We start from the raw sequence: 104,414 nt of genomic DNA, 5'->3' as shown, positions 1-104,414 counted from the left end.
GCGCCAATCTCGAAGTCAACTGTTTATTTCAGCCGGTTGATTCAGTCATTCACCTCGGTGAGATCTTCAATCAACCGCTGCAAAACCTGATGCTGCTTGGGTTTTGCTGGACTTCTATTGCCGCCTTCAGCGACAACGTGGGGGCGTATTCTACAGACCTGAGCACTGTCGTCAACAACCTTTCGAAAATATTTTTCATCCACAAAAAAGGCGCCGATCAGCGCCTTTTCAAAAACAGCAAACATTCATTACAAAACAAATAGATGGTGTTTCTTTTTACCCAGTTTAACAAGAAAGAAACGCCCATACAGCGCTTTTGACGGCGAAAATACATCGCTAGCATTCATATTCTGATCCAGCCCTACAGGCTCTGCGTTCACAATGACAGCCTTATTCTTAAGAGCATCCTTAGCTTCACGACCTGCTTTAACGACACCGGCTTCAGTAAACAGGGTCGTCAATGGCTTTTCAGCAAGTTCAATAATATTGATCCGGCTTGATGGCAGACCATCTAAACACAGCTGCTGGTAGTCATCCTCACCCAACTCTGAAGAATCACCGCTAAACAATGCTTGAGTAATACGTTCCGCCGCCTGAAGACCCTCGTCCCCATGGACCAGCTTTGTTACTTCACGGGCCAACACAGCCTGCCCCTGGGGACGTCCCTGAGCGTCGGAGTCCTGACGTTCAATCGCTTCGATCTCGTCAATCGACAAGAAAGTGAAGTAGCGCAGGAATCGGTATACATCAGCATCAGCTGTATTCATCCAAAACTGATAGAAAGCATAAGGAGAGGTTTTCGTCGGATCCAACCAGATGGTGCCGGCTTCGGTTTTCCCAAATTTAGTGCCATCAGACTTGGTGATCAGCGGCAAAGTAAGACCAAATACCTGATTTCCATTCATCCGGCGAGTCAGTTCAGTTCCACCGGTAATATTTCCCCACTGGTCGCTACCACCAATCTGGAGCGAGCACTGATGGTTTTTATTCAGCATCTGAAAATCAAATGATTGAAGAATCATATAGGTGAACTCAGTGAATGAGATCCCCTCACCTTCTCTGTCAATACGCTGTTTAACCGACTCCTTGGCAATCATTTGATTGATCGAAAAGTGCTTGCCAACATCCCGTAAAAAGGACAGCACATCTATATCAGCAGTCCAATCCAGGTTATTGACCACTTCCGCCGAACTGGAACTACTATCAAAATCAATAAACTGGCTGACTTGATCTTTTATTTTGCTAACCCAACCATCGACTACATCAGGGGTGTTCAGCTTTCTTTCTTCTGCTTTAAAACTTGGATCTCCGATCAGACCGGTAGCACCACCGACCAATGCTAATGGCTTATGACCAGCCATCTGAAAACGCTTTAATGCTAACAAGGGGACCAAGCTGCCGATATGCAGACTGTCTGCTGTTGGATCAAAACCACAATAGAGCGTTCGCGGACCTTCTGACAAATGCTTATCCAGCTCACCATCACCGGTCATCTGTGCAATAAGACCACGGGCCTGAAGGTCTTTCAGAAGTGCGTTTTCGACTGTCATTTACTTGCTACCTATACTGTCTGCGGTTCTACCATGGAACCGTTGGCCCTAACACTGGTCACAGGCCTTCTAAGAACCGCGTATTCTAACCATTGACCCGAACATTCTCAAACAACCTGACATTATTTGGACACGGATCATTGGATGATCGCTAATGGATTTCCTATAATGGTCGAAAACAAAGATAGCAACGTCTAAAGGAAGGCCTTTTGAACCTACTCAACATCACCAAAAAATTCCCCAAGACGCATCTGGTAGCTGGCTCCCTCTGTCTTATCACTTTAGCTGCGATCCTGTCTTTTATTCCCAATGAAGAAGTAATCGCCGACAAAGAAAACACAGAAGCATCATCCAGTGAACAACAACCCGACACCCGTAAACAAATTGTACTGCGCACACCAACAGCTTCAGAGACAATAACGGAAGACACTCAATCATCGGTAGCACCCTCCACTCTGCACTCAGTTAAACCAGACTTAACCGAGTTAAAGACAATCAGCATAAGAGAAGACAGAACAAAGCAGGAAAATACAGAAACCTCTGCAATAGAAAAGCAAACAACCCCAGTGGAACAAATACCATCTCTTGATAACTCGACTGATGGCTCTGCACTTTCAGCCCTCGCTCCCAAGCCCGAAGAGAACTGGTTACGAATCAGGGTTCGATCCGGCGATAACCTCACCACGTTGTTTAAAAAAGCAGGCTTAGGTGCAAATCAGATGTATCCTCTTATTAACGGTATCAAGCCGGCTAAACCTTTCAATCGGCTGATGCCAGGACAACATCTCGAATTTCTAATGGAAGGAGGTGTGCTCAATAAAATCAAACATGAAGAATCTCCACTGTTAAGCACGTTAATTACCAAGACAGAAACAGGCTATAAGCTTGAAAAACTGGAGCGAACTCCGGAACAACGTCACGTATATAAGCAAGGAAATATCGAACAGTCCTTATTCCTGGCAGGACAGAAAGCAGGGTTAAGCCAAAAGAAAATCATGGAATTGGCCAGCATATTTGGCTGGGATGTCGACTTTGCCCTGGACATACGCAAGGGAGATAGCTTCAGTGTGATTTATGAAGAGCTAATCCTTGATGGTAAGGTTATTAAAGATGGAGCTATTGTAGCAGCCTCATTCACTAACCAAGGAAATTCATTCCAAGCTATCCGTTATACCGACAGCAAGGGAAATAGCAATTACTACACTCCCGATGGAAAGAGCATGCGTAAAGCGTTTTTGCGAACTCCTGTCGACTTTACTCGTATAAGCTCTCGCTTTAATCCCAACCGAAAACATCCTATTTTTAAAACCAGTCGCCCTCACCGTGGCGTTGACTACGCAGCCCCTCGTGGCACTCCAATCCGAAGCTCAGGTGATGGAAAGGTAGTCTTTGCAGGACGCAAAGGGGGCTACGGTAAAGCGGTTATTGTTCAGCATGGCCAAAAATACACCACTTTGTATGCTCATATGAATAAGATCAAACCGGGAATGAAAAGAGGCAAGCGGGTCAAACAGGGCCAAACTGTTGGCTACGTTGGCAGCACAGGTTATGCAACGGGTCCACACTTACATTATGAATTCCGTGTTAACGGTGTTCATAGAAATCCATTGACTGTACCTTTACCCCAGGCACGCCCGTTACCAAAGTCAGAGATGGAAAAATTCCGGCCACAGGCGAAAGAAATGCTGGTCCAGTTACAGACATTCGCACAAACACAACTGGCATCAAAGCAATAAAATAAGGTCGGGATTAGGGTAAATCATGGATTCAAATCTGTTCATCGGCTTAATGTCGGGCACCAGTCTGGACGGCATTGATGCGGTCGTGGTTGATCTGTCAAATAACTTTCCAAAGCTGGTATCTTCCCACCTGGAACCGTTTCCGACTCAGTTAAGATCAGAACTTACTGCCTTAACTCAACCGGGAAACAATGAAATAGACAGAATGGGCTGTACTGATATCCGTTTTGCAGAACTACAAGTACGAGCAATCCAGCAACTGCTGAAAAAAGCTCAGCTCGATCCTCAATCAATTAACGCTGTTGGCAGCCATGGACAGACTATACGCCATCGCCCTGAGGGGGATTACCCTTTCACACTGCAGATTGGCGACCCAAATACTATAGCGGAACAAACAGGTATACGTGTTGTAGCAGACTTTCGACGAAGGGACATGGCCGCCGGTGGCCAAGGAGCACCATTAGTACCGGCATTTCACGAATATTACCTGAAGAGCCAAGAGAGCAATCGTATCATTCTCAATATCGGTGGCATATCCAACGTAACCTTACTGGAAAAAGACATCAATAAAAGTACTTTAGGTTATGACACAGGTCCAGGAAATGTACTAATGGACGCTTGGATCGAACGCCATCAAAACCAAGGCTTTGATAAAAATGGAGAATGGGCATCCTGTGGCAATGTTGATCAACGCCTGCTGTCTTTAATGTTGAAAACCCAATATCTGAATTTGACACCACCCAAGAGCACCGGACGCGAGCTATTTCACATCGGCTGGCTTGACCATGTATTGCAATCACTAGCAACGCCTATCGCTGCTGCCGATGTTCAAGCAACCTTACTTGAATTCACTGCCACAACCATTGGCAACGCAATCCAAAGTCATCAACTGGAACCTCTGGAACTGTTTGTCTGCGGAGGTGGTGCTCGAAACCAAACTTTAATGAAACGTTTGACCCAGATACTAGACCCCACACCGGTTATTACAACAGATTCAGTAGGATTGCCCTGTGAATGGCTGGAAGCAATGGCTTTCGCCTGGCTTGCGAAAGCCTGTCTTGACGGCACCTGTAGCAATCTCCCTGCTGTTACAGGGGCTAACGGACATAGAGTTCTTGGCGGAATTTATCAAGCCTGACCAGTAGAGCCTGAGAGTGTTAAGAAAGCACTCCTTGCAAATATTCAATAAAACCATCCGCATTAATATGAAATTCATTGAAGACAACTTTTCCACTGGGATCAATGATAACAACCCAGGGAGTACCACCGGTTCGGTAATTTTTCATCGTCTGAGGAAAGTGATCTCCGTTTGGATCACCCGCATCATGCCCCATCAGAACAGGCAACTGATAGCGCAACTGCAGCTCTCTTAGACTGCTTTTCGAATTAATGGCAAAGCCTTCAAACACCGTTTGAACAGCCAGGATTGACACTCGGTCATCACTGCCAAAGGCTTGCTGAACCCGCTGTAAAGCCGGAAAACCATACTTGTGACATCCAGGACACCAGTTCTGGAAACATTTGAGGTATACCCATTTTCCTTCGGTGCTCTTTATATCAAACCGAGTCCGCTTGCCATCGCCATCGATCCAATAGTCCAGATTCAATGGAGGGGCCTGTTGCCCTTCAATTCCATGTCTTCCCGCAGCTGAAGCCTTGAGGGAGCCGGCCCAAAGAGCTCCGGCTATTGGTAACTGGGCAGCCAATAATTTGAGAAAGGCTCGACGATTCTGGGTTTGAAAAGGAGCGTAATTCACCTATTGATCCTCTCGAAGTTAATAACCAAGAGTACGAATAACAGGAAAACGTTACAGGTAAAGCAGAAAAAATATCGTGAGACTAAAAGCGGACAAACAGGTCGGCGAAAATAAAACCGGATACGATCCTAAAAACGGAATCGTATCCAGCAACTTAGTAGATTAAACTCAAAGCGAAAGCTAGCTTATATGGAGAAAGAGGATCCACAACCACAAGTCGTTGTAGCATTAGGGTTCTTGATCACAAACTGAGATCCCTGAAGGCCCTCTTTATAATCGACCTCAGCACCGGCCAGATACTGAAAACTCATAGGGTCAACTACCAGGGTAACACCGTCATTAACCACCTTGGTGTCGTCTTCGTTTTCATTTTCATCGAAAGAAAAACCATAGGAAAATCCAGAACATCCACCCCCGGTAACAAAAACCCGCAACCTCAGGTTGTCGTTCTCTTCTTCCTCGATAAGGTCTTTCACTTTTGCAGCCGCAGCATCGGTAAAAACCAATGCCTCCGCAACATATTCTTCAACCGCACTCATGAAACCTCCAACAGGTACCAGCAATTACTGAATACATTATGCCAGTACCCAAGCATTTTACTCAAGTATTTTACTTAAGAGCTACACCAAACTCGCTGCGACTAGTCTTCTTTACCAGATAATAACAACATCAGTTATGGACCAAACGGATATGGCTCTCAAGCAGATCCAACCTTTTAAGGCATCAGACCAACGATATTCAGCCCGGCTTTTTCATCCAGCCCAAACATGATGTTCATATTTTGAACAGCCTGGCCAGCAGCTCCTTTGACCAAATTATCGATCACCGAAAGTACCACGACAGTATCATCACCCTGTGGGCGATATACCGCAATTCTGCAGACGTTTCCGCCTTTCACTGAGCGGGTTTCCGGCAAACTTCCTTCTGGCATGACATCAACAAAAGGCTCATCCGCATAACGCTCTTCATAAATCTGCTGAAGATTATCCACTGGATCCTTAAGCACTCCATAAAGAGTTGCATGAATCCCTCTAATCATTGGGACCAGATGGGGAACAAACGTCAGCCCTACCGGGAATCCAACGGCTTCCGATAATCCCTGCTTTATTTCAGGCAGATGACGGTGACCGGAAACCCCATAAGCTTTAAAACTTTCACTGGCTTCACATAACAGCGAGCCCACATTGGCTCCTCTACCTGCACCACTCACCCCTGATTTACAGTCAGCAACCAATCTTCGCCTATTGATAAGCCCTTGCTCCAACAGAGGTAAAAAACCTAATTGAGCCGCAGTGGGGTAACATCCAGGATTCGCCACAAGCCGTGCATCACGGATCTGTTGTCGATAAACTTCCGGTAAGCCGTAAACAGCTTCTGCTGCGGCCTCTGACGCGGTGTGTTCCATATTGTAAAATTTGGACCAGGTCTGCAGGTCTTTAATTCGAAAGTCTGCCCCCAGGTCAATTACACGGACACCACGCTCCATCAGTTGAGGTGCCATATCCATCGCCACACCGTGAGGAGTCGCAAAGAAGACAAGGTCGCAGCTAGCCAGCTGCTCAAGATCTGGTACTGTGAATCGCAGATCTACATATCCTCGCAGATTAGGGTACATCTGAGCTACATGAACACCTTCTTCTGAACGTGAGGTTATAACTGCAACCTCTACGTCAGGATGCAGAGACAACAGTCTCAACAACTCCACACCGGTATACCCGGTACCACCAACAATACCTACCTTAATCACAATAACCTCTGACAATAAGCTGACTGTCGGAACGCGGTCCAAACAATCAATAAAAGCCCTTTAAGCTGTTACAACAATCTCAGACAACCTGAACCTTGCCAGTTTTAGAGATCATCGCCCAATAAAAAATCAGGGAACTTCCAAAAAAGTGCTTATAATAAGTCGCCGCAGGCAAAAGCGAAAGAAGGCTACGACGAATGGAACTCCTGATTGTACTCTTTCTTTAAAACATTAATGATAATTTCGTTGACTGAGCTTCTTTACTATGCGGATGGATTCACTCTCAATCACTCACTTCAGAAACAGACTGGCCCATGTGGAGGCAATGCCACAACTGGTTATACTTGGAATGCTCTGTGGCCTGTTTACCGGTTTGATAATCCTGGCATTTCGTTTTGTAATTAGCTGGCCACTGGAACAGCTGCTACCGGGTGGGGATGCTGAAAATTTCGAAGCTATATCCCAATTATGGAAGTTCTTTTTACCTATTGCCGGTAGCCTGATTATTGCAGTAATTTTAATCTCAGTATCCTATGAACACTCCCGAGTCGGTGTTCCCCATGTGCTCGAACGTTTAGGTTACCACCAAGGACAGTTACCGCTGCCTAACGTAATCGTTCAGTTTATCACTGGCGCACTTGCAATTCTCTTTGGTCATTCCGCAGGGCGGGAAGGACCCGCCGTCCACCTTGGAGCGGCCAGCGGCAGCCTATTGGGTCAATGGTTGAAGCTACCAAACAATAGTACTCGAATGTTAGTGGGATGCGGCACGGCAGCAGCAATATCTGCATCTTTCAATACGCCAATCGCCGGTGTGATTTTCGCCATGGAAGTTGTGATGATGGAGTATTCAGTGATTGGGTTTATCCCCGTCACCATAGCTTCAGCAACTTCAGCACTTATAATGCAATTAGTCCTGGGTAGTGAAACCGCCTTTGTAGTTCCAGCATTTCAGCTAGCATCACTGACTGAAATCCCTTTTGTAGTATTTTTAGGGTTTGTTATCGGCCTGCTCTCACTGCTGTTTAATCACACGGTCCTGCTGACAGTAAAGAACGTTCGCATTCCACTCTTTGTCAGACTTATTTTAGCCGGTCTGTTCACTGGCACAGCAGCGCTGTTCTACCCCCAGATCATGGGTCTTGGCTACGACTCCGTGACTCAAATACTTCACGGAGACCTGGGGCTGCAACTGCTACTGGGGCTCACTCTGGTAAAGCTGATGATAACAGCAGTATCTATTGGCCTCGGGGTTCCAATGGGATTAATCGGGCCTACATTCTTTATTGGTGCAGCAGCTGGTGCAACCCTTGGCTATCTAGGCGGTTATGCGGTCGATATCCCCGTATCTGAGATTGGTTTTTATGCCATGCTGGGAATGGGGGCGATGATGGGCGCAGTACTGCAAGCCCCGCTGGCAGCACTAATGGCTGTTATAGAGCTGACCCACAACTCCAATGTAATCTTCCCTGCAATGGCAGCAACGGTTACTGCCAGTCTTGTCTGTAGACAGTTCTTTCCGGCAGGCTCAGTGTTCCAGGCAATCCTTGTGGCCAGAGGCCTCGACTGGCGAAGAGCGCCCTTGGATTCAGTTCTTGAACGCGCCAGCGTCACCAGCCGAATGCGAAACAACTTTGTGCAACGGCCCAGAATGCTCTCTGTTAAAGATGCCCAAGCCGCATTAACTGCAGAAACTGAGTGGCTGTTAGTTTACGATGAAAGCAGCGATGAGAATGAACAGCCTTGCAAACTGCTATCAGCAGCAGATTTGCAGCTTTATCTGGATCAACCCCAGGAATCAGACACGGTTGACCTGCTGGAAATACCCGGCCTGCGAAAAGACCTCATTCCTATTCATTCAACAGCGACACTGAAAGAAGCGCTACGGGCGCTGGATCAACACAATGTAGATGTCCTGTATATTGTCAGCAATAGAAAAATCGCCGCTAATAGTAATCCATCTGTTAGTCTTATATCCGCAACTAATCGGACGACCCTCCGAGGCATCCTGTTAAGAGATGATATCATCCGATTTTTTACTGACCGACAAGAGCTGTAAGCTGACAATGACCACTACATGCAAATCCCCACTGGCAGGCCTCTACGGGATAACCGACGCACAGCTGATGCCAGAAGACGTTCTTTTCCACAAAGTGGAGCAGGCCCTGCAGGGAGGCGCCACCCTCATACAATATAGAGACAAAAGCAAGGATTCGATAAAACGGCTATCCCAAGCCAGGCGATTGGTCCAGATCTGTCGTCAATACAACAGGCCATTGCTGATAAATGATGACATAGACCTGGCCATTGAGGCTTCAGCATCCGGAGTCCATTTGGGCCAGCAGGACGGCAGTGTAGAAGAGGCCCGCCGCGAACTCGGAACAGACTCAATTATCGGCGTCACCTGTCACAATTCACTGGACTTATCACTACAGGCTCAAGATGAAGGTGCAAATTATGTGGCCTTCGGTGCGTTTTTCCCTTCCAGTACGAAGCCCAACGCTAAGCCAGCATCCATCGAGCTGTTACATGACGCCCGTCAACAGTTACAGATTCCTATAGTAGCTATAGGTGGAATTAGGGTAGATAATGCCGACCAACTGATTAAAGCGGGTGCCCACATGCTTGCTGTAGTTCACAGTCTATTCGCGGCAGACAACGTAAAAGCGCGAGCCCAACAATATACCCACATATTCAGCCAATAACGATAAAAGCTGAGCATAACTCATATAGAGACCAACAAAAGTAATAGTCAGAAGCCGTATTTACAAAAAATACGTGGATAAATACGGCTACTGGCTATTAAGTAGAAAACGAAGGACAGCTTAATGACCCAATCTGAAAAACTGTTTGACCAGGCCAAAACTGTTATTCCCGGCGGCGTAAATTCCCCTGTCAGAGCTTTTAAGGCGGTGGGTGGGACTCCGATATTTATCGAGCGGGCAGAAGGTCCTTATATCTTTGACGCCGATGACAAACGTTACGTTGACTACGTGCTGTCCTGGGGACCAATGCTTCTAGGCCATGCTCACCCAAGCATCACCGAAGCGGTGATGGAGAAAATGAAAAAGGGCCTGAGCTTTGGTGCTCCCACGGAAATAGAAACCCAGCTTGCAACCAAAATCTGTGATCTGCTTCCTCATATAGACATGATTCGAATGGTTAGCTCCGGAACAGAAGCAACCATGAGTGCAATCCGCCTGGCCAGAGGCTATACGCGACGAGATAAGATCGTTAAATTTGAAGGCTGTTATCATGGCCACTCCGACTCTCTACTGATCAAGGCAGGTTCCGGAGCATTAACTTTCGGTGTTCCCAGCTCGCCAGGTGTACCGGCTGGGCTGGCTGAGCACACGATAACCCTCACTTATAATGATATTGAAGGGGTTAAAAAGGCCTTTGCGGAAATCGGCGATACGGTCGCTTGTATCATTGTTGAACCGGTAGCTGGTAATATGAATTGCGTTCCACCGGTTCCAGGCTTTTTGGAAACACTGAGAGAGGTCTGTGATCAAAGTGGCAGTCTGTTGATCATTGATGAGGTAATGACGGGGTTTCGCTTGGGGTTGCAGGGTGCTCAGGGCCACTACGGTGTCAAGGCTGATCTGACTACTCTGGGTAAAGTCATTGGCGGAGGTATGCCAGTCGGCGCCTTCGGCGGTCGCAAAGAGATTATGGAACATATAGCCCCGCTGGGGCCGGTCTATCAGGCAGGAACCCTGTCTGGAAATCCAGTAGCGATGGCAGCCGGATTAGCGATGCTGGAACAAATCAGTCGACCGGGATTCTACCAGCCATTATTTTCCAAAACTGAGCAGCTTGTAACAGGCTTGCGAAAAATCGCAGAGAAAGCTGGTATTCCATTCACTACCAATCACGTGGGCACCATGTTTGGAGGTTTTTTCACGGAAGAGCCCAAGATTACCAACTATCAGCAAGTCATGGCCTGCGATAATGAACGCTTTAATCGCTTCTTTCATGGCATGCTGAATGCTGGTGTCTACCTGGCACCCGCCAGTTATGAAGCGGGTTTCCTGTCAGCAGCCCATACCGATGCAGATATCCAATACACATTGGATGCAGCCGAAAAGGTTTTCGCCACCCTTTAGTTGATAATATTTAGGTTGATATTCTTTAAGTTGATAGTTGTCAGATATTAAGTCGACTATTGCTACATGGAAATAGCTGCTTCAAATCCTTACTGGTCCTGAAGCAGCTTTCTTTCGGTACAAGCGCTAAGCTGAACCCGAATTACTGAATAGCTCAGCTGCACTCAGGTAGCGAGTTCTGTTTCAGCTAGTCTCTGCTTTATCCAGATAGCAACCGCTTTCAAGCCAACGGTTGCCGGTTAAACTATCGAAAAAATGTGTTCACCAGGGAGGAAAGAGCATCACCGACAATATCTTCCAAATCAGGTAAGCCGCTGCTCGATTCATACCTTGAGCCTGATCGCAACGATGAACCTGATGACAGTCTACTCATATCGGCAGTATTTGTTTTACGTTGCTCGGCTGCTAGCTTTTCTCGAGTCCGCTTATCATCAGCCATCTGTCCACCCGCTTTCTTCCATTCAAGCAAATGAATCAGCTCACCGCTATCAAGCCAGACCCCGTGATCCATACAGCGATCCACCACAACACCACTTCTGTATCCGAATGCCCGCCTTAGCATAAAGTTTTGGCACACCGGACACTTTCTGTATTTGATCTCCTTACCACTTTCATAGCGATCTTCTGAAACATTAGTAATCAGCTGATTATTGATATGATTATCATGAGAGACGCCGTGATCAAGCACATCCTCTATCTCACCGGAATCAAAAAATAGCCCATAGCAGGAGACACAACGCTCGATATAGAATTTACCGTCGATTTTTAAATCGATAGTCTGCATTGATTTTTCACAATTGGGACAGAGCCGGTCAGAATCAGGCTGAACCATATGAAAACTGAGACGCCCATGCAGATCTACATCATTTCGGACGCCACAATACTGACAATTTTGGTTATTGGCTCTCATCGGAGCGGAGCAATGTCGACACTTTGCCACTGACAACCTCTACAATTTCACAACTCTTCCAATAGTTGGCTCTTTTTAGCAGCATATTCTTCTTCGGTAATCAGTTGCTTTTCAAACAACGTCTTAAGTTTGGCCAACTTACCTAGAATATCATCTTCAGATGTATTCGACGGCGCCCTGTTCTCTGACACAGTTTCTGACATTGACTGAGCCATCTGCTGCCCCAAACCAATACCTGCACCGATACCCACCCCAGCACCTGCTGCACCACTCTCATTGGCTGCGGCTTCACGCAATGCCTCGAGTCGTTGAAGCTCAGCAAAATTCACTCCGGCTTTTTCAGCAGCAAAAGCCTCTGCGGTCACATCAGCGATTCGATTGACGCGCTTAAGAGTCTCATCATCAAAATCAGTGCCCTCTATACGAAAATCAGTAATGCGAAAACCAAGTTTATCAAAGTCGGCTTGTAGTACTTCCGCCATCCCCTGCGCCACTTCTTCACGATTGGCGTCAATCTCGACATAGCTGAACTTGCTCTCAGCCAAATAGTCACTCAAAGGATGAATTATTCGTTTTGACATCACTTCACGCAGATCCTGAACGCCAAAAGAATCACGACTTCCCATCACATTAACAAAAAAACTACGAGGGTTTGCCAGCTGATAACTATAATTTCCGTAGGCTTTAAGTCCCACCGGAAAATCATATTTTGGGTCCTGATATTTAATGACGGAACTGGTACCCCATTTTTGATCGAGAATCTTGGTTTTCTTGAAAAAGTAGATCCCCACTTTGTGCTCACTCTCGAAGAACTGCATGAATTTGCTCAACGTGGTGATAAAAGGAATGTTTGCTGTTTTTATAGGATAAATCCCTTCTTTATGCAGCATTCCCTTAACTTTACCGCGATATACGAAGATGCAGCCTTGCCCTGGGCCAACAACAACCTTGGAAGCATTTTTTATTTCATCGCCATTGTCGCTCCATTGATAGAACAACAATTCATTGTCATCAGTATCCCACTGAATAACCGACCGTAACTGCCGCTTTAGTCCATCAATTATGCCCATAGCCTTAACACCTCTTAAATGTTGGGAATCTGCACTCCAGGCATGAGCTTCTCATCACAAACCTAGACAGTGGACAACAATATGTTTAAACAACTTCTCTGTATTGATAACTGCCGGTATACCATAAATATCATGCTGCTTTATAGTCATTGCCGTTGATAACCATCAGAAATGACATATGAAGCTGATTCCAGTCATTTTATTCTCATAACGCCAGCTACCATTATAATCCAGCCAAGGCTTTCCAACATTCACTGGCCAATTCACTCAGAGGTTGATGGCGCAACCGTATTAAGTAAACAGGCTCTCGACTGTCACAATTAAAGTTCTCTATGCTTAGAGGGACCAGTTTTCCTGCCTTTAATTCTGACTCAATCATATGCTCAGGCATACGCGCCCACCCCATGCCTGCCAGCATCAAGGTTTTTTTCATTTGATAATCATTCACATACCAACGTCGTCCTCCAGGTATCACATTGACATGATCCAATGGCGACGAACCACTATCAGAAATCAGTATATGAGGATAAGAGCGGATGCTCTGTTGACTGATCTCTTTCCCGGAAGGTTGATCTAAATACCCAGGGGCAGCGACCGTAACCATCGAAACCTTGGCTATCTCAGTAAACTCATAGCGGCCATCCAAACCATGATGGGGTCCAATTGCCAGATCTGCATTCTCGATTCGCAATTGTTCTAAAACACCAGACAAATGCTCGGTCGTTATATTAAGCCTCATTTTCGGGTATTGATCACAGAAACGCTTTAAAGCCTTCAGTCCTGGAGGGATAGCACACATGGCGCTTAATGATATAGACAATGTAGGCGCAGCCCCTTGAGCCAGCTGATGTCCCAGCAATTCCAGTTGTTGAGCTTGTGCCAGCAGATGCTTTGCCTGCTGGTAGAAAGCCTTGCCTTCAGTGGTCAACGTCGGTCGATAACTCTCCCGACTCAGCAGCAAGAAATCAAACTGCTGCTCCAGGGTTCTTACTGCAGCACTTACTGTCGACTGGGTTTTAAACATATGCTCAGCGGCCGCCCTGAAGCTTCCATGCTCTACCACGGCAACAAAGGACCGCAATTGATCATTAGTCATGATAGTTTTTTCCGATCATTTTAAGCAAAAGATGTCGTTATCTTGAACTCATTTTTTTAACTATGCTAGCGCAGCCATTCAAAACACCCCAGGAGTTAAACTTTGGACATAACGCTATTAAGCCTTCTGACCGCTGGCCTCATAACTGGATTCTCCAAGTTTTCTGTTGGGGGAATGGGGTTATTGATACTGCCCGTCCTAATGATTGCATTCCCAGGTACACAAGCACTGGGGATACTTATCCCGATTTATATAATCACCGATTTAATGGCAATAGCCATGTACCGTAAAGATATCGCATGGCCGGTATTGGCTCGCCTTCTGCCAGTAGGCTTCGTGGGTGTTGCACTAGGAGGCTGGCTACTCTCTGAGATCAATACAGAGATGTTCACCATGATGCTGGGCATTACTATCGTTTTGATCGTTGTTCTTGGAGTATGGCTGGACCACAAACCGGCCAAATTTATGCGCCACCCCACTTCAGCCTATATAACCGGTTTATGCGCTGGCTTTGTCAGCCTTATTGCCAATGCAGCAGGTCCGTTATTCAGTCTTTTTATGATGGAACAACGGCTTTCCAAAGAAGCCTACGTGAGCACCCGAGCCTGGGGGTTTTTAATCATCAATCTTGCTAAAGTTCCAGTACTTTGGTTTCTCGGACTAGTAAACTGGCAGACGACCTTAGTGAGCTTGCAGTGTCTACCCGGACTCATCGTCGGAGCAGCCATCGGTTACCAACTTCTACGCCATCTTAAGCTAAACCAGTTTAAGTGGCTGATTCGATTGATGGCCACTATTGCTGCGATAAAGTTATTCGCTTTTAGCTAAGCAGCCCAACTGTGCAACCCTGATTCCCTGCCGTCTGTTTCTTAGCTATAGACAGATAGCTACTGATAAATATAAATCAGTCGCTGTAAATTGATTGAATCTGCTCGCGCTTGCAGACTCCAGAGTGCCAACGTGTCGGTACTGCCGCTGAAACCGCAAAAAGAATAGATAGATGCAGTGCGTTCTCTGAAACAACTGGATATGATGATCGTTTTTTTGGAAAAGATTTGATGTCGTTCCAACTTGTTAACTGGATTTTGCTGTTCTGTCTGATATTTCTTTGGGGAACTTCATTTCTTGTAATAGCCTTTGCGGTGGACAGTATAAGCCCTGTAGGCATCGTGGCTTTGCGTGTGCTACTCGGCGCAGCTGTGCTGGTAGCCGCATTATTTGTTAAAAAATTAACCTTACCCACCGACAAACGGGCCTGGTTTGCTTTTTTCCTGATGGGCTTGATTGGGAATCTACTTCCTTTCTTCCTGATTGCCTGGGGTCAAAAATCCATTACCTCAGGGATGGCAGGGGTCATTATGGCCATTATGCCTCTGGCAACAATGGTATTAGCTCACTACTTTGTTGCGGGAGAGAATTTAAATCGCTTTAAGATACTGGGATTTGCCGTCGGGATCAGCGGTATCGTATTGCTGTTAGGACCAGTACTGGGAGGCCAACGCCATGAGATACTGGGTGCACTATCGGTGCTAATAGCAGCCTGCTGCTATGCCCTGAATACTGTGTTGGCGAGGTTACTGCCAAGCTTTACCCCTTTGGTGGCAGGAGCAGGAGTCCTTATAGCAGGCTCTATTATGTCGCTACCTATCTGGGCTTTTCAAAGCGGTATCCTAACCTCAGTACTCAACTCAGAATCAACTGCGGCTTATTTTTCCTTATCAAACTTCAGCACCAGCTCGTTAATTGCGGTCATCTGGCTGGGTATTGGGCCAACAGGTATCGCCACCATTATTTATTTTCAGGTTATTCAACGGGCCGGACCAACCTTTCTATCGACCATCAACTATCTTATTCCGGCGGTGGCATTTTTCTCCGGAGCCCTTTTTCTGAATGAACCTGTGACAAGCCAGAGCCTGCTGGCACTGGGAATTGTTCTGGCCGGGATTGCGTTAACCCGCTATCGCCTCTGACTGCCGACGACTTAACTACCATCCAAATCTGCTACCGGAAACTGCTTGGCAAAAGCCTGTAGTTCGTCAGCTCCAGCATTACGGGATTTAAACATCAACATCCGCCCATCATTGAGTTTGACACTTAATTCACCTTTGGGGGTCATCACACCTCGATGTTTTCCCAGCCTTACCCGCTTGCCACCTTGCATCATCCCAATTTGCGCCATCGCTGCCGCCATGGCACCACTTCCTCCAGTCAGGGTCATGTCAATCTTCATATTATCGCGAGTGTAACTAGTCTCCGTGATAAACATACCCATACCTTTGTTCTGCCGAACTTCGCCACGCTTCCAATCCCCAATCGTTTTACTGAACAGCTCTTTCTCCAAGGCCTGCAGCTCCTGCTCCAGCCCTTCTACACACCACCGAGCCTCTTCAAGTGCCTCTTTATTCTGCCCCTGCTTGGCCAGCTCCGCAGCAGATTCACAATATTCCACGGTGTTATCATCAGCCTGAGCCTGGAGAGCAAAGCTAAAACCGACTGCAACCAATAAATACATCCAACTGTTATTCATCTGTGCACACTCCTGTTCCTGAAGGACTGCCAGAAGCGGTAGTCCTTATGGTTATTAGGCTAGCAGAGATTTAACAGTTGAGTTACCGCTTGATTTGCTTAAGCAGTGTATTAAAAGCACGCTGCATTTGTTTATTACCGGATGAAAGGCTCAGGCCCTTACGTGCCAACTGCTCTGCTCGCTGATAATCTTTCATATCCAGCCGTAACCGACTGAGTTGTAAATAGACAGCGGGGTCTCTGGGAGCAATCCGCTGAGCCCGCTCTAACGATGAAAGAGCACGTTGATTGTTACCGGCCTGTTGTTGAGATTCTGCCTGTTCAAGCAGGGCCAACAGCGCACCACTGGGTGGTTTCGATTGAACCGTCATCACCGGCGCTTCAATATTAATAGGTTGCGGGATTGCTTCGGATCCCTCTGAGGGTTGCCCGCTGATTGAAGAAGAATCAGCCGGATAGGACCGTGCTGTAGACTCGTTTCCAGTAGCATTTCCCGTCTCCAGAGTCCCTGTCTGAGAAGGAATAAGGACCTGAGATGACGACCGGCCAGGAGACTGCCCTGAACGGTCTTCAACCCCAACCAGATTCGGATCATGAGTAGCGCAACTGGCAAGGATCACAGGTAGGAAAATGGACAATACTGCTTTTTGGGCCCTAGTCATTAAATTTCTAATCTCTACTTACAAATAATTACTGATAAGCACTAACCATCAGCAGTTCCGGTTAACTACTGAAAGCAGCGACTAGTTAACGATTAAACGTTAACTACTAAATAAACGAGTGAACCAGTTAACAGCCTTTCTGACTTTAGACGATTCCGGACATCCACGCTTTTGTTCGGGTACAGAGCCATCGACAAACGGTATTAATCGGGCTCCCGGACAAACTTCATCCGTCAACCAACCGGTACGATCATCAACCCAATGATAACTCACCGCTTCCGGCATGACAGCCTGGTAGGACTGAGGGCGCAATCGAGTCATCAATTCTGACCAAACCTGGAGAGAACCACTGCTACCGGTCAGAGGTGTCGGTTTGTTGTCATCCCTGCCAAGCCAGCTGATGGCCAGGTAGTCTCCAGTAAACCCGGCAAACCAACTATCCCGTTGATCATTGGTGGTTCCGGTCTTTCCTGCCAGATTTAAAGATGCCGGAAAGCGCTTATAGACGGATTTAGCAGTGCCTTCTCGTACAGTTTCCTGAAGCGCATATTGCAGTAAATGCATAATGGCAGGATCAAATTTTTGTTCCAGTTCAAAAGGATAACTTGATAGAACCTTCCCGTCCGCTGTAAGCACAGATCGAATAGACCTTAAGGGTGTTTCAAAACCGTTGGAAGCTACCGTCTGGTAAAGTTGCATCACTTCCAAAGGACTCAGGCTCAAGGAGCCCAACAGAGTTGCAGGATAAGGGGAAATATCCCTTCGCACTCCCAATCGCTGCAAAGTATCAATCACTTTATCCATTCCCATGTCGATACCAAGGCGAGCGGTTGCGAGATTATAGGACCGGGCCAACGCCTGGTGAAGTGGGACAGTACCATGGCTTTTTTTGTCAAAGTTCCTCGGCTCCCACGTTGTTCCATTCGGGTTATCTATCCGCAGTGGTGTATCAGGGATTTGCGATACCAGGGTATATTGCCGACTCTGTTCTAATGCAGCCAGAAAGACCGCAGGCTTAACAAGCGAACCGATGGGCCTGATAGCATCCAAAGCCCGGTTAAACCCTTGAAAACGGGCATTACGCCCGCCAACTACAGCAACTACATCACCGGTCTGGCTATTTCCAACAACAACGGCTCCCTCAATATCTTTGAGCTTGTTGCCATGTCGTTTAGCCAATTGCCCTGTTACTTTGGCCAGACTGGCCTCTGCTTTCAGCTGTACGATAGGATCCAGATTAGTAAATACCTGCAACCCCTCAGAGGCCAGATCTTCCTGACGATAATCCCGACGAAGCTGTCGTTTGACCAGATCCAAATATGCGGGAAATGCCCCCTTAACCAGAGTCTTATTTGAGACTAATCCCAATGGACGCTTTTTGGCTTTATCAGCTAAATCATCACTGATGTATTGCTGTTGGCGAAGTAAATCAATAACCAGATTTCTGCGTTTTAATGCCCGCTCCGGGTGTCGCCTCGGATCATAATAAGAGGGCCCCTTCACCAAAGCAGCCAACAGGCTGTGCTGATCCAAAGACAGGCTATCCAAGGGTCGACCAAAATAATACTGGCTGGCTAACCCAAAACCGTGAACAGCACGAGCACCGGCCTGACCGAGATAAACCTCATTCAAGTATGCCTGTAAAATCTCATCCTTACTGTAATGAAGCTCCAACAACATCGCCATCGGAGCTTCAATCAGTTTGCGCCAGAGCGTACGTTCGCTGGTCAGAAAGAAGTTCTTCACCAGCTGCTGGGTCAGCGTACTCCCTCCCTGTACCATCCTGCCGGCAGCAATATTGCTCCACATTGCTCGGGCAATCCCTCTTAAGGAGATGCCATAGTGTTCGTAAAAACTTCGATCTTCGACACTGACCAGTGCTTGGATCAGTGCCTTTGGAACCTGCTCCAGTTTAACCAAATCCCGGTCTTCATTATCAGCAGGGTAGATCCCTCCTATCAGCACCGGTTCCAGTCGCGCAACAGGCAGAGCACGTCCTTGCTTATCAGCCAGTGAGTGAAGCCCGCCTGTATTGAAGCTAAGATTAATCGTGCGAGAAGGTTCCTGCCCATCGGCAAACCCAAATCCCCGTGTGCGAATCCGCATCCGATTACCATTAACTGACACCTGCCCTGGTCGAGAGACGTTTTTGACGGCCTGGTAGCCAAGACTTTTTAATTCCAGACGCAAGTCTTCCGCTTTTAGAGCTTGCCCTGCGTAGAGTTCCAAGGGACGGGCGTAAACTTTGGCGGGTAATGCCCAGCGCTTACCCTCAAACTTGGCTCGAATGGTTGCATCCAGGTAAATCAGCCCTATTCCACCGACTACAAAGCCTACAAGAGAGAGCTTAAACAAGAAGGTCAAAAACCGGGACGAGCGGGATCGAGCGGGTTTATTTTGCTTTTTTCTGCCACGGGCAGCGGGTGTCTTTTTAGCCATGGCGGCAGTATAACCCGGTAAAAACTACCGTCCAGTTTTCAACGACAATCTGTTATCAAAATCCATTATCTTTCCATTATTCGACCAAAGCCATGCTCTCAACAACTCAGGGATCTGTTGTTCAGATAAAAAAACACCTTTTTATCCTGATACAGCAGTTGATTGAACTCATCTGTAACACCCTAAAATATTGATTTTTTTTCCACTCACTGAATAATATTTCACAAAAACCACTGTTTTTGTGAATTCATTTCTATTGACCTTTACAGATCAGACTGGTAAAAATTGAAAAATAATTCACTGGGTGCGATTTTTTTCAATACTCTGTAACAAATCGAAACTCAGTGCTAACCAATAAAAATCCAACTAGAGACAGATGATCAACGCTATGGCGACTAAACCCCCCCTTAGCCAGGAACAACTTGATCTGGCCACCCGAGCAGCTTGGCTCTCTTATATAGGCGGCTACACTCAAGGAGAGGTGGCAAAGCGCTTACAGGTTTCTTCAGCCAAAGCCCACCGTTTGATTGCACTGGCTCAACAGCACAATCTGGTAAAGGTTTTCATAGAAGGAGAACCGGCCAAATGTGTTGCTTTAGAAGAGGCAATAATCCAACAGTTCGGGCTCAGCTCCTGTGTGGTGGCACCGGCTGTTTACAATGATTCTGACCGCTCCCCTCTGGCAAAGTTTTCTGCTGTTGGCGCCGCTGGAGCCCGCTTTCTTCATGCAACCCTGCAGAATAAAAAGCCTACTCTTATTGGGGTTGGTAAAGGCCGTTCACTGTCTGCAGTGGTGGAGAGAATGCCTACAATGTCGATGCCCGAGCTGAAATTTGTATCAGTATCCGGCAGCCTCACCCGCAAACTTTCAACGAACCCCTTTGATGTCATACACCGCCTTGTAGAACGGACAAGCGGTGAAGGTTTTCTGCTTCCCGTTCCCTACATCGCAACCAATGAGCAAGAGAAAGAAATGCTGATGTCTCAGCCAACAGTCAAAGAAATGCTGGATGTGGCCAGAAAATCCGAACTCTTTGTCATTGGTATTGGCAGCCTGGAAGCTGATGCCCACATATGCCGCGTACGTATGATCGATGATGATGAGTGGCATGCACTGAACCACAATGGCGCCGCCAGCGATGTTATGGGCCAGTTTATCGACATTGATGGCCAGCAGGTTGTCAGTGAAGTCAATCGTCGAGGTGTCGGCCTCGGAATCGAGGATATTCGAGGTCGTCAGGTTGTCGCCATCGCCGGTGGTGACGACAAAGGTAAAGCCACACTCGCAGCCTTACGTACCGGAGTTATTACAGACTTGGTGATGGGTGAGACTTCAGCAGAAGAGCTGGTCGCCCTGATGAATGCAGCAAATAAAACCAGGCATGAGCAATCACAGGTTTTGAGCACAAACAGCTGAGGATACTCACTATCGACCTGTCCTGTGTCAATGACCTGCTTAATGCCAACAACCTACTCACCGTCTTTGCTTGCGGTGACAAAAGGCTTTTTTATGAACACTACGAGTAACCTATCCACGCTGGATCTGCCGGAGGTGGCTAAAACAAACAGCGCTTCCACGCATCGTTCAGCCAGTCTTCCAAAAACAGGAGATAATGAAGAAGCACGTAACCCGGGTACCGACTTAAATCTAGATACTATAGAAGCCATTCGGGTTAATCGCAGTGCAGTAGAACGACGCTGTGCCTCATTGGGTGCACGCCGCAGTGTAAAAAAAGACTACCAGGTTGCCTGGTTATTAAAAGCCATCAGTTTCATCGATCTCACCACCCTGTCGGGCGACGATACTCCCAGCAGGGTTCGCCGACTGTGTCAGAAGGCTCGAAAGCCCATTCGCGACGATATAGTTGCAGCACTGGGAATCGAAGCATTAAAACTGACTACTGCAGCTGTCTGTGTTTATCACGAAATGTTAGCTCCCGCCAGTAAAGCCCTGGAGGGCAGCAACCTGGGATTGGCTGCGGTTTCTACGGGTTTTCCTGCAGGGCTGATTCCATTTGAGTTACGTATCAAGGAAATCGAAGCCTCAGTTGCCGCCGGAGCAACCGAAATAGATATCGTCATTTCCAGGCGCTATGTTCTTTCCGGGGACTGGCAGGCGCTGTACAACGAGGTAAAAGCCTATCGAGAAGCCTGCGGTCCTGCCCATATGAAAACCATATTGGCCACAGGAGAACTGGGAACACTGAGAAACATCGCCAAAGCGTCTCAGGTTTGCATGATGGCCGGTGCCGATTTTATTAAAACATCGACTGGTAAAGAACCCGTTAACGCCACGCTGCCAGTGAGTCTGGTTATGCTGCGAATGATCCGGGATTACCACCAGCTTACAGGGTACAAGGTTGGCTTCAAGCCTGCCGGTGGCATCAGTGTAGCTAAGGACGCACTGGTTTATCTATCGCTGATCAAAGAGGAACTGGGCAATGACTGGTTATGTCCAGAGTTATTTCGCTTTGGGGCTTCAAGCCTTCTAGGCGATATCGAACGCCAATTGGAACACGCCGTTAGCGGTCGCTACTCCGCCGGTTTCCGTCATCCTATCTGCTGAGCAAACAGAATGAACCTAATGACAATCTTTGAAAACATGGACTATGGAACGGCCCCGGAAACGAGTCAGGCAGCATTACAATGGCTTGACCAACATCAGCGTCGTTTCGGCCATTTTATAGACGGTAAATTCCATACTGACGAATCAGAGCAGCGGTTTGATAGCCGTAATCCGGCAGACGGTACTGTTCTGGCATCTTTATCCGCAGCCGGTACTGATACTGTTAATAAAGCGGTAAAAGCTGCAAAAAAAGCACAATCAGACTGGTCCGCCCTGAATGGACACCAACGGGCCCGCCACCTGTATGCCCTGGCACGCCTGATACAGAAGCACGCCCGCCTGTTTGCCGTGCTGGAAACGCTGGACAATGGAAAGCCCATCCGCGAGAGCCGCGACGCAGATATCCCGTTAGTGATTCGTCACTTTTATCATCACGCTGGATGGGCACAATTGCTGGACAGCGAAATGCCTGAACAGGAAGCCCTGGGAGTCGTTGGACAGATTATCCCATGGAACTTTCCGCTGCTGATGCTCGCCTGGAAGGTAGCCCCCGCTCTGGCCTGTGGTAATACCGTCGTACTGAAACCGGCAGAATACACAAGTCTCAGCGCATTGCTATTTGCCGAGATCTGCCAACAGGCAGGTTTACCAAAGGGGGTGGTCAATATCATCACTGGCGACGGCACTACCGGGAGTCTGATTTGTGAACATCCGGACATCAGTAAAATCGCTTTCACCGGATCAACTGAAGTCGGTCGACAGATTCGTGAAAAAACTGCGGGGAGCGGTAAGAAACTAACGTTGGAATTAGGTGGCAAATCGCCCTTTATTGTCTTTGATGACGCCGACCTGGATAGCGCCGTTGAAGGCATTGTCGATGCTATCTGGTTTAATCAGGGGCAGGTCTGCTGTGCAGGATCCCGACTGCTTGTACAGGAAAGCATCGCTGAGCTATTGCTGGCAAAAATCCGTGCTCGTATGGATACGTTGCGCATCGGCAACCCTCTGGATAAAACCGTTGATTTAGGTGCAATAGTAGACCCGATACAACTTCAACAGATCACATCCTTAGTCAAGAAAGGCGTTGAAGAAGGCGCTGAAATCTACCAGCCCCAGGTGGAAAAAGTAGATATCTGCGATAACGGCTGTTTTTATCCTCCAACACTACTCAGTGAAGTGGAAGGATCAGCTTATGTCGCCCAGGAAGAAATCTTTGGCCCTGTACTGGTTAGCATGACTTTCCGCACCCCCGCCGAAGCCGTGCAACTGGCCAATAATACCCGCTACGGTCTGGCGGCCAGCATCTGGAGTGAGAACATTAATCTGTGTATGGATATCGCACCGAAGATAAAAGCAGGGGTTGCCTGGATCAATTGTACCAATCAGTTTGATGCCGCAGCAGGGTTTGGTGGAACCCGGGAATCCGGCTTTGGACGTGAAGGTGGTCGGGAAGGCCTTTACGAATACCTGAAGCCCCGCCACCTTGCTACTGCAAAGCCCATCAAGGCAAAAACGAAACCGGGCGTATCCGCCGGAATCAGCACAACCAGTACTCAAAACAGGTTAGATCGCACTGCCAAGTTTTATATCGGAGGGAAACAGGTACGTCCGGACTCGGGTTACAGCCTGGACGTTCTGTCACCGAAAGGTGAGCTGTTAGGGCACTGTGGTGAAGGCAACCGAAAAGATATCCGCAACGCTGTAGAAGCCGCAGCCAAAGCCACCAGCTGGTCTCAGGCCAGTGGCCACAATCGTGCTCAGGTTCTGTATTACATTGCAGAAAACCTTAGCGCACGAGCTGAAGAATTTGCGGCTCGAATTAGCGAACAAACCGGCTGCAGCACCAAACAGGCAGCTGAAGAAGTGGAGGTTTCTATCCAGCGCCTGTTCAGCTATGGAGCCTGGGCAGACAAATATGACGGTGCTGTGCATTCGGTACCGATGCGAGGTGTGGCTTTGGCAATGCACGAGGCTAACGGAGTGATGGCAGTGGTTTGTTCTGATCAGGAACCACTACTGGGCTTTATCTCGTTAATTGCACCCGCTATTGCCATGGGAAATCGTGTTGTGGCTGTCCCCTCACAGACCCACCCTTTAAGTGCTCTGGATTTTTATCAAATACTGGAGACCTCCGATGTTCCAGCGGGGGTCATCAATATTATCACCGGTAACAGCAACGAACTGGCAAAAGTTTTGGCGGCTCACTACAACGTGGACGCTATCTGGTATTGGGGTGATGCCGAAGGCAGCACTCTGGTTGAAAATGAGTCTACAGCCAGTCTGAAACGCACTTGGGTCAACTATGGCCTGAGCCGAGACTGGCTGAGCCCGACTCAAGGGGAAGGTCGTGAATTTTTGCGACAAGCAACTGAAGTAAAAAATATCTGGGCGCCCTACGGCGAATAGTTAGCGATGGGTTCCAGTGAATGGAACTCAACCACATCCTTACGAGGAACATAATAATGAAGAGCTGCAAAACCCTTTTAGCCGCTGTATTTTCTAGCCGAACGGTCATATCAAGCCGTGCTGCCAAGAACCTGGCACCCGTTCTGGCAGTCGGTGCAGTGGCGCTGGCATCTGCCACCGCTCAGGCTGCCAACATAAAGCCTGCTGTAGTTTTTGATATGGGTGGAAAGTTTGACAAGTCCTTTAACGAAGCCGTTTATCATGGTGTCGAGCGGTTCTCTAAGGATACCGGGATCAAGTATCGTGACTTCGAAGTAAACAATGAGACTCAGTTCGAACAGGCCCATCGCAAATTTGCTCAGCGAGGCTCTAATCCAATCATCGGTGTTGGTTTCACCCAATCTTCAGCAGTACAGGAAGTTGCTGCTAAATTCCCAGAGACAAAGTTTGTCCTGATCGACTCGGTCGTTGATCTGCCTAACGTGCAATCACTGCTGTTCAAGGAACATGAAGGTTCATTCCTGGTGGGCATGCTGGCAGCCATGAAATCCAAGTCAGGCAAAGTTGGCTTTGTCGGAGGTATGGATATCCCCCTTATCCGCAAATTCCAGTGTGGCTATGAACAGGGAGCCAAATACGCGAACAAAGATATCGAAGTTATTGCCAACATGACCGGAAACACCCCTGCCGCATGGAACAATCCAGGGCGCGGATCTGAGTTGGCCAAAGGGCAATTTGATCGTGGTGTAGATGTTATCTTTGCTGCTGCGGGCGGCACTGGCTTTGGTGTCTATCAGGCCGCGAAGGACAATGGAAAATATGCCATTGGTGTCGATTCCAATCAGAATCATCTGCAACCTGGAACCATGCTGACCTCAATGGTTAAACGTGTCGGTGTTGCAGCCTACAAAGCGTTTTCTGATGCCAAAGACGGAACCTGGAAACCAGGTATCAGCTCATTAGGTTTAGCAGAAGGTGGCGTGGACTGGGCTCTTGATGAGCACAACGCAGCCCTGATCACCACCAAAATGGAAACAGCCATGGAGAAGACAAAGGCGGCCATTATTTCCGGAAAAATCAAAGTTCATGACTATATGAGCAATAACAGCTGCTCTTACTAATGACAGCAGTTTGAATTAACAACTCTGCTGTTTTACCGGAAGGTTCGACAGCAGAGTGGATCGTAGCAATAGCGCCAAAATAACGATAAGTACGGCTTAATGGCTAGTGAGACAACGATGACGGATATCGAATCCGCCGCTAACCGAACTACTGAGAAAAAGACTCTTCCGGTAGCGATCGAACTGCGCGGCATAAGCAAATCTTTTGGTTCGGTTCATGCCAACCAGGACATTGACCTCTGTGTTCACAAGAGTGCCATACACGGCATTATCGGTGAGAACGGAGCTGGAAAATCCACCTTGATGAGTATTATCTATGGCTTCTACGAAGCGGATCGTGGTGAAATTCTCGTCAATGGTCAATCAGTTCGTCTTCATAATTCTCAGGACGCTATCGCGGCAGGTATTGGCATGGTCCACCAGCATTTCATGCTGGTAGACACCTTTACCGTTCTGGAAAACGTCATTCTGGGAGCAGAATCCGGCGGATTGTTGAACCAGAGTCTAAACCATGCCCGCGAAGAGCTGACTCGCCTGGAGCGAGAATACAATCTGAAGGTGGATCTTGATGCACTGGTCAGCGACCTGCCGGTCGGAGAACAACAGCGTGTCGAAATCCTAAAAGCACTTTATCGTGGCGCCGAAATCCTGATTCTTGATGAGCCTACCGGTGTTTTGACTCCTCAGGAAACTGACCAGCTGTTTGAGATTCTCAAGACCCTGAAAACCCAGGGAGTAACAGTGCTGCTGATTACTCATAAGCTTCGGGAAATCATGGATATTACCGATGAGGTTTCGGTTATGCGCGGAGGGCGAATGGTAGCCCACCGGCTCACCCAGGAAACCGACAAGGAAACCTTAGCTGAGCTGATGGTCGGACGTAAGGTACGCCTGGAACTGAATCAAAAACCAGCCACCCCCGGCAACGTATTGCTGAAAGCAGAAAACCTGACCGTTGTTGACGACAAGGGAGTCACCCGGGTCAAAGGCTTTAATATGGAACTCAAAGCCGGAGAAATCATAGGGATCGCCGGTGTCTCAGGTAACGGTCAAAGTGAGCTGTTACAGGCTCTGGCTTGTATTCAACCATTAAGTCAGGGAAGTCTGCAGATTCACCAGCACTCAGTGACTCCAGAATCCCCCTGTAATCCCGCAAAAGCCAGAGAGCTGGGACTCGGTCACATTCCGGAAGACCGTCACCAGCTGGGTATGGTGACTCGATTCAGTGCTGCCGAATCATCTATTCTCGGATTCCATCGCAATGAATCAATTAATGGCAGCCTGTTGATGCACAACAGTAAAGTTGAGAAACACTGTGAGGCATTAATGGAACAGTTTGACGTTCGTCCACCACACCCGCAATTAAAATCTGCCAACTTTTCCGGTGGTAACCAACAAAAACTGATTATCGCCCGGGAGATGACTCAGAATCCCAGAATATTGCTTGTCGGCCAGCCAACCCGAGGCGTTGATATCGGAGCCATTGAGTTTATCCACAGGCAGCTGATTGAAATGCGTGATCAGGGTTGTGCGGTGCTGGTGGTATCGGTAGAGCTGGACGAAATCATGTCTCTGTCCGATCGAATTCTAGTGATGTGCGAAGGCAGCCTGGTAGGTGAAGTGGCCGGCAAAGATGCTGACGAGCGCACTCTGGGGCTGATGATGGCGGGAACACCACTCGATAAAGCCCGTTCAGGCTCTGGTCCAGGCTCTCCCCAACAAAAAACAATCAACGAGCGTCCAGCCCATCAGATATTAAGCCCGGAGACCAGCGGATGAGCACTACAAACAATACTTTACCCCGCTGGGCGGACGTTCTGTTAATACCGATTATCAATATCGCGCTGGCCCTGCTGGTTTCGGGCCTGATCATCATTGCGATCGGTGAAGACCCCATTGAAGCAGTCAAGATCCTGCTTGTCGGTGCCTTTGGCTACGACGAAGCAATGGGCTACACCCTTTACTATACAACCAACTTTATCTTTACCGGCCTCGCCGTTTCAGTGGCTTTTCATGCGGGATTATTCAACATAGGAGGCGAAGGCCAAGCCTATATCGGTGGTTTGGGCGTCGGCTTGGTGATGCTTGCGCTGGGTCCAATACTGCCATTTTATCTGCTGATGATCCTGGGCATCATCGCAGCTGCCGTATTTGGCGCAGCCTGGGCTTATGTACCGGCCTATTTACAGGTTTATCGGGGAAGTCATATAGTCATTACGACGATCATGTTTAACTTTATCGCTTCGGCACTGATGGTCTACCTGATGGTCAATGTGTTAATTGCGCCGGGCTCAATGGCGCCTCAAAGTGTGATGCTGGCCGACAGTTCCCACCTCCCCTTTATCCATGAAATCATGAACGCTCTCGGCTACGAAATGGTTCATACCCCTCTCAATATCTCTTTTTTCTGGGCTCTGATTTGCTGTCTGTTACTCTGGGTTTATCTCTGGCACAGCCGCTGGGGATATGAGCTTCGCACGGTTGGCTTTAACGAAAAAGCTGCTGGCTATGCCGGAATAAATACCAAAAAAGTCGTCATCATTACCATGTGTATCTCCGGAGCCCTGGCAGGCTTTGTAGGTATCAACGAGATTCAGGGGGTTCACCATAAGCTACTGCTGAATTTTACAGCGGGGTACGGTTTTACCGGCATTGCCGTTTCCTTAATGGGACGCAACCATCCGGTAGGCGTAGTACTGGCAAGTCTGTTGTTCGGTATTCTTTATCAGGGAGGGGCTGAATTAGCCTTCGAAGTTCCTAAGATCACCCGGGAAATGGTAGTCACTATCCAAGGGCTGGTGATTCTGTTCTCCGGCGCTCTGGCCTATATGACCCGTCCCTGGCTGGAAAAAATATTCAGTCTGTTTAGCCGTCCCGCCAGCGCAACAACACAGGAGGCCTGAGCATGGATGACATCTTCTCAGTTCTGGTTCTAACACTGGATGCAACCCTGCGTGTAGCAACGCCACTGATTCTGGCAGCCATGGCAGGACTCTTCTCGGAGCGATCCGGAATTATTGATATCAGCCTTGAAGGAAAAATGCTGGGGGCTGCATTTATCAGTGCCTGTACAGCAGCCGTGACAGGGTCAGCCTGGTTAGCCCTGATGGCGGGAATAGGCGTCTCCGTGGCACTGGCCCTCCTTCATGGCCTGGCTTGTATCACTTATCGTGGGAATCACGTGGTCAGTGCTGTCGCTATTAATATTCTGGTCGCTGGTCTGACCGTCGTATTAGGCATCGCCTGGTTTGAACGGGGAGGTACAACACCGGCACTGCCATCAGAGGCTCGCTTTATGCCGATTGAATGGCCTTTAGCAGAGATCATCGGCCAACTGCCTGTGCTCGGCACCCTCTATAAAGAGTTGCTTAGTGGTCACAACTTACTGGTTTATGTTGCATTACTACTGGTTCCTCTGAGTTGGTGGGTGATTTATCGCAGCCGATTTGGCCTGCGCCTGAGAGCCGTCGGTGAAAATCCACAGGCCGTTGATACAGCGGGGATTTCTGTAGCCTTTTTACGATATCGTGCAGTTATTATCTGCGGCGTCTTATGTGGAATAGCAGGTACTTATATTGCTATCGCGCAAAATGCTGGTTTTACCCGAGACATGACAGCAGGTCAGGGATATATAGCACTGGCAGCAATGATATTTGGTAAGTGGCGACCTGCTCCAGCCCTGCTGGCCTGCCTGATGTTCGGCTTACTGGATGCACTGGCCATTCGTATGCAAGGTGTTCCTGTACCGGTTATCGGTGAAGTACCTGTGCCACTGATTCAAGCCCTACCCTACATCCTCACAGTGATATTACTCGCAGGGTTTATCGGTAAAGCCGTTGCTCCAAAGGCGATCGGCGAGCCTTACTTAAAAGAACGCTAGATTGCTTGTGTTCGCTACAGCTTGCTACCGGCAACGGTAGCAGCCAACGTACCAAAAGGTATAAATGTGAATCAGAATCAAAAAGATAACAGCAACAACAACCAGAAAGGGAATGCTTCTCATACGTTCACTCTGGCTCAGCAGGCAATGGCAAAAGCCTACGCCCCTTATTCCGGTTTTAAAGTCGGTGCAGTTATCGAAGGCTCTAATGGCAAATTTTACAGCGGCTGCAATGTAGAAAATGCTGCTTATCCACAGGGTTGCTGCGCTGAAGCTTCCGCTATCTCCGCTATGGTCATCGATGGCGAAACCAGCATAAGCGCTATTACCGTTATCGGCGCTGGCGATAGCTTGATCACGCCCTGTGGTGGTTGTCGCCAACGTATTCGCGAATTTGCCAAAGACCAGACTCCAATCCATCTTTGTTCGTCGACAGGTGTCGAAAAAACCCTGACGCTGGGTGATTTACTCCCCCTGTCCTTCGGACCCGAACATATTGATACCGAGAACCAATCATGAATGCACAAATTGCACGCTGCGTTGACATTATCCAGTCTGAAATAGCAGACAGCAGCGCAGATATTCAAGCACCTAAAGTCGCCATTATCCTTGGTTCTGGTTTAGGTCCCTTTGCCGACGCGCTGGAAACTGTTGCAGAGATATCCTACAGCGAGCTACCAGGATTTCCCGAACCAGGAGTCGGGGGTCATGCAGGCCGTCTACTGCTTGCAAAAAGTGTAAAAGGGGAAAACATGGACGGTGCCACTTTTGTAGTACTTCAAGGCAGAGCCCATTACTACGAAAAAGGCGAAGCAGATGTCATGGCCGTACCTATTCACACATTGGCTGCCATCGGTTGCGAAACCCTGGTACTTACCAATGCCGCCGGTAGCCTGTTAACTGAAGCCGGTCCTGGTGCTGTTATGCTCATCACTGATCATATTAACATGACAGGTGTATCACCTTTATTTGGCGAAACCGGTAACCAACGCTTCGTTAATATGGGCGACGCTTATGAACCTTTCCTGAACCAGCAATTTCTCTCCATTGCTGAAAAACAGAATATCGAGCTCCATCAGGGAGTTTATGCCTGGATGAGTGGCCCCCAGTTCGAAACCAACGCTGAGATTCGGGCCTTACGCACACTCGGCAGTGATGCTGTTGGCATGTCGACAGTGCCAGAGGTTATTTTGGCCAAACATCAGGGAATGAAAGTTGCCGCCCTCTCAATTATTACCAACTACGCCGCCGGAATGAGTGAAACCCCACTCAGTCATGAGCAGACCATTGACAAGGCAGCCCTGGCCACTAAATCCGTAAAAACCCTATTAACCCATTTCCTGAAGGAGTATCAGGCATGAGTTTTTTACCTCAGGAGATCATTCGTCGCAAGCGTGACGGTAAAGTACTCAGCGAGGAGCAGATTGCTCAGTTTGTCGCCGGGATTACCGATGGTTCTGTTAGCGAGGGGCAGATAGCAGCACTAGCCATGTCCGTATTTTTCCAAGGGATGAATATGGACGAGCGTATTGCTCTGACTCGCAGCATGGTGCACTCCGGCGACACTATGAGCTGGTCCGACCTGGACCTCAATGGACCCGTGTTGGATAAACACTCCACTGGCGGTGTCGGCGACAAAGTAAGCCTGATGCTAGGCCCTGTTATTGCTGCCTGTGGTGGTTTTGTGCCAATGATCTCCGGTCGTGGGCTTGGACATACCGGAGGGACACTCGATAAATTCGATTCGATACCCGGTTATAACACGGCACCGGACAACCACCTGTTTCGTCGCACAGTTAAGGAACTGGGTTGTGCCATTATCGGCCAGACCGGCAACCTTGCCCCTGCTGACAAGCGGTTCTATGCCACCCGTGATGTAACTGCCACTGTCGAGTCAGTCCCTCTGATTACCGCTTCTATCCTCTCCAAAAAGCTGGCTGAAGGACTCGATGGACTGGTAATGGACGTAAAAACCGGAAACGGGGCTTTTGCAGACAGCCTGCCAATGGCTCAGGAACTGGCCGATAGCATTGTAAAAGTAGCCAATGGTTTTGGTGTTAAGACCTCCGCTCTTATTACCGATATGAACCAGGTACTCGGCACCACCGTCGGTAACGGAGTCGAGATGGTGGAAACCGTCGATTATCTGACAGGAAAAACCCGGGAAACAAGGTTGCACGAAACCGTTCTTGCCCTAGCCGCAGAAATGCTGGTTTTAGGAGGTCTTGCAAGCGATACAACAGATGGTCGCCATAAAGCCCAGCAATCTCTTGATAACGGAAAAGCTCTGGAGTGCTTTGCACAGATGGTATCCATGCTGGGAGGCCCGGCAGATTTTGTCGAACGCTATGACAGCTATCTGGAAAAAGCACCGGTCATCAGACCCTTCTACCCCCGGACCAGCGGGTATGTGGCGGCAATGGATTCCAGAGCAGTAGGTGTTGCAGTTGTTGCGCTGGGAGGAGGTCGCAGTAAAGCCACAGACCTTGTCGATCATTCCGTGGGGCTGACTCACTTCAGCCCAGTCGGAGCCATAGCAGATCCCCAGCAACCTTTGGCCTGGATACATGCGCGCGATGAAGACGCAGCCCAGCGAACCATCGAAACACTGACCAACGCCATTCGTATTGATGATCAAGCCCCGGCCTCCACTCCGGTGATCGTTGAGCGTATTAGTTGAAAGTTTTAAATGATGTACTGAATTCTTCAGCACATCTCTCTTGGACGTTTTCAAAGCAACCGGGATGCTTAAAGAGTAAAAACCAATGACACGTGCAATTATTCTAATTATGGATTCCCTGGGAATCGGTGCCAGTGATGACGCACCTCGTTATGGCGATCAAGGTGCCAATACTCTGGGCCATATTGCTGAAGCCTGCGAAAAAGGAGAAGCTGATCGAAAAGGCTTACGCCAGGGACCACTCAGGTTACCGAATCTGGCACGCTGGGGGATGGGAAAAGCCCTCGAATCCAGCAGTGGTTATAAGGCCACAGGATTGCACTGTGACGAAAAAAAACTGGAAGGCGCCTACGGATACGCTGTCGAGCAGAGCCGGGGGAAAGATACTCCCAGTGGTCACTGGGAGCTTGCCGGTGTACCCGTTCCATTTGATTGGGGCGTATTCCCCCGAACGGTACCCTGCTTTCCGCAATCCTTAGTGGACGAGCTGGTTGAGCGCTGCCAGTTGCCCGGCATTCTGGGAAACTGTCATGCCTCAGGTACTGAAATTATCGAGCAGTACGGCCAGGAGCATATCGATAGCGGTAAACCCATTCTGTATACTTCAGCAGACTCCGTGCTGCAGATAGCCGCTCACGAAGAGCACTTTGGATTAGAACGCTTATACCAATTAAGCAGTATTGCCAAAGAGCTGGTGGATAAACTCAATATTACCCGAGTCATTGCCCGCCCATTTATTAACGCCCCTTCATCTGCTGGTAACGCTGCATTTCAACGAACCAGTAATCGTCGCGATCTCACTACCGCTCCTATCGCAGAGACCCTGCTCGACAAGCTGGTCGCGGCGGGTGGCACCGTCGTATCCGTTGGCAAGATTGCCGATATTTTTGCTCATCGGGGTATCAGCAAAACCGTCAAGGGCAAGGACAATATGGATCTGTTTGACCGCCTTTTGGAAGAAACAGAAAGCAACGGTGACCAGTCCCTGATTTTTGTTAACTTTGTCGACTTTGACGCGGTATTCGGTCACCGCCGTGATATTCCCGGTTATGCCGCCGCACTGGAAGCATTTGATGCGCGTCTGCCGGAACTTGAAGCATTGTTAAAAGAAGATGATCTGGTATTGATCAGTGCCGATCATGGTTGCGATCCCTCGTGGCCCGGCAGCGATCACACACGCGAACATGTACCTGTACTGTTTTATGGACCCAATGTTAAGTCTGCTGATCTGGGACAGCGGAATAGTTTTGCCGACATGGGCCAGACTTTAGCTCAGCATTTACAACTTGCCCCCTTGGAGCAAGGTAAAAGCTGTTGGGAATAATCAACGCAGAATATGGCAATTTGAGCCTTGTCTCACCAAGCCAGAGATAAAAAAATGAACGATAGGCTGCAACTACCCAAGGTAGAGCTACACTGCCATCTGGAAGGCACCATGCCTCCCCCTTTAGTTCGTCGACTGGCCACACGTAATGGCATTCAGCTGACGGATGGATTATTCGATAACAACGATCAATTCGTCTGGACCAATTTTTCTGAATTTCTCAAAGCCTACGATGGCGGTGCCCGTTGTCTCAGAACGGGCCAGGACTATCATGACATAACCTACGAATACCTGAGTTCCTGCGCTCAGCAAGGTGCCATCTATGTTGAACTGTTTGCCTCACCCGATCATGCGGCAGCCGTTGGTATCAGTTATACCGAGATGCTGGAAGGCTGTGTGCAGGCCATCGATAATGCCCAGCGAGACCATCAGATCTGTGGCCGTATCATCATTACCTGTGTGCGCCACCTGGGGCCGGGGCAGGCCCTGTCAGTAGCACAACAAATGGTCGCAGAACCGCACCCTTATGTGGTCGGTTTTGGTATGGGAGGAGATGAAACTCTCCACAGCCCTCAAGACTTTCTACCCGCTTACCGAATTGCCAGCGACGCGGGTTATGGTTGTACAGCACATGCCGGTGAAGTCTGCGGCCCGGAGAGTGTCTGGGCTGCTATAGATCAACTACCGGTCACCCGGATCGGCCATGGAGTGCGATCAATAGAAGATCCTAAATTGCTTGAAGCGCTATACCACCGCAATATCGCCCTCGAAATCTGCCCTGGAAGTAACATTGCTCTAAATGTTTATCCTGATTACTCAGTGCATCCATTGTTAGCTTTGTTGGATGCGGGAATCAGTCTCAGCCTGAACTCCGACGACCCGCCTTTTTTCTGGACCTCCATCGGCAAAGAATATCAACGAGGGGCTTCAACTTTTCAGTTAAGCGAACAACAACTATTGAAAATCAGCTGTATGGCTTTAAAAGCAGCCTTTGTGGACGAAGAGACAAAGTCACAGTTACTGCTACAGCTGAAAAACTAACTCCCGGAGTACTAACAAGTTAGCGGAAACTTATTTTTATCATCAGGAACTAACAATAATCATAGGTGAAGTTATGTTACGAAATGCACTATCCCCGCTCTGTTTTGCAGCAGCATTAACCTTACCGCTTGAGGCAATGGCGGTAGCTAAGGCCGATACTACCTACCGTCTGACCATTGTCCACACCAATGATAACCATGGACGATTCTGGCATAACAAACACGGCGAGTACGGCATGCCCGCTCGCAAAACACTGATCGACCGAATCCGGGCAGAGGTCAAATCCCAAGGAGGTCAGATATTGGTACTTTCCGGTGGAGATATCAACACGGGGGTACCTGAGTCTGACTTGCAAGATGCAGAACCGGACTTTAAGGGGATGAGTAAAATCGGTTACGACGCCATGGCTCTTGGCAACCACGAATTTGACAACCCTTTAAGTGTATTGCGAAAACAACAGCAGTGGGCAAATTTTCCGATGTTGTCTGCCAATATCTATGAAAAAGGTAGCAATAAGCGCTTATTCAAACCTTATCAGATATTCGATATGCAAGGCCTAAAGGTCGCGGTCATGGGCCTGACTACCGACGATACCGGTATCGTCGGCAACCCCGAGTATATTGGTAATATTGATTTTAGAAACCCAATCAAAGAAGCCGAGAAACTGGTCCCTGAACTGGAAAAACAAGCTGATATCATTATCGCGGCAACCCATATGGGCCACTATCAGAATGGCAACCACGGAATAAATGCTCCTGGAGACGTCCGCTTGGCGCGCCAAGTCAACGGTATCGATATGGTCGTTGGCGGTCACTCCCAGGACCCGGTTTGTATGCAAGCAGAAAATCAGGTTATCGAAAAGTTCAAGGCTGGAGAGGCCTGCGTGCCCGACGTTCAGAATGGTACAGTGATTGTTCAGGCCCACGAATGGGGCAAGTACGTAGGTCGCGCAGACCTGGAATACAAGAACGGTGAACTGCGCCTATACAGCTACCAGTTAATCCCCGTGAATCTAAAGAAAAAAGTCAAAGTTGACGGCAAGAAAAAGCGTGTCCACATCCAGCCCGAAATTGCAGCCGATCAGGAGCTTCAAGATTTTCTTGAACCCTATCAGGCAAAAGGCCAGAAGGAGCTGGAAATGGTTATAGGTAACAGTGACGGCCTGCTGGAAGGAGATCGTGATATCGTTCGTTTCCGACCCAGCAATCTGGGCACTGTGATTGCCAGAGCGCAAATGCAGGCAGTTAATGCCGATCTGGCAGTGCTTAATTCGGGAGGGATTCGTGACAGTATAGAAGGTGGTGATATCAGCTATAAAGACGTACTGAAAGTACACCCTTTCGGCAATATGGTTTCCTCGGTAGAGATGACTGGAAAAGAACTGCTGGAATACCTGTCCGTAGTGGCCAGTAAACCTGTGGATTCAGGTGCGTTTGCCCACTTTGCAGGGCTAAGCATGGATGTAAACGGTGGCTCAATCAGCAACTTAACAATCCAGGGACAACCTCTGGACACAAGTAAAATCTATCGAATGGCCCTGAACAGCTATGTGGCATCCGGTGGCGACGGCTACCCGAAAGTCTCTGACAAGCCCAGTTATGTCAATAGCGGCTTTGTGGACGCAGATGTACTGAAAAACTACTTACAGAAAAACACTCCTCTTAAAATATCCACTTATGACCCCGCTGGAATCGTCAATCGCTACTAGTCCGATGTTCAAATAAGGATTGGTTGCCTGGACATACAAAGGCCGCTGTCAGCAATGCTACAGCGGCCTTTTGTTTTGAGTAACGGATCAATTAATAAAAACTAAACCGGGGTCAACGAACGACTATAAATACCGACCGCCGCTAGCAGCTAAAACGATTAAGGTGCCCAAAAGTGCGTTAACCATCACCAGCATTCGAATCTTCCCCAGCTGCGCACCGGCATCAGGCCAACGACTCTCATCGACACATATCTGCAACTTACGATAGGGGATAAAATAGAGAATCAGGAATAACAAAATCATGATCAGACCTAAGCCCAACATCAGATGGACGTGCCAACCGACGTTTGCCATGCCTCCAAACACCGAAAATATCATCCAGAAACCGGTAATGAGCAGAACCGCGATGGCTCCCCAGACTTGTATAAAGAACTTTCCCAGCATGCGGCTTAGCAACGGTATTCGCTGGGGAGGCTCAAGCAGGGATACAGCGACAGGCCGCACTACATGCAGCATCAATAGCATACCTCCGACCCAGATAACCGCAGCCAACAGATGTAACCCTAGTGCAAAAGCCATTCCTTACTCCAAATCAGTTTGACCCTGGGCTCAAGTTGTTAGCTGCTGGCTATAACTCGACTGCTGAGCTCAGATTGTCGGTTCGCTAACTTCCCAGCTCGCTCATCAGAGCTTTCATTTTCGCCCAGGTATTTATATCTACCGGCCCCGCATGGCGAAAACGGATAATACCTTCAGCATCAAGCACATAGGTTTCTGGAGCGCCATAAACTCCCAGATCAAACCCCAGGCGCCCTTCTTTATCGTAGATATTCAGTGCATAGGGATTTTCATATTGCTTTAACCATACTTTGGCCGACTCTCGATCGTCTTTATAGTTGAGACCAAAGATTTTTACACCTTCATTTCTGGCAATATCCAAAAGTTGCGGATGCTCAATTTTACAAGAGGGGCACCATGTGGCCCAGACATTAACGAGTGATGGCTGGCCCAGCAAATCATCACGACTCAGCATGCGATCAGGATCCTGCAGAGAGGCTATTTCAAACTGGGGGAAGGGTTTACCTATCAATGCCGATGGTAGCTCCTGAGGATTCAGTGACAGCCCCTTTAACAAGAATACACCCAGACCAATAGCAATCAGCAAAGGTATAAACAACAGCAAACGGCGGGTATTCATTAGATCCTATCTCCTTCCCTAATCAGGCAACGGCCAGTTGATCTTGCTGAGAGGCTTTGCCTGTTTTCACTTTCTGTTTCTTTCGGCGATAACGAGGATCTGATGCAGCCAGTAAACCACCAACTGTCATGAAAATAGCCCCCAGCCAGATCCAGCGTATAAATGGCTTGTGCTGGACTCTAACAGCCCAGGCGGTACCTTCCAGCGGCTCACCCAAAGCGACATACAGGTCACGGAACAAACCAGGGTCGATCGCAGCCTCAGTCATCATTGAACGCTGAGCATTGTAAACACGCTTTTCCGGATGCATCTGGCTGTACGGCTCACCATCTTTCAGCACATCAATCAACGCCTGATCACTGACAAAATTGGGCCCTGTTACATGGGAAGTGCCTCTAAATACAAAGGTATAGTTCCCCATTGTCACCTGATCACCCACATCCATACGCAGGTCACGCGCTTCGTCATAGATGGACACCATTGCAATACCAACAATGGTGACACCAACACCGACATGGGCCAGCATCATGCCATAATAACTACGGGACAGGCTTTTGAGACCCAGCCACTTGTTTTTCTTATGGGTAATTTTATTCAACAGATCCTTAACAACAACCAAGACAATCCAGGCCATCAGTCCGGCCCCGAGTGCACCTCCCCAGTTAAGATCATCATGGTAGAGATAGGGTAATGAAAATGCCGCCAGAATAGACAGTAATGCAGATACCAGCAAATTGCTGCTCAGATGAGAGCCCTTAGTGTTTTTCCAGCGGGCGACCATGCCAATCCCCATCAACAGCGAAAGAATGCTCATAAATGGAATAAAGAAGGTATTGAAATAAGGAGGTCCGACAGAAATCTTGCCAAGCCCTAATGCATCAGCAAACAGTGGATACAGCGTTCCCAACAGTACCGTCAAGCACACAACGACAAGGATAATATTATTAAGCAACAGGAAGGATTCCCGTGAGACCAGGCTAAAACTGGATTCGCTCCGCACACTTGGCGCTTTTAATGCGTAGAGTAACAATGAGCCACCAACAGTAATAGCAAGCAGTACTAATACAAAGAACCCTCGGGAAGGGTCGGAGGCAAAAGCATGCACGGAAGTCAGTACTCCGGAACGAACCAGAAAGGTCCCCAACAGACTCAAGGAAAAAGCAAAAATCGCTAACAACAGCGTCCAGCTTTTAAAGACACCACGTTTTTCTGTTACCGCCAATGAGTGGATCAACGCCGTGCCTACCAGCCAGGGCATAAAGGAAGCGTTTTCTACCGGATCCCAAAACCACCAACCGCCCCAACCCAGCTCGTAATAGGCCCACCAACTGCCCAATGCAATACCCAGAGTTAAAAACGCCCAAGCTACGGTTGTCCAAGGCCGGGACCAACGAGCCCAGGCAGCATCCAAACGACCACTCATCAGAGCAGCAATAGCAAACGCAAAGGCCACTGAGAAACCAACATAACCCATATAAAGCATCGGAGGATGAACGACTAACCCGAAGTCCTGAAGCAACGGATTGAGGTCTGCTCCTTCGGCAGGGAAATTCGGCAGATAGCGGTCAAAAGGATTAGAGGTCATTAGGATAAATAGTGAAAATCCAATACCATTCATCCCCATAACCGCCAGCACCCGCGCCAACACATCCTTCGGCATGCTTCCACTCAGGATACTGACCGCAAAAGTCCAGGCCCCCAGAATCCACAACCACAACAGCAACGATCCCTCATGCCCCCCCCATACAGCACTGGCTTTAAAGGCGGTAGGTAGGTGCGTATTAGAATGATTAGCAACGTACTTAACAGAAAAGTCATCCGTCAGGAAGGCATAAAAAAGCGCACCGAAGCTACAACTGAGGAACAAAAACATCCCCCAGGTTAAAGGGCGTGCGTAACTCATTAGTGAATCGTTGGCTGTCGATGCGCCAATCAATGGGACAATAGCCAGAACCAAAAAGAAGCAAAAAGCAAGTATCAGCGCCAAATGACCTAATTCAGGGATCATTGATTAACCTCCGCTCTGGACGGCAGCGGTGCTGCCATCGGCCGTTTTACCAGCCGCATCAAGCGCTTCCTGCACTTCTGGAGGCATATAGTTTTCGTCATGCTTTGCCAGCACTTCACTGGCTACAAAAATACCATCAGGATTCATAACCCCCTGTGCAACAATACCCTGCCCTTCTCTGAACAGATCAGGAAGAATTCCTGAATATTGAACAGAGATCGTTTCCTGATAATCTGTGAGTCCGAACTCGACTAATAGACTTTGTTTATCTCGCTTAACGCTTCCTTCAACCACCATCCCACCAGCGCGCATCCGCTGATCCTGGGGTGCCTCTCCGTTAGCAATCTGGGTGGGTGAGAAGAACAGATTAATGTTCTGATTCAACCCGTACAAAGACAAGCCCACCGCCAGACTGACACCCAGGACGATGGAAATTACAAAAGCCATACGTTTTTTGCGTTTCGGAGTCATTGCTGAAACTACCCCAGATAATCCACTAATATATGAAAAATACGAAATTGAAATTAACAATCCCGCTCAACTTTCAACACTTCTGACTCAATCACTAGACTATTCGACTAGCTGATTGATTTTCAGTGCCATCGTTTCCTGATTATTCGCAACTTCTATCGGACCGATAATTCCGTAAAAATCCCCTTTTTGAGAAGTTGCCGTGCCGGAGTGGCTAACCATTGCTCGAACATTTACCTGCTCCGCGCTGGATAACTTTGCCATTGGCCCCATCGCCTGGTTATCATTCAGTTTCACTGTAGCCGGAAGGTCCTTAACCTGAATTCTAACAGCCGCCAGTGGCATCTTGGGACCGCTCACCGCCTGAGCGTAGACAAATACCGTTGTATCCCCTTGAGCCATCGACTTCAGGGACTCATCTAAATCAACTCTGATACTGAGCTCAGCCCCGTTAGCCGCAGATACTGGTGGAACAGACTTCGGCTCGTAGACAATACCCTGTTTAGCCAACTCAGCCTGGGCCTGCTGAATCGCCGATGTGAGTCCTTCTGCATTGACGTTGGGATTACCGCTGTTCAGAGTTTGTTGCCAATAATCAATAGCTTGCTTGTAGTCACCAGATTCAAACGAAGTCATACCCAAAAAGCCAAGCGTTCCGGGATCATTCGGATCTAAAGCCAATGCCCGATCTATCAGGGTTTGAACCTCTGAATCAATCACACTGCCATTCAAAAGGTACAGCGCCTGTGCCTGCTGACTGAGTATTTGTGGGTGTTCACCAACGACTGATGTCAACTGGGTGAATGCATCATAAGCTTGCTGATAGCGCTCCAGTGTCAAATAGGTACGGGCAAGCATAAACCAACCTTCAGCATTACTGGGATCAGCATCAAGCTGGGCTTTAAGACCCGCAATCTGAGTATCAATATCAGAGTTACGGAGCTGCTCTTGAGAGCTGGTTGCCATTTCCGGCGCCAGATCCAACTTTTGACTTTCACCCCATTGCAGATATAACACCACAGCCAAAAGCGGAACCAGAACACTCAAAGCCGCTGGAAGCACCATGGGTAAACGACGAGCTTTGCTGGTTTGCTGAGTATCATCGACTTCTTCCAGTAAATTCTGCTCAAGTTCACGTTTAAGCTCCAGGAAAGATTCCTGGTCAAGATTACCGTCATCCAGTTCCTTTTGTAGCTCAGCAACCCGCCCTTTAAATATTTCAATGTTCAGAGCATTCCGGTCAATGTCTTCATCGTCAGAAACCAGCTGCTTTCTATTAATAAATGGAAGCCAAAAGAAGAATGATGCAAGAACCACCAGTACGATGGCAGACAGCCAGAAGGTAATCATAAAAACCCTAATTCAACTCTTAATACTCAGTTTACTTATTTCAAGACTGCCCATCTGACACCCGGTATCCGAAAAGGTTTACCGGCAGAGAAACTTTTCCGGATGTTAAGTGAAACGGGATCAAAAGTGAGCGATCACTTATCAGCCAATAACGAAATGATTTTTGGCAACATCTGACTATAAGCAAAGTCATTTTAGACAATTTGAGAAGATACAAAAATGATCTAGATTAAGGGACCTCTGTACGAGATTACTGTCCTTAACTGCTGGCAGAGCCTGTCTCTCAGATACCTGTGTGCGAATATTATCAGCATTTTTTATGGTCACAGGTAAACAATATCTCATCACCTGCCAGTTGATCATAGCCAATATTGACTATCTGACGACGGTCTAGAAGGGAGTAGAAAAGGCCATGACTCAACAGTCATGGCCTTAGAGTTCTTACTTGGCCATGAACTCGATAGCAGCTTTTAGCTGGTCATCGGAACAATCCATGCACAGACCCATAGGAGGCATTCCGCCTTTACCGGCTTTAGCACTGGCTACAGCCGCGTCAATACCATCGGCAATACGAGGAGCCCAGGCTGCAGCGTCATGAGCAGCAGGAGCACCCATGGCTCCAGCAACAGCGGGGCTGTGACAAGTCACACAAGCCTTGTTAAATACAGCTTCACCATCAGCGGCGAATGCACCAGCGCTCAACAGAGCAGTAGCTGCGAAAGCAAGTACTTTTTTCATAGTTCCAACCTATTAGCATTTGTCGATTTTTAAGCTCTGTAAGAGCAGCGTGAGAATATACCAGATTCCTGCCTCAATTCATTCATGATTTAGTAGTAAATCTTGGTAAAGTTGATCTTAGCAACGAATTTAACCGAGTAAGCCTGAATGATTCCTGAACAAAAGCTTTTGTTCAGGGAATCTGCCGAAAACACCAGATATACGTTCAAACTGCCATTGGTTTATAGCGACGATTACAACGGCACGTTTTATACCAACGCGGGTTATGGAACCAGTATCTCTTGGTAGTAATTCTTATCTCCCCAAGCCCTGGCCCCTAAGATACGTCGAAGCACCTTACCTTCAGGAGACACTATCAGCGTTTCTGGAAAGGCGCGAATTTTCAGATCTGACATCGCAAGCTCCATCTTTGGATCAATGAACTGCTGGAAACTGACATTATTTTCTCGCAAAAAACCGGTCACCCTATCCGCACTGGTATCAACACTCACCCCTAAAACAACGTAGGAATTCGAATCCAACTGCTCACTCATAGCCTGTAATGCAGGCATCTCTTCACGACAGGGAGCACACCAGGTTGCCCAGAAATTGATAATCAGTGTTTTTCCGCTGAAATCACTGAGTCTGGACGATGAACCGTCCAGCTTTGTCAATTTCAGTTGAGATAAGTTGGGCCCGTTATCAACCAACCCATCAGGATTTCCCACAGGTTCACAGCCGGATAACAGCACACCTGCAAAGAGCACAAAAATTACCGACAAGCCTTTGCAGAACTGCTTCATTGATTGTATTAACTTTTTCATCGGTACGATTCTTTCACTGGTAAGCACTACCCTCTGGGAGCAAGTTCGCTACAACAGCTCCATAAATGAATCAACAACCCAATCTGGAGAGCTTTCAGCTATGGATTCACCATGATTGTACCCATAGGTAACGCAGGCTACCGGCATACCAGCGTTGCGGGCTGCTCTTACGTCATGCCTGGAATCCCCCACCATTAACACCCTGGCAGGAGGCACAGAAAAAGATTTTGCAGCATGAAGCAGGGGTTCTGGATCCGGTTTTTTGGTCGCTAATGTGTCCCCTCCCACCACCAGTTGAAAGTACCCGTGCAATTCCAGACTGTTGATAATATCCGGCACAAAACCTTCCGGTTTGTTGGTGACAATCGCCATAGGGACTTTTCTCAATTTCAACTCATCGAGAAACCCGCGTACCCCCGGATAAAGCACAGTACCCTCTGCAATCGATTCACGATAAGCGTGCATAAAGACTTTCAAGGCCTCATTCACCAGCTGGGGATCCAGACTTTTATCGACCTCTATTGAGTTGGATAAAGCTCGTCTGACCAGTGTCGCAGCACCGTTACCAACCCACTGACAAACAGCGGCGATTCCAGCAGGAGCTCTGCCCAGAGACAACAACATCTGGTCCGTTGCCATTGTCAGACCGGGAAGGCTATCCACCAGTGTGCCATCCAGATCAAACAGCACCAGTTGCGGTGTCGGTGTCGATGAAAAAGGCTGGCTCACATCAAATACCCTTATGTCTTAATAACCTCGCCTGAATACCAATACCCAAGCACTGTTAATCAGAGCATTGCTGTTTCAAACACTCTGACTGAATTCAAACATTGCTATAACGCTGATCAAGCCAAAATACAGGCCTGTTTTTTTAATCAGATTTTTGCCAGTTCAGCACGCATCCGGGCAATAGTAGCGGCATAGTCATCTGTATTAAAAATCGCAGATCCTGCAACAAAGGTATCGGCTCCCGCAGCGGCAATCTCTCCGACATTGTTAATACCGACACCACCGTCTATCTCCAGACGTATATCAAGACCACTGTCATCGATGATCTTTCTCGCCTGCTGCAACTTCTTCAGAGTCTGGGGAATGAATTTCTGCCCACCAAACCCCGGATTGACCGACATAAGTAACACCATATCGATCCTGTCCAAGACATGTTCAAGCGCATGCAGTGGCGTTGCCGGGTTAAAGACCAGCCCGGATTTACAGCCACCGTCACGAATTAACTGCAAGCTTCTGTCTATATGTTCGGTCGCCTCGGGATGAAAAGTAATATAGCTGGCACCCGCTTCGATAAAGTCACCAATCATGCGATCAACCGGTTTAACCATCAGGTGTACATCAATGGGAGCTTTAATTCCGTGGTTCCGCAGTGCTTTGCAGACCATAGGACCGATGGTTAGATTCGGCACATAATGATTATCCATTACATCAAAGTGCACGACATCCGCACCCGCTGCCAGAACCTGTTCAACTTCTTCACCCAAACGGGCAAAATCAGCAGACAAAATTGAAGGGGCGATTAAGAATTGGCTCATGGATAAATCCCGATTAGAGACACAAAAAAAGCATTCTATACCATCCTGGAACGCAACTATAGTCGACAGTTTCAATAGTCAGCGGGTTCAATAGTCCACAGCTTCAAAAGGATAAAGAGACTTCCCCTCTCCCCCTGTCAATCACCGCTATTACCTGTTTCTCAGAGAGTAAAGTTCCAGGATAACGAAAGGGAACCATAGTTGTGGTTACCTTTCTGTCCCCTGAATCCTTTACTACGGATGACCTGGGCAAAAGAAAGTTTAAAACTGTCGTAAACTAAACTGGCACCCAGCGCCACATCAGCAACAACAGGCTCCTTGGAAACACTGTGGCTGTCACGGAAGGTATTTCCATCAAGAAAAATGTCACGGGCGACCAATCGAATATCAGAGGAGGCAAACAGGTGAAACCCTAAGCCTGATCGCGGCTCCCCATCCGGAGCACTGTTATCCCCCCCCGGCCGTAAGGCAGAAGTTCCAAAATCATCAGGAATATTCCAACCAGCTCGAATTTCTGCACCAACGTTAGCATAGGTTGCAATGTTTCCGAGGCTGCCACCGTAATGACTGATCAGGTCGTAACCAAACCCTTCAGTATTGTCGATCAGTTTGTTTTTATATTCGTAAAGCAGCTGAACTCCCGGCTCATTCTTCAACTGATTATCCCAGCCTTGAAATTTAGAAAAGCCTCTCAATTCATGAATCAAATCCTGAGCCTCCTGACCCAGAGCAGCAGGACCGACCATACCGAAATTGACACCGACTGTCCTAAGTCGATTCCGGTTCCGGGCATGGTAAGCCACCCCCAGAAACAACCAGCCAGCATAGGGGCGCTCATCCTCAAGCAACTCACTGGCTTCGCTGGTTTCCGGGGTGTAAATAGTCTGACCCAGGCTCAGTACAATTCGACGGCTGTTCTTTGCCGTTTCATCCGTTATTTCACCTGGAATCTCTGGATGAAATTGTTCCAATAATGGGTTCATCACATCAAAAAGCTGCTGAATCTGCCGATTATCAATAAATTCCTGTTGGAAGTTTTCCAGGTCCGGAGAAATTAATGAAACCCGAATACCATTGGTGTAGTTTTGATCGGTTTCGGCAAAAAGGTCATTCTCAAAATACAAATTCAGAGTCCCCCTGCCCAAGCCAGACACCAAATCAGTGACTGACGGCTCTTCAGCGGATGCGCAACTGCAAATGATCAACAGCCCACTTAAAACCCATCTTTCAATCATTCTTGCCATGACTCCGTCGTCTGAGGCTTAATATTAAAAAAATACACTTTATATTCACACAACCACATTTATGAATGCCCGGCGCTGAAAAACAGATAGTGCCAAGCACTGAAAAAGTACTGACTAAAAACCGGGGCAGAGTATAATCCAGCTATGAATAACGCTAAAGGTTTTCTTACCGCAAAAGATCTCCCTGGACAGCAGGAATCTGCCTACCACCTCAAAGAGCCGTCCTTAAGAAAAGGCTTTCCATTACTTTGGATACTGATAGCTACTTTGCTGGCAACCGGCTTTGCAACAGCACAACAATCGACTCAAGAGCCATCGCAACCCGCTTCAACGCCCCCCGCTGATACAAACACGCGACTGTTACCTCAACCAGAGCAGCAAAGCTTGGCACTTCTGGCCAAAGCACAATCACCAGAGACAGAGCCCCTATGGCTGGAAACTCAAAAAGAGTCTTTTCTTGGCCTGTATCAACCCGCAAACGATCCCAAACCGGTCGGCGGGGCGATTATTCTGCATCATGATCGTACCAGTCCTGATTGGCCTCACCTGATTCATGCGCTTAGAACCAGGCTTCCTGATCAGGGTTGGAAAACCTTATCGATTGCCGTTCCCGAGGAGCCTATGCCACCTCTACCGACTCGCACAAATAACGCCGAAGGCACGGCACCACCGGTCGATTACGACAGCTTTGCGGAAAGCATATTTGAGCGAATAGAATCGGGGCTGGCACACTTGGAATCCAAAGAAGCAAAGCGATTCATTCTGATCGGCGTAGGCTCCGGAGCATACTGGTCAAGCCGTTATGCTGTTCAAGCGGGAACTCAGCGGTCATTGAATCTGGCGATGATTGATGCTCTCCCGCCTTCTGGGAACGTAGAACCACCACTGAGAACCCTTATAACAAAATTATCAATTCCTACCATGGACCTGTTTCATGGCACAGGCCTGCATCGTACACGGGTAGAAAAACTAGCCCGTTTGCGGATTAATGAGATTCGCCGTAAACCTCAAAAAAGGTACATCCAGCTCAGGCTGCCACCGACACCGGCAGCCGCCGGTCAAGAAGAAAAACGACTGCTGAGTAGTTTTCGCGGCCTGTTCGAAAAACACCTGAAGGACATGCAACCTCTGAAGAAAAAGCCTGAGACTCCGGAACAAGCTCCAGGCCAATAACCGATCGTCAGATTAGCATTTCCAGTGGGCTCTGGAACCCACGGAGAACACAATCGACTTAATCATCGTTCCTTAGAAACCGTTACCTAGCGATTACGCTTTCGATATTCCCGGATTCGATCATATGCTGCCTGAAGCTCTTGGGTTTTTTCCTTCGCCAACTGCATCATTTCTTCAGGTAACCCCTTAGCAATCAGCTTGTCAGGGTGATGTTGGCTCATCAGCTTACGATAGGCTCGTTTTAGCTCCGCGTCCTCGACATTTTCATCAACACCCAGCACACCATAAGCTTCCTTAAGCAATTCGGCCTCATTAACATGCCCTGCCTGATGACCATAATAAGACTGCTGATTAAAGGCTTGCTCAGCCCGACAACGATGGAGTATTTGCTGTAAGTCTTGATAGCTGATCTGTAATGTTGAGCAAACGTCCTGAACAACCATCAATTCCGCCTGACTCACCTGCCCATCGGCAAAAGCGGCCTGCAACTGAATTTCTACAAACATTTGCTTCACTTCAGGACGAAAACGGATCAAACGGGCCAGCGGAGCCAACGTAGAACCTATATCGTAATCAGCCTCCTTGCCCTTTGAAAACAGACTGATAGCTTCGCGACGTTTCTCCTCCGACAAATTCATTCGGTTCATTACTTCGCGGGCATAGGTAATTTCCTGCTCTGTTACCCGGCCATCAGCTTTCGCCACTTTCCCCATAACCGAGAACGTTGCCTCAAAAAAAAGTTTCTGAGGGTTAAGAGCTGCCATTACCTTGGCTGCCAAAGCACGTTGCAACATAAATCCAATAAAACCACCAAACAATAACCCCGGCAGTCCTCCTGTCATCAATCCAAACAACCCTCCAATGACAATTCCCGTGCGATACCGATAGACAGTTGCCCCTAACTTCCGGCCCTTCACCTCGCTTTCGCTCACCCTTTAACCTCTCTCACTCGTTAATCCTCTTTGATGCATCCCTGCCCCAAACTTACTGATTCACTGCCTATCGATTTAATGGCCGCGGATTATTGCTACGGATTGTCCAGATACGTTTCCAATAGTTGCAGGCGTTCCGGTGTGCCAACATCCACCCACTTCCCTTTAAAATGGTTCCCACTCACTTGCTTGGCCGCTATCGCTTTACGAAACAGAGGAACCAGTGAAAAGGCTCCAGCCTTTTCTCCCTCAAATAACTGACCACGTAACACACTGATACCGCTGAAGGTTAAGCGAAGCCCTGTCTTATCGTCGCCTATCCGCCCATCCCCAAGCGAGAAATCTCCTTCAACATTGTGAGTTGGGTTATCAACCATCACCAGATGAGCCAGATCATTCTGCAGTTCCGCTAGCGAGGAGTAATCGAAATCACTCCAGACGTCACCATTGACAACCACAAACGATTCCCCGCGAGGCCCAAGCAGCGGTAAAGCGTTAAAAACCCCTCCTCCTGTTTCAAGTGCAGGTTCCTCCATGGAATAGCTGATTTCAACTCCCCACTGAGACCCCGTTCCCAAAAACCTTCTTATCTGCTCCCCTCGATAGGCCAGATTAATAACTATCTGCCTGAAACCGCACTCTGCCAATCGTTCGATATGATGCTGAATCAGGGGTTTACCGGCCACCTTAAGCAGCGGCTTGGGGCAATTGTCAGTCAATGGGCGCATTCGCGTCCCTAAACCAGCAGCCAGAATCATCACCTTCATTCCAGTCGCTCCAAAGCACTGGTATCCAGATAAGCATTTGCTTTTGCCCTGGGGATTATCCGTTCACTCAACAGCTGATAAAAAGGTTCTAGTTCCGGGTAGTTTGAACACACTTGCAGAATATAATTAAGCGTCCTGGGAATATCAGCCATATAGCCGCCTTTTCCATCTCGGATTTTTAGTCGTGCAAAGATACCAACTGCCTTTAAATGACGCTGCATTCCCATCAAATCAAACCAGCGCAAAAACTGTCTTTCATCAACAGTCCTGAGATCGTCTGAGAGAGCAACACTGAGTATCCCGGCTGAATCAGCCTTGGCAAGATAGAGTCGAATCCAACGCTCGATCTTCGCTTGCGGCCATTCGATATAACAGTCTCGTAACAGCGATACCAGATCGTAGCTGACAGGTCCTAATACTGCATCCTGAAAATCAATAATGCCAAGCTTCCCCCCGTCCACCAACATCAGGTTGCGGCTGTGATAATCTCGATGCATACAAACCCGAGGCTGCTCCAACGCTGAATCGACCAATAACCCGGACATCTCGATAAAACACTGTTGCTCACCTGCAGATAGTTCCAACCCCAGAAGCTGATCAATAAACCATTCAGGGAAAATAGCCAATTCCCTCAGGATAAACTCACGATCGTAATCAGGCAGCCTATATTCAGGGATTGATTGACACCCCTGGATCTTAACCAACTCATCAATAGCCTGGTTATACAGATCATCGGCATTATCATCATCCAGACAATCCAGATAGTGCAAATTGCCCAGATCATTCAAGAGGAGAAACCCTTGCTCCACATCTGCAGCCAGCACCTTCGGCAGGGTTATCCCCAGGGAGCGCCATCCAGAGGCTATCTTGACAAAGCTGCCGCTATCCCCTCCTTCAGGGGGCGCATCCATAACAATCCAGCTGTTATCATCACTGACTAACCGGAAGTAACGTCGATAGCTTGCATCCCCACATAATGGAGTTAACTGCCAATCGTCTGCCAACCCCAACTCCAGTTGTTGAAAACGTCTAACTATCCAATCTTTTAACGCGATCAGGCGTATATCCATTAATCTCTCTCATCACTGACAAATCAGTCTGCATTCGGGCTAGCCCTAGCGCCACCGGATGCTATATCATTCGCGACCAGATGCGCATCTTACTTTAGGAGCAACAGCAGCGTAAATGGCAGCATCGCTGCTCTTATATTTAACTAAGCTCGGTGAGCTTCTTGAAAACGGCTATAAATTCTGAAACCGCTATCGACTAAATATACAAATTCGACACAGTCTAAAACTTCAACGGGATATAGATTGACGACTCGAAACCGATTGCTAATGTTAGGCAGTCTCACCGCCCTGTGCCTGCCGGTTTCCCCGGTGATCTTCGCCGCCGATGCAAATGAGCCCATGCTCTGGAACTGCGTATCGGTTGACGATGGTCAGCAATGGGAATGTGGTGCAAGCGAGCAGAAGACTGACCAGTCCCAGCCAGCGGAAAAATCCCGTGTCGATCCTGACCAGACCATTCCCGCATCTGCAATAGAAGCCAAAACTGAAAAACAAGAGATTTCAACCAGCCGCTCTGAATCTTCAGCAACCACTCAGCAAAACATGGACAAAGTTGCGCCAGAGTCGACAACCAAACCCGCTGCCTCAGAGACAGTTCAGACAGGCACTGGTGGCCCTTCCCCTATTCCCTCGTTTAGCGATTCCGAGCAGAAATTACCTCACCGCAACGGGCCAGAGTTTGCAACCACATCTCGATCGGTTTCTGCTTATGAGTGCCAGGCTGCGGGTGATCAGTGGGAATGCCAAAGCAATGTAGTTCAAGCTAATCGCCAATGGGCTGACAATGAAAACCTGCAGGACGAACAAAACATCTATGCAGCGCCGGGCAACTACGCTTATCTGGACTGGTATGCATTTGCAGATGGGCCTGACCCATCGACTCACTGTACTGGCGCTTATATTGAACCTGCACAGTTGTTCTCGGAAGAAGAGCTGATTGGCAAAGAACAGCCCATTTACGTCAAGGCAGACAAGACCCGCACCCAGGGCGGTAACATGTCAACTCTGGAAGGCAGTGTTTACCTTCGTAAAGGCAATAGTCAAATCAGGGGAGAAGTCGCTCATCTGGATCATGAAAATGAGCGAGCCGAACTTCAGGGATCAGTACAATTTCGCCAGCCGGGAACTTTGATTCTTGGCAATAAGGCTATTTTTGACCAGGCTCAGGGCCAGACGATTCTGGAAGATGCCCAGTTTGTCCTTCAAAAAAGACACCTGCGCGGCAGCGCGGCACGCGTTGTCCAGCACGATAATGGCGACACTTACATCACCGAAGGACAGTACACCCGCTGTGAGCCGGGCAATGACAGCTGGACCCTTAACGGCGGTGAAATTGTGCTCTATAAAAATGAAGGCTACGGCGTCGCCAAGAATGCAACTTTAGAAATTTCGGGTGTACCAATCGTCTATCTGCCATATATTCACTTTCCGATAGACGATCGCCGGAAATCGGGATTCCTGACACCGAGTATCGGCCACTCAAACGACAACGGATTTGATCTCGCTGCGCCTTATTATTTTGATCTGGCCCCTCATTACGACCTGACACTGACCCCCCGCTATATTGAAAACCGCGGCCTAATGCTGGAAAACGAGTTCCGCTATCTGCATGACGTTGGTCAGTTCGATCTTAACCTGGCGCTATTGCCTGGCGATGAGCTGCGCAACAACGAAGATCGTTGGTTACTGGGTATTGATCACAATGGCAGTCCGGCAGAAAAATGGCGCAGTACTATTGATTTTACCGCCGTCAGTGACAACGACTATTTTGATGAACTGGATACCAGCCTGAATATTTCCAAAGATACCCATTTGGACCAGGTAGCGGCTCTCAGCTACGATGCAGGGGACTGGCGATTCGATTCAAAGATTCAGAGTTATCAGACGGTCGATGAAGCCGCCAGCAAACCCTACCAGAAGTTGCCACAACTGCGCTTCAGCGGACAAAAGAGTATTGAGGGTTCTATTTTTGAACTGAACAACACCGATAGCGACTCAGGCAACAGCAGCCGCTTTCTGGACAATGATATTGATCTGAATTATTTTGCTGACTACACCCAATTTGAACGAGACTCATCAGCCTTTACCGGGAACGATGCAACCACAGGCGGTCGCGCCCATTTTGACGCCAGCATAGGTACCGAATATAACTGGCCCTGGGCTTATGTACGCCCCAAGCTGCGCCTGACCCATACTGCTTATCAGCTTAGTAACCAACCTGCGGGCAACGAAGAGTCACCCAGTCGAACACTTCCTTTATTCAGTGTTGATAGCGGATTTTACCTGGATCGGGATACAGACTATAAGGGTAAGACCTATACCCATACCCTGGAACCTCGCATCTATTACCTTTATGTACCCAATAAAGATCAAACAGGACTGCCTGATTTTGACTCTTCCGAGCTGACATTCAGCTACAACCAGCTCTTTCGAGACAACCGATTCAGCGGCTTGGACCGTATAGGGGATACCAATCAACTGACGCTTGGTCTAACAACAAGATTCCTTGAAGATAACGGCCAGGAATTATTCCATGCCAGCGTAGGTCAGATATTTTATTTTGAAGACAGGGAAGTACGACTGAGTTCAAGTGACCCGATTCTTACTGATAGTACCTCAGATATTGCCGCAGAGGCCGTCTGGCGCGTTAGCAAGGACCTTCGCTTTACCGTTGACGGGGAGTGGGATCAGGATGATCTGGACAACACCCAGCGAAATGTCAAACTCAGCTATCGGTCTGACGTTGATCATCAATTCAATTTTAACTATCGCTTTACCCGGGACAGCATAGAGCAGACCGACATTTCCTTTATGTGGCCCATTAACGCGCGCTGGAGCATACTGGGCCGCTGGCTGAACGATTTTGAGAACAGCGAGTCACTGGATAAGATTCTGGGTCTTGAATATGAAAACTGCTGCTGGCGAATCAGAACTGTTTATCGGTCCTGGATAGACGACGACACATCGGACCGAAACAACAACGGCGTTTTTTTGCAGTTTACTCTTAAGGGACTGGGAACCTTTGGTACAAGAGCTGCCGGTGACTCCGGTCCGAAAGCAAAGAACTTCCTGGAAGATATTAGCGGATTCGAAGAGCGTGAAAATCATGAATAGGTCCACCCCCATTACCAGTCGACTGCTGATCAATAAACGGTTGCTCTCCCTTGCCGCGAACATACTGCTTTGTGCAGGCCTGCTGCTACCAACAACTCATTCAGCGGTAGCGGAAGAGCAGTTTCTTGATCGCATCGTTGCCGTTGTCGGCAAGGATATCATCATGCTGTCTGAGCTACGGCGTCGGACCGAGGCAATCAAGCAACAGCTGATCGCCCGCAACACCCGCTTACCCGATGATAAGACCTTGGCGAAGCAGGTACTTGATAAACTGATCGGCGACCAGTTACAAATAGCTCGTGCTGAAGAAAATGGTATCAGGGTCACGGATCAAGCTCTTGACCGAACCATGGAAAAGATCGCTAAAAGCAACGCCTTGACGCTTGCCCAATTTAAACAACAGCTCGAGGCAGAAGGACAGGTTTACCGGGAAGTGAGAAATCAGATCCGTACGGAAATGATCATTACGCAAGTCAGGGAACGAATCGTCAACAGCCGAATTAAAGTATCTGATCAGGAAATCAAAAACTTTCTGGCTTCAGAGCAGGGCCAGCAAAAAACCCAGTCAGAACTTCACTTGGCACATATCATGATACCAATTCCAAGCAGCCCGACGGCAGACCAGTTAATTGCGGCTAAACGTGTCGCAGATAAGACCTACAAGTCTCTGGAAGCCGGGGCCGATTTTGCCGAGACCTCTATCGCCGTCTCCAGCAGCCCCAGAGCCTTGGAAGGGGGCGATCTCGGTTGGCGAAAACAATCAGAATTACCGGAAGCAATTCGTAATGCATTAAAGAATGTAGAGAAAGGACAGTTAACCCAACCATTCAGAATGGGCGGTGCTTTCCAGATCGTCAAGGTCGTTGACAGCAGGGGCGGAAGCGTTCGAATGGTTGACCAGGCGCGAGTGCGCCACATCCTGATCAGTAGCAATCAGATTCGAAATGATAAGGAAAGTGAAGAATTCATTAGGTCTTTGCGAAAGCGGATTATTGACGGCGAAGACTTTGCCCAATTAGCCAAAGAACACAGCGATGATTCAGGTAGCGGGAGTCTCGGCGGAGACTTAGGTTGGACGCTACCAGGGCAGATGGTACCGGTATTTGAGAACGTCATGAATGACACTCCCATCGGCAGCATAAGCCCGGTGTTCAAAAGCCAGTTTGGCTGGCATATCCTGCAGGTTCTTGAGCGCAAGCAAGAAGATTTAGGTGAGCGTATTCTTGCAAATGAAGCTCGCGAAACTATTCGCAAGCGTAAGTTCACTGAAGAACTGGCGAACTGGCTGCGCGAAATAAAATCCCAGGCCTATATTGAAATCAAACTTTGACCCTTAGCCGCTACGGCGACTTACACGGGGGTATATCACGGAGCTGCTGCGTTAATTTGCTGCTTTCCCCCCACTGACAATGGTCCAATCATCACGATGAAAAAATCACTACGAATTGCTGTTACTCCAGGTGAACCCGCAGGCATTGGACCAGACCTGTGTATACAAATAGCTCAGCAATCACAGCCCCACGAGCTGGTAATCATTGCAGACCCCGAGTTGATGAAAGAGCGAGCCGGGCAGCTGGGGTTGCCCTTGACTCTCCGGGAATTCGATAGCAATCAACCTCCTCGCGGCTCTGCTCCTCAAGAGCTTTGCGTGGCACCTGTCTCACTAAGCAGTCCGGTAATCCCCGGGCATCTTAATTCCACCAATGCCGGCTATGTACTCGATACGTTAACGACAGCGGTGGATGGCTGCCTGGATGGAAGCTACTCAGCGCTGGTTACCGCCCCGGTGAATAAAGGTATTATTAACGACAGCGGTATCAAATTCAGCGGCCATACTGAATACCTGCAGGAACACACCAGTAGCCCTCAGGTGGTCATGATGTTAGCAACTGAGGGACTACGTGTGGCCTTAGTAACCACTCACCTGCCTTTAGCGCAGATTCCCGCAGCAATAACACCCGAACGAATCAGCTCAATAGCCCGCATCCTCGACCAGGATTTAAGAAAGTACTTCGCTCTCGAAAACCCGAGAATTCTAGTGTGCGGATTAAACCCACACGCTGGCGAAAATGGGCATCTTGGCCGAGAGGAAATAGACATTATTGAACCAACCCTGAATCAGTTAAGAGAAGAGGGACTTAATCTTACAGGTCCTCTACCTGCCGACACTCTGTTCACTGATCATCTTCTTAAAGATGCTGACGCTGTTCTGGCCATGTATCATGACCAGGGACTACCGGTACTTAAATACAAAGGATTTGGGCGTGCGGTTAATATAACTCTCGGATTACCCATTATCCGAACTTCGGTAGATCATGGTACCGCTCTGGATTTAGCCGCCACAGGTAAAGCTGATACCGGTAGCCTGGAAACAGCCATCAGCTATGCAGCAGAGATGGCTGAAGCGGCAGCTAAGTAACAGTTAGAATTCGCCACCTTTATCCAGCCGATAAGACGGTCCATTTCTGGATCATATTTTTCTGAAGTTGAGACGCTGTTTGGTCAATTCTGGTGGATCAATAAAGCGCGATAAACATTTGGCAATCAAGACCACCCTATTCGAACTACAGATCAATTGATTTTCAGGTGATATAATGCCCCTCCAGACAGAACGGCACTAGCTTCACAACTAACCAGCATTACAAACCAGCAGGTAATCCATTGACTCATAAGGCCAGAAAACGGTTCGGCCAGAATTTTCTGCAGGATGGCCATATCATCCGCAGAATTATCCGAAGCATATCCCCGAAACCAGGACAGCACCTTGTTGAAATTGGCCCGGGATTGGGGGCTATTACCGAGGAACTGTTGGAAGCTGTTGGAGAATTGGATGTTGTTGAATTGGATCGGGATCTGATCCCCATTCTCCGTACACGCTTTTTTAGTTACGAAGACAAGTTTCGCATCCACGAGGGTGATGCTCTTAAGTTCGACTTCAACAGCCTGTTGGAGTCAGAGCAGTCTCCTCAGCAGCTCAGAGTCGTTGGCAATCTGCCCTACAACATATCAACACCGCTAATTTTCCATCTACTGGCACATACAGGCATTATTAAAGATATGCACTTTATGCTCCAGAAGGAAGTAGTTCAGCGGCTGGCAGCCCAGCCCGGAGAAAACAACTACGGTCGTCTGGGAATTATGGCGCAGTACTATTGCCAGGTAGACAACCTGTTTGTAGTACCACCGGAAGCGTTTGATCCAAGGCCCAAAGTAGACTCAGCGATTGTCAGACTCAGCCCTTACGCTGAATTGCCACACCCTGCACGAGATACTAAGGACTTTGCCAGCATTGTCCGTATTAGTTTTGGTCAACGCCGTAAGACCTTACGCAACAACTTGAAAAAGACACTTCCAACCGAGCAAATCGAAGCACTGGAGATAGACCCTGGTATTCGTCCTGAGCGACTGTCTCTCAGCGATTTTGTCAAATTGGCTGACGCCTATACAGGGTTTAAGCAAGATAATCCCAGTTAAGTGCAACGATCCGAGTTAATTAAAACAACCCAAGTTCATAACAAGAACCAAGGAGAGTTTAGGCGAATGGGCCTGATTCAATCACATCCCGTCAATATTGACGTAGAAACCCAGTATTTGGACGAGCAGTCAGATCCGGACAACAAGCGTTATGTGTTTTCCTATTTGATTACTATCACCAACAATGACACTGAATCGGTGCAGCTTCTAAGCCGATATTGGCAAATTACCGATGGTGATCAGCAAATTCAGGAAGTGGAGGGCCAGGGAGTTATCGGAGAACAGCCAACCATCAGTCCTGGTGAAAGCTACACCTATACCAGCGGAACCGTTATCGCAACCGAAGTCGGCAGCATGACAGGTCATTACCGTATGCGTACAGCATCAGGGGACCATTTTGAAGCGCCAATCCAGGCCTTTACTCTTGCACTGCCAAACGCTCTACACTAATTGCGAGACTGATTATGGCCACCTACGCTGTCGGTGATGTTCAAGGTTGCCTTGACGAACTTCTCTCGTTACTGGAGCTTGTCAGTTTCACTGAAGACGACCAATTGTGGTTAACCGGTGACCTGGTGAACCGAGGCCCAGCCTCTCTGGAAACCCTGCGCTTTGCAAAGGGCCTTGGCCGTCAGATCAGAGTCGTACTCGGAAACCACGACTTGCACTTGCTTGCAATCGCCAACGGTAGCGCAAAGCCCAGCCGAAAAGACACTTTGGATGAAATCCTTTCAGCTCCAGACAGGGAGCCTTTGCTGGATTGGCTGCGCCAGCAACCTTTGCTACACCATGACTCGAAGTTGAAATTCACCATGGTTCATGCAGGCATTCCACCGATCTGGACATTAAAGCAGGCTAAGAGTTACTCCCGCGAGGTTGAAGAAGTGCTCAGAAGCGATGATGCTGGACTTTATTTCGATCAGATGTACGGCAATCAACCCGGTCGCTGGGAAGACTCACTGACCGGCTGGGATCGGTTACGCTGCATTACCAATTATTTTACCCGTATGCGTTTTTGCAGTGCTGAAGGAGAATTGGAATTCAAGGCAAAATCAGGCCCCGATAAAGCACCGGATGGATTCCACCCCTGGTACAGTTTTCCTGACAGAAAAACACAAAAAAAAGCGATCGTATTCGGTCATTGGGCATCCCTGGAAGGCAAAGCCAATACTGACAACGTCCACGCTCTCGATACCGGTTGTGTCTGGGGTGGCACCCTGACAGCAATGCGGCTGGAAGACAGAAAAATCTTTCGTATTGCCAGTGTCGGCTACGCCTGAGCTGGTAACGCCTGTTGCTTTGCATTAGCCTTGGTGTTGTCTGATGTGACTGTGGCTACCATAATTGTGGCTAAAACAGGCCACAACTACAGAACTAACGCAGCCAAGGTTCCAAAATTGCCGAAGGCTTACTAGGCGACCCAACAAGTTTTCCTGACCCATACCACGAACATTGATTGAGTATTCACTGATGCAAAACTCCCAGTTTCAACGTATTCCGCCAGACGCAGCGAAAAAACTAATCGATGAAGGTGCAACCCTGGCAGACATCCGTGATCCAGATAGCTATGCACGCAACCATATTGCAGGCGCACTGCACCTTACCAACATCAATATTCAGGACTTTGTTGAGCAAAATGATCCAGACCAGCCTCTAATTGTGTACTGCTACCATGGGAACAGCAGCCAACCTGCGGCTCAATTCCTCTATGAAAAAGGCTTTGAGCAGGTATATAGCCTTGATGGTGGCTTTGAAGCCTGGCAACAGCAATATCCAGAGACACTGGAAAGCTGAACAACGGAGCAGTCAGTCAATGAATATCCTCTTGGTAGGAGGCGCTGTCCGGGACAAATTGCTGAATTACCCCGTCTATGATCGTGACTGGGTAGTCGTCGGAGCAACCGTGGAACAGATGCTGAAGCTGAATTATCAGGCTGTCGGTAAGGAATTTCCGGTTTTTCTGCACCCAAAGACCAAAGAAGAATACGCCCTTGCCCGGACAGAACGAAAGTCTGGCCACGGCTACAAAGGCTTTGAGTTCTATGCAAGTCCTGAAGTCACCCTTGAGCAAGATCTGCAAAGACGGGACCTGACCATCAATGCCATGGCTGAAGACAGGCAAGGCAATATCTTTGACCCTTATGGAGGCCAAAAAGATCTGGCCGCCCGCCTGCTACGACATGTTTCTCCAGCCTTCTCAGAAGATCCTCTAAGAGTATTACGGGTTGCCCGATTTGCTGCTCGTTTTAAACACCTTGGTTTTTCGGTCGCCCGAGAAACAATTGAATTAATGGCCAGCATAGCCCGCAGCGGAGAGCTAAAACATTTGACCCCTGAGCGGGTCTGGGCGGAACTGGAGAGAGCCCTGACAGAGAATTCTCCTGAGCGGTTTTTTTTAGTTTTGGAACAGTCTCAGGCACTGGCTGAGCTATTCCCTGAAATCCAACAAATCCTCAGCTCCCCTGTTCGGGAACAAGCATTAACAGCGCTCAAACGGAGTTGCCAACTAACGGATACAGCTACGGCTCGCTTCGCCACCCTCTGCTACTTTATTAAAAAAAGTATTGAAGACAGCAACCAACACAAAAACAGCGCCGCAAAAGCCCGCCAGAATAAAGACCAAAGCCGGGGCAACGGGAATAACATCGATAAAGAAGATATCCCCCGTTACCAGGCCATACTGCAATCAATGTTAGAAAGACTAAAAGCTCCAAATGAATACAAAGCACTCTGCTTACTTGTACAGCAGCGCTGCGATCAGCTGTTAGAGATCAACTCCCTGAGCACTGAAGAAAAGCTCAGGCTTTATGAAGGACTCGATATTCAACGGCGACCTCAACGGCTCCCTCTGTTTTTGATTTGTGCCCGCGCCATTGCCAAGTGGAGCTCCAGGACAGATTCGTTCAACCAGGAGCAAGCTCTTCAGCAGCTTCGCGATATTATTGAAGCCATACAACCGAGGGAAATTGCCGCTGCAGGATTCAAAGGCAAAGCCCTTGGCACAGAACTGCGTAATCGCCGCCTGCAAGCCATTGACCGACAAACAAACCTTTTGATACAGAGCAATCTGTTTAATGGCCCTGATGATTCCAGCTACTATTTTTTATTCGCTCATGGTGCTGGTGCAGGAATGGAACATTCCTTTATGGAATCAGTCGCCCATCAACTTGGCGAAAAGGGTATCAGGGTCATACGGTTTGAATTCCCCTATATGCTCAAAACCCGGGAAACAGGAAAAAGACGCCCACCGGATAGAGCGCCCAAGCTGCTTGAAGCATTCGAATCCCAGGTCAAGGAACTTTTGGATTCAAAGCAAAATAGCAACCCCTCCCAAGGCGGTGTTAATAAGCCTGATATCAAATTAGTTATTGGCGGAAAGTCCATGGGTGGGCGCTTTGCCTCCCTGCTAGCCGCTGAGCAAGGCAAACATCTTGGCATTGATGGAGTGATCTGTCTGGGTTTCCCTTTTCACCCCCAAGGGAAACCGGAACGCTATCGCGGCGAGCACCTGCACAGTATCCAAATACCGACACTGATTATTCAAGGAGAGCGTGACAGCTTTGGGACTCGCGAAGAAGTTGAATCTTACCCGACATCTCCCGATGTCTGTTACCAGTTTTTAGAAGATGGAGACCACAGTTTCAAACCGCGAAAAGCTTCTGGATTCACTGAACAACAACATATCTCTTCAGCGGTAGAAGCCATGGCTGAGTTTATCAAGAAACTCTAGACTACTGGCACAACAGTGTTCAGGCATCGCACCTTAGGGAGTCCTGAATACCTTATATCAGGACTCTGCAAGTGCAGATAATTGACGCCCCCGCCAAATAAATGGAACCGGCCGTAACACCTGTTGGCTTCGATCGAACGCCTGCCAGAGTTGATGATAAGAGATCTTTTCCTCAGGATGCAGACTGTTCGGTTCCAACTCAGCCATTGGCCAAAGAACAAATGCATTCTTAGTGATATCTTCTCGTGGAAGCCGTCCTCCTTCAAAGCTTCCAACGTAATCATCGTAAGTCAGAATATCTATATCCAGCGTCCTGGAACTGAACTTCAAGGCGTTGATATCACGACCATTATCATGCTCAATTGCCCTTAATCGACGATACAGATCTGACAAGCTCAGGTCCGTGTCCAAACCGGTAACCAGGTTAAAGAAGGGCTCGGCATCAAACCCCACAGCTTCACTTTCGTAGATACTGGAAATCAACAACTCTCCGAATTCACCATATAGCCTGTCAAGGCAACGGCTAATATAGTGTTGGCGCTGAATATTACTGCCAATGCTCAAGTAAACTCGCGCCATCAGCCTCTGGTCCCTCTTTCTATAATGACTCCGACATCCGCAGCAGTCGGTATCGCTCCGGGTTTCCCAAGACGCAATCGAACCCAAGGTGTTGGAAACTCATTCAGCACCAGTTGAGTGATTTCTTCAGCCATGGTTTCAACCAAAAGAAACTCACTTCCTTCAATAAAATCAATCAAACGATCAGTGACTGTTTTGTAATTCAGGGTTTTGTCAATGTCTTCACTGGAGGCGGCTTTGCGGATATCGGTCCCCATTTCCAGATCCAGATTGACTGTCTGCCGAATTTCTCTTTCCCAGTCATAGATACCTATCACTGTTTCCACTTCCAGACTTTTGATATAAACAATATCCATCTAAAGAACTCCAATCCCCTGCTGTTATATTTTAAGAAACGACAGGTCAAAACAAATTAACCAGAGAGGTGATAAAACAGTGTGATGACTCTCATGCTTTACTGACCTTAACCAATCTGTTACAACCAATTATCCACTGCAAGCGACTCATTTCATTTCCGGCAGCGTCCCATGTTGAGTACCTTTGCGTCAACAGACCTTATTCTTGTCACCCTCGCCTATCTGCTGGGTTCGATATCCAGTGCCATTCTGTTTGGTCGGTTACTGGGATTTGGCGACCCTCGGCTGCAAGGATCCGGTAACCCGGGTGCCACCAACATGCTACGCACAGGCAGTCGGCTGGCCGCTATACTCACACTGTTCGGGGACACACTCAAAGGCTACCTACCGGTCCTTCTGGCCATTCAGTTATCACTATCGCCCCTTAGCATAGGCCTTGTCGGTCTGGCTGCTTTTATCGGGCATCTATTCCCGGTGTTTTTTCAGTTTCGCGGGGGCAAAGGCGTTGCTACAGCACTCGGTGTTTTTCTGGGATTTGATCTGCTGCTCGGCATTATTCAGCTACTTTGCTGGCTGACAGTGCTGGCAATATTCCGTATTTCCTCTTTAGCGGCTATAGCAACAGCTCTGATAACCCCTGTGCTCTGCTACTGGCTACTCCCTGACTACCTTTCCGTTTGCGGATTCATTTGCCTTCTACTGATATTCCGACACCGAACCAACCTAATCAGCCTGGTAAAAGGTACAGAACATCAGCTTTAGTTTATCTTAACTGACTGGGCTGACCCCGCTAAACCAAACACACCGGGCAGGTCCCCATCACTGTTTTACTTTAATCACTATCAAACTTGAATCATTTTCTTACCTTAACAGGCTTTACAGCCATTGAGTCCCCAGGTCTTCTCCGGATTTGTTACCCCTTTGCAGACAGCGCGTCCAGTTCACTCATTGGCCACCTTGGCCGGGCATGAATACACAAATCATCCTGCTGCCCCGCCATCAAACGCTGACAGCCAGCATAAGCAATCATGGCGCCGTTGTCGGTACAGAATTCAGGCCGAGCATAGAACAGAATCCCACGCTCCTTCTTTATCATGGTTTCAAGCCGTTCCCGCAAAAGCCTGTTGGCACTTACCCCGCCAGCGATAACCAAACGTTTCAAGCCACTTTGCTGCAAGGCCCGCTTACACTTAATAGTCAACGTATCAACCACGGCTTCCTGGAAAGCTAACGCGATATCGGCTTTACCCTGTTGATCCAGAGTTCCCTCTTCACGTAGTTTTTCGGTCGTATTCAGCGTATACGTTTTTAAACCACTGAAGCTGAACTCCAGGCCAGGACGATCAGTCATCGGACGAGGAAATCGAAACCGTCCGCTGGTGCCTTTTTCAGCAAGAGCCGCGATTCGAGGTCCTCCCGGATAATCCAGACCTAACATTTTTGCTGCCTTATCAAAGGCTTCACCGGCAGCATCATCCAACGACTCTCCCAGCATTTGATAACAACCAATTCCATCCACCCGGATCAGTTGAGTGTGCCCCCCGGAAACCAACAGCGCAACAAATGGAAACTCGGGCGGGTTCTCCTCCAACATGGGTGCCAGCAAATGCCCTTCCATATGATGGACTCCCAGCACCGGAACCTTCCAGGCAAAACCCAGAGAGCGAGCAACGGAAGCACCAACCATAAGCGCTCCAACCAAACCGGGACCAGCCGTATAAGCGATCGCATCCAGCTGCTCTTTGTCAGTATTCGACTCTGACATAACCTGGCGAATTAATGGCACTAATTTGCGAATATGGTCCCGTGATGCCAGCTCAGGTACGACCCCACCGTATTCAGCGTGCATTTCTACCTGACTGTAAAGAGCATCCGCCAGCAAACCCCGCTGGTTATCGTATACCGCCACTCCAGTCTCATCACAAGAGGTTTCAATACCCAGAACCCGCATGCTCGAATACCTCATCCGCACCTTCAGTTTTATATGTCCAGCTCGATATTTATATTTACCTGCTCTCGGTCCTGCACAAAAAAATTGCGTACAAGGCACTACAGTATAAATACTCACAGCCATTGAAAAAGCGCATCATACCAGTCTCGCCAACAGATGGTTACTTTTTACTGTTTACAATCAACGGGTGCTGGGATTAAAATATGCGCCCCTGTTTCCATAGCGAGACTAGGGACTGTGGTCTTCGTTGACCACAGACACTAAACTTAAAACTCCACCCTTTTTGTTTCAATCAGGGTAATCAGGGTAAATTTGATGCCAAGTGTTAAAGTCCGTGACAGCGAGCCTTTTGATATTGCTCTGCGTCGCTTCAAGCGTTCTTGTGAAAAAGCCGGTGTTTTAGCAGAAGTTCGTCGTCGTGAGTTTTACGAGAAGCCAACATCTGTACGCAAGCGCAAAGCTGCTGCAGCTGTTAAGCGCCACGCCAAGAAGCTGGCTCGTGAAAATCGTCGTCAGGTACGCTTGTACTAATAGCAGTACTGACACGAACTGAATCACGGCTCCCCCGCCGACTGACCACATCAGGAACAGACTATGAGCGATGAATCTTTGAAAGATAAGATCAAAGCAGCACAAAAAGAAGCCATGCGTGCCCGCGATAAGGAACGCCTCGGTGCTGTGCGTCTGATTCTAGCTGAGGTCAAACGTATTGAGGTTGATGAGCGCATAGAACTGGACGATACAAGAATTCTGGCCATTCTGGATAAAATGCAGAAACAGCGCCGTGATTCTATCGCCCAATTTGATGCAGCAGGCCGTGATGATCTATCTGAGGTAGAGAGGAAAGAACTGGAGGTGATTAAATCGTTCCTTCCTGCCCAGCTAACAGACCAAGAGATTGACCAACTGATCGACCAAGCGGTCAGTAAAACCGGCGCTGATTCAATGCAAGCCATGGGCAGCGTTATGGGGATCCTGAAACCTCAAATACAGGGCCGCGCCGATATGGGAATTGTCAGCAAAAAGATCAAAGCCCGGTTGAGCTAACCCGCTACTGACAACATTTTGATGCCTTACTAGTCCTGACGCAGCAACCAGGAACAAAAACAGGATAAGCTCTATTCCCAGAGCAGGTCTCTTTTTGTTCTTGATTAGCTTAAGCACGCTCAACGATGGGTTGTACAATAACGATGAGTTGTAGAATATAGTTATACATAGCTGCAAAAAGACTCACTTGGTTATACAAAAAAGCCCACTAGTTTATATAAAGTACTGACTGCCTAGAATCTTTACGCTGCAAGCCGCAGTTTCATAATTCCTGAGAACCGTATGTCGCCACGGTGACTATGACTCACCGCTCAGCCAAGGCGACAACTATCTCCTAAAGGCGCAGCCTGCTAAGCTTTAAGTATTCTCCAAATTCAGAATCTCTATCCGCAGGACCATCAATGGCGGGACGTATTCCACAAGATTTTATCGACGACCTACTCAATCGCACTGATATTGCGGATGTCGTGGAAGAGAGAATCACACTTAAAAGAACCGGTCGAAACTATTCCGGCCTATGCCCTTTCCATAAAGAAAAAACCCCTTCTTTCAGCGTTAACCCAGAAAAACAATTTTACTACTGCTTCGGCTGCGGTGCTGGAGGCAATGCCATTGGCTTTGTGATGGAACATGATCGTGTCGATTTTCCCGAGGCCATCACCTCACTGGCCCAGCGTCTGGGACTTGAAATACCTCAAGAAGCAAGCAGCCAAGAACCAAAAAATCAAAAACTTAAAACAGCCTATAGTCTCCTCAAGCGTAGCGCAGACTATTACCAACAGCAGTTACGAAGTCATCCTGAAAGGGCTAAAGCTGTAGCATACCTGAAAGGTCGAGGGCTCAGCGGGCAGATCGCCAAACAGTTTTTAATCGGCTACGCTCCCCCAGGCTGGGATAATCTGATCAAGCATCTGGATCAACCTCAATCAGCTGATAGCAGCGCCGTTAATGAGCAAAAGGCTTCTCGTGAAGATCTGGATGACGCAGGGTTAGTCATTCTAAAACCTGAAGACAACAAATGTTATGACCGTTTTCGCGACCGAATTATCTTTCCTATTGTTGACATGCGCGGCCGGGTAATCGCTTTTGGTGGACGTGTTCTGACAGATGAAAAACCCAAATACCTGAATTCCCCTGAAACCGATACTTTCCATAAAAACAGAGAACTATACGGCCTCTACCAGGCTCGCCAGGCAAACCGTGAGCTCAATAGAATCCTTATCGTCGAAGGATATATGGATGTCGTGTCACTGGCTCAGTTTGGCATCAACAACACGGTTGCCACGCTCGGTACAGCGACCAGCGAACACCATCTGACCCGGTTATACAAACTTCTACCAGAGGTGGTTTTTTGTTTTGACGGTGACGATGCTGGCCGCAAGGCAGCCAAACGAGCCCTCGAAACCGCACTTCCTATCATGGAAGATGGCCGTCAGGCACGCTTCCTGTTTTTACCCGACGGAGAAGATCCGGATACTCTGGTCCGCAGAGAAGGTAGCGAAGAGTTTGAACGGCGAATAAACCAAGCCAAGCCTCTGTCTGATTTCTTCTTTGAGAGTCACTCCGAAGGGCTTGATTTGCATTCGGGGGAAGGACGAGCTCGGCTCAGCTCCCTGGCCATGCCGCTGATTGAACAGATACCCGGTCAGGTTTTTAAGCAAATAATGAAACAGCAGCTGTCAGAACTGGCGGGGCTAAGCAGTGATTTTTTTGACCATTCCTCTGTGGCGCCATCAACAGGACAGCAGGCAGCGCCCCATCCGTCACCGGATCATTCAGCCTCCCACAATGAAACTGTCTATAATGACAGCCCATTTGATGGAAATTTATACAACAGCTCCCCCTATGAGGGTGATCCATACAATGACAACGCCTATTACGAAGCACCCAGCTCTGGAAACTGGACTCAAAACTCCAAATCCAGCTTTAACTCCAAAGCCAACTTTAATTCCAACTCCAGCTTCAAGCGCAAGAATCAAAGACTAAATTACCGACCCCAAGAAGTCTTAAAGCCATCGAGCCTGGGAACAAAAGCGCTCAAGACGCTACTGCATTTTCCTCAATTGGCGCTTAAAGTTGATTTTGAAACCACGGAGGCACTGTCAGAGCCTAAAGAACCAGAGCTTTTGTTACTTAAAGCCTTAATTGAGCAGTTAAGAAAAGAGCCAGAGACCAACGCAGCGCTGATACTGATGGACTGGGAAGGAGACCCCAATCACAATACACTTCGCGAAATAACCGAACAGGAGCTATTGTTTAAAGACAGCAGCAGTCTGGAATCTGAACTTATCAACTGTCTGCACCAATTGGTAAAAAAGAAGGCTGAAGAAGCCAAACTTGATTACCTGTTGAAAAGAAAAAAACAGACCCCATTAACTGACGAAGAGAAGCAGTTATTGAACAAGCTATTAAAAGGTTATCGGACTCCCCTTCCCTAATTAACTACATGTATCCATTTATTGAATCCATGTAATGGAAGGCTGCCTGATACTATGGCATTCCCGTTCATCTACGTCTATAATGTGCGGCTATTTTTTTGACTATTCCACTCAGGCTATAGGAATTCTATGTCAGACACTTCAAAGCAGCAGTCTCGCTTAAAAGAGCTTATCGCGCGAGGTAAGGAGCAAGGCTACCTGACTTTTGCCGAAGTCAACGACCATCTGCCTGAAGATATCTCTGATCCCGATCAGGTTGAAGATATCATTCGCATGATTAACGACATGGGTATATCTGTGTCGGAACAGGCGCCAGATACCGACTCTTTAATCACTTCAGAGGGCGACTCCGCCGACGAAGCAGCAGTTGAAGAAGCAGCGGCAGCGCTTGCATCGGTCGAATCTGATGCTGGTCGTACCACCGATCCTGTGCGCATGTACATGCGTGAAATGGGTACCGTAGAACTTCTGACTCGCGAAGGTGAAATTCTACTGGCAAAACGAATAGAGGAAGGGTTGCGGAACGTCATGTCAGCACTGGCATGCTATCCCACCGTAATACCTCAGGTTCTGGGTGCCTATGCAGACTCATTAGAAGAAGATGGCCGCCTGACCGACGTACTCAGCGGTTTTATTGATCCTGATGATGAGATAACAATCGCACCAGCCAAGCCGATCATCACTGATGAAGATGAGGATGATGAAGCAGGCGGTGACGATGAAGAAGATGAAAATCGCGGTCCTGATCCAGAGGAAGTACGTAAACGCTTTGATGAAATCGCCGCTCAATACGAGATCACTGAACTCGCCATTGAGAAGTATGGTCGTGACCACAAGCAGGCCCAGGAAGAACTGGTAAAGCTAGGCGAGCTATTCGCTCCTATTAAGCTGATTCCCCGTCAATTTGAAGCCCTTGTCGGAAAAGTCCGTGATGCCGTAAACCGCCTGCGAACTCAAGAACGCGACATTATGCGTATTTGTACGCTACGTGGGGGTATGCCTCGCAAGGAATTCATTAAGGAATTCCCCGGCAACGAAATGAACAATGAATGGGTTGAGAAGCTCTGTGCCAGAGGCGCTCCCTATGCCGTTCGCCTGGCCGCCTCCAAGATAGAACTGCTGAGAGCACAGCGTAAACTGATCGAACTGGAAAGAGAAAGCGGTCTGACCCTGGCGGAAATCAAAGAAATTAACCGCCGTATGTCTATCGGTGAAGCACGCGCCAGACGCGCTAAAAAAGAAATGGTTGAAGCAAACCTACGTCTGGTTATCTCAATCGCAAAGAAATATACAAACCGAGGCTTACAATTCCTGGATCTTATCCAGGAAGGAAATATTGGTCTGATGAAGGCCGTGGACAAGTTCGAATATCGCCGCGGATATAAGTTCTCCACTTACGCAACCTGGTGGATCAGACAGGCAATTACCCGTTCCATTGCCGATCAGGCACGTACCATTCGTATTCCGGTACATATGATAGAAACCATCAACAAGTTGAACCGTATTTCACGGCAAATGCTGCAGGAGATGGGCCGCGAAGCAACGCCGGAGGAACTGGCGGAGCGTATGGAAATGCCGGAAGACAAGGTTCGAAAGGTTCTTAAAATTGCTAAAGAACCCATCTCGATGGAAACGCCTATCGGTGACGATGAAGATTCCAGCCTAGGAGACTTTATCGAAGACGTTACTATTCACTCGCCATCAGATTGCGCAACCAGCGAAGGTTTACGCGAAGCAACCCGCGAAGTTCTTGCCGGACTGACAGGTCGAGAGGCAAAAGTATTGCGGATGCGCTTTGGTATCGAAATGAATACTGACCACACGCTGGAGGAAGTAGGCAAGCAGTTTGATGTCACTCGCGAACGTATTCGTCAAATTGAAGCTAAGGCTCTTCGTAAACTGCGTCATCCGACACGTTCAGACCATCTGCGCGGGTTCCTGGATGAATAAGTTCTGATCTCTATGGCAGCAGTTTTCTACTGCTCCTCCGCTTAAAAAAAAACCGCAGCATTGTCTGCGGTTTTCTTGTTTTACTGCTATGCTTTTTTTTACCCGAAATGGAATGCAGGAAAAAACAGCTGTAACTGGTTTGATTTTCTTATCTTTGACTTCTTTAATTAACACTATCAACACATTCTTATAAATTTGCGACTAATATAATTAAGAGTGCAGATTCAACCGGTCTCAATAGATTAGGGATCAGGTCTTAAAAGCTAACTTAAGACCTGAAGAAAGGAAGCTCGCCATGACCAAAAACACCATATTTACTGTCGACTTTCCCTCAGAAGTATTAATTCATACTCTGGAGAGCCTGTCTCCCCTTCTTGATAAAGCTTTACAGCACTCAGAAATCAACCTTAATGGACAGGCCATCAGCAAAGCGGACACTGCCGGCCTGCAACTCATTATGTCTTTTCTAAAAAGTTCAGAAATCCAGAGCCTTCAGGTTGCCTGGATAAACCCTTCGGTCAGCCTCTGCACCTCAGCCAGAATGCTGGGGTTGGTAAGAGAGCTGAAACTGGAATGTTAAACCAATGGGCAATAAGCCTAGTCCCATTTAACCTAGCGAAATAAAAGAGATCAAACTATGGCCACCATTCTTGCAGTTGACGACTCCACAACGCTCCGTCAAATGGTAACAATGACTCTCAAAAGCTCTGGACACCAGGTGATTGAAGCAACCAATGGCAAGGAAGCTTTACAGGCTGCGCAGGGGAAGCAGGTAGATCTGGTGCTTTCCGATGTCAACATGCCAATTATGGACGGGATTACGCTGGTCAAGGAGTTGCGGAAAATCAGCAGCTATCGCTTAACCCCAATCTTGATGCTGACAACTGAATCCTCCGCGGACATGAAACAACAAGGGAAAAGTGCTGGCGCCACTGGATGGCTGGTAAAACCTTTTAGTCCCGATAAGTTGCTTGCCACCGTCAAGCGCGTCTTAGGCTAACTATCATGAGTATCGACCTCTCACAATTCCGAGAAGTTTTCTTCGAAGAAAGCTTTGAAGGGCTTGCAGTAATGGAATCCCACCTGTTGATCCTCGATGCCAGTGATACCGAGGCGCTCCATGCTATTTTTCGTGCAGCCCACTCCATAAAAGGCGGGGCCGGCATGTTTAATTTTAAAAACATCGTCGAATTTACCCATATAGTGGAAACCCTGCTAGATGAGTTACGCAGCGGAAAACGCGCGATCAACGTCGAGCTGGAATCTCTCCTGTTAAAATCTGTCGATGCAATTAAAGACCTGTTACACCTGGCTCAGGAAGATGACACAACAGTCCCTGACGATATTCAGGATATTCAGCGGCAACTCAAGTGTATGCTCGAAGGAAACAGTCAGGAGGAATCGTCCCCCATAGAATCCGATTTGGCTGCGGAGAACGAACAAACGAACTCTGAAGGAGAGGCCAAAACGGGCAATGAGAAACCCGTTGCTGAAGCCGCTGTCACAAATGGCTGGGAAATATTATTCACCCCCCATGATCACATGCTGCTGACCGGTAACGAACCTCTGCATATGCTAAGTGCATTAACAGAACTGGGTGACCTGGAGGTAAAGTGTGACTGCTCAAAGGTCCCTTTATGGCAGGAGTTATCCCCAGAACAATGCTACCTATCCTGGAGCATGCAACTGTATGGAGATATAGCCAAAGAAGATGTTGAGGAAGTATTTGCCTGGGTTGAAGATGACTGTGAGCTGAACATCACCTCTCTAGGCAGCGCGACTGCTGCTGATTCAGCCGATAGTAGTTCTGAATCTTCAATCACTGAGATTTCCAGCCCTGAGCCATCTGCCACAGTCCAACCGGACAGCAGCCAGTCCACTCCAATAACGAGTCCGGAAGCTGGTATGCAATCTTCTGATAATCCCGCAAAAATTACGGCTGATGAGGTAGCACCAACGGCAAGCCAAGCTGATGAAGATCGACGTCAGGGGGATCGACGAAAGCAGTCCGATCGTCGGGGTACTCTAGAACGCCGAACAGGAGGCGAAACCAACTCAATTAGAGTCAGTACCCAAAAAATTGACACCTTGATAAACAGGGTTGGAGAACTGGTTATCACCCAATCGATGTTGGGTCAGGTTAGCGACAATATAGAGACCTTAAACCAGAAAACCATCAATCGACTCAAGGAAGGGCTGGTTCAACTGGAGCGAAATACCCGTGAAATTCAAGAAGATGTCATGCAAATCAGAATGCTACCCATCAGCTTCGTCTTCAATCGCTTTCCGCGTTTAGTTCACGATTTGCAAACCCAGTTAGGTAAACGAATTGAACTGGTGATCTCAGGAGAAGGAACTGAGCTGGATAAAACCCTGATGGAAAAGATCAGCGATCCTTTGGTTCATCTGGTTCGTAACTCAATCGATCATGGTATTGAAATGCCGGAAGATCGAAAATCCTGCAATAAACCTGAAGCAGGAAGGGTTGACCTGGAAGCTTACCACCAGGGAGGAAACATCATCATTGAAATCAGAGATGATGGAAAAGGTCTTGATATTGATAAAATTTTACGAAAGGCCCGGGAAAAAGGGCTGGTTGGAGAAGGAGAAATTCCTGAGCAGAAACAGATTTTTGATCTCATTATGCAGCCAGGATTCTCCACTGCGGAACAAGTCAGCGATCTCTCTGGACGCGGGGTCGGTATGGACGTTGTCGGTAGGAATATTAACGAGCTGGGCGGAAGTGTTGAAATCAGCTCAGAATCCGGCAAAGGCTCCTGTTTTCGTATTTCTTTACCCTTGACTCTGGCCATACTGGATGGTCAGCAGGTGGAGTTGGGGGAACAGATTTGCATCATTCCTCTTGTTTCTATTGTCGAGTCCCTGCAAGTCCCCGTCAGTCAAATCAATGCAATTGCTGGTAAAGATCGCCTGTACAGTTTTCGAGGTGATTACATCCCCTTAGTCAGTCTGCGCCAGGTGATGGGTCAACCGACAGATTCTGAAAAAGAAAATCTCGTCGTTGTTGTCGAGGCAAATGGTCAACCCTACGGACTGATCGTCGATGGTCTCCTTGGACAACAGCAATTTGTTATCAAAAGTCTGGAAGAAAACTATAGAAAAGTCGAGGGAGTTGCCGGTGCCACAATTTTAGGCAGCGGTCGAGTCGGATTAATTTTGGATGTTGGAGGCCTGCTCCGCCTTAATCGACAACAGAATATTGACAGTAACTCTCTTCAAAATAGCTCTCTTTATAACAGTTCACAAACCGGGCACCAGGTGCTCCAGTTTAAGGCCGGATAAGTCATGAACTTCGAGAATATACAATCGCAAGAAGCAGCTATTGCCTCTAACCAAAACCAGCAATACCTGACCTTTATCCTTGAGGGCGAAGAATACGGTGTCGACATTCTGAAAGTCCATGAAATTAAAGGCTGGAGTCCAACGACACCAATACCGAATACACCAAATTATATGAAAGGTGTTATCAATCTCAGAGGCACCATTGTCCCAGTGATCGACCTACGACAGCGCTTTGGTCTGGAAGCGTTGGTTTATGGTCCGACAACCGTCGTGATTGTCCTCAATGTTACCAGCGAGCGAGGTGAGCAGGTTATGGGTATGGTGGTTGATGCTGTTTCTGATACCCATACCATTTCAAGGGAGTTATTAAAACCAGCCCCGGACATGGGAGGGGTAATAAGTACCGATTTTATTACCGGACTCGCCACAGTCGAAGAAAAAATGGTGATTTTACTCGACATTGACCACTTACTGAGCGCTGAAGAGATGACCGCGTTATCTGTCGCCTCAGAGCGTAGAGCATGATTTAAATTACAGCTCGGCCTGATCGTCATAGAACACGGATACAAGCGATAAGGGAAATTCAACAATAACGCCTGTTAATGACGCTAAAACTCATTAAATGCTCTAACGCTACTGATACCTTATTCTGCAAAGCATTAGCGGGCGCAAGGAAATAGTTTATTGGGCGGGAACCCCGCTAAAGGGAGATATTATGAGAACCAACTTGCCAGTGACCGATAATGAAATACTACTAAAAGAGGGTGATGAAATCGTATCAAAAACTGATCTAAAAGGTCAGATTATTGATATTAATCAGTCATTTATCGAAATCAGCGGCTTCACACGAGAAGAGCTTATAGGCAAAAGCCATAATATCGTTCGTCATCCTGACATGCCTTCTGAAGCATTTCAGGACCTTTGGGACAAACTAAAGGCCGAGCGCCCCTGGATAGGAATGGTGAAAAACCGCTGTAAAAACGGCGACTATTACTGGGTTCAGGCAAATGTCACCCCTATCAAGGACAGTGGTCGTGTCACTGGCTTTATGTCCGTTCGAACCAAACCGACCCGAAAGCAAATCGAAGCAGCAGATAAACTTTATCAACAGATCAATGACGGTAAAGCCAGCCTTTATCAAAAAAGCCTACTGTCAAGGCTCAACATTTTTTCCGGGTTGCGCTTGTGGCAAAAACTATCAATGACCATCGCCATCATTCTCATTCCCTTATTTGCATTGCTGTACTTACTGCTTCACAGCCAGAATGAAGCGATCAACGCGGCTCAGAAAGAAGTGCTCGGAATTGAGTACATCATCCCGCTACGTGTCATGCAGCAGCATATGGCAGAACATAGAGGCAGGTACGCTGCCTTACTATCCGGGGACACCAGTCAATCGGACCAACTTTCGTCGCTGCAAAACCTTATCCAGGATCAAGTGGTTAAAATCGACCGCCTTGATGAGGAATATGGCCCACAGATAGGGCTGGTTAACGAGTGGCAAACGCTGAAAAATCAGTGGTTGGCACTAAACGAACGCTTACCCGGCCTCGATGCTGAAGATAACTTCAGTCAACATAGCCAACTGATCGGCAAACTGTTTGATTTTGTCATCCATATTTCAGAAAAATCAGGCATGGTTGTAGACCCAAACCTGGAAACTTCACACTTTATAAGCATTACCGTCAATAAACTGCTGCCACTTGCAAATAATATTGGGATTCTTCGCGGCGCAGGGGCTAATGCAGCCCAATCAGGATCTATATCAAAACAGGATCAGGATAAGCTGCTAAGAAGAAGCTACGCTGCCTCGCGAGAACTTCATGATATAAAAAACCTTTTCAATTCGCTCTTTGCAGAAGCCCCATCCCTAAAAGCAAAATTTGGCGGGGCCTCTGAAAGCCTTGTCAAAAACACCGAACACTTTCTGAAAACTGTTGACGAGGAACTGTTAAAACCCGAAGTTATCCTTCTTGACAGCTCCACTTACTTCAGCCAGGGAACGGCAATTATCGACAAGCTGTTTGTCCTGTTTAGCCTATCTGAAGAACATCTGGCTGGCCGGCTCAACGAACAGGCTGATAATCTGCGTTTGCAGCAAATCATAACCCTGGGCGCTATATTACTAACCGTACTGATGACGCTACTGGTCTCCATCAGGGTGGTAAGAGGCATCACAACGCCACTGACTAAGGCTATAAAAAATTTCGAAGCCATATCCGAAGGAGACTTCACTTCCGACCCCAATTCAAAAGAAAGTGAAGATGAAACGGGTGATGTTTTGCGTGCGTTAACCAGCATGAAGATCAAACTCGGTTATGAACTCAGCGAATCAAGAAGCAACGCAGCGGCGGCACTTCGCATTCAAGTGGCTCTGGATAACGTCAGCGCCAACGTGATGGTCGCAGATAATAATGGCCAGATAATCTATATGAATGATGCCGTTACCGACATGATGCGCAACGCACAGGAGGACATTCGCAAGGATCTGCCCAATTTCGACACAGATCGTCTGGTAGGTACCAACTTTGATAGTTTCCATAAGGATCCAGCTCACCAGCGCAATCTTCTGGAAAAGCTAAAAACAACTTATGCCAGTAAGATCAAAATTGGAGACCGCCATTTTTCCCTGTCGGCCAACCCTGTGGTTGATGAATCAGGGAAACGTCTCGGCACCGTTGTAGAGTGGGGAGATATCACCGAGCAACTGGACGCTGAACGCCAGATTGAAGTTCTGATTCAGCAGGCTCTGGCCGGTGAATTAGATCAACGACTGGAGACAAAGACCTATCAAGGATTTATGAGAACCATAGGGGACGGTGTTAACCAGATGCTGGATACTGTGGTGATGCCTATTAAAGAGGTAAGAAGAGTGCTTTCTCATCTTGCAGAAGGAAACTTAAAAGAGTCGATGAAGGGGGACTTCAGTGGTGAATTTGCAGCTTTGGATCACGCCCTGAACACCACCATGAATCAACTTAGAGACACCGTCGGTGGGATCATGGAAAGTGGCGTCCAGATATCACATGGATCTTCTGAAATAGCTCAAGGTAATACCACTCTCAGCCAGCGAACGGAAGAGCAGGCAGCCGGTCTGGAACAAACGGCATCAAGCATGGAACAGATGACCAGCACGGTAAAACAAAACGCGGATAACGCCCGCCAGGCTAACCAACTGGCCGCAAGCGCACGAGATCAGGCAGAACAGGGTGGTAAGGTCGCTGGTGACACGGCTGAAGCCATGGGCACGATTAATCAAAGTAGTAAAAAAATTGCTGAAATCATTGGTGTCATTGACGAAATAGCCTTCCAAACGAATCTACTAGCCCTTAATGCTGCCGTAGAAGCAGCCAGAGCAGGAGAACAAGGCAGGGGCTTTGCGGTTGTAGCCTCTGAGGTTCGCAATCTGGCCCAGCGCAGCGCCAGTGCTGCTAAAGATATCAAAGAACTGATTAACGATAGCGTCGAGAAAGTAGAAGAAGGGACTCGTCTGGTTGGGGAGTCTGGTAAATCTCTCGATGAAATAGTCCTGTCAATTAAGAAAGTCAGTGATATCGTCGCAGAAATATCTGCTGCCAGCCAGGAGCAGGCCAGTGGTATTGAACAGGTCAACAAAGCCATTGCCCAGATGGACGAAGTCACCCAGCAGAATGCGGCCCTGGTCGAAGAAACCGCCGCTGCCAGCGATTCGGTTAACCAGCAAGCACAGCATATGATGAGATTGATGGAGTTCTTCAGCACAGATAGCGAAGATGCCCAACAACAGCCAAAAAGTGCAGATTCTGTGCCCCATGGCAGCGTCGCAAAGTTTCCTGATAGAGGCGTAAAGAAGGCCACTCCGCCTCCCAGTCAGGTAGTCAGCTCTCATAAAACCAGTGCCCAGACGTCTACTTATCAGGAAGACGATTCCGAGTGGGAAGAATTTTAGTTGTTATATACAAGCAGCTTAAATTAAGAAGATTTCGTTGAAATCGTTCTATTGAGATGGCATTCAACATGGCCGAGATAATAAAAGCGTCAGCGTCTGATAAGCAACGGGAGTTTGGGTTCACTGCCGAAGACTTTGAAAGTGTCAGACAACGACTTAATGATCACGCAGGTATCGTACTCAGCGATATTAAGCGAGATATGGTCTATAACCGGCTCACCCGTAGATTACGAGTATTAGGGCTTTCCAGAATCGAGCAGTATTTACAACTGCTCGACAACCCTGATCGAGGCCCTGAAGAGTTTGTTAATTTTATTAATGCACTAACAACCAACTTAACGTCATTTTTCAGGGAACCTCATCACTTCGAGTACCTTCGACAACAGCTGCCATCATTGCTGAAAAGAACCAATACGCTAAAAATCTGGTCAGCAGGCTGCTCTATCGGTGAAGAACCCTACACCATAGCAATCACGCTGAGTCCTCTGTTGCATAAAGGCCAGAGTGCACAGATTCTGGCAACAGACATTGACACCAGTGTACTGGCTGCTGCGGATAAGGGTATTTATGACCAGGAGAGAGTACAAAAACTTGATCAGACAATCCTAAAACAAGCTTTTCTGCGGGGTAAAGGACAGCGTAGCAATATGGTTCGCATAAAACCTGAACTGCGCTCGATGGTTCAGTTCACCCCCTTAAACCTGATGGGTCCCTGGCCGATGAAAGGCCCATTCGACATTATTTTTTGCCGCAACGTAATGATTTACTTTAACAAAGAGACCCAGAAAAAACTGGTAAACCGCATGGCTGACTTATTAATACCACAGGGACATCTGTTTATAGGTCACTCAGAAACGTTGCACAATACCACGGATCGTTTTCAGGCAGTAGGGCAAACAATCTACCGGCTCAAACACTAACGAAACATTAGTTCTGAGTTGTTAGCACATTTAAGAGGGCAAAGCAGGTGACAGCCTTAACAATAACTGAAATGCAACCCTGCTTCCCCGGCTTTGAGCAGGTAAACCGTTATTGGGATAAACACAGACAATGTTTTGTCGCCAAGATACTTCCCGGCGAGTTTTATGTTACACGACACAGTGAACTGATCGGCACTGTTTTGGGTTCCTGTGTCTCCGCATGCATTCGCGATAAGTTGCTGGGACTGGGTGGGGTTAATCACTTTATGCTGCCACAGAATAATCGTGGCACTACCGACCTGGACGGATCCGCTGCACGATATGGCTGCTTTGCCATGGAACAAATGATCAACGCCATACTGAAATTTGGCGGAAACCGGAAGCGATTGGAGGCGAAGCTTGTTGGCGGTGGCAAAATCATCACCAGCATGGGAGATGTGGGCCGACAGAATATCGAGTTTGCCCGTAACTATCTAGCCGTTGAAGGTATTGCCACCCTCGCTGAAGATTTGGGCGGTGACAGACCGCGAAAGCTATTGTACAACCCGATAACCGGGGTGCTGAAAGTCAAAAAACTAAATAGCTTTCATAACAACACCCTGGTTGACCGTGAAGTTCATTATCGGGATCAATTGCAGGAACAGTCATTGGAAAGCGATGTAGAGCTGTTCTAGGGAAATTGATCGGACAAAAAACGCCAGTACCCACTGAGAATAGAAAGTATGGATCCAGCAAAGAGCATTAATACAACAGCCAGGAAACCTCGACTATGAAGGACCCGATTAAAGTACTGATCGTCGATGATTCAGCGCTTATTCGTCAGCTGCTCAGTACTATTCTGGATCAGGATAAAGACATTAAGGTCGTCGGGACAGCAGTTGACCCCTATCAGGCTCGTGAAAAGATCAAGCAGCTCAACCCGGATGTATTAACGCTGGATGTAGAGATGCCAAAAATGGATGGCATCACTTTTCTAAAAAATCTTATGCGCTTGCGGCCAATGCCCGTAGTAATGATTTCCTCCCTGACAACAACAGGTGCAGAGGTCACTTTTAACGCGCTGGAACTGGGGGCTATAGATTTTATTCCCAAGCCCAAAGTTGGGGTGGCACAGGATCTTGCCCTGTTAACTGAAGATATTGTCAGTAAGGTAAAAAGCGCAGCACAATCCAAGGTCAGAGCTCTTCCTTCAACCCCCCCAAACGTCCCCAAAGAGAATAATGCTGACTGTGTATTACCAAAAACTCAGGGACCTATCAGCTTTAGCACTACTGACCGGCTCGTAGCCATTGGAGCATCAACAGGTGGTACGGAAGCCATAAAAGAGGTGCTGATCGCCCTACCCGCTGATTCTCCTGCTATCCTGATTACTCAGCATATTCCTGAAGCATTTAGTAAACCCTTTGCCAACAGAATGGATAGTTGCTGTGCCATGAAGGTTTATCAGGCAGAGGATGGACAGCCGATACTTCCCGGTCATGTATATATCTCTCCAGGTGATCAGCATCTTATGGTTGAACGCAACGGCGCCAGGTTTTTATGCCGACTGAATCAAGGCCCCCCTGTCAGTCGTCATCGGCCTTCAGTTGACGTACTTTTCCGTTCTGTGGCTCAGCAACTGGGGCATAACGCAATGGGTATTCTGCTAACAGGTATGGGTAAAGACGGCGCACAGGGACTGCTTGAATTGAAAGAAAACGGGTCTAAAACTATCGCTCAGGACGAGGCAACCAGTGTCGTTTGGGGAATGCCGGGAGAGGCCGTCAAACTTGGCGCAGCCCAAAGAACCTGTCCATTGGAACTGGTCGCTTCCGCAATTATTAACTTTCACCGAAATGTCAGCTAGCAAGGTGAGATCAAGCAACATTGGGGACATAATAATTCAGACCAGGCGCTTCGAAAACAGTCATCAGCCAATACTGCACTCTGTGCATGGTATTCAGGAATATTGCAGGCCGACAACAGGATCGATACACGAGGTTTATCCAGGATGAAAGCTCGTCAATTATTAATTTGTGCCACCCTTGTAACCACAATCGTATCAATCGAAATACTAAATTATTTCGCTATCGACAATTGGAGCCGATGGATAGTCGAGCTACTTGGAATCGCCCTATGTTTCTGGCTGACGCTAAGAATTCCATTAATAGCGGAACCAGAAAAAGAGTCCCCGGTGGCACAGACTTCAATAAGGAATAGCCAGCAACTGATGACCCACCTGGCCACTAATATCAAGGAAGGGTCAGCAGAAGTGGATACAGAGCTCAGCCGTGCCACTAAACTCATTAACGATTCCACCCTGACACTATCAGATTGCTTTAGTCAGATGACCCACCTGGTAGAACAGCAGGAACGAATCGCGCGGGAAATTTATCATCGAACCGCAGAATCCGACAGCACTCACAAAGATAACGATGAGGACGACGGAATTCATTCATTCGCTGAAGAAGCAGGAAAAATGCTGGAAGACTTTATCGAGCTGCTTGTCAATATCAGCAAGCAAAGTCTGGAGGCTGTGCATTACATTGACGATATGGTCGAGCAGTTGGACGCAGTTTTTGATTTGATTGCCAATATTGAAGAGTTATCGGGACAGACAAATCTGCTGGCCCTCAATGCCAGTATAGAAGCGGCCAGAGCCGGAGATGCCGGACGTGGCTTTGCGGTCGTCGCCGATGAAGTGCGCAGCCTGTCTACCCGCTCCTCCAAGCTGAACAGTCAGGTAAGAGATCGTATTAACGGCGCTAAAACCGCAGTTGCCAATGTTCGGGAAACTGTAGGAAATATGGCCGCCACGGATATGAATGCCAGTCTGGAATCGAAAGAAAAAGTAGATCATATATTTTTGCACATAAGCGAAACCAATCAATTTCTGAATAACAGCATCGGTGAAATGTCCGTCTTGGGTGAACGCTTCGGACAGGCTGTCGGTAACGCTGTGCGATCGATTCAGTTCGATGACATGGTCACCCAGAACCTTGGGACTGCACAGCAACATTTGCAGTGTATGATAGAAATAGCAGAAGAAATAACCAAGGTTCCCGAAGACCTTAACGATGAAGCTTATGGCACTATACGTCAACGTCTGGACTCCCTGAAAGCTAACTATCAGGAGTTGCATCGTAAGAAAGTACTCAATCATTCCATGGATGAAGGAGATGTTGAACTGTTTTGATCGACAGTAAACTTAATTGTAAATTGAAAGATGGAGTACAAAAAATGCCAGTTCAAGTCAGCCCAATGGATACAAAGGATCAATCTATTGTCGTTTCAGTATCCGGTCGTTTTGATTATTCAGTACACAAGGAATTTCGCAACTCTTATATCGATGTAAATGCCAGAAGCTACCGGGTGGACCTGTCAAAAGCAGAATACATGGACAGCTCGGCCTTGGGGATGCTGCTGCTGCTGAAAGAGCACGCGGATAAATCCAGTGCCACTATCAACATCTGTCATCCTCAACCAATGGTTCGTAAAGTGTTGGAAATAGCGAACTTCAACCGATTTTTCAAAATCAGCTGAGTGTATTAATCAATGTCTCTCGATGATTTGCTGGGTGGAACCAACGGCGTAGGTAAAACAGCCCTGGTGGCGGATGATGATCAGCTGTTCCGAGAGGTAGTCAGTAAAGTCCTGGCCCTCCATGATTATCAGGTTATTGAGGGAGCTAATGGTCAGGAGGCCGTTGATCTCTACCAACGGCACCACCCTAAACTGATTCTTATTGATTATGCAATGCCGGTGTTGAACGGTATCGACGCGGTAAGACGAATTCGTGAGGCAGCAGACAATGAGTATGTCTCAATTATCTTTATCACCGCATCTCAGGACGAAGAAGTGCTCAGCGCCTGCATTGTTGCGGGGGGGGATGATTTTCTCACTAAACCTTTCAGTCCAATGGTACTGCGCTCCAAGTTGTTTGCGATAGAACGTAATAGAGACCTCTATCATCAGGTTGAATCTCTGCATAGCCGTATGCAAAGGGATCAGGAAATAGCAGAGCAGGTTTTCAGCAAAGCGGTTCTTTCCGGCAATATCGACTATCCCGGACTTCAGTCCTTACTGCAGCCGGCTTCTACCTTTAGTGGTGATGTTCTGTTAACAGCCTACAGGCCTAACGGTGATCTCAATTTATTGCTGGGTGATTTCACCGGCCATGGTCTGGCAGCATCGATAGGCGCACTGCCACTGTCAGAAACCTTCAGAGCAATGACGTCAAAGGGCTATAGCGGACCTGAAATTATTCAGCAGATTGGCCGAAAACTCTGTAATCTTCTGCCGACCGGTATGTTTCTGTCTGCCAGCTTTGTCACATTGAGCCATGAAATGGGTACGGCATCCATTTGGAATGGCGGCTTGCCCGACATATGGCTTCTTGACCGGCAAGCTAAAAAAGTCAAACAGCACTTTACCTCCATTCATCCCCCCTTGGGGATTTATCCCCCCCTGGCGCAGGATATTGTTTTTAAAGTTATTGACCTGGTAGTCAGTGACTCTCTGCTGCTATCCAGTGATGGGGCTTTGGAAGCACGTAACTATCTGGGTGATTATTTTGGCGAAAAACGTTATGCGGCAGCGGTTATTGAAGGGCTGCAACAAGAAGACGCCTTTGGCGTACTTACCCGCAAGCTTCATAACTACTGTAATGAAGTTCCATTAGATGATGATATCAGCCTGGTGGAAATTCCTTTTAACCTGCAGGATCCCAGTCGGCACAATGAATCTGAGAGTCCATCCGACCATAAGAGTTTAGAAAACCAGAACTGGCAGTGGTCAATTTGCCTGGAAAACCAATCCCTGGCAACGGTTGACCCTGTTCCCATGGCGATGAGCCAGCTACAGGAGCTTGTTAGCCCACAAAGTGACAGCCAGAGAGTTTTTACTGTATTAACAGAGCTCTATCTGAACGCACTTGATCATGGCGTGCTGGAACTGCCTTCGGCAATCAAAGAAAGTACAGCCGGGTTTGCTGAATTCTTTGCAAAAAAAGAGAGCAGGCTAGCCACATTAAACACTGGAAAAGTCCGTCTAGCCATGAATTTCAAGACAGACAATAAGATTGCCCTGCTCACTATCCGTATTCAGGACAGCGGGAAAGGATTCTGCTATTCCCAATGGAAACAATCTCAGTCTCAGCAGGAACATTCTCCGCTAAGTGGCCGTGGAATTTGTTTGGTTGAGTCCCTGTGCAAGGATCTTCAGTATCTGCCCCCCGGTAATCAGGTCAAAGCAACGATAGAATGGAATCTGTAAACAGATTTCATACGGTTCTTTTAACCAAAAACCTGATCTAACTCAAGTACTACAGTAACTAGTGATTCAACCTTTAGCTTGATACTGGTAATTCAGATTCCCAGTAATGTAGCCTGTAGCCTTTTATCACTCCCAAAGTGATTTTGAGGGAGGCTAAACAGAGACGATTCAACTTCAATAACGGACTTGCTGATACAGTCTTGGGTATAGCAGCAATTACCCGATATAAAATCGAAATCAATGATATTCAAACACTCCAAATCAATCTCTTCCATTGTCCAAAGACAGGTGATCACCTGTTCACCGGACTTGCCTCTTATAGATGCATCAAAACTAATGCGCGAGCATGCATGCAGCTCTATTATCGTGGTGCAAGATGAAATCCCTATCGGAATCTGGACCGAAGGAGATTCCCTTAAAATTGATTACGGCGCCAGCGATCTGCTGAGTACTGAAATAAGTCAGCTTATGAGTTCCCCACTCAGCTCGATTAGCAACGAGCTGAGCCTGGATGAAGCAGCCCATGAATTTAAGCTACGTGGAGTACGTCATCTTGGAGTCCTGGACAGTGAAGGAAAACTATTTGGCATACTGTCCCAAAGTGATGTAGTCCGACATCAGGATACAGAGTATTTCCTTCATATGAATGAAGTGGAGTCCATTCTTCCCACTTCGAAGCCACTTGAAATTGATCACTATTGCACATTACCCCAGGCCGTACATCAAATGCGGATTAATCGAGCAGACGCTATTGTCGTTGTCAATAAAAACACTCCCGTCGGGCTGCTGACAGAGCGTGACCTGGTACGATTGATCGCTCACAACCGAATGCACCTGTCTCTTACAGAGGTGATGAGTAAACCATTACTCTGCGTTCCACGCTCAATGACGCTGCTGGCTGCCCGCTCATTAATGGATCGGCGTCACATACGCCATCTGGGAATCACTGACAATGAAGGGGCACTATTAGGGCTCATTTCATTTTCTAACATTCTCGCTAATATCGAAGATGCCTATGTCAACCGGCTGAAATCCGCTTTGGTTCGACGCGCGGCCGATCTTCAGCGTAGTGAACACAGTCTCAGCATGGCTCATGCGCTAATCGACGCATCCATGGATGGCATTATGGTGACAGATCAGAAAGGAGTCATTCAGTCAGTAAACCCTGCGTTCTCTGTTCTTACCGGCTATTCGGAACGTGAAGCTTTAGGCCAGAACGCCAGTCTGATCAGCTCAGGGAAACAGGGTCCTGAGTTCTACAGCCGCATGTGGAATCAGATTAAGGAGACCGGCACATGGCAGGGAGAGATCTGGAACCGGCGAAAAAGTGGTGAGGTATTTCCCGAATGGCTAACCATTACAGCGATCAAAGATCACGAAAACAAACGCATGCTCTATGCGGGTATATTCAGTGATATTACCGAGCGAAAGCGATCTGAAGCCATTATCGAAAATCTGGCATATTATGATCCGCTAACCAGACTACCCAATCGGCAGCTGCTGTTTGACCGTCTGGAAGTAGCTCTCGCCACCGCACATCGGGATAAGCACGGACTGGCAATCATTTTTATCGACCTGGATCACTTCAAACGTATCAACGACACCCTTGGGCACACTGCCGGAGATCAGGTACTCTGCAAAGTAGCAAAACGACTGCTTTCCTGCGTCAGAGAAGGAGATACCGTTTCCAGAATAGGCGGAGATGAAATCGTCTTGCTACTGACTGAAATCGATAACACCAACGTTGTTCATCGAATAGTGCAACGTGCCTTTGACATGCTTGAACGAAGCATCGAACTTGAGGATCGCGAACTCTATATCACTGCGAGTATGGGCTGTAGTATCTACCCTGACGATGGCACCGATAGAGACACCCTGATGAAAAATGCCGATACAGCCATGTATCGGGCCAAACATGCAGGACGCAACGGCTTCCAGCTTTATTCTGCTGAAATGAACGCAAAATCAATGCAACGGTTAAGTATGGAAAGTCGGCTGAGAGTTGCATTGCTGAATAACGAATTTTTTATCCACTATCAACCAAAGCTGGCGCTGAGTGATAACCGAATTATCGGTGTCGAAGCCCTGTTACGCTGGCGGGACAAAGACCTGGGGCTGGTGCCTCCCGATGAGTTCATCCCCTTGGCGGAAGATCTTGGACTGATCGGCGATATCGGTGCATGGGTGCTTAAAGAAACCTGTCAGCAATGCCGCTCCTGGATAAACCTGGGTCATGCGCCCATCCAGGTTTCAGTTAACGTTTCCGCCCACCAGTTTAAACGCCGTAAGCTGGAAGACGACGTTCAGCTGGCGCTGGAAAGTGCAAAATTACCTCCCCAATTCCTGGATCTGGAAATCACCGAAAGCTGTCTGATAGAAGACGCAGATACCGTAGCAAACACCCTCAAAAAACTACGCTCACAAGGGATAAGCATCTCGATGGATGATTTCGGGACTGGATATTCCAGTCTGAGCTTACTGAAACGAATCCCTCTGGATCACCTGAAAATTGATCGAAGCTTTATGGAGGGCATCCCTGAAGACATCAATGATATGGAGCTGGTATCAACCATCATTCTAATGGCCCATAACCTGGGACTCAAAACCGTAGCGGAAGGTGTAGAAAACAACGACCAGCTCAATTACCTGAGAAAATTAGGGTGTGACCAAATACAGGGCTTCTATTTCAGTCGTCCCCTGGACCCGGAAAATCTGACTGAATTGCTGAATGCCACTATTAGTTAAGAACACTATTCATTAACAACGCCATTAACCAAAAACGCTATAAACTAAAAGCCCTTTTAACTAAAAGCCCTATAAGCCAAAACCGGCCCCCGACTTATAGGGAATCCAATTGACTAAGGAATTCATCGGCAGACAGAGGCTTACTGTATAGATAGCCCTGATAAGCGGTACAGCCACATTTAAGCAGGAAATCCTCTTGCGCCTTATTTTCAACACCTTCAGCAATGACATCCAGGCCCATTTTTGCCGCCATCGCAATAATAGACTCAACGATGCAGGCATCTTCCTTATCAGTCAACATATCTCGGACAAAACCCTGGTCAATCTTGATTTGATCAATAGGCAGTTGCTTGATATAGGCCAGTGAAGAATAACCCGTACCAAAATCATCAATAGAAAAACGAATGCCCCATTTTTTCAACTGCTGCATTTTTTCTGTGACCTTTTCAATATCATCCAATAACAGATTTTCGGTCACTTCCAGTTCAAGCATTGAAGGGTCCAACCCCGAAGCCTCCAGAGCGGCAATAACAGAATCGACAAAGCTCTCATGCTTGAACTGAAAAGGACTTATATTGACAGCAATTCGATCCAGGCTGGCACTGCCACTGTTTTTCCAGTGGGCCATTTTCAGACAGGCCTCAACCAGAACCCAATAACCCACATCCTGGATAATCCCTGTCTCCTCCAGCACAGGAATAAAGTCATTGGGAGCGATCATGCCAAATCCCGGACGCTGCCAGCGAATTAGCGCCTCAGCGGCGACACAACCCCGTTTAATATCAACCTGGGGCTGGAAAAAAAGCTCAAATTCCTGCTCCTTGATAGCATTTCGCAGCGCCCGCTCGGTGTCTAACCAAGCGTCAGCAGATGCTTGCATGGCCGGATCAAAAAAGCGCATCGTATTACGCCCCATTTTCTTAGCCAGATACATTGCATTGTCAGCCTGACGTAACAGATCCTCAGGCGTATCACCATTCCAGCCGAAGATAGTGGAACCAATACTGCAGGAGGTGTGTAACTGATGCTCCTCAACCAGGAACGGGGCATCCAGTATATTCATTAGCTGACGTGCCAGCTTTTCAGTGTAAGCCACAGCATCACGCTTGCTCCGACCGATGTCATGCACCAGAACCACAAATTCATCGCCACCAAGACGTGCAACCGTATCTTCAGAGCGAACCGAGCCTATCAGCCTCTCACTGACGGCCTTAAGCAGCTCATCACCCACAAAATGTCCCAGCGAATCATTGATTTTTTTAAAACGGTCAAGATCCAGAAACATAATCGAACCACAGTATTTGGAGCGTTCTGCCCTGGCAATAGCCTGAGACATACGATCAAATAACAGCCGACGGTTTGGTAATCCCGTTAGAATATCGTAAAAGGCCAGTTTATGAATCTCAGCTTCATGGGCTTTCTTTTCACCGATATCTCTAAAAACACCAATAAACTTACTGATTTCCCCATTGTTATCTCTAACGGCATTAATACTTAACCACTCTGGATAAACTCTCCCAGCTTTACTTTTATTCCAGATTTCTCCGGACCAGCTTCCCTTACTCTGTAGCTGTTTCCACATGTTTTGATAGAACACTTTGTCCTGTCGACCCGACTGGAGTACCGCTGGCGTTTGCCCGAGCACTTCATTTTCTTCATAGCCGGTTATTTTAGTGAACGCCTTGTTAACTCGAAGAATGCGGGCATCCGGTCCAGTAACGACAATGCCATCAATCGTTTCAAATGCCACCGCAGCCAGCCTGATTTCATCCTCCATACGCTTTTGCTTAGTTACATCCTGTTCGGTGGAAGCGATAGCTATTCTGCGACCTTGTTCGTCCAGCAAGCCGGTAAAAGTCAACCAGACATCGAGCACCTTTCCTACTTTCGTCAGACGTTGCGATTCAAAAGCACGTACGGTTTCCCCGGCAGCGATACTGCGCAGCACCTGTAATTCATCTTCCAGGCTTTGTTGCGGAATCAGCTGACGAATATTCATTTTCAGAGCCTCTTCCTCGGTCCAACCATAGCGATCCGCAGCTTCCTGATTCCAGTCGGTAATATGCCCGTCCAGATCCTGAATAATGATGGCATCGACAGAATGGGTAACAACCGTCGCCAGACGCAATGTTTCGGCCTCTGCTTTACGGATATTACTGATATCAAAAAAGTTCAGAGTCACCCCGGACAGCTCACCGTCTGAGGTTAAAAAAGGATTCGCTCTTACCGCGAAGAAGCGGCCATCTGCGGTAGTGGCCTCCACCTCAACCCGCTCCTTATCAGTCAGCACCTCTTCAACCAACTGCTGCAAATCCACTCCTAACAACTGATGGGCAATATGGCCAATCGGCCTCCCCATATCCTGTGCAATCAAGTGCAGCACCCGACCCGCTCCAGGAGAAACCTGACGAATGCGACGGGCCTCATCAACAAAGACAGTCATCACATCAGCACTTAACATCAGATTAGCAATGTCATCATTAAGTGAAGAAAGCTCTCTGACTTTCTCTTTATACTCAGCATTAACGGTGATCAGTTCTTCGTTGGTTGATTGCAGCTCCTCATTAGTGCTCTGCAACTCTTCATTACCGGATTGCATCTCCTCATTAGCAGACTGTAACTCTTCATTAGCGGACTCCAGCTCTTCCACTGCGTTACGCAAGCTCTGCTTGGTGAAATAGAGTTCTTCTTCCAGCTCAGTCAACCGTGCCTGGGTCAGCTGATCGACACCATTACCCTGAACAGCAGCAGGTTTATCGGATTCAAAAAGTGAATTTTCAATCACTTCAAACATGACGGCGACTAAAGAGTTTTGCTTACTGGAACCAGGAAGGTGGCACAGACGGACATCAACCAGTAATTCTTTGTCTTGCCGAATCAGTGGGACCTTGGGGAAGAAAATATCATCATCCTGTTCTGCCAGTTTTCGAAGCCCTGCCATTAGCGGTAAGCGTAGCGCCGCATCAGACAACACCGACAGATCATTAACCAATTCACCGCTGGGAAAGTGCAGAATTCCTGAGCTGTCTCCAAGGATATATACAACCTCCCCCTGATGATTGAGCACCAGAACCAAGGGCACAAAACGGCCTGAAAATAGTTTTAATAACCGCTCCCTTACCGCTTCATCCGAACTGCTTTGCATAGGTGCAGATAATCGACCAATATTGCTGTTGGACTCTTGTCGACGACGCCAGACAGGAATTTGAGAGTGGGTAAATCGGGGCTTACTGATCAACCGATACAACCTCCAGCGGTCATCCAACAATTCGAAATGCCCTTTCTGCCCTCCCAGAGACTCACTGGGAGACAGCATTAATAAGCCCCCCATCCGCAGGGAAAATCCGAAGGTGCGCATGACATGCTGTTGAATATCGGTGTTCAGATAGATAAAAACGTTACGGCAGACAAGCATATCAATATTGCTAAACGGAACATCTTCGGTCAGGTCATGATGAAAAAACATGATCTGCTCGCGCAACAGATTATTCACCCGGTAACCTTGCTCATAGCGGGTGAAGTAACGGTCTAACAGCTGGCTCGGCACCTGCTGCTCTATGCTGATATCATAAACTCCCTGATCAGCCCTTCGAATCGAATCCTCACTGATATCACTGGCGAGAACTTTCACTTCCAGCGTCAAACCCAGTTTTCGACGACATTCAAGACAAAGCATGGCTAAAGTATAAGCTTCCTCACCGGTAGCACAGCCCGCCACCCAGACGCGAAACTCATCCTTATCACAGGAGTTCATCAGCGCGGGCAATAGCCGATCAGCCAGCAGTTCAAAAGCCTCGGGATCACGGAAGAAACTGGTCACACAGATAAGCAGATCCCGTATCAGAGCTTCTCGCTCCTGCTCAGAGTCAGCCAGTAAAGCCTGATACTGCTCCAGTTGATTATGCATCTGACAAAGTTGCATACGCCGGCGAATTCTACGCAAAACAGTTGCCGGTTTATAATGGGTAAAATCCACATGACTGGCTTTTAACAGCAGTGCCAGTATATTTTGATACTCCGGGGATCCAGCGACCAGGCACTTTTCCTTATCAACAGGCTTATCCAGATTGACCAGCAACGAAGCAATATGCTCTGGTGCCAACACCCGGTCAGGGGCACAGGTATTGATGACATGTTCTGGCATCGAACGGAACTCTGCCGTATCAGGGTCCTGAACTAAAACCAGGCCACCAGCCTGCTTGATAATAAAGGCACCGTTTTTTCCGTCATCGCCAGCACCGGACAGAATCACAGCCGCTCCCCGTTCTTTCATCTCTTTAGCAAGAGAAATCAAAAAACAGTCAAAAAGCTGGCTAACCTGAAGAGACTCGGTCAAGGTTTCCAGACAGCCCCTTCCCTCTTGTAAGCTAACCTTGTGCCCTGGCGGGCCAATGTAGATGATATCAGGCAGCAAAAGCTCACCATCTTCGATAATCCGTACCGGTATTGAAGCCTCCTGAGCAAGCAACGATGCCAGTAAACACTCTTGATCAGCGGACAGATGCTGCAAGACAATATAGACAGCGCCGGAACCAGCGGGTATTCCAGCAACAATCTGTTGCAGCGGTTTCAGCCCTCCCGCAGAAGCCACTATGCCAATAACACGAGGGGAGAAAGAAGAAGCATCCGAAGAGGTATCAGATGTCTGATGAAGGCTCTGTTTGGTCACAAAAAAGTCCCTGATTGTTCCACAATAACCCTGTTGGTCCCAACTGTTGTTAAACCAACCATGAGTCTAACCTACTTTCTCCTCTGTAGCTTCCATGGTCGCTACCTTCTTTCACATGCTCAGTACCTTCCCCGAACAGAAAAGAAGGTTGCAATTGACTTATAACAACCGCAAGCGTATATTTTGACGAAACGTCACCGACGATTCGTCAACAAACAATTCAGACCCGTCGGTAAATCAATCACAGTCGTATTACCGGTTGCAGTTATGAGCCCACGCCCACTGGACAAACAGAGTTTACTCGTCCGTGAACTCCAGATCATGGAAGCAGCACTTTCATTGATGGAAGAAATGGATGTCACTTTGTTAACCATGGACAAGGTCGTTGCACGAGTGCCTTACTCAAAAGGCACGGTATACAGTCACTTCTCATGTAAAGAAGATTTATTCTCCGGCCTTAGCAATCATGCGCTGCGGACAATGATCGGCCTCTTTCAGCGAGCAGCTGAACACAAGGGCAGCAGCCGTGAACGCTTTATGGCAATGCAATTCGCCTACCTTATATGGTCATTACTGAAACCGACCCTGTTTAGAGCATCCCTATGTGTTAAAAGCCCCTCAGTAATGGGCAAGTCTTCGACGGAACGTATGGACGAGCACCACGCTCTTGAACAGAAGATGATGACAATCTGGCATCGCATGCTGGACGATGGCTTGGCCGATGGGAGCTTTATTTTACCACTGCATATGAGTAAACATCAGGTTGCGTTCACAGGCTGGGCCAGTGGTTACGGTACGATCATGTTGCTAAGTGACGATATCGAACAGTGTGCAGGTCGCCACGGTCTTTATCTGGAACGTGAATATTTCAACGCGGTGAATATCTTTCTGGATGGTCTCAACTGGCGTCCTTTATCGTCTGAGGTCGATTATCGTCACGTATTACAACGCATACTGAATGAGCGATTTCAGGACGAACTGGCTGAGCTGGAGGCTCGCGGTCGACGACTGATTCTCTAATAGACAAGGATTCATAGTGGAACAATTGTGCTTGATTGTTAACGACCTGTAGCCGGTTGTTCCAATAGCCGGAGTCGCTTCACTTGAGGCTCCTGGGTTGAGATACAGCTAAAGAGAATGTGGTGAATAACCGCATTTTTTAAGGTGTTATTCTGACGAAAAGTCAGAATAGACTGCATGCATTGATAAGGGCAGCTGAAATGATTGTAGAAAATCAACAGGTTAGGATGCACAGGCATCTTTTTTTTAATATCTCAATCGACGAAACGTCATCAAGGAGAGAGCAATGAGAGAACGACTCTTCAGGTGGGTCATAACCCACCCTATCTGGGTCATCCTAATAGCACTGGGCTTAGTAGTCGGTGCGACAATGGGGGCCCAAAAACTGGTATTCAAAGGTGATTATCGGGTGTTCTTCAGTGATGAGAACCCTCAGCTGACCGCTTACGAATCCATGCAGAAGATCTATGCCAAAAGTGACAACGTCTCCTTTGTCATCGCGCCCGAAGGCGGTAATGTATTTACCCCGGTTCAACTGGAAGCCATTCGCAAGCTGACAGAAGCGTCCTGGCAGGTTCCTTATTCCACCCGGGTCGACTCCATCAGCAACCACCAGTACACCTTTGCTGAAGAAGATGACCTGATTGTCGAGGATCTGGTGCCGGAAGGCATTGAGTTACTTGAGTCGGATCTGGAGCGTATTCGCCAGGTGTCTCTCAGTGAACCCCAGCTGGTCAATAAACTGGTATCTCCAGAAGGGCACGTGGCAGTCGTCAATATCACTATCCAGTTGCCTGGCAAAGACCCGGTCACAGAAGGCCCTGATGTGGCCAGCAAGGTTCGTGAACTCAAAGCTCAGTTTATGGAAGAAAATCCAGGAACTGCGGTTCACTTGTCCGGTATCGTGATGATGAACGTAGCTTTTACTGAAGCTTCAATGGAAGACAATGCCACCTTGGTACCACTGATGTTTCTGGTGGTTATTCTTTCCATTGGCCTGCTGCTGCGTACCATTACCGGAACCGTTTCTACCGTTGTCATTATTATCTGCAGTATTGCCGCCACGATGGGACTGGCGGGCTGGAGTGGCATTTATCTGACAGGTCCGTCAGCATCGGCACCAACGATGATTCTTACCCTGGCAGTAGCGGATTGTGTCCATATCCTCACAACCCTGTTCCATGAAATGCGTCAAGGTGTGGAGAAACGCAAAGCACTGTTGGATAGCCTGCGTCTTAACTTCCAGCCAATCCTGTTAACCAGTGTGACGACTGCCATTGGCTTTCTGAGCATGAATTTCTCCGATTCCCCACCGTTCCATGATCTGGGGAATATGGTTGCAACCGGGGTGATGCTCGCCTTTGTCTTCTCGATCACCCTGTTCCCGGCAATGTTGTCGCTGCTACCGATGCGAGTCAAGGTTCGTGCTGAAAGCGACAGTGATCTGATGGACAAAATCGCTGAGTTTGTGGTCAACAAGCGTCGCATTCTATTGCCCTCAATGGCCGTCCTGATTGTCGGTTTCAGCCTGTTTTCACCGAACAACGAACTCAACGATGATTTTGTTAAGTACTTCGACAAGTCAGTACCCTTCCGTGAAGCGACTGACTTTATGCAGGACAACCTGTCGGGGCTGACCAATCTGGAAATTTCAATGGACAGTCAGACTTCCAGTGGCATCAATGACCCGGAATTTATTAATACCGTGGAAAACTTCAGTAGCTGGTTACGGCTTCAGCCTGAAACAGACCACGTCAACACCCTGAGCGACACCTATAAGCGGCTCAATAAAAACATGCATGCCGATGAAGAGCAGTGGTATCGCCTGCCAGACAACCAGGAAATGGCTGCTCAATATCTGCTGCTTTACGAAATGTCCTTACCTTACGGACTGGATCTTAATAATCAGCTTAACGTGGACAAGTCAGCAATACGGATTATCGCCACCTTCAAGAACATGACCTCTCGCGAGATTATTGCTCTGGAAGGTCGGGTAAAGGACTGGTTCAACAGTAATGCCGCTGATATGAAAGTGACAATTACCAGCCCAAGTGTGATGTTTGCACATATTGGCCAGCGTAACGTCTACTCCATGCTTATCGGAACTACACTGGCTCTGCTACTGATCTCAATACTGCTGGGTATTGCTTTGAAGTCAGTCCGTTATGGCTTACTGAGTCTGCTGCCAAACCTAGCCCCCGCTGCCGTTGGTTTCGGCATCTGGGGTTTGTGGCAAGGCCAGGTAGGACTGGGACTTTCTGTTGTTGTCGGCATGACTCTGGGGATTGTTGTAGATGATACTGTCCATTTCCTCAGCAAGTATCTGCATGCCCGTAACAATAAGGGAGCCTCCAGTCAGGAGGCTGTTCGCTACGCCTTCTCCAGTGTCGGTCGTGCACTCTGGATAACCACACTGGTTCTGGTTGCCGGGTTTATGACCCTGGCCCAGTCAAGTTTCAAGTTTAATGCTGATATGGGGCTGCTGACATCCCTGATCATCCTGCTGGCACTGATTATAGACTTCCTGTTCCTGCCACCATTATTAATCAAGCTGGACAAGTCTCGACAGACATCCGAAGACAATCTGATAGACAACAGTAAATTAGCCCAAGCACTTGCTGAAGAGGAGATAGCCGATGCTGCGCCTGCCAAATAAACCGATAAAGACCTTACTGGTATCAGCACTGCTGATCAGTGCACCGCTACTGGCAACCAGCACCTATGCCATGACCCCGGAACAGCGGGGATTGGAAATATCCATAGAAGCCAAAAAGCGAGATATCGGCTGGAAAGATACTGAAACAGAGATGAAGATGATCCTGCGTAACAAGCAGGGTCAGGAGAGTCTGCGTGAAATACGTCTGAAATCTTTGGAACAGGACGATGACGGGGATAAAAGTCTGACTGTCTTCGACAAGCCCAGAGATGTAAAAGGAACGGCTTTCCTAAGCTTCTCCCATATACAGGAAGCTGACGATCAATGGCTCTATTTACCAGCCCTTAAGCGAGTCAAGCGGATTTCGTCCCGTAACAAGTCAGGCCCTTTTATGGGTTCTGAATTTGCTTTCGAGGATCTGACTTCTTTTGAAGTAGAGAAGTACAACTACAAATACCTGAAAGATGAAACCATCAATGGTCTGGACGCCTATGTTGTCGAGCAGTATCCCACTGACAAAAATTCGGGCTACACCCGTCGCGTAGTTTGGCTGGACAAGGAGCATTATCGAGTACAGAAGGTGGACTTCTATGATCGTAAAAACAGCCTGCTGAAGACACTGAGCTTTGAAGAGTACAATCAGTACCTGGGCCAATACTGGCGCTCACACCGCTCAACCATGACTAACCACCAGACCGGTAAAAGTACAACACTGGTATACAGTGGTTACCAGTTTGGTGTAGGTCTGAAAGACAGTGATTTCAACAAAAACAGCTTGAAACGGGCCCGTTAGAAATGTCAGCCTCTTTTCTGAAATGCTCGGCGTTAATCGGTTCTGCTCTGCTAGCCTCCCCAGCCTTAATGGCTGGGGAGGCCGTCGATTTCGAGTTCAGTGGCAAAGTCGGCTATGAAGCAAGGGCGTTTTTTAACGATGCGCTTCATGCCGGCCAGCCTGGAAACAGTAACAGCTCTGTTTTTGTTGAACCCGAATTTTACTGGCAATGGAATAACGGTGACGACAGCCTGACATTTGTTCCTTACCTGCGCGCAGATGAACACGACAGTCGTCGCAGTCACGCCGACATCCGGGAGCTTGCCTGGATTCATGTTGGCGATGACTGGGAACTCAGAACCGGTATTCGCAAGGTATTTTGGGGAGTGACCGAGTTCCAGCATCTGGTCGATGTGATTAACCAGACCGATTCCGTGGAAGATACCGATGGAGAAGATAAACTGGGCCAGCAAATGGTCAATCTCTCTCTTGTACGGGATTGGGGTATTCTCGATTTCTACCTGATGCCAGGATTTCGTGAACGTACTTTTGCAGGCACTGAAGGACGGTTACGTGGTTCACTGGTGGTAGATACTGATAATGTCAGCTATGAATCATCCGCAGAAGAAAATCATCTGGACACGGCAATTCGCTGGAGCCACACCGTCGGGGATTTTGACATGGGGCTTTACTGGTTTCATGGTACCAACCGTGATCCGGTGCTGACCGAAAGCGGTTCAAATTTACTGATCCACTATGAACAGATGGACCAGTTCGGGCTCGATGTTCAAGCCACTATAGAAGACTGGCTATGGAAATTTGAAACCATCTACCGGGACAGCACCAGTGATAGCTATGTCGCCCTTCAGGGTGGTTTTGAGTATACCTTCATAGGTGTTATGGAAACGGCCATGGATGTCGGTATTTTGCTGGAATACGGTTGGGACAGTCGTGGCGAAACCAATACTGTATCCGCTCAGGATGACCTCTATCTGGGGGCTCGATTGACGCTCAATGATGCTCAGAGTACCGAATTTCTTGCAGGCATCGGTCAGGACCTGGATCACTCGTCCTACAGCCTTTTTGTCGAAGCAAGTCGTCGCTTTGGAGCGAACTGGAAAGTCAGTTTGGATGCCAGGATTTTCGATACTGACGAAAGTATCGATGCGCTTTATGCAGTCCGTAAAGATGACATGATGCAGCTTACCGTTGAACGCTATTTCTAAGAAAATGCACTCTTTTCCTTAGAAAGGACCGGTCTGACGGGCAATCTAGTAATCATGATATAACTGTCATTAAACGGAAAAACGGTTATCAACAACATTCAAGGGAGAGTAAGCTCTCCCTTTTTTTGTATCCCCACGACTACATTCATCTGCGTTTATCCCATACTTGCTTCTCTCTAATCTGATTTTCTCCCACTCATCTTCGCCTGATAAATTTTTCCTGGAAACAACGGGAGCACACCGGTTGATCCTGATCATTCAGCTCAGTTGGTTAAATCGGTATCGTCAACAGATCTATAAATACCGGTGGTTGTCGATAACTGCTTCTCTTTGAGAAATATCGTTGGCCGGAGCAATCTTCTCCCCGCTCAAGCTTCAGAATAACTGCCCGTATTTCATTGCCAAACGGTAGATTATTTGATTATGAGCGACATTCGAAATGCCGGTAGTAAGCAACGCCGTTTTGCCGCCTGGAGGTTGATTCTACTCAGCAGTGGCATTGCTGCATTATTGACTGTCAGCCTGGCATCAAGCTACCTCCACGATGCGCTGAAAAAAGTAGCCTTGGAGGAGTGGCCTCAGCAAAATCAGTTGCTGCTGCGATCACTTGCTGATCAGCTTAACGACAATATTATCCATATCCGCCAGCAGCTGGAACTTATTGCGTTGTTACCTGCCTTTGCTGAGCTGCCTTATTCCAAGCAGATAAATCCACTAATCAATGGCATTCCGCAGTCAGCCGACCAGAATAAACGAAGTATTCTCAGCAACGCCCAACGTAGTAATCCGCTACTGTCAGTCATGTTCCTGCTGACCCCGAGCGGTGACCACTATCTGGCTCAGCCTTACTCAGTGCAACAATCGTTGACAAAATTCAACCTTAGCGATCGTACCTATTTTCATGATGTGCGAAAAACCAGAACATCAGTTATATCTGATAGTTTTACAGGAGCCGATGGACGTCTCGCTTTTGCCATAGACACCCCTATTCTCGCCCGGGACGGTACGATCAGCGCCCATTTGGGAGGTGTTATTTATCTGGACAAGCTGACAACTTTATTGAGTAAAACCGAGATGGGCCCCTTTGATGAGCTTTATCTGGTTGATAGTCAGGGAAGATTACTGGGGCAATCCAGTTCCGACAAAATAACCCAGATACTCCGTCATGAATTTTCTCAAAAAGAATTTCTCAAACCGATCCTGCAAAGAAATCAGCTGATTACAGATTCACCCGGACCACAGACTTATTCAATGCCAATTGCCAATGAAATAATGGGGCAACAGTATCTGAGCGTAAGTACATTAATGAACAATGGCTGGCAACTGATAGCTCTGAGTCATACCGAAAAGATCACGGCTCAAATGAGTCAGCGTTTCGCTGACATCACCGGAAAACTGGTATTGATACTCATGAGTTTTATCATCATCACCAGTCTGCTTCTTGGCCGAATGGGCTGGGGCTGGAAAAAGGCCCAGCGAAAGTTGCTCGATACTCGCCAGTCTTTTGAGTCCGAAATCGAATCCAGAACCTTTGCACTGAAAAAATCCAAAGACAAGACTGAGCACCGCTATCAACTACTGTTTGAGGGCTCTAATGACGCTATCTTTATCGTCGACAGTCGAACAGGCTGCTATCGGGATGCAAATCAGGCTGCGGAAATCCTGACAGGCCGTTCCGTTTCAGAGCTGAAGACACTTGCCACTAAAGACATAACACTAGGCAGTTCCAAACAAAGACTGACGGAAGCCCGCACCCTAACCGCCCCTAAAGAACTGGGCGAAGTAACCTATATACGCTCAGATGGAGAAGAACGACAAGCCCTGCTCAGAGTTATCCCGCTGGGTGATCACTTACTGGCCGGTATTGCTCACGACATTACTGAACATAAAAAGGCTGAAGAAGCGATCCGCGATAGCGAAGCACACCTTCGAGCGCTGTCCGAAGGCGCCTTTGAAGCAATATTTCTGTCAGAAAAAGGGATTTGTATAAGCCAGAATCTGGCCGCCCGGGAGTTATTTGGCTATAGCATGGAGGAAGCGGTCGGCAAATCGGCGCTGGACTGGATAGCCCCAAAATCCCACCAATTAGTCAGAGCACATATTCTCTCCGGTATCGAATCCAAATATGAAGCCATTGCCCGACGCAAGGACGGCAGTACCTTCGAGGCGGAAATACGCGGTAAGATGATTTTCTATCGTGATCGCCAGGTGCGAGTGACAGCCTTACGGGATATTAGCGTCCGCAAACAGGCCGAAGCAAAAATCCGAATACTTTCTCTGGCGGTTGAACAAAGTCCTGCAGCAGTCATGATTACTGACACCAAAGGTCTTGTAGAGTATGTAAACCCGAGTTTTGAAACCATTTCCGGTTACGATAGCGATTCAATTCTGGGCCATCGACCAGAATTTCTCAAATCAGACCATAACGCTGAAAAAACCTATCAACGCCTGCTAAAGACCATTAAAACAGGTCGAACCTGGCATGGAGAGCTTTTCAATCAGCGCAGAAACGGTTCCCATTACTGGGCTTCAATGACCGTGTCTCCTCTATGGGATGATCAGGGAGAAGTCAGTCACTACCTGTCGATCCAGGAGGACATTACGGCTAAAAAATATGCTGAAGAACAGTTTCGAATGATTGCAACGGTGTTTGAAACAACCACCGAAGGCATTATGGTGACCAACTCTGAGAACCGTATTAAAACCGTAAACCCGGCGTTTACACGCATTACCGGCTACGAACCTGAAGAGGTTATCGGAAAGAACCCTCAATTACTCAGTTCCGGTCGCCACGGTGCTGAGTTCTATAAAAAAATGTGGCTGGAGGTTAATGAGCAGGGCTATTGGTCAAATGAAGTATGGAATCGACGCAAAGATGGCTCTGTTTATCCCGAGTGGCTGTCAATATCAGCCATTAAAGATGAAAACGGCACCACTAAAGAATTTGTCGCCGTTTTTTCCGATATCACGCGCCGCAAGAGCAGCGAGCAACAGATTCGCAAGCTTGCTTATCACGACCCTCTGACGCAGCTACCCAATCGCTCTCTGCTGGTTGACCGACTGTCTCAGCACATTACCTCCTCAAAGCGGGATCAACAGCAAAGCGCTCTTTTGTTTATTGATCTTGATCGCTTTAAAACCGTTAATGATACGCTGGGCCATGAGTATGGAGATGAGCTTTTACAGCATGTTGCCGAACGCCTGACAGCCTGTGTTCGGGAATCTGACACAGTCGCCCGCTTTGGCGGTGATGAATTTGTAATCTTACTGTCCTTTATTCACGAGGCAAAGGACGCAGCTCATGTGGCCGATAACATTCTCGAACAACTATCCCGCTCTTTTCGACTGGCGGGGCGGGAGATTTATATCGGCGCCAGCATCGGTATCACCCTTCATCCGAATGATGCTGATGATACCGATGGCCTGCTTCGAAATGCAGATCTGGCCATGTACAGAGCAAAAGAAGCGGGCCGTAACTGCTATCAGTTTTTTACCAGCAGCCTGCAGGAAGATGCGATCAAACGCATGGATATGGAGCAACTGCTACGCCAGGCGATAGCCCGAAATGAGTTGGAAATTCATTATCAGCCGCTGATTAATGCAGAGGATGGGAAAGTATCCGGTGTTGAAGCCTTACTACGCTGGAACAGTCCAGAGCACGGCCTGGTCTCCCCTACCGATTTTATCCCTTTGGCAGAAGAGAGCGGATTGATTGGTCCCATCGGGGACTGGGTGCTTGAAATGGCCTGCCGCAAAGTAAAACAATGGCATAACCGATCCCATCCGTTACGTCTGGCAGTCAACATATCCGGTCGTCAACGGTCACTTGGCCTGGATGCCGACAAACTCGAACAGATTCTGCACCGAACCGGTTTTCCCAGCAGCAATCTGATTCTGGAAATTACCGAGGGAATTCTGCTGGAAGCCAGTCCCCGCACGACCACCTGGCTGGAAGCGTTTAAAGATATCGGCGTGAAACTGGCTATCGATGACTTTGGAACCGGCTACTCTTCCCTGAGTTATTTAAAGCGCTTTCCTATCGATACTCTCAAGATCGATAGATCCTTCGTACAAGGGCTTCCTCAGGATGAATCGGACCGCAGCCTGGTTGAAGCCATTATTGCCATGAGCCGGAGTCTGAACCTTTTCGTCGTTGCCGAAGGAGTGGAGACTTCGCAACAGCGGGAGTTTCTTATCGAACATGGCTGTAACTACCTGCAAGGCTATTATTTCGCCAAACCCTTATCGGCTCAGGAGATGACCCTGTGGCTGGAACAACAAAAAGACTGCTGAGCTTCAATTTACCTGAACTTGTAAACCGGGTCTTTGCGGTAGAGATTTAAAGACCCTCAATAAATATCTGGCTGTCCTGACAGCAGTACTGACAGCAAGAGACTCAGGAAGCCTGTTTGCTGATTTTCCGGTGCATAGCCAGATAAGAAGGCGTTCTGGCTTTTGGCAACTTGTAGACAAAATGATAGCGGGCTACATGATAACTGGGGTCAAAACCATAAAAGTTAAGTTTCATCTGCTGCAACTCTTCTGCTCGATATTCAGCCAGAGGCTTTTCAGCTTCATCTCTGAGACGCTCTGCTCGCTTAGTGTGGATAAAGCTCTCAAATTCAGCTTCCGTTAAACAACGATCAAGTAACTGATTTAACTCCGGCTCAAACCTCTCTGAGCTGAAGGATTGATCCGCCAGTCCCAGCTCAACGGCCTCTTCGGCCATCATCGGCAAACGCTGCCGGGTAATCTGCTCAGCCACTTGCTGGCCTACTCGTTTCGGCAACAGATAGGTCCAGTACTCTGAACCGTAAAGGTTACCCATTCCCTTGTAATGGGGGTTGAGAATAACGCCTTCTCTGATAACAACAATATCGCAGGCAAGCGCCAGAAAAACCCCGCCGGCACCCGCATTAGCACGAATAGCTGAGACCGTGATAATGTCCGTAGTCTCAATAATCGCCTGAGTCAGATCATTCATCCCATTGATATTGCGCCAGGATTCATCGGCAGGACTCTCCGCCACTTCGATCAGGTTCAGGTGGATACCGTTAGACCAGAAGTCCTCCCCCCCCATCAGAACGATAGCTTTAATATCCATCCGCGCAAGGCAGAGATAAGCATCCCGTAACCGGAGACATTGATCGCTACTCATGGCGCCGTTATAGAAATTAAAATATAAGTAAGCCCGATCCCCCTCAATCCGGCTCCAGATCTCCTGAAAACCTTCAGACTTTGATTCAGAAACCGGTAGTTCAGGAACCTCTATGCCCTTAGCCTCAAGGGCAGACTCCAATACCAGCGTCGCTGGCAGCTTTAGCGTTCGTTGTTTTGAATGATTAAGGGTGGATTGGCTGGGTTTAGCTCGAAGATGAGATACCCAGACGGCCCCATCAACAGTTGCAATACAGAGGGCACCGTCTCGTTTGGCGATGATTTCCCCTTTTGCGCTATTCAGCCCCTCTAAACCCTTCAACCTTTCCAAGCTATAGTCTGTACAGGCATTGTAAAGGTAGCAATCCACTCCCAGTAACCGATCCAATAGTCCGGGATTACCATCGGCACTGTTTATTTTTGTGACTATGCATTCGCTGCTATCCACTGCCCAGTCAATTTTCCGATCTGCTTGCCTCATCAGTTCTCGCCAGCGTCCAGCTACCTCGGCTCGATTGTAATCCAGAGGTTCTGGAGAATAAGTTGGGTCTTTAAGCTGCTGTAAAACCTTCCGCAATGCTTTAATGGCTGCTTCAGTCACCTGGTTTCGATAAATTCTGGATTTACTGGCTGTGGGCATCAGAAATGTCTCCGTAGCCCAGATATCTCCTCCGTCCATCACTTCACTGGCTTGCAGAATGGTGACACCCCATTGCTGTTCTCTATTGAGAATCGCCCAGTCAAGAGAACTGGGACCACGATCACCCACAATCCCGGGATGAACAATCAGACACAGATGGTCGCGCCAGATCACTTCGGGGATAGCCCGTTTTAAGAATGGCGCCAGAATAAGGTCCGGTTGAAAGCCTTCGACTGCATCAAGGGTTACTTCGTCATTAATATCAAACTCAATGGAAACCTGATGCCCCAAACCCAACAGTTCCGACTGAAAACGTTGAGTCAGACAATTAAAAGCGTGGCAGAGCAATAGTATCTTCACGTTAACAAATCCTCGGCAGCTGCTCACCGCTAATCCAGTCCACCATGCGCATGCCACCAAAACTGGTTTTCAACTGTACAAAATGATTAGGATCCTCAAAGACTTCACCAATAATCGCCGCATCCGCCCCCTGCGGATGGTCATGCATCAAAGCCAGTAACTCGTCTGCTCTTTGTTTCGGGCAAATTACGATAAGCTTTCCTTCGTTGGCCACATACAGCGGGTCCAGCCCCAAAAACTCACAAGCAGCACGGACCTGAGGCTTGACTGGAATGGCTTCTTCTTGCAGTTGAATACCGACATCTGCCTGCCCTGCTATTTCATTCAGCGTTGCAGCCAGCCCCCCACGGGTTGGATCTCGCATACAACGGATATCGGGAATACGATCAATCATTCGAGCGACCAGCTGATCCAGGCTTTGCGAGTCAGATTCAATCGTGGTTTCGAAAGTCAGGTTTTCCCGCAGGGACATAATGGCAACGCCGTGATCACCAAGGCTACCACTCACCAATACCTTATCTCCAACCCTGACCTGATCGGTCGACAGCTCAAGTCCCTCTGGCAATACGCCAATTCCAGTGGTGTTGATAAATACCCCATCACCGTTGCCTTTCTCGACAACTTTGGTGTCTCCAGTAACAATCGCCACCCCGGCTTCACGGGCCGCAAATGCCATGGAATCAACAATTCGCTTGAGATCTGCCAGAGGAAAACCCTCTTCAAGAATAAATCCGACAGACAGGTAAAGCGCTTTGGCACCTGACATCACCACATCATTCACCGTGCCATGAACAGACAGGGAGCCAATGTCACCACCTGGAAAAAACAACGGACTGATCACATGACTATCGGTCGCCATGACTATTTTGCCACTCGCCAATCCCGCAGTATCAGGAAGCGCAAGCATCGCCTGATCGCTCTGAACATTAAGCGCCGGATTATCAAAAGCACGGATAAAAAGCTGCTCAATCAGCTGAGCCATCGCCTTACCGCCAGCTCCGTGAGCCATTTCAACCTTGCCCTGAACCAGATCCAGTGACTGTGTATATTTGCGCTTGTTAGCGGACATTGGTTATCCCTTTTGGTTGTTAAGTGCTTGCTGATGACGACCATAGCTGTAGTAAGCAGCACAGGCTCCTTCAGAGGACACCATACAGGAGCCGACGGGGTTCTCAGGCGTGCAGCCTTTACCGAAAAGTTTGCAGTCTTTTGGAGTTTTCACCCCCCTCAGAATTGAAGGGCATTCACAGGCTTTATGGTCTCGTCCTGTAGAGGCGATCAACGAAAAACGATTCTCCGCATCATAGAACCCGTACTCTTTCTTGATCCGCAGTCCCGAATAAGGCACTAGTCCTAACCCACGCCATTCAAACTCCGGTCGCAATTCAAAGATGTCAGCAACCAGAGATTTGGCTTTCATATTGCCATCTTTTGTCACTGCGCGAACAAACTCATTTTCCACTTCAGCCCGCCCCTCGTTAACCTGACGAATCAACATCAGGATCGCCTGAAGGACATCCAGAGGTTCAAAACCGGCAATGACCACCGGTTTCTGATATTCCTCAGCAAAATACTCATAGGGTTGAGAACCAATAACGGTGCTGACATGAGCAGGACCAATAAATCCCTTTAAAGGAACTATTCCCATATCCCGAACTTCCGGAGACTCCAAAATAGTACTGATAGCGGAGGGGGTCAGTACATGATTACAAAAAACAGAAAAATTTTTCACTCCCTGCTGCCTGGCTTGTCTGATCACCAGCGCCGTGGGGGGGGTTGTTGTTTCAAACCCAATGGCAAAAAACACCACCTCCCGCTCGGGGTTATCCTGGGCTATTCCTAACGCATCAGCGCAGGAGTACACCATTCGAATATCTGCCCCATCTGCCTTAGCCTTCAACAAACTTCGTCGATCGGATCCGGGAACCCGCATCATATCGCCATAACTACAGAGAATAACCTTATGGACTACGGCCAGTTCAATAGCCGCATCAATACGAGGAACGGGTAATACACAGACAGGACAACCAGGCCCATGAATCATCTTTACATTATCAGGTAGCAGGTCTGGAATACCGTAGCGAAAAATTGCGTGGGTATGACCACCGCAAAATTCCATAAATGCATATTGTTGCTCCGGCCTCGCTTCCAGCCGTATTTTTTCCGCGATGTGACCAGCTAACCTGCCGTCTCGATACTCGTCTACATATTTCATTCAGCAGCCCCCAGCTCAGCGAATAATGCCAGAGTTTTTTCCGCCTCTTCGGGATCCACCTTATTGAGAGCATAGCCCACATGCATAATCACAAAGTCACCGACCTGAACATCCTCCACCAAGGCTACAGAGATTTCTTTCTTCACTCCGCCAATATCAACCAGAGCGTTATCATTATCGGTCAGTGCTTCAACTCGCACAGGAATAGCTAGGCACATATTTACCTCTTAATCATTACCTCTTGGACGAAACGAGCAAATGATTGGATTCTGACAGTGACTGTTCAATCGCGATCCAGGCCTGTCCCAGCGCCAGGCCACTGTCATTAGGTGGGAGGCGGTTAGCACAGAAAACGTTAAAGCCATCTTTTTTCAGGATGTTCTCCACCCCCTGCCCCAATCGTTGGTTTAAAAAGCAGCCCCCCGACAGTATGACTTTTTTAATACCGGTGCTGTCAGCCGCTGCACAGCACCAGTCTGCAAGCCCTCTAATTAACACATGATGAAATAACGCAGCCCCCTGTTCAGCCGCAAGCCGGGGCAATCTGAGTAACAGGGGCTTGAAATCCAGTTGCAAATCGACACCCAGCTGATAAAGCCCGGTATCAGTCCATTCACCTAAGGCAAGACACTCGGCCATAGTTTGCTGTCGATCAAATCTGACAGCGGCTGCTTCCAACTTCATGGCGGCTTCCGCTTCGAAACTGCTGTGATGACAAATTCCCAGCAATGAGGCTGCCGTATCAAATAAACGACCGGCACTGCTGGTCATCGGACAATTAATGCTTTTTTCAATCATCTGAATCAGAACGCTGTAACCCGGCTGTTCGCCATAACGTTGCAATGCCAGAGCGGCTTGCCCTTGCTCCAGTAACAGAGCCAGCGCCAATCGCCAGGGTTCTCTGGAAGCCTTATCGCCGCCAGGCAGAGTCAGAGGATTAAGATATCCCAAACGACACATCTGTCCATTCTCAACGGACAGCAGCTCTCCCCCCCATAACTCACCGTTACATCCAACCCCAAGCCCATCTAAAGTCAGCGCCAGATAGCTGTCCTGAATCTGATGTTCCGCCGCCACAGCCGCCGCATGAGCATGGTGATGCTGAACTTTGATCAAGGGTATTTGTTTCTCAGCAGCAACATGCCGGGCAAAATCACTACTATAAAAATCCGGGTGCAAATCACAGGCAACTTGTTCTGCATCAATATCAAATAATCCACAGAAATGAGAAATCATTTCCTGCAGGTAGCGACAATTATCAGGATTATCCAGGTCACCGATA

84 protein-coding genes (1 of these 84 cut by a window edge) are annotated in these 104,414 nt (G+C 48.0%); 52 read left to right on the top strand and 32 right to left on the bottom strand.

Annotated elements, in window-relative coordinates:
- On the top strand, positions 1–263 hold a 263-nt coding region (locus BGP75_RS27445; protein ID WP_233152945.1), incomplete at its 5' end, for a hypothetical protein.
- Here the strand turns inward: BGP75_RS27445 and tyrS are convergent.
- The gene (gene tyrS / locus BGP75_RS15765) at positions 249–1,550 is read right to left on the bottom strand and encodes a tyrosine--tRNA ligase (protein ID WP_076719785.1); all 1,302 of its coding nucleotides are present in this window, start codon (positions 1,548–1,550) and stop codon (positions 249–251) included. The genes BGP75_RS27445 and tyrS overlap by 15 nt on opposite strands.
- A gap of 209 nt (positions 1,551–1,759) precedes the next feature.
- Between tyrS and BGP75_RS15760 the strand changes: the two genes are divergently transcribed.
- Complete coding sequence (locus BGP75_RS15760; RefSeq protein ID WP_076719784.1) at positions 1,760–3,286, top strand: peptidoglycan DD-metalloendopeptidase family protein; 1,527 nt, start codon at positions 1,760–1,762, stop codon at positions 3,284–3,286.
- Positions 3,287–3,311: 25 nt separating this feature from the next.
- Positions 3,312–4,427, top strand: a complete 1,116-nt coding sequence (locus tag BGP75_RS15755) for an anhydro-N-acetylmuramic acid kinase (RefSeq protein ID WP_076719783.1) — start codon at positions 3,312–3,314, stop codon at positions 4,425–4,427.
- Positions 4,428–4,446: 19 nt separating this feature from the next.
- Here the strand turns inward: BGP75_RS15755 and BGP75_RS15750 are convergent, their stop codons facing one another.
- From BGP75_RS15750 to argC, 3 genes are all read right to left on the bottom strand, one after another.
- A complete protein-coding gene (locus tag BGP75_RS15750; protein WP_083704853.1) occupies positions 4,447–5,046 on the bottom strand; it encodes a peroxiredoxin in 600 nt (199 codons plus the stop codon).
- 185 nt (positions 5,047–5,231) lie between these two features.
- On the bottom strand, positions 5,232–5,585 hold the full coding sequence (gene erpA / locus BGP75_RS15745) for an iron-sulfur cluster insertion protein ErpA (protein WP_076719782.1): 354 nt from the start codon (positions 5,583–5,585) through the stop codon (positions 5,232–5,234).
- 176 nt (positions 5,586–5,761) lie between these two features.
- Positions 5,762–6,793, bottom strand: coding sequence for an N-acetyl-gamma-glutamyl-phosphate reductase (gene argC / locus BGP75_RS15740; protein WP_076719781.1), 1,032 nt, complete (start codon positions 6,791–6,793; stop codon positions 5,762–5,764).
- A gap of 325 nt (positions 6,794–7,118) precedes the next feature.
- On the opposite strand from argC, the gene BGP75_RS15735 reads away from it, so the two are divergent.
- The 3 genes from BGP75_RS15735 to hemL all read left to right on the top strand — a co-directional run bounded on the left by BGP75_RS15735 (position 7,119) and on the right by hemL (position 10,902).
- A complete protein-coding gene (locus tag BGP75_RS15735; protein WP_233152944.1) occupies positions 7,119–8,852 on the top strand; it encodes a chloride channel protein in 1,734 nt (577 codons plus the stop codon).
- Between the two features lie 7 nt (positions 8,853–8,859).
- On the top strand, positions 8,860–9,498 hold the full coding sequence (thiE, locus tag BGP75_RS15730; protein WP_076719779.1) for a thiamine phosphate synthase: 639 nt from the start codon (positions 8,860–8,862) through the stop codon (positions 9,496–9,498).
- 123 nt (positions 9,499–9,621) lie between these two features.
- Complete coding sequence (gene hemL, locus BGP75_RS15725) at positions 9,622–10,902, top strand: glutamate-1-semialdehyde 2,1-aminomutase (protein ID WP_076719778.1); 1,281 nt, start codon at positions 9,622–9,624, stop codon at positions 10,900–10,902.
- Between the two features lie 244 nt (positions 10,903–11,146).
- On the opposite strand, the gene BGP75_RS15720 is transcribed toward hemL, so the two are convergent.
- From BGP75_RS15720 to BGP75_RS15710, 3 genes are all read right to left on the bottom strand, one after another.
- The gene (locus BGP75_RS15720; protein ID WP_255395941.1) at positions 11,147–11,734 is read right to left on the bottom strand and encodes a zf-TFIIB domain-containing protein; all 588 of its coding nucleotides are present in this window, start codon (positions 11,732–11,734) and stop codon (positions 11,147–11,149) included.
- A gap of 125 nt (positions 11,735–11,859) precedes the next feature.
- Complete coding sequence (locus BGP75_RS15715; RefSeq protein ID WP_076719776.1) at positions 11,860–12,882, bottom strand: SPFH domain-containing protein; 1,023 nt, start codon at positions 12,880–12,882, stop codon at positions 11,860–11,862.
- A gap of 223 nt (positions 12,883–13,105) precedes the next feature.
- On the bottom strand, positions 13,106–13,978 hold the full coding sequence (locus tag BGP75_RS15710; protein WP_076719775.1) for a LysR family transcriptional regulator: 873 nt from the start codon (positions 13,976–13,978) through the stop codon (positions 13,106–13,108).
- Positions 13,979–14,080: 102 nt separating this feature from the next.
- On the opposite strand from BGP75_RS15710, the gene BGP75_RS15705 reads away from it, so the two are divergent.
- On the top strand, positions 14,081–14,806 hold the full coding sequence (locus BGP75_RS15705) for a sulfite exporter TauE/SafE family protein (RefSeq protein WP_076719774.1): 726 nt from the start codon (positions 14,081–14,083) through the stop codon (positions 14,804–14,806).
- Between the two features lie 230 nt (positions 14,807–15,036).
- Positions 15,037–15,948, top strand: coding sequence for a DMT family transporter (locus BGP75_RS15700; RefSeq protein WP_076719773.1), 912 nt, complete (start codon positions 15,037–15,039; stop codon positions 15,946–15,948).
- Between the two features lie 11 nt (positions 15,949–15,959).
- On the opposite strand, the gene BGP75_RS15695 is transcribed toward BGP75_RS15700, so the two are convergent.
- From BGP75_RS15695 to mrcB, 3 genes are all read right to left on the bottom strand, one after another.
- The gene (locus BGP75_RS15695; RefSeq protein WP_076719772.1) at positions 15,960–16,505 is read right to left on the bottom strand and encodes a hypothetical protein; all 546 of its coding nucleotides are present in this window, start codon (positions 16,503–16,505) and stop codon (positions 15,960–15,962) included.
- An 82-nt stretch (positions 16,506–16,587) separates the two neighbouring features.
- Entirely contained in the window at positions 16,588–17,166 is a 579-nt protein-coding gene (locus BGP75_RS15690) for a tetratricopeptide repeat protein (RefSeq protein ID WP_076719771.1), read from the bottom strand.
- A 99-nt stretch (positions 17,167–17,265) separates the two neighbouring features.
- Entirely contained in the window at positions 17,266–19,605 is a 2,340-nt protein-coding gene (mrcB, locus tag BGP75_RS15685; protein WP_076719770.1) for a penicillin-binding protein 1B, read from the bottom strand.
- A 388-nt stretch (positions 19,606–19,993) separates the two neighbouring features.
- On the opposite strand from mrcB, the gene BGP75_RS15680 reads away from it, so the two are divergent.
- The 13 genes from BGP75_RS15680 to ushA all read left to right on the top strand — a co-directional run bounded on the left by BGP75_RS15680 (position 19,994) and on the right by ushA (position 36,331).
- Positions 19,994–21,022: a sugar-binding transcriptional regulator gene (locus BGP75_RS15680; RefSeq protein ID WP_076719769.1), complete on the top strand. Its 1,029-nt coding sequence runs from the start codon at positions 19,994–19,996 to the stop codon at positions 21,020–21,022.
- A gap of 93 nt (positions 21,023–21,115) precedes the next feature.
- On the top strand, positions 21,116–22,171 hold the full coding sequence (gene deoC / locus BGP75_RS15675) for a deoxyribose-phosphate aldolase (protein ID WP_083704858.1): 1,056 nt from the start codon (positions 21,116–21,118) through the stop codon (positions 22,169–22,171).
- A gap of 18 nt (positions 22,172–22,189) precedes the next feature.
- Positions 22,190–24,577, top strand: coding sequence for an aldehyde dehydrogenase family protein (locus tag BGP75_RS15670; protein ID WP_233152943.1), 2,388 nt, complete (start codon positions 22,190–22,192; stop codon positions 24,575–24,577).
- 56 nt (positions 24,578–24,633) lie between these two features.
- Positions 24,634–25,698, top strand: coding sequence for a BMP family protein (locus BGP75_RS15665; protein WP_083704850.1), 1,065 nt, complete (start codon positions 24,634–24,636; stop codon positions 25,696–25,698).
- Between the two features lie 99 nt (positions 25,699–25,797).
- The gene (locus BGP75_RS15660) at positions 25,798–27,477 is read left to right on the top strand and encodes an ABC transporter ATP-binding protein (protein ID WP_369832132.1); all 1,680 of its coding nucleotides are present in this window, start codon (positions 25,798–25,800) and stop codon (positions 27,475–27,477) included.
- Positions 27,474–28,601 carry an ABC transporter permease gene (locus tag BGP75_RS15655; RefSeq protein WP_076719766.1) on the top strand — a complete coding sequence of 376 codons (1,128 nt, stop codon included), beginning with the start codon at positions 27,474–27,476 and terminating at the stop codon, positions 28,599–28,601. The genes BGP75_RS15660 and BGP75_RS15655 overlap by 4 nt, the downstream gene beginning before the upstream one ends.
- An 11-nt stretch (positions 28,602–28,612) precedes the next feature.
- Positions 28,613–29,578, top strand: a complete 966-nt coding sequence (locus BGP75_RS15650; protein WP_076719804.1) for an ABC transporter permease — start codon at positions 28,613–28,615, stop codon at positions 29,576–29,578.
- 66 nt (positions 29,579–29,644) lie between these two features.
- On the top strand, positions 29,645–30,097 hold the full coding sequence (cdd, locus tag BGP75_RS15645; RefSeq protein WP_076719765.1) for a cytidine deaminase: 453 nt from the start codon (positions 29,645–29,647) through the stop codon (positions 30,095–30,097).
- Positions 30,094–30,939, top strand: a complete 846-nt coding sequence (locus tag BGP75_RS15640) for a purine-nucleoside phosphorylase (RefSeq protein WP_076719764.1) — start codon at positions 30,094–30,096, stop codon at positions 30,937–30,939. The genes cdd and BGP75_RS15640 overlap by 4 nt, the downstream gene beginning before the upstream one ends.
- Positions 30,936–32,258: a thymidine phosphorylase gene (gene deoA, locus BGP75_RS15635; RefSeq protein WP_076719763.1), complete on the top strand. Its 1,323-nt coding sequence runs from the start codon at positions 30,936–30,938 to the stop codon at positions 32,256–32,258. The genes BGP75_RS15640 and deoA overlap by 4 nt, the downstream gene beginning before the upstream one ends.
- A gap of 85 nt (positions 32,259–32,343) precedes the next feature.
- A complete protein-coding gene (locus BGP75_RS15630; protein ID WP_076719762.1) occupies positions 32,344–33,582 on the top strand; it encodes a phosphopentomutase in 1,239 nt (412 codons plus the stop codon).
- A 54-nt stretch (positions 33,583–33,636) separates the two neighbouring features.
- Positions 33,637–34,623, top strand: coding sequence for an adenosine deaminase (gene add, locus BGP75_RS15625; RefSeq protein WP_076719761.1), 987 nt, complete (start codon positions 33,637–33,639; stop codon positions 34,621–34,623).
- A 73-nt stretch (positions 34,624–34,696) separates the two neighbouring features.
- Complete coding sequence (ushA, locus tag BGP75_RS15620) at positions 34,697–36,331, top strand: bifunctional UDP-sugar hydrolase/5'-nucleotidase UshA (RefSeq protein ID WP_083704849.1); 1,635 nt, start codon at positions 34,697–34,699, stop codon at positions 36,329–36,331.
- Between the two features lie 123 nt (positions 36,332–36,454).
- Here the strand turns inward: ushA and BGP75_RS15615 are convergent, their stop codons facing one another.
- The 10 genes from BGP75_RS15615 to BGP75_RS15570 all read right to left on the bottom strand — a co-directional run bounded on the left by BGP75_RS15615 (position 36,455) and on the right by BGP75_RS15570 (position 45,678).
- Entirely contained in the window at positions 36,455–36,910 is a 456-nt protein-coding gene (locus tag BGP75_RS15615; protein ID WP_076719759.1) for a CopD family protein, read from the bottom strand.
- Between the two features lie 85 nt (positions 36,911–36,995).
- On the bottom strand, positions 36,996–37,529 hold the full coding sequence (locus BGP75_RS15610; RefSeq protein WP_076719758.1) for a DsbE family thiol:disulfide interchange protein: 534 nt from the start codon (positions 37,527–37,529) through the stop codon (positions 36,996–36,998).
- A gap of 22 nt (positions 37,530–37,551) precedes the next feature.
- A complete protein-coding gene (locus tag BGP75_RS15605; protein ID WP_076719757.1) occupies positions 37,552–39,537 on the bottom strand; it encodes a heme lyase CcmF/NrfE family subunit in 1,986 nt (661 codons plus the stop codon).
- 3 nt (positions 39,538–39,540) lie between these two features.
- Positions 39,541–40,008, bottom strand: a complete 468-nt coding sequence (gene ccmE / locus BGP75_RS15600; protein WP_076719756.1) for a cytochrome c maturation protein CcmE — start codon at positions 40,006–40,008, stop codon at positions 39,541–39,543.
- A 99-nt stretch (positions 40,009–40,107) separates the two neighbouring features.
- Positions 40,108–41,358 carry a c-type cytochrome biogenesis protein CcmI gene (gene ccmI, locus BGP75_RS15595; RefSeq protein ID WP_076719755.1) on the bottom strand — a complete coding sequence of 417 codons (1,251 nt, stop codon included), beginning with the start codon at positions 41,356–41,358 and terminating at the stop codon, positions 40,108–40,110.
- Between the two features lie 441 nt (positions 41,359–41,799).
- Positions 41,800–42,096 (bottom strand): cytochrome c5 family protein, encoded by a 297-nt coding sequence (locus BGP75_RS15590; RefSeq protein ID WP_076719754.1) that lies wholly within the window; start codon positions 42,094–42,096, stop codon positions 41,800–41,802.
- 263 nt (positions 42,097–42,359) lie between these two features.
- Positions 42,360–42,899, bottom strand: a complete 540-nt coding sequence (locus BGP75_RS15585) for a TlpA disulfide reductase family protein (protein WP_076719753.1) — start codon at positions 42,897–42,899, stop codon at positions 42,360–42,362.
- 48 nt (positions 42,900–42,947) lie between these two features.
- Positions 42,948–43,628 (bottom strand): phosphoglycolate phosphatase, encoded by a 681-nt coding sequence (locus BGP75_RS15580; protein WP_076719752.1) that lies wholly within the window; start codon positions 43,626–43,628, stop codon positions 42,948–42,950.
- 146 nt (positions 43,629–43,774) lie between these two features.
- Entirely contained in the window at positions 43,775–44,443 is a 669-nt protein-coding gene (rpe, locus tag BGP75_RS15575; protein WP_076719751.1) for a ribulose-phosphate 3-epimerase, read from the bottom strand.
- A gap of 161 nt (positions 44,444–44,604) precedes the next feature.
- Positions 44,605–45,678, bottom strand: a complete 1,074-nt coding sequence (locus BGP75_RS15570; RefSeq protein WP_076719750.1) for a lipid A deacylase LpxR family protein — start codon at positions 45,676–45,678, stop codon at positions 44,605–44,607.
- A gap of 153 nt (positions 45,679–45,831) precedes the next feature.
- On the opposite strand from BGP75_RS15570, the gene BGP75_RS15565 reads away from it, so the two are divergent.
- On the top strand, positions 45,832–46,860 hold the full coding sequence (locus BGP75_RS15565; RefSeq protein WP_076719749.1) for a DUF3530 family protein: 1,029 nt from the start codon (positions 45,832–45,834) through the stop codon (positions 46,858–46,860).
- Between the two features lie 86 nt (positions 46,861–46,946).
- Here BGP75_RS15565 and djlA read toward each other — a convergent pair whose 3' ends face one another.
- The 3 genes from djlA to BGP75_RS15550 form a co-directional block, all read right to left on the bottom strand.
- Positions 46,947–47,792: a co-chaperone DjlA gene (gene djlA / locus BGP75_RS15560; RefSeq protein WP_076719748.1), complete on the bottom strand. Its 846-nt coding sequence runs from the start codon at positions 47,790–47,792 to the stop codon at positions 46,947–46,949.
- Between the two features lie 95 nt (positions 47,793–47,887).
- Complete coding sequence (murU, locus tag BGP75_RS15555; RefSeq protein ID WP_076719747.1) at positions 47,888–48,559, bottom strand: N-acetylmuramate alpha-1-phosphate uridylyltransferase MurU; 672 nt, start codon at positions 48,557–48,559, stop codon at positions 47,888–47,890.
- Complete coding sequence (locus tag BGP75_RS15550) at positions 48,556–49,629, bottom strand: aminoglycoside phosphotransferase family protein (RefSeq protein ID WP_076719746.1); 1,074 nt, start codon at positions 49,627–49,629, stop codon at positions 48,556–48,558. Before BGP75_RS15550 ends, murU begins: the two co-directional genes overlap by 4 nt.
- 243 nt (positions 49,630–49,872) lie before the next feature.
- Between BGP75_RS15550 and BGP75_RS15545 the strand changes: the two genes are divergently transcribed.
- The 8 genes from BGP75_RS15545 to BGP75_RS27660 all read left to right on the top strand — a co-directional run bounded on the left by BGP75_RS15545 (position 49,873) and on the right by BGP75_RS27660 (position 59,947).
- Positions 49,873–52,743, top strand: coding sequence for an LPS-assembly protein LptD (locus tag BGP75_RS15545; protein ID WP_143821078.1), 2,871 nt, complete (start codon positions 49,873–49,875; stop codon positions 52,741–52,743).
- Positions 52,736–54,073 (top strand): peptidylprolyl isomerase, encoded by a 1,338-nt coding sequence (locus BGP75_RS15540; protein WP_076719744.1) that lies wholly within the window; start codon positions 52,736–52,738, stop codon positions 54,071–54,073. The genes BGP75_RS15545 and BGP75_RS15540 overlap by 8 nt, the downstream gene beginning before the upstream one ends.
- Before the next feature lie 96 nt (positions 54,074–54,169).
- Positions 54,170–55,162 carry a 4-hydroxythreonine-4-phosphate dehydrogenase PdxA gene (gene pdxA / locus BGP75_RS15535; RefSeq protein WP_076719743.1) on the top strand — a complete coding sequence of 331 codons (993 nt, stop codon included), beginning with the start codon at positions 54,170–54,172 and terminating at the stop codon, positions 55,160–55,162.
- A gap of 242 nt (positions 55,163–55,404) precedes the next feature.
- Complete coding sequence (gene rsmA, locus BGP75_RS15530) at positions 55,405–56,217, top strand: 16S rRNA (adenine(1518)-N(6)/adenine(1519)-N(6))-dimethyltransferase RsmA (protein WP_076719742.1); 813 nt, start codon at positions 55,405–55,407, stop codon at positions 56,215–56,217.
- Positions 56,218–56,283: 66 nt separating this feature from the next.
- Entirely contained in the window at positions 56,284–56,667 is a 384-nt protein-coding gene (gene apaG, locus BGP75_RS15525; RefSeq protein ID WP_076719741.1) for a Co2+/Mg2+ efflux protein ApaG, read from the top strand.
- Between the two features lie 14 nt (positions 56,668–56,681).
- A complete protein-coding gene (locus BGP75_RS15520) occupies positions 56,682–57,497 on the top strand; it encodes a symmetrical bis(5'-nucleosyl)-tetraphosphatase (RefSeq protein WP_076719740.1) in 816 nt (271 codons plus the stop codon).
- A 190-nt stretch (positions 57,498–57,687) separates the two neighbouring features.
- Complete coding sequence (gene glpE / locus BGP75_RS15515; protein WP_076719739.1) at positions 57,688–58,011, top strand: thiosulfate sulfurtransferase GlpE; 324 nt, start codon at positions 57,688–57,690, stop codon at positions 58,009–58,011.
- Between the two features lie 19 nt (positions 58,012–58,030).
- Positions 58,031–59,947, top strand: coding sequence for a multifunctional CCA addition/repair protein (locus tag BGP75_RS27660; protein WP_076719738.1), 1,917 nt, complete (start codon positions 58,031–58,033; stop codon positions 59,945–59,947).
- Positions 59,948–60,004: 57 nt separating this feature from the next.
- On the opposite strand, the gene folK is transcribed toward BGP75_RS27660, so the two are convergent.
- Together folK and folB are read right to left on the bottom strand one after the other, a co-directional pair.
- The gene (gene folK / locus BGP75_RS15505; RefSeq protein ID WP_076719737.1) at positions 60,005–60,526 is read right to left on the bottom strand and encodes a 2-amino-4-hydroxy-6-hydroxymethyldihydropteridine diphosphokinase; all 522 of its coding nucleotides are present in this window, start codon (positions 60,524–60,526) and stop codon (positions 60,005–60,007) included.
- Complete coding sequence (gene folB / locus BGP75_RS15500) at positions 60,526–60,882, bottom strand: dihydroneopterin aldolase (protein WP_076719736.1); 357 nt, start codon at positions 60,880–60,882, stop codon at positions 60,526–60,528. Before folB ends, folK begins: the two co-directional genes overlap by 1 nt.
- Positions 60,883–61,053: 171 nt before the next feature.
- Between folB and plsY the strand changes: the two genes are divergently transcribed.
- Complete coding sequence (gene plsY, locus BGP75_RS15495) at positions 61,054–61,644, top strand: glycerol-3-phosphate 1-O-acyltransferase PlsY (protein WP_076719735.1); 591 nt, start codon at positions 61,054–61,056, stop codon at positions 61,642–61,644.
- A 151-nt stretch (positions 61,645–61,795) separates the two neighbouring features.
- Here the strand turns inward: plsY and tsaD are convergent, their stop codons facing one another.
- Positions 61,796–62,833, bottom strand: coding sequence for a tRNA (adenosine(37)-N6)-threonylcarbamoyltransferase complex transferase subunit TsaD (gene tsaD, locus BGP75_RS15490; protein WP_076719734.1), 1,038 nt, complete (start codon positions 62,831–62,833; stop codon positions 61,796–61,798).
- 315 nt (positions 62,834–63,148) lie between these two features.
- Here tsaD and rpsU point away from each other — a divergent pair, with 315 nt between their 5' ends.
- The 16 genes from rpsU (at position 63,149) to BGP75_RS15410 (ending at position 84,417) form a co-directional block, all read left to right on the top strand.
- Entirely contained in the window at positions 63,149–63,364 is a 216-nt protein-coding gene (rpsU, locus tag BGP75_RS15485; protein WP_076719733.1) for a 30S ribosomal protein S21, read from the top strand.
- 63 nt (positions 63,365–63,427) lie between these two features.
- Positions 63,428–63,880, top strand: a complete 453-nt coding sequence (locus BGP75_RS15480) for a GatB/YqeY domain-containing protein (RefSeq protein WP_076719732.1) — start codon at positions 63,428–63,430, stop codon at positions 63,878–63,880.
- 401 nt (positions 63,881–64,281) lie between these two features.
- Positions 64,282–66,318, top strand: coding sequence for a DNA primase (gene dnaG, locus BGP75_RS15475; protein WP_076719731.1), 2,037 nt, complete (start codon positions 64,282–64,284; stop codon positions 66,316–66,318).
- A 129-nt stretch (positions 66,319–66,447) separates the two neighbouring features.
- Positions 66,448–68,268 (top strand): RNA polymerase sigma factor RpoD, encoded by a 1,821-nt coding sequence (gene rpoD / locus BGP75_RS15470; RefSeq protein WP_076719730.1) that lies wholly within the window; start codon positions 66,448–66,450, stop codon positions 68,266–68,268.
- Between the two features lie 295 nt (positions 68,269–68,563).
- On the top strand, positions 68,564–68,848 hold the full coding sequence (locus BGP75_RS15465; protein WP_076719729.1) for an STAS domain-containing protein: 285 nt from the start codon (positions 68,564–68,566) through the stop codon (positions 68,846–68,848).
- Positions 68,849–68,905: 57 nt separating this feature from the next.
- Positions 68,906–69,268, top strand: a complete 363-nt coding sequence (locus BGP75_RS15460; RefSeq protein ID WP_076719728.1) for a response regulator — start codon at positions 68,906–68,908, stop codon at positions 69,266–69,268.
- A gap of 5 nt (positions 69,269–69,273) precedes the next feature.
- A complete protein-coding gene (locus BGP75_RS15455; protein WP_076719727.1) occupies positions 69,274–71,571 on the top strand; it encodes a chemotaxis protein CheA in 2,298 nt (765 codons plus the stop codon).
- Between the two features lie 3 nt (positions 71,572–71,574).
- Entirely contained in the window at positions 71,575–72,096 is a 522-nt protein-coding gene (locus BGP75_RS15450; protein WP_076719726.1) for a chemotaxis protein CheW, read from the top strand.
- Positions 72,097–72,286: 190 nt separating this feature from the next.
- Complete coding sequence (locus BGP75_RS15445; RefSeq protein ID WP_076719725.1) at positions 72,287–75,499, top strand: methyl-accepting chemotaxis protein; 3,213 nt, start codon at positions 72,287–72,289, stop codon at positions 75,497–75,499.
- 68 nt (positions 75,500–75,567) lie between these two features.
- On the top strand, positions 75,568–76,419 hold the full coding sequence (locus tag BGP75_RS15440) for a protein-glutamate O-methyltransferase CheR (protein WP_076719803.1): 852 nt from the start codon (positions 75,568–75,570) through the stop codon (positions 76,417–76,419).
- 47 nt (positions 76,420–76,466) lie between these two features.
- A complete protein-coding gene (cheD, locus tag BGP75_RS15435; RefSeq protein ID WP_233152942.1) occupies positions 76,467–77,093 on the top strand; it encodes a chemoreceptor glutamine deamidase CheD in 627 nt (208 codons plus the stop codon).
- Between the two features lie 95 nt (positions 77,094–77,188).
- Entirely contained in the window at positions 77,189–78,265 is a 1,077-nt protein-coding gene (locus BGP75_RS15430; RefSeq protein WP_076719723.1) for a chemotaxis response regulator protein-glutamate methylesterase, read from the top strand.
- Between the two features lie 144 nt (positions 78,266–78,409).
- Positions 78,410–79,594 (top strand): methyl-accepting chemotaxis protein, encoded by a 1,185-nt coding sequence (locus BGP75_RS15425; protein ID WP_083704848.1) that lies wholly within the window; start codon positions 78,410–78,412, stop codon positions 79,592–79,594.
- 44 nt (positions 79,595–79,638) lie between these two features.
- Positions 79,639–79,941, top strand: a complete 303-nt coding sequence (locus BGP75_RS15420) for an STAS domain-containing protein (protein WP_076719802.1) — start codon at positions 79,639–79,641, stop codon at positions 79,939–79,941.
- A gap of 12 nt (positions 79,942–79,953) precedes the next feature.
- Complete coding sequence (locus BGP75_RS15415) at positions 79,954–81,672, top strand: SpoIIE family protein phosphatase (protein ID WP_076719721.1); 1,719 nt, start codon at positions 79,954–79,956, stop codon at positions 81,670–81,672.
- A 240-nt stretch (positions 81,673–81,912) separates the two neighbouring features.
- A complete protein-coding gene (locus BGP75_RS15410) occupies positions 81,913–84,417 on the top strand; it encodes an EAL domain-containing protein (protein WP_076719720.1) in 2,505 nt (834 codons plus the stop codon).
- A gap of 94 nt (positions 84,418–84,511) precedes the next feature.
- Here the strand turns inward: BGP75_RS15410 and BGP75_RS15405 are convergent, their stop codons facing one another.
- Positions 84,512–89,086: an EAL domain-containing protein gene (locus tag BGP75_RS15405; RefSeq protein ID WP_076719719.1), complete on the bottom strand. Its 4,575-nt coding sequence runs from the start codon at positions 89,084–89,086 to the stop codon at positions 84,512–84,514.
- A gap of 267 nt (positions 89,087–89,353) precedes the next feature.
- Between BGP75_RS15405 and BGP75_RS15400 the strand changes: the two genes are divergently transcribed.
- The 5 genes from BGP75_RS15400 (at position 89,354) to BGP75_RS15380 (ending at position 99,053) form a co-directional block, all read left to right on the top strand.
- Positions 89,354–90,106, top strand: coding sequence for a TetR/AcrR family transcriptional regulator (locus BGP75_RS15400; RefSeq protein ID WP_076719718.1), 753 nt, complete (start codon positions 89,354–89,356; stop codon positions 90,104–90,106).
- Between the two features lie 286 nt (positions 90,107–90,392).
- Positions 90,393–92,762, top strand: coding sequence for an RND family transporter (locus BGP75_RS15395; protein WP_076719717.1), 2,370 nt, complete (start codon positions 90,393–90,395; stop codon positions 92,760–92,762).
- Positions 92,743–93,555, top strand: coding sequence for an outer membrane lipoprotein-sorting protein (locus BGP75_RS15390; RefSeq protein WP_076719716.1), 813 nt, complete (start codon positions 92,743–92,745; stop codon positions 93,553–93,555). Before BGP75_RS15395 ends, BGP75_RS15390 begins: the two co-directional genes overlap by 20 nt.
- A 2-nt stretch (positions 93,556–93,557) precedes the next feature.
- Positions 93,558–94,760, top strand: coding sequence for a hypothetical protein (locus tag BGP75_RS15385; protein WP_076719715.1), 1,203 nt, complete (start codon positions 93,558–93,560; stop codon positions 94,758–94,760).
- A gap of 423 nt (positions 94,761–95,183) precedes the next feature.
- Entirely contained in the window at positions 95,184–99,053 is a 3,870-nt protein-coding gene (locus tag BGP75_RS15380) for a PAS domain S-box protein (protein WP_076719714.1), read from the top strand.
- Positions 99,054–99,156: 103 nt separating this feature from the next.
- Here the strand turns inward: BGP75_RS15380 and BGP75_RS15375 are convergent, their stop codons facing one another.
- The 5 genes in view from BGP75_RS15375 to hypF are tightly spaced (at most 16 nt apart) and all read right to left on the bottom strand, a layout consistent with a single transcriptional unit that may run on beyond the window.
- Positions 99,157–100,917 carry a hydrogenase maturation protein gene (locus tag BGP75_RS15375; RefSeq protein WP_076719713.1) on the bottom strand — a complete coding sequence of 587 codons (1,761 nt, stop codon included), beginning with the start codon at positions 100,915–100,917 and terminating at the stop codon, positions 99,157–99,159.
- Position 100,918: 1 nt separating this feature from the next.
- The gene (hypE, locus tag BGP75_RS15370; RefSeq protein WP_076719712.1) at positions 100,919–101,986 is read right to left on the bottom strand and encodes a hydrogenase expression/formation protein HypE; all 1,068 of its coding nucleotides are present in this window, start codon (positions 101,984–101,986) and stop codon (positions 100,919–100,921) included.
- A 3-nt stretch (positions 101,987–101,989) separates the two neighbouring features.
- Complete coding sequence (gene hypD, locus BGP75_RS15365; protein WP_076719711.1) at positions 101,990–103,132, bottom strand: hydrogenase formation protein HypD; 1,143 nt, start codon at positions 103,130–103,132, stop codon at positions 101,990–101,992.
- Positions 103,129–103,350, bottom strand: a complete 222-nt coding sequence (locus BGP75_RS15360; protein ID WP_076719710.1) for a HypC/HybG/HupF family hydrogenase formation chaperone — start codon at positions 103,348–103,350, stop codon at positions 103,129–103,131. Before BGP75_RS15360 ends, hypD begins: the two co-directional genes overlap by 4 nt.
- Before the next feature lie 16 nt (positions 103,351–103,366).
- Positions 103,367–104,414, bottom strand: partial view of a carbamoyltransferase HypF gene (hypF, locus tag BGP75_RS15355; protein ID WP_198939375.1) — the 3' portion only. Its footprint extends 1,445 nt past the window's final position; the window shows 1,048 of its 2,493 coding nt (coding positions 1,446–2,493); the start codon falls outside the window, past its right edge — the gene reads right to left on this strand; its stop codon occupies positions 103,367–103,369.

The organism is Motiliproteus sp. MSK22-1 (assembly GCF_001968815.1).
Lineage (GTDB): Bacteria > Pseudomonadota > Gammaproteobacteria > Pseudomonadales > Balneatricaceae > Motiliproteus.
The sequence above is the reverse complement of the archived record's forward strand: the minus strand, read 5'-3'. Positions and strand labels throughout refer to the sequence as shown.

Excerpts from the sequence above, each read along its gene's own strand:
- BGP75_RS15695 (WP_076719772.1), bottom strand. The coding sequence starts at position 16,505 with ATGAATAACAGTTGGATGTATTTATTGGTTGCAGTCGGTTTTAGCTTT.
- BGP75_RS15440 (WP_076719803.1), top strand. The coding sequence starts at position 75,568 with ATGGCCGAGATAATAAAAGCGTCAGCGTCTGATAAGCAACGGGAGTTT.
- BGP75_RS15610 (WP_076719758.1), bottom strand. The coding sequence starts at position 37,529 with ATGAATACCCGCCGTTTGCTGTTGTTTATACCTTTGCTGATTGCTATT.
- BGP75_RS15455 (WP_076719727.1), top strand. The coding sequence starts at position 69,274 with ATGAGTATCGACCTCTCACAATTCCGAGAAGTTTTCTTCGAAGAAAGC.
- BGP75_RS15640 (WP_076719764.1), top strand. The coding sequence starts at position 30,094 with ATGAATGCACAAATTGCACGCTGCGTTGACATTATCCAGTCTGAAATA.
- BGP75_RS15720 (WP_255395941.1), bottom strand. The coding sequence starts at position 11,734 with ATGGTTCAGCCTGATTCTGACCGGCTCTGTCCCAATTGTGAAAAATCA.
- BGP75_RS15655 (WP_076719766.1), top strand. The coding sequence starts at position 27,474 with ATGAGCACTACAAACAATACTTTACCCCGCTGGGCGGACGTTCTGTTA.
- BGP75_RS15425 (WP_083704848.1), top strand. The coding sequence starts at position 78,410 with ATGAAAGCTCGTCAATTATTAATTTGTGCCACCCTTGTAACCACAATC.
- add (WP_076719761.1), top strand. The coding sequence starts at position 33,637 with ATGAACGATAGGCTGCAACTACCCAAGGTAGAGCTACACTGCCATCTG.
- BGP75_RS15590 (WP_076719754.1), bottom strand. The coding sequence starts at position 42,096 with ATGAAAAAAGTACTTGCTTTCGCAGCTACTGCTCTGTTGAGCGCTGGT.
- deoA (WP_076719763.1), top strand. The coding sequence starts at position 30,936 with ATGAGTTTTTTACCTCAGGAGATCATTCGTCGCAAGCGTGACGGTAAA.
- BGP75_RS15360 (WP_076719710.1), bottom strand. The coding sequence starts at position 103,350 with ATGTGCCTAGCTATTCCTGTGCGAGTTGAAGCACTGACCGATAATGAT.
- rpsU (WP_076719733.1), top strand. The coding sequence starts at position 63,149 with ATGCCAAGTGTTAAAGTCCGTGACAGCGAGCCTTTTGATATTGCTCTG.
- BGP75_RS15400 (WP_076719718.1), top strand. The coding sequence starts at position 89,354 with ATGAGCCCACGCCCACTGGACAAACAGAGTTTACTCGTCCGTGAACTC.
- BGP75_RS15690 (WP_076719771.1), bottom strand. The coding sequence starts at position 17,166 with ATGACTAGGGCCCAAAAAGCAGTATTGTCCATTTTCCTACCTGTGATC.
- BGP75_RS15710 (WP_076719775.1), bottom strand. The coding sequence starts at position 13,978 with ATGACTAATGATCAATTGCGGTCCTTTGTTGCCGTGGTAGAGCATGGA.
- BGP75_RS15410 (WP_076719720.1), top strand. The coding sequence starts at position 81,913 with ATGATATTCAAACACTCCAAATCAATCTCTTCCATTGTCCAAAGACAG.
- folB (WP_076719736.1), bottom strand. The coding sequence starts at position 60,882 with ATGGATATTGTTTATATCAAAAGTCTGGAAGTGGAAACAGTGATAGGT.
- hypD (WP_076719711.1), bottom strand. The coding sequence starts at position 103,132 with ATGAAATATGTAGACGAGTATCGAGACGGCAGGTTAGCTGGTCACATC.
- BGP75_RS15605 (WP_076719757.1), bottom strand. The coding sequence starts at position 39,537 with ATGATCCCTGAATTAGGTCATTTGGCGCTGATACTTGCTTTTTGCTTC.
- BGP75_RS15630 (WP_076719762.1), top strand. The coding sequence starts at position 32,344 with ATGACACGTGCAATTATTCTAATTATGGATTCCCTGGGAATCGGTGCC.
- rpoD (WP_076719730.1), top strand. The coding sequence starts at position 66,448 with ATGTCAGACACTTCAAAGCAGCAGTCTCGCTTAAAAGAGCTTATCGCG.
- BGP75_RS15585 (WP_076719753.1), bottom strand. The coding sequence starts at position 42,899 with ATGAAAAAGTTAATACAATCAATGAAGCAGTTCTGCAAAGGCTTGTCG.
- BGP75_RS15540 (WP_076719744.1), top strand. The coding sequence starts at position 52,736 with ATGAATAGGTCCACCCCCATTACCAGTCGACTGCTGATCAATAAACGG.
- erpA (WP_076719782.1), bottom strand. The coding sequence starts at position 5,585 with ATGAGTGCGGTTGAAGAATATGTTGCGGAGGCATTGGTTTTTACCGAT.
- BGP75_RS15550 (WP_076719746.1), bottom strand. The coding sequence starts at position 49,629 with ATGGATATACGCCTGATCGCGTTAAAAGATTGGATAGTTAGACGTTTT.
- murU (WP_076719747.1), bottom strand. The coding sequence starts at position 48,559 with ATGAAGGTGATGATTCTGGCTGCTGGTTTAGGGACGCGAATGCGCCCA.
- glpE (WP_076719739.1), top strand. The coding sequence starts at position 57,688 with ATGCAAAACTCCCAGTTTCAACGTATTCCGCCAGACGCAGCGAAAAAA.
- BGP75_RS15385 (WP_076719715.1), top strand. The coding sequence starts at position 93,558 with ATGTCAGCCTCTTTTCTGAAATGCTCGGCGTTAATCGGTTCTGCTCTG.
- tsaD (WP_076719734.1), bottom strand. The coding sequence starts at position 62,833 with ATGCGGGTTCTGGGTATTGAAACCTCTTGTGATGAGACTGGAGTGGCG.
- BGP75_RS15390 (WP_076719716.1), top strand. The coding sequence starts at position 92,743 with ATGCTGCGCCTGCCAAATAAACCGATAAAGACCTTACTGGTATCAGCA.
- folK (WP_076719737.1), bottom strand. The coding sequence starts at position 60,526 with ATGGCGCGAGTTTACTTGAGCATTGGCAGTAATATTCAGCGCCAACAC.
- BGP75_RS15755 (WP_076719783.1), top strand. The coding sequence starts at position 3,312 with ATGGATTCAAATCTGTTCATCGGCTTAATGTCGGGCACCAGTCTGGAC.
- ccmE (WP_076719756.1), bottom strand. The coding sequence starts at position 40,008 with ATGACTCCGAAACGCAAAAAACGTATGGCTTTTGTAATTTCCATCGTC.
- BGP75_RS15430 (WP_076719723.1), top strand. The coding sequence starts at position 77,189 with ATGAAGGACCCGATTAAAGTACTGATCGTCGATGATTCAGCGCTTATT.
- ccmI (WP_076719755.1), bottom strand. The coding sequence starts at position 41,358 with ATGATTACCTTCTGGCTGTCTGCCATCGTACTGGTGGTTCTTGCATCA.
- BGP75_RS15465 (WP_076719729.1), top strand. The coding sequence starts at position 68,564 with ATGACCAAAAACACCATATTTACTGTCGACTTTCCCTCAGAAGTATTA.
- deoC (WP_083704858.1), top strand. The coding sequence starts at position 21,116 with ATGAACACTACGAGTAACCTATCCACGCTGGATCTGCCGGAGGTGGCT.
- BGP75_RS15700 (WP_076719773.1), top strand. The coding sequence starts at position 15,037 with ATGTCGTTCCAACTTGTTAACTGGATTTTGCTGTTCTGTCTGATATTT.
- BGP75_RS15715 (WP_076719776.1), bottom strand. The coding sequence starts at position 12,882 with ATGGGCATAATTGATGGACTAAAGCGGCAGTTACGGTCGGTTATTCAG.
- BGP75_RS15670 (WP_233152943.1), top strand. The coding sequence starts at position 22,190 with ATGACAATCTTTGAAAACATGGACTATGGAACGGCCCCGGAAACGAGT.
- rpe (WP_076719751.1), bottom strand. The coding sequence starts at position 44,443 with ATGAGCCAATTCTTAATCGCCCCTTCAATTTTGTCTGCTGATTTTGCC.
- BGP75_RS15460 (WP_076719728.1), top strand. The coding sequence starts at position 68,906 with ATGGCCACCATTCTTGCAGTTGACGACTCCACAACGCTCCGTCAAATG.
- BGP75_RS15615 (WP_076719759.1), bottom strand. The coding sequence starts at position 36,910 with ATGGCTTTTGCACTAGGGTTACATCTGTTGGCTGCGGTTATCTGGGTC.
- BGP75_RS15520 (WP_076719740.1), top strand. The coding sequence starts at position 56,682 with ATGGCCACCTACGCTGTCGGTGATGTTCAAGGTTGCCTTGACGAACTT.
- BGP75_RS15395 (WP_076719717.1), top strand. The coding sequence starts at position 90,393 with ATGAGAGAACGACTCTTCAGGTGGGTCATAACCCACCCTATCTGGGTC.
- BGP75_RS15565 (WP_076719749.1), top strand. The coding sequence starts at position 45,832 with ATGAATAACGCTAAAGGTTTTCTTACCGCAAAAGATCTCCCTGGACAG.
- BGP75_RS15380 (WP_076719714.1), top strand. The coding sequence starts at position 95,184 with ATGAGCGACATTCGAAATGCCGGTAGTAAGCAACGCCGTTTTGCCGCC.
- BGP75_RS15480 (WP_076719732.1), top strand. The coding sequence starts at position 63,428 with ATGAGCGATGAATCTTTGAAAGATAAGATCAAAGCAGCACAAAAAGAA.
- BGP75_RS15660 (WP_369832132.1), top strand. The coding sequence starts at position 25,798 with ATGGCTAGTGAGACAACGATGACGGATATCGAATCCGCCGCTAACCGA.
- BGP75_RS15680 (WP_076719769.1), top strand. The coding sequence starts at position 19,994 with ATGGCGACTAAACCCCCCCTTAGCCAGGAACAACTTGATCTGGCCACC.
- BGP75_RS15665 (WP_083704850.1), top strand. The coding sequence starts at position 24,634 with ATGAAGAGCTGCAAAACCCTTTTAGCCGCTGTATTTTCTAGCCGAACG.
- hypE (WP_076719712.1), bottom strand. The coding sequence starts at position 101,986 with ATGTCCGCTAACAAGCGCAAATATACACAGTCACTGGATCTGGTTCAG.
- tyrS (WP_076719785.1), bottom strand. The coding sequence starts at position 1,550 with ATGACAGTCGAAAACGCACTTCTGAAAGACCTTCAGGCCCGTGGTCTT.
- ushA (WP_083704849.1), top strand. The coding sequence starts at position 34,697 with ATGTTACGAAATGCACTATCCCCGCTCTGTTTTGCAGCAGCATTAACC.
- pdxA (WP_076719743.1), top strand. The coding sequence starts at position 54,170 with ATGAAAAAATCACTACGAATTGCTGTTACTCCAGGTGAACCCGCAGGC.
- hemL (WP_076719778.1), top strand. The coding sequence starts at position 9,622 with ATGACCCAATCTGAAAAACTGTTTGACCAGGCCAAAACTGTTATTCCC.
- BGP75_RS15450 (WP_076719726.1), top strand. The coding sequence starts at position 71,575 with ATGAACTTCGAGAATATACAATCGCAAGAAGCAGCTATTGCCTCTAAC.
- BGP75_RS15415 (WP_076719721.1), top strand. The coding sequence starts at position 79,954 with ATGTCTCTCGATGATTTGCTGGGTGGAACCAACGGCGTAGGTAAAACA.
- dnaG (WP_076719731.1), top strand. The coding sequence starts at position 64,282 with ATGGCGGGACGTATTCCACAAGATTTTATCGACGACCTACTCAATCGC.
- BGP75_RS15735 (WP_233152944.1), top strand. The coding sequence starts at position 7,119 with ATGCCACAACTGGTTATACTTGGAATGCTCTGTGGCCTGTTTACCGGT.
- apaG (WP_076719741.1), top strand. The coding sequence starts at position 56,284 with ATGGGCCTGATTCAATCACATCCCGTCAATATTGACGTAGAAACCCAG.
- BGP75_RS27660 (WP_076719738.1), top strand. The coding sequence starts at position 58,031 with ATGAATATCCTCTTGGTAGGAGGCGCTGTCCGGGACAAATTGCTGAAT.
- BGP75_RS15445 (WP_076719725.1), top strand. The coding sequence starts at position 72,287 with ATGAGAACCAACTTGCCAGTGACCGATAATGAAATACTACTAAAAGAG.
- thiE (WP_076719779.1), top strand. The coding sequence starts at position 8,860 with ATGACCACTACATGCAAATCCCCACTGGCAGGCCTCTACGGGATAACC.
- BGP75_RS15420 (WP_076719802.1), top strand. The coding sequence starts at position 79,639 with ATGCCAGTTCAAGTCAGCCCAATGGATACAAAGGATCAATCTATTGTC.
- plsY (WP_076719735.1), top strand. The coding sequence starts at position 61,054 with ATGTTGAGTACCTTTGCGTCAACAGACCTTATTCTTGTCACCCTCGCC.
- mrcB (WP_076719770.1), bottom strand. The coding sequence starts at position 19,605 with ATGGCTAAAAAGACACCCGCTGCCCGTGGCAGAAAAAAGCAAAATAAA.
- BGP75_RS15570 (WP_076719750.1), bottom strand. The coding sequence starts at position 45,678 with ATGATTGAAAGATGGGTTTTAAGTGGGCTGTTGATCATTTGCAGTTGC.